This window comes from Niallia sp. FSL W8-1348 (assembly GCF_038006745.1).
In the GTDB taxonomy this organism is placed as follows: domain Bacteria; phylum Bacillota; class Bacilli; order Bacillales; family Cytobacillaceae; genus Niallia; species Niallia alba.
In genome coordinates this window covers 57,672-173,014 of the sequence record NZ_JBBOVV010000002.1, presented here as the reverse complement: position 1 = coordinate 173,014, position 115,343 = coordinate 57,672, and the positions used below count along the sequence as shown (strand labels likewise).

At 34.7% G+C, this 115,343-nt stretch carries 107 protein-coding genes, 1 pseudogene and 2 riboswitches (1 of these 110 only partly in view); of the genes and pseudogenes, 35 read left to right on the top strand and 73 right to left on the bottom strand.

The annotated features are described in order from the left end of the window. Window positions 1-140: 140 nt before the first annotated feature. Window positions 141-326, bottom strand: a complete 186-nt coding sequence (locus NST60_RS19300) for a cold-inducible protein YdjO-related protein (protein WP_016203793.1) — start codon at window positions 324-326, stop codon at window positions 141-143. Between the two features lie 241 nt (window positions 327-567). On the opposite strand from NST60_RS19300, the gene NST60_RS19295 reads away from it, so the two are divergent. Beyond that, window positions 568-1,746, top strand: coding sequence for an alanyl-tRNA editing protein (locus tag NST60_RS19295; RefSeq protein WP_101731175.1), 1,179 nt, complete (start codon window positions 568-570; stop codon window positions 1,744-1,746). Window positions 1,747-1,797: 51 nt separating this feature from the next. Here the strand turns inward: NST60_RS19295 and recQ are convergent, their stop codons facing one another. From recQ to NST60_RS19275, 4 genes are all read right to left on the bottom strand, one after another. Beyond that, complete coding sequence (recQ, locus tag NST60_RS19290) at window positions 1,798-3,954, bottom strand: DNA helicase RecQ (RefSeq protein ID WP_016203791.1); 2,157 nt, start codon at window positions 3,952-3,954, stop codon at window positions 1,798-1,800. Window positions 3,955-4,224: 270 nt separating this feature from the next. Next, window positions 4,225-4,386, bottom strand: a complete 162-nt coding sequence (locus tag NST60_RS19285; RefSeq protein WP_169188579.1) for a YjcZ family sporulation protein — start codon at window positions 4,384-4,386, stop codon at window positions 4,225-4,227. 28 nt (window positions 4,387-4,414) lie between these two features. Continuing rightward, window positions 4,415-4,522, bottom strand: coding sequence for a YjcZ family sporulation protein (locus NST60_RS19280; RefSeq protein ID WP_084668742.1), 108 nt, complete (start codon window positions 4,520-4,522; stop codon window positions 4,415-4,417). Between the two features lie 136 nt (window positions 4,523-4,658). Then, the gene (locus NST60_RS19275) at window positions 4,659-4,949 is read right to left on the bottom strand and encodes a hypothetical protein (protein ID WP_169188578.1); all 291 of its coding nucleotides are present in this window, start codon (window positions 4,947-4,949) and stop codon (window positions 4,659-4,661) included. 366 nt (window positions 4,950-5,315) lie between these two features. On the opposite strand from NST60_RS19275, the gene NST60_RS19270 reads away from it, so the two are divergent. After that, window positions 5,316-6,044 carry a ZIP family metal transporter gene (locus NST60_RS19270; RefSeq protein ID WP_016203789.1) on the top strand — a complete coding sequence of 243 codons (729 nt, stop codon included), beginning with the start codon at window positions 5,316-5,318 and terminating at the stop codon, window positions 6,042-6,044. 57 nt (window positions 6,045-6,101) lie between these two features. On the opposite strand, the gene NST60_RS19265 is transcribed toward NST60_RS19270, so the two are convergent. Together NST60_RS19265 and NST60_RS19260 are read right to left on the bottom strand one after the other, a co-directional pair. Continuing rightward, entirely contained in the window at window positions 6,102-6,929 is an 828-nt protein-coding gene (locus NST60_RS19265) for a formate/nitrite transporter family protein (protein ID WP_169188577.1), read from the bottom strand. A gap of 118 nt (window positions 6,930-7,047) precedes the next feature. Continuing rightward, window positions 7,048-7,179 carry a hypothetical protein gene (locus tag NST60_RS19260; protein ID WP_263479860.1) on the bottom strand — a complete coding sequence of 44 codons (132 nt, stop codon included), beginning with the start codon at window positions 7,177-7,179 and terminating at the stop codon, window positions 7,048-7,050. Window positions 7,180-7,574: 395 nt separating this feature from the next. Between NST60_RS19260 and NST60_RS19255 the strand changes: the two genes are divergently transcribed. Further along, window positions 7,575-9,194 (top strand): ABC-F family ATP-binding cassette domain-containing protein, encoded by a 1,620-nt coding sequence (locus tag NST60_RS19255; RefSeq protein ID WP_016203787.1) that lies wholly within the window; start codon window positions 7,575-7,577, stop codon window positions 9,192-9,194. 30 nt (window positions 9,195-9,224) lie between these two features. On the opposite strand, the gene NST60_RS19250 is transcribed toward NST60_RS19255, so the two are convergent. Continuing rightward, complete coding sequence (locus tag NST60_RS19250; protein WP_101731178.1) at window positions 9,225-10,376, bottom strand: D-alanyl-D-alanine carboxypeptidase family protein; 1,152 nt, start codon at window positions 10,374-10,376, stop codon at window positions 9,225-9,227. A gap of 158 nt (window positions 10,377-10,534) precedes the next feature. Then, window positions 10,535-11,488: a lysylphosphatidylglycerol synthase domain-containing protein gene (locus NST60_RS19245; RefSeq protein ID WP_016203785.1), complete on the bottom strand. Its 954-nt coding sequence runs from the start codon at window positions 11,486-11,488 to the stop codon at window positions 10,535-10,537. A gap of 466 nt (window positions 11,489-11,954) precedes the next feature. Here NST60_RS19245 and pflB point away from each other — a divergent pair, with 466 nt between their 5' ends. Both pflB and pflA read left to right on the top strand, forming a co-directional pair. Then, window positions 11,955-14,198, top strand: a complete 2,244-nt coding sequence (pflB, locus tag NST60_RS19240; RefSeq protein WP_016203784.1) for a formate C-acetyltransferase — start codon at window positions 11,955-11,957, stop codon at window positions 14,196-14,198. Between the two features lie 99 nt (window positions 14,199-14,297). Continuing rightward, complete coding sequence (gene pflA / locus NST60_RS19235; protein ID WP_169188576.1) at window positions 14,298-15,029, top strand: pyruvate formate-lyase-activating protein; 732 nt, start codon at window positions 14,298-14,300, stop codon at window positions 15,027-15,029. A 70-nt stretch (window positions 15,030-15,099) separates the two neighbouring features. On the opposite strand, the gene NST60_RS19230 is transcribed toward pflA, so the two are convergent. From NST60_RS19230 to NST60_RS19210, 5 genes are all read right to left on the bottom strand, one after another. Further along, on the bottom strand, window positions 15,100-15,243 hold the full coding sequence (locus NST60_RS19230) for a hypothetical protein (RefSeq protein WP_169188575.1): 144 nt from the start codon (window positions 15,241-15,243) through the stop codon (window positions 15,100-15,102). Between the two features lie 282 nt (window positions 15,244-15,525). After that, window positions 15,526-16,641, bottom strand: coding sequence for an IS4 family transposase (locus tag NST60_RS19225; protein WP_169187985.1), 1,116 nt, complete (start codon window positions 16,639-16,641; stop codon window positions 15,526-15,528). 199 nt (window positions 16,642-16,840) lie between these two features. After that, window positions 16,841-17,665: an ammonia-dependent NAD(+) synthetase gene (gene nadE, locus NST60_RS19220; RefSeq protein WP_169188574.1), complete on the bottom strand. Its 825-nt coding sequence runs from the start codon at window positions 17,663-17,665 to the stop codon at window positions 16,841-16,843. 12 nt (window positions 17,666-17,677) lie between these two features. After that, window positions 17,678-19,138 (bottom strand): nicotinate phosphoribosyltransferase, encoded by a 1,461-nt coding sequence (locus NST60_RS19215; RefSeq protein WP_101731182.1) that lies wholly within the window; start codon window positions 19,136-19,138, stop codon window positions 17,678-17,680. Between the two features lie 28 nt (window positions 19,139-19,166). Continuing rightward, window positions 19,167-19,706, bottom strand: coding sequence for a cysteine hydrolase family protein (locus tag NST60_RS19210; RefSeq protein ID WP_016203779.1), 540 nt, complete (start codon window positions 19,704-19,706; stop codon window positions 19,167-19,169). 514 nt (window positions 19,707-20,220) lie between these two features. Between NST60_RS19210 and NST60_RS19205 the strand changes: the two genes are divergently transcribed. The 3 genes from NST60_RS19205 (at window position 20,221) to NST60_RS19195 (ending at window position 22,880) form a co-directional block, all read left to right on the top strand. Beyond that, on the top strand, window positions 20,221-20,517 hold the full coding sequence (locus NST60_RS19205) for a hypothetical protein (protein WP_016203778.1): 297 nt from the start codon (window positions 20,221-20,223) through the stop codon (window positions 20,515-20,517). A gap of 30 nt (window positions 20,518-20,547) precedes the next feature. After that, window positions 20,548-21,336, top strand: a complete 789-nt coding sequence (gene yidC, locus NST60_RS19200; RefSeq protein WP_169188573.1) for a membrane protein insertase YidC — start codon at window positions 20,548-20,550, stop codon at window positions 21,334-21,336. 76 nt (window positions 21,337-21,412) lie between these two features. Then, window positions 21,413-21,472: riboswitch (Fluoride riboswitch) on the top strand. Between the two features lie 130 nt (window positions 21,473-21,602). After that, on the top strand, window positions 21,603-22,880 hold the full coding sequence (locus NST60_RS19195; RefSeq protein WP_169189674.1) for a voltage-gated chloride channel family protein: 1,278 nt from the start codon (window positions 21,603-21,605) through the stop codon (window positions 22,878-22,880). 159 nt (window positions 22,881-23,039) lie between these two features. Here NST60_RS19195 and NST60_RS19190 read toward each other — a convergent pair whose 3' ends face one another. The 7 genes from NST60_RS19190 to NST60_RS19160 form a co-directional block, all read right to left on the bottom strand. Further along, the gene (locus NST60_RS19190) at window positions 23,040-23,243 is read right to left on the bottom strand and encodes a DUF6501 family protein (protein ID WP_169188572.1); all 204 of its coding nucleotides are present in this window, start codon (window positions 23,241-23,243) and stop codon (window positions 23,040-23,042) included. Window positions 23,244-23,315: 72 nt separating this feature from the next. Beyond that, a complete protein-coding gene (locus NST60_RS19185; RefSeq protein WP_016203774.1) occupies window positions 23,316-23,516 on the bottom strand; it encodes a hypothetical protein in 201 nt (66 codons plus the stop codon). A 181-nt stretch (window positions 23,517-23,697) separates the two neighbouring features. Then, complete coding sequence (locus NST60_RS19180) at window positions 23,698-24,102, bottom strand: gamma-glutamylcyclotransferase family protein (RefSeq protein ID WP_016203773.1); 405 nt, start codon at window positions 24,100-24,102, stop codon at window positions 23,698-23,700. 182 nt (window positions 24,103-24,284) lie between these two features. Beyond that, the gene (gene odhB / locus NST60_RS19175) at window positions 24,285-25,532 is read right to left on the bottom strand and encodes a 2-oxoglutarate dehydrogenase complex dihydrolipoyllysine-residue succinyltransferase (RefSeq protein WP_169188571.1); all 1,248 of its coding nucleotides are present in this window, start codon (window positions 25,530-25,532) and stop codon (window positions 24,285-24,287) included. A 19-nt stretch (window positions 25,533-25,551) separates the two neighbouring features. After that, the gene (locus NST60_RS19170) at window positions 25,552-28,374 is read right to left on the bottom strand and encodes a 2-oxoglutarate dehydrogenase E1 component (RefSeq protein WP_169188570.1); all 2,823 of its coding nucleotides are present in this window, start codon (window positions 28,372-28,374) and stop codon (window positions 25,552-25,554) included. 303 nt (window positions 28,375-28,677) lie between these two features. Further along, window positions 28,678-30,069, bottom strand: coding sequence for a HAMP domain-containing sensor histidine kinase (locus NST60_RS19165; RefSeq protein WP_341099985.1), 1,392 nt, complete (start codon window positions 30,067-30,069; stop codon window positions 28,678-28,680). Beyond that, on the bottom strand, window positions 30,066-30,749 hold the full coding sequence (locus NST60_RS19160; RefSeq protein ID WP_169188568.1) for a response regulator transcription factor: 684 nt from the start codon (window positions 30,747-30,749) through the stop codon (window positions 30,066-30,068). The genes NST60_RS19165 and NST60_RS19160 overlap by 4 nt, the downstream gene beginning before the upstream one ends. A gap of 696 nt (window positions 30,750-31,445) precedes the next feature. Here NST60_RS19160 and NST60_RS19155 point away from each other — a divergent pair. From NST60_RS19155 to NST60_RS19130, 6 genes are all read left to right on the top strand, one after another. Further along, entirely contained in the window at window positions 31,446-31,628 is a 183-nt protein-coding gene (locus tag NST60_RS19155; protein ID WP_040343659.1) for an H-type small acid-soluble spore protein, read from the top strand. A gap of 115 nt (window positions 31,629-31,743) precedes the next feature. Continuing rightward, a riboswitch (SAM riboswitch) is annotated at window positions 31,744-31,859 on the top strand. A gap of 132 nt (window positions 31,860-31,991) precedes the next feature. Further along, the gene (locus NST60_RS19150; protein ID WP_016203765.1) at window positions 31,992-33,113 is read left to right on the top strand and encodes a methionine biosynthesis PLP-dependent protein; all 1,122 of its coding nucleotides are present in this window, start codon (window positions 31,992-31,994) and stop codon (window positions 33,111-33,113) included. Further along, window positions 33,110-34,279, top strand: a complete 1,170-nt coding sequence (gene metC / locus NST60_RS19145; RefSeq protein WP_016203764.1) for a cystathionine beta-lyase — start codon at window positions 33,110-33,112, stop codon at window positions 34,277-34,279. The genes NST60_RS19150 and metC overlap by 4 nt, the downstream gene beginning before the upstream one ends. Before the next feature lie 12 nt (window positions 34,280-34,291). After that, window positions 34,292-36,169 (top strand): bifunctional homocysteine S-methyltransferase/methylenetetrahydrofolate reductase, encoded by a 1,878-nt coding sequence (locus NST60_RS19140; protein ID WP_016203763.1) that lies wholly within the window; start codon window positions 34,292-34,294, stop codon window positions 36,167-36,169. Then, the gene (metH, locus tag NST60_RS19135; RefSeq protein ID WP_341099984.1) at window positions 36,147-39,605 is read left to right on the top strand and encodes a methionine synthase; all 3,459 of its coding nucleotides are present in this window, start codon (window positions 36,147-36,149) and stop codon (window positions 39,603-39,605) included. Before NST60_RS19140 ends, metH begins: the two co-directional genes overlap by 23 nt. Window positions 39,606-40,133: 528 nt before the next feature. Beyond that, window positions 40,134-40,919 carry a GNAT family N-acetyltransferase gene (locus tag NST60_RS19130; RefSeq protein ID WP_016203760.1) on the top strand — a complete coding sequence of 262 codons (786 nt, stop codon included), beginning with the start codon at window positions 40,134-40,136 and terminating at the stop codon, window positions 40,917-40,919. Between the two features lie 69 nt (window positions 40,920-40,988). On the opposite strand, the gene NST60_RS19125 is transcribed toward NST60_RS19130, so the two are convergent. The 6 genes from NST60_RS19125 to NST60_RS19100 form a co-directional block, all read right to left on the bottom strand. Next, window positions 40,989-41,552 (bottom strand): hypothetical protein, encoded by a 564-nt coding sequence (locus tag NST60_RS19125; protein ID WP_016203759.1) that lies wholly within the window; start codon window positions 41,550-41,552, stop codon window positions 40,989-40,991. A gap of 133 nt (window positions 41,553-41,685) precedes the next feature. Then, complete coding sequence (locus tag NST60_RS19120) at window positions 41,686-42,393, bottom strand: SGNH/GDSL hydrolase family protein (protein ID WP_016203758.1); 708 nt, start codon at window positions 42,391-42,393, stop codon at window positions 41,686-41,688. A 179-nt stretch (window positions 42,394-42,572) separates the two neighbouring features. After that, window positions 42,573-44,192, bottom strand: a complete 1,620-nt coding sequence (locus NST60_RS19115; RefSeq protein WP_224427933.1) for an MDR family MFS transporter — start codon at window positions 44,190-44,192, stop codon at window positions 42,573-42,575. A gap of 28 nt (window positions 44,193-44,220) precedes the next feature. Continuing rightward, window positions 44,221-44,640, bottom strand: coding sequence for a MarR family winged helix-turn-helix transcriptional regulator (locus NST60_RS19110; protein ID WP_016203756.1), 420 nt, complete (start codon window positions 44,638-44,640; stop codon window positions 44,221-44,223). 274 nt (window positions 44,641-44,914) lie between these two features. Then, a complete protein-coding gene (locus NST60_RS19105; protein ID WP_016205344.1) occupies window positions 44,915-45,583 on the bottom strand; it encodes a GNAT family N-acetyltransferase in 669 nt (222 codons plus the stop codon). A 5-nt stretch (window positions 45,584-45,588) separates the two neighbouring features. Beyond that, on the bottom strand, window positions 45,589-46,458 hold the full coding sequence (locus tag NST60_RS19100; RefSeq protein WP_328019516.1) for a carbon-nitrogen hydrolase family protein: 870 nt from the start codon (window positions 46,456-46,458) through the stop codon (window positions 45,589-45,591). A 271-nt stretch (window positions 46,459-46,729) separates the two neighbouring features. On the opposite strand from NST60_RS19100, the gene NST60_RS19095 reads away from it, so the two are divergent. Next, entirely contained in the window at window positions 46,730-46,891 is a 162-nt protein-coding gene (locus NST60_RS19095) for a hypothetical protein (protein WP_169188564.1), read from the top strand. 205 nt (window positions 46,892-47,096) lie between these two features. On the opposite strand, the gene NST60_RS19090 is transcribed toward NST60_RS19095, so the two are convergent. The 4 genes from NST60_RS19090 to NST60_RS19075 all read right to left on the bottom strand — a co-directional run bounded on the left by NST60_RS19090 (window position 47,097) and on the right by NST60_RS19075 (window position 50,840). Continuing rightward, window positions 47,097-48,185 (bottom strand): acyl-CoA dehydrogenase family protein, encoded by a 1,089-nt coding sequence (locus NST60_RS19090; protein ID WP_169189672.1) that lies wholly within the window; start codon window positions 48,183-48,185, stop codon window positions 47,097-47,099. 161 nt (window positions 48,186-48,346) lie between these two features. After that, the gene (locus NST60_RS19085) at window positions 48,347-48,808 is read right to left on the bottom strand and encodes a DUF3231 family protein (RefSeq protein ID WP_341099979.1); all 462 of its coding nucleotides are present in this window, start codon (window positions 48,806-48,808) and stop codon (window positions 48,347-48,349) included. A gap of 16 nt (window positions 48,809-48,824) precedes the next feature. Further along, window positions 48,825-49,358: a DUF3231 family protein gene (locus tag NST60_RS19080; RefSeq protein ID WP_341099978.1), complete on the bottom strand. Its 534-nt coding sequence runs from the start codon at window positions 49,356-49,358 to the stop codon at window positions 48,825-48,827. Between the two features lie 63 nt (window positions 49,359-49,421). After that, window positions 49,422-50,840 carry a phospholipase D-like domain-containing protein gene (locus tag NST60_RS19075; RefSeq protein WP_328019513.1) on the bottom strand — a complete coding sequence of 473 codons (1,419 nt, stop codon included), beginning with the start codon at window positions 50,838-50,840 and terminating at the stop codon, window positions 49,422-49,424. A gap of 181 nt (window positions 50,841-51,021) precedes the next feature. Here NST60_RS19075 and plsY point away from each other — a divergent pair, with 181 nt between their 5' ends. From plsY to NST60_RS19055, 4 genes are all read left to right on the top strand, one after another. Beyond that, window positions 51,022-51,624: a glycerol-3-phosphate 1-O-acyltransferase PlsY gene (plsY, locus tag NST60_RS19070; RefSeq protein WP_328019511.1), complete on the top strand. Its 603-nt coding sequence runs from the start codon at window positions 51,022-51,024 to the stop codon at window positions 51,622-51,624. A 122-nt stretch (window positions 51,625-51,746) separates the two neighbouring features. Then, complete coding sequence (locus NST60_RS19065) at window positions 51,747-52,577, top strand: two-component system sensor histidine kinase NtrB (RefSeq protein WP_328019509.1); 831 nt, start codon at window positions 51,747-51,749, stop codon at window positions 52,575-52,577. Between the two features lie 133 nt (window positions 52,578-52,710). Continuing rightward, entirely contained in the window at window positions 52,711-53,862 is a 1,152-nt protein-coding gene (locus NST60_RS19060) for a CapA family protein (RefSeq protein WP_101731199.1), read from the top strand. 119 nt (window positions 53,863-53,981) lie between these two features. Then, window positions 53,982-54,272, top strand: coding sequence for a HesB/YadR/YfhF family protein (locus tag NST60_RS19055; RefSeq protein WP_016205353.1), 291 nt, complete (start codon window positions 53,982-53,984; stop codon window positions 54,270-54,272). A 94-nt stretch (window positions 54,273-54,366) separates the two neighbouring features. Here the strand turns inward: NST60_RS19055 and NST60_RS19050 are convergent, their stop codons facing one another. The 8 genes from NST60_RS19050 to glnA all read right to left on the bottom strand — a co-directional run bounded on the left by NST60_RS19050 (window position 54,367) and on the right by glnA (window position 62,293). Beyond that, the gene (locus NST60_RS19050; protein WP_016205354.1) at window positions 54,367-54,657 is read right to left on the bottom strand and encodes a hypothetical protein; all 291 of its coding nucleotides are present in this window, start codon (window positions 54,655-54,657) and stop codon (window positions 54,367-54,369) included. Window positions 54,658-54,680: 23 nt separating this feature from the next. Continuing rightward, on the bottom strand, window positions 54,681-55,121 hold the full coding sequence (locus NST60_RS19045; protein WP_101731200.1) for an acyl-CoA thioesterase: 441 nt from the start codon (window positions 55,119-55,121) through the stop codon (window positions 54,681-54,683). Window positions 55,122-55,137: 16 nt separating this feature from the next. Next, window positions 55,138-57,480, bottom strand: a complete 2,343-nt coding sequence (locus NST60_RS19040; RefSeq protein ID WP_169188559.1) for an AAA family ATPase — start codon at window positions 57,478-57,480, stop codon at window positions 55,138-55,140. A 189-nt stretch (window positions 57,481-57,669) separates the two neighbouring features. Further along, window positions 57,670-57,813: an acid-soluble spore protein N gene (locus tag NST60_RS19035; protein ID WP_341099972.1), complete on the bottom strand. Its 144-nt coding sequence runs from the start codon at window positions 57,811-57,813 to the stop codon at window positions 57,670-57,672. A 73-nt stretch (window positions 57,814-57,886) separates the two neighbouring features. After that, complete coding sequence (locus tag NST60_RS19030) at window positions 57,887-58,018, bottom strand: FbpB family small basic protein (RefSeq protein WP_016205357.1); 132 nt, start codon at window positions 58,016-58,018, stop codon at window positions 57,887-57,889. A gap of 207 nt (window positions 58,019-58,225) precedes the next feature. After that, window positions 58,226-58,732, bottom strand: a complete 507-nt coding sequence (locus NST60_RS19025; RefSeq protein WP_169188558.1) for a redoxin domain-containing protein — start codon at window positions 58,730-58,732, stop codon at window positions 58,226-58,228. A gap of 1,002 nt (window positions 58,733-59,734) precedes the next feature. Next, the gene (locus tag NST60_RS19020) at window positions 59,735-60,667 is read right to left on the bottom strand and encodes a manganese-dependent inorganic pyrophosphatase (protein WP_016204821.1); all 933 of its coding nucleotides are present in this window, start codon (window positions 60,665-60,667) and stop codon (window positions 59,735-59,737) included. Between the two features lie 291 nt (window positions 60,668-60,958). Beyond that, window positions 60,959-62,293, bottom strand: coding sequence for a type I glutamate--ammonia ligase (gene glnA, locus NST60_RS19015; RefSeq protein WP_169188557.1), 1,335 nt, complete (start codon window positions 62,291-62,293; stop codon window positions 60,959-60,961). Window positions 62,294-62,776: 483 nt separating this feature from the next. On the opposite strand from glnA, the gene NST60_RS19010 reads away from it, so the two are divergent. Both NST60_RS19010 and NST60_RS19005 read left to right on the top strand, forming a co-directional pair. Then, window positions 62,777-63,997 (top strand): aminotransferase-like domain-containing protein, encoded by a 1,221-nt coding sequence (locus NST60_RS19010; protein WP_169188556.1) that lies wholly within the window; start codon window positions 62,777-62,779, stop codon window positions 63,995-63,997. Further along, on the top strand, window positions 63,997-64,980 hold the full coding sequence (locus NST60_RS19005) for a D-2-hydroxyacid dehydrogenase (protein ID WP_016204823.1): 984 nt from the start codon (window positions 63,997-63,999) through the stop codon (window positions 64,978-64,980). Before NST60_RS19010 ends, NST60_RS19005 begins: the two co-directional genes overlap by 1 nt. Window positions 64,981-65,050: 70 nt before the next feature. Here the strand turns inward: NST60_RS19005 and NST60_RS19000 are convergent, their stop codons facing one another. The 4 genes from NST60_RS19000 to NST60_RS18985 form a co-directional block, all read right to left on the bottom strand. Continuing rightward, entirely contained in the window at window positions 65,051-65,440 is a 390-nt protein-coding gene (locus NST60_RS19000; protein WP_101731206.1) for a rhodanese-like domain-containing protein, read from the bottom strand. Between the two features lie 74 nt (window positions 65,441-65,514). Then, window positions 65,515-66,072 carry a GNAT family N-acetyltransferase gene (locus NST60_RS18995; RefSeq protein ID WP_169188555.1) on the bottom strand — a complete coding sequence of 186 codons (558 nt, stop codon included), beginning with the start codon at window positions 66,070-66,072 and terminating at the stop codon, window positions 65,515-65,517. 199 nt (window positions 66,073-66,271) lie between these two features. Then, on the bottom strand, window positions 66,272-68,977 hold the full coding sequence (gene acnA / locus NST60_RS18990; RefSeq protein ID WP_341099969.1) for an aconitate hydratase AcnA: 2,706 nt from the start codon (window positions 68,975-68,977) through the stop codon (window positions 66,272-66,274). Window positions 68,978-69,269: 292 nt separating this feature from the next. After that, complete coding sequence (locus NST60_RS18985; protein ID WP_341099968.1) at window positions 69,270-69,527, bottom strand: hypothetical protein; 258 nt, start codon at window positions 69,525-69,527, stop codon at window positions 69,270-69,272. A 155-nt stretch (window positions 69,528-69,682) separates the two neighbouring features. Between NST60_RS18985 and NST60_RS18980 the strand changes: the two genes are divergently transcribed. Next, entirely contained in the window at window positions 69,683-69,826 is a 144-nt protein-coding gene (locus tag NST60_RS18980) for a small acid-soluble spore protein P (protein ID WP_016204828.1), read from the top strand. Between the two features lie 843 nt (window positions 69,827-70,669). Here the strand turns inward: NST60_RS18980 and NST60_RS18975 are convergent. Both NST60_RS18975 and NST60_RS18970 read right to left on the bottom strand, forming a co-directional pair. Beyond that, window positions 70,670-71,248 carry a hypothetical protein gene (locus NST60_RS18975; protein ID WP_341099967.1) on the bottom strand — a complete coding sequence of 193 codons (579 nt, stop codon included), beginning with the start codon at window positions 71,246-71,248 and terminating at the stop codon, window positions 70,670-70,672. Window positions 71,249-71,538: 290 nt separating this feature from the next. Next, window positions 71,539-72,654 carry an IS4 family transposase gene (locus NST60_RS18970; protein ID WP_169187985.1) on the bottom strand — a complete coding sequence of 372 codons (1,116 nt, stop codon included), beginning with the start codon at window positions 72,652-72,654 and terminating at the stop codon, window positions 71,539-71,541. A 183-nt stretch (window positions 72,655-72,837) separates the two neighbouring features. Between NST60_RS18970 and NST60_RS18965 the strand changes: the two genes are divergently transcribed. Continuing rightward, the gene (locus NST60_RS18965) at window positions 72,838-73,182 is read left to right on the top strand and encodes a FlxA-like family protein (RefSeq protein ID WP_341099965.1); all 345 of its coding nucleotides are present in this window, start codon (window positions 72,838-72,840) and stop codon (window positions 73,180-73,182) included. Window positions 73,183-73,300: 118 nt separating this feature from the next. Further along, a complete protein-coding gene (locus tag NST60_RS18960) occupies window positions 73,301-73,660 on the top strand; it encodes a hypothetical protein (RefSeq protein WP_341099963.1) in 360 nt (119 codons plus the stop codon). Between the two features lie 87 nt (window positions 73,661-73,747). Here the strand turns inward: NST60_RS18960 and NST60_RS18955 are convergent, their stop codons facing one another. The 5 genes from NST60_RS18955 to NST60_RS18935 all read right to left on the bottom strand — a co-directional run bounded on the left by NST60_RS18955 (window position 73,748) and on the right by NST60_RS18935 (window position 79,470). After that, a complete protein-coding gene (locus NST60_RS18955; protein ID WP_016204832.1) occupies window positions 73,748-75,076 on the bottom strand; it encodes an alpha-glucosidase/alpha-galactosidase in 1,329 nt (442 codons plus the stop codon). A 27-nt stretch (window positions 75,077-75,103) separates the two neighbouring features. After that, a complete protein-coding gene (locus NST60_RS18950; protein ID WP_341099962.1) occupies window positions 75,104-75,934 on the bottom strand; it encodes a carbohydrate ABC transporter permease in 831 nt (276 codons plus the stop codon). After that, a complete protein-coding gene (locus NST60_RS18945) occupies window positions 75,934-76,773 on the bottom strand; it encodes a carbohydrate ABC transporter permease (RefSeq protein WP_341100307.1) in 840 nt (279 codons plus the stop codon). The genes NST60_RS18950 and NST60_RS18945 overlap by 1 nt, the downstream gene beginning before the upstream one ends. 161 nt (window positions 76,774-76,934) lie before the next feature. Further along, complete coding sequence (locus NST60_RS18940) at window positions 76,935-78,200, bottom strand: ABC transporter substrate-binding protein (protein WP_328021362.1); 1,266 nt, start codon at window positions 78,198-78,200, stop codon at window positions 76,935-76,937. A gap of 259 nt (window positions 78,201-78,459) precedes the next feature. Further along, on the bottom strand, window positions 78,460-79,470 hold the full coding sequence (locus NST60_RS18935; RefSeq protein ID WP_254415090.1) for a LacI family DNA-binding transcriptional regulator: 1,011 nt from the start codon (window positions 79,468-79,470) through the stop codon (window positions 78,460-78,462). A 270-nt stretch (window positions 79,471-79,740) separates the two neighbouring features. Here NST60_RS18935 and NST60_RS18930 point away from each other — a divergent pair, with 270 nt between their 5' ends. Continuing rightward, window positions 79,741-80,856: an IS4 family transposase gene (locus NST60_RS18930; protein WP_100525938.1), complete on the top strand. Its 1,116-nt coding sequence runs from the start codon at window positions 79,741-79,743 to the stop codon at window positions 80,854-80,856. A gap of 325 nt (window positions 80,857-81,181) precedes the next feature. Here NST60_RS18930 and NST60_RS18925 read toward each other — a convergent pair whose 3' ends face one another. Genes NST60_RS18925 through NST60_RS18905 form a run of 5 tightly spaced genes read right to left on the bottom strand, consistent with a single transcriptional unit; the run spans window position 81,182 to window position 83,505 of the window. Next, window positions 81,182-81,481 carry a spore coat protein gene (locus NST60_RS18925; RefSeq protein ID WP_169188548.1) on the bottom strand — a complete coding sequence of 100 codons (300 nt, stop codon included), beginning with the start codon at window positions 81,479-81,481 and terminating at the stop codon, window positions 81,182-81,184. Continuing rightward, window positions 81,478-81,699 carry a hypothetical protein gene (locus NST60_RS18920; protein WP_169188547.1) on the bottom strand — a complete coding sequence of 74 codons (222 nt, stop codon included), beginning with the start codon at window positions 81,697-81,699 and terminating at the stop codon, window positions 81,478-81,480. Before NST60_RS18920 ends, NST60_RS18925 begins: the two co-directional genes overlap by 4 nt. An 18-nt stretch (window positions 81,700-81,717) precedes the next feature. Next, the gene (locus tag NST60_RS18915; RefSeq protein ID WP_169188546.1) at window positions 81,718-82,854 is read right to left on the bottom strand and encodes a zinc-dependent alcohol dehydrogenase; all 1,137 of its coding nucleotides are present in this window, start codon (window positions 82,852-82,854) and stop codon (window positions 81,718-81,720) included. Window positions 82,855-82,873: 19 nt separating this feature from the next. Beyond that, entirely contained in the window at window positions 82,874-83,242 is a 369-nt protein-coding gene (locus tag NST60_RS18910; RefSeq protein ID WP_016204839.1) for a spore coat protein, read from the bottom strand. Beyond that, window positions 83,239-83,505: a hypothetical protein gene (locus NST60_RS18905; RefSeq protein WP_016204840.1), complete on the bottom strand. Its 267-nt coding sequence runs from the start codon at window positions 83,503-83,505 to the stop codon at window positions 83,239-83,241. The genes NST60_RS18910 and NST60_RS18905 overlap by 4 nt, the downstream gene beginning before the upstream one ends. 216 nt (window positions 83,506-83,721) lie before the next feature. Here NST60_RS18905 and NST60_RS18900 point away from each other — a divergent pair, with 216 nt between their 5' ends. Together NST60_RS18900 and NST60_RS18895 are read left to right on the top strand one after the other, a co-directional pair. Continuing rightward, on the top strand, window positions 83,722-84,480 hold the full coding sequence (locus tag NST60_RS18900) for a TraR/DksA C4-type zinc finger protein (protein ID WP_169188545.1): 759 nt from the start codon (window positions 83,722-83,724) through the stop codon (window positions 84,478-84,480). A 114-nt stretch (window positions 84,481-84,594) separates the two neighbouring features. After that, window positions 84,595-84,978, top strand: a complete 384-nt coding sequence (locus NST60_RS18895) for an Hsp20/alpha crystallin family protein (protein ID WP_212118121.1) — start codon at window positions 84,595-84,597, stop codon at window positions 84,976-84,978. On the opposite strand, the gene NST60_RS18890 is transcribed toward NST60_RS18895, so the two are convergent. Further along, window positions 84,973-85,608, bottom strand: coding sequence for a hypothetical protein (locus tag NST60_RS18890; RefSeq protein ID WP_341099959.1), 636 nt, complete (start codon window positions 85,606-85,608; stop codon window positions 84,973-84,975). The two genes, NST60_RS18895 and NST60_RS18890, sit on opposite strands and share 6 nt — an antisense overlap. Window positions 85,609-85,620: 12 nt before the next feature. Further along, complete coding sequence (gene pdxR / locus NST60_RS18885; RefSeq protein ID WP_341099958.1) at window positions 85,621-87,012, bottom strand: MocR-like pyridoxine biosynthesis transcription factor PdxR; 1,392 nt, start codon at window positions 87,010-87,012, stop codon at window positions 85,621-85,623. A gap of 127 nt (window positions 87,013-87,139) precedes the next feature. Here pdxR and NST60_RS18880 point away from each other — a divergent pair, with 127 nt between their 5' ends. The 4 genes and pseudogenes from NST60_RS18880 to NST60_RS18870 all read left to right on the top strand — a co-directional run bounded on the left by NST60_RS18880 (window position 87,140) and on the right by NST60_RS18870 (window position 90,178). Beyond that, window positions 87,140-87,685 carry a pyridoxamine 5'-phosphate oxidase family protein gene (locus NST60_RS18880; RefSeq protein ID WP_169188541.1) on the top strand — a complete coding sequence of 182 codons (546 nt, stop codon included), beginning with the start codon at window positions 87,140-87,142 and terminating at the stop codon, window positions 87,683-87,685. A gap of 105 nt (window positions 87,686-87,790) precedes the next feature. After that, window positions 87,791-87,991 (top strand): annotated as a pseudogene (locus tag NST60_RS26845) (ABC transporter ATP-binding protein); the annotation flags it as partial. Window positions 87,992-88,674: 683 nt separating this feature from the next. Further along, window positions 88,675-89,616, top strand: coding sequence for a processed acidic surface protein (locus NST60_RS18875; protein ID WP_016204846.1), 942 nt, complete (start codon window positions 88,675-88,677; stop codon window positions 89,614-89,616). Next, the gene (locus tag NST60_RS18870; protein WP_341099956.1) at window positions 89,606-90,178 is read left to right on the top strand and encodes a class D sortase; all 573 of its coding nucleotides are present in this window, start codon (window positions 89,606-89,608) and stop codon (window positions 90,176-90,178) included. The genes NST60_RS18875 and NST60_RS18870 overlap by 11 nt, the downstream gene beginning before the upstream one ends. 33 nt (window positions 90,179-90,211) lie before the next feature. Here NST60_RS18870 and NST60_RS18865 read toward each other — a convergent pair whose 3' ends face one another. Then, window positions 90,212-93,568 carry a hypothetical protein gene (locus NST60_RS18865; RefSeq protein ID WP_341099954.1) on the bottom strand — a complete coding sequence of 1,119 codons (3,357 nt, stop codon included), beginning with the start codon at window positions 93,566-93,568 and terminating at the stop codon, window positions 90,212-90,214. Between the two features lie 171 nt (window positions 93,569-93,739). Here NST60_RS18865 and NST60_RS18860 point away from each other — a divergent pair, with 171 nt between their 5' ends. After that, complete coding sequence (locus NST60_RS18860) at window positions 93,740-95,110, top strand: dipeptidase (protein ID WP_341099953.1); 1,371 nt, start codon at window positions 93,740-93,742, stop codon at window positions 95,108-95,110. A 167-nt stretch (window positions 95,111-95,277) separates the two neighbouring features. On the opposite strand, the gene helD is transcribed toward NST60_RS18860, so the two are convergent. The 3 genes from helD to NST60_RS18845 form a co-directional block, all read right to left on the bottom strand. Then, window positions 95,278-97,599 carry an RNA polymerase recycling motor HelD gene (helD, locus tag NST60_RS18855; RefSeq protein WP_341099951.1) on the bottom strand — a complete coding sequence of 774 codons (2,322 nt, stop codon included), beginning with the start codon at window positions 97,597-97,599 and terminating at the stop codon, window positions 95,278-95,280. Between the two features lie 354 nt (window positions 97,600-97,953). Next, a complete protein-coding gene (locus tag NST60_RS18850; RefSeq protein WP_328021383.1) occupies window positions 97,954-99,204 on the bottom strand; it encodes an MFS transporter in 1,251 nt (416 codons plus the stop codon). A gap of 168 nt (window positions 99,205-99,372) precedes the next feature. Then, on the bottom strand, window positions 99,373-101,253 hold the full coding sequence (locus NST60_RS18845) for an LTA synthase family protein (RefSeq protein WP_341100305.1): 1,881 nt from the start codon (window positions 101,251-101,253) through the stop codon (window positions 99,373-99,375). A gap of 562 nt (window positions 101,254-101,815) precedes the next feature. Between NST60_RS18845 and NST60_RS18840 the strand changes: the two genes are divergently transcribed. Then, the gene (locus tag NST60_RS18840; protein ID WP_016204851.1) at window positions 101,816-102,862 is read left to right on the top strand and encodes a M42 family metallopeptidase; all 1,047 of its coding nucleotides are present in this window, start codon (window positions 101,816-101,818) and stop codon (window positions 102,860-102,862) included. A gap of 59 nt (window positions 102,863-102,921) precedes the next feature. Here NST60_RS18840 and NST60_RS18835 read toward each other — a convergent pair whose 3' ends face one another. The 7 genes from NST60_RS18835 to NST60_RS18805 form a co-directional block, all read right to left on the bottom strand. Beyond that, window positions 102,922-103,458 (bottom strand): M15 family metallopeptidase, encoded by a 537-nt coding sequence (locus NST60_RS18835; RefSeq protein ID WP_101731225.1) that lies wholly within the window; start codon window positions 103,456-103,458, stop codon window positions 102,922-102,924. Window positions 103,459-103,488: 30 nt separating this feature from the next. Next, window positions 103,489-106,629: an SMC family ATPase gene (locus NST60_RS18830; protein WP_341099948.1), complete on the bottom strand. Its 3,141-nt coding sequence runs from the start codon at window positions 106,627-106,629 to the stop codon at window positions 103,489-103,491. Beyond that, complete coding sequence (locus NST60_RS18825) at window positions 106,626-107,771, bottom strand: exonuclease SbcCD subunit D (RefSeq protein WP_254415080.1); 1,146 nt, start codon at window positions 107,769-107,771, stop codon at window positions 106,626-106,628. The genes NST60_RS18830 and NST60_RS18825 overlap by 4 nt, the downstream gene beginning before the upstream one ends. Before the next feature lie 251 nt (window positions 107,772-108,022). Then, window positions 108,023-108,223, bottom strand: a complete 201-nt coding sequence (locus NST60_RS18820; protein ID WP_016204855.1) for a cold-shock protein — start codon at window positions 108,221-108,223, stop codon at window positions 108,023-108,025. 230 nt (window positions 108,224-108,453) lie between these two features. Further along, window positions 108,454-108,591 carry a YvrJ family protein gene (locus NST60_RS18815; RefSeq protein WP_016204856.1) on the bottom strand — a complete coding sequence of 46 codons (138 nt, stop codon included), beginning with the start codon at window positions 108,589-108,591 and terminating at the stop codon, window positions 108,454-108,456. Between the two features lie 95 nt (window positions 108,592-108,686). Continuing rightward, entirely contained in the window at window positions 108,687-108,902 is a 216-nt protein-coding gene (locus tag NST60_RS18810) for a DUF2922 domain-containing protein (RefSeq protein ID WP_016204857.1), read from the bottom strand. Window positions 108,903-108,967: 65 nt separating this feature from the next. Continuing rightward, window positions 108,968-109,189 (bottom strand): DUF1659 domain-containing protein, encoded by a 222-nt coding sequence (locus NST60_RS18805; protein WP_016204858.1) that lies wholly within the window; start codon window positions 109,187-109,189, stop codon window positions 108,968-108,970. A 189-nt stretch (window positions 109,190-109,378) separates the two neighbouring features. Between NST60_RS18805 and NST60_RS18800 the strand changes: the two genes are divergently transcribed. Further along, window positions 109,379-109,642 carry a phage holin family protein gene (locus NST60_RS18800; protein ID WP_016204859.1) on the top strand — a complete coding sequence of 88 codons (264 nt, stop codon included), beginning with the start codon at window positions 109,379-109,381 and terminating at the stop codon, window positions 109,640-109,642. A gap of 113 nt (window positions 109,643-109,755) precedes the next feature. On the opposite strand, the gene NST60_RS18795 is transcribed toward NST60_RS18800, so the two are convergent. The 4 genes from NST60_RS18795 to NST60_RS18780 all read right to left on the bottom strand — a co-directional run bounded on the left by NST60_RS18795 (window position 109,756) and on the right by NST60_RS18780 (window position 113,596). Then, complete coding sequence (locus NST60_RS18795) at window positions 109,756-111,444, bottom strand: methyl-accepting chemotaxis protein (RefSeq protein WP_341099941.1); 1,689 nt, start codon at window positions 111,442-111,444, stop codon at window positions 109,756-109,758. Window positions 111,445-111,678: 234 nt separating this feature from the next. After that, window positions 111,679-112,152 carry a CcdC family protein gene (locus tag NST60_RS18790; protein ID WP_254415078.1) on the bottom strand — a complete coding sequence of 158 codons (474 nt, stop codon included), beginning with the start codon at window positions 112,150-112,152 and terminating at the stop codon, window positions 111,679-111,681. A 173-nt stretch (window positions 112,153-112,325) separates the two neighbouring features. Further along, window positions 112,326-112,685: a response regulator gene (locus tag NST60_RS18785; protein ID WP_016204862.1), complete on the bottom strand. Its 360-nt coding sequence runs from the start codon at window positions 112,683-112,685 to the stop codon at window positions 112,326-112,328. 206 nt (window positions 112,686-112,891) lie between these two features. Beyond that, window positions 112,892-113,596 (bottom strand): cytochrome c biogenesis CcdA family protein, encoded by a 705-nt coding sequence (locus NST60_RS18780; RefSeq protein WP_016204863.1) that lies wholly within the window; start codon window positions 113,594-113,596, stop codon window positions 112,892-112,894. Window positions 113,597-113,813: 217 nt separating this feature from the next. Here NST60_RS18780 and NST60_RS18775 point away from each other — a divergent pair, with 217 nt between their 5' ends. After that, a complete protein-coding gene (locus tag NST60_RS18775; RefSeq protein ID WP_016204864.1) occupies window positions 113,814-114,014 on the top strand; it encodes an aspartyl-phosphate phosphatase Spo0E family protein in 201 nt (66 codons plus the stop codon). Window positions 114,015-114,635: 621 nt separating this feature from the next. Here the strand turns inward: NST60_RS18775 and NST60_RS18770 are convergent. Continuing rightward, window positions 114,636-115,343, bottom strand: partial view of an ABC transporter ATP-binding protein gene (locus tag NST60_RS18770; RefSeq protein WP_016204865.1) — the 3' portion only. It continues 1,104 nt past the right edge of the window; the window shows 708 of its 1,812 coding nt (coding positions 1,105-1,812); the start codon falls outside the window, past its right edge; it ends in the stop codon at window positions 114,636-114,638.

The following is a 115,343-nucleotide window of genomic DNA, read 5'->3' as shown; positions in this document are numbered from 1 at the left end:
CTGTTAATTATAGGAGGGAACTTAGGGAAAGTTAGCAAATAAGGAGTGTTTTAATAATGAGGAGGAGGATAGAGTTAAAATGATATCAGTGGATGTATCATTCACACTGTTGCTCATTAACCCTATCGCTCGGGTTAAGATTAATTACTAATTTGGGGAAGCTCTCTCATTTCCACTGATGTTTGATCTCCACACAATGGACAAAGAAGATCATCTGTTGCAAAATCTTTCCTCATCCAACCATTGCATGAATTACATGCATATACTTCCATACTCATTAATATTTCTTCCGGCTTTTCTTCTGCACCTTTTCGATGAAAAAACATATGAACGCCCCCCTTTTTACTATATTATTGCCAGTACATCCAATATTTATGTGTTAGTATGATTATTTCTGCTTTTATCCCACTCTTAACACGAGAAGTAAGCCCCCCATTGATGGAAGTTTTCTTTATGTGAAATCATTAATTGACATGTTTGATATATCTACTAAAAATTCTTCTAATTCTGTAACTCAGCTCCATATTTATGGTAATATGATGAAAAACGGAAGAGAAGGAGCCGCAAATGTCTACAAAATTATATTATTCCAATCCATACGAAACAAAGTGGACAACCGATATAGAGAAAATTATCGAAGAAGAGAACCGAACTTTTGTCATTTTAAAAGAAACAGCTTTTTATCCAGAAGGTGGAGGTCAGCCAGCTGACACTGGTACTATAAATGGAATTCGTGTAATAGATGTTCAAATAAAGAATGACCAAATTTACCATCTAGTTGAAAATAAGCCAGAAGAACAGACTGTTGAATGTGTAATAGACTGGAATAGAAGATTTGATCATATGCAACAACATACAGCACAGCATTTATTATCAGCTGTTCTTGAAGAGTTATATAGCATTCCGACAGTGAGCTTTCATTTAGGAAAAGAGTATACAACTATTGATGTGGATACAACGGATTTAACGAAAGAACAAATAGAAACGATCGAAACAGCCTGTAATACATATATTATGAAAAATTTGGAGATTAAAACTTATTTTACAAACCACGAGGAAGTAAACAAATTTCCTTTAAGAAAGCTACCTGAAGTGACTGGTGATATCAGAATTGTCGAGATTGAGGGAATAGATTATTCAGCATGTGCAGGAACACATGTCCAAAGAACTGGCGAATTAAGCCTTTTTAAGATTATGAAAACGGAAAAACACCGCGGTCAGATTAGAGTATTTTTCCTTAGTGGCTGGAGATCTCTTTATGACTATCAAACCTCTCAAACGATATTGGACCATTTAAGTAGCCATTTTAAAACAAACAAGCAGCAGCTGGAAGATCGTATTAATAAACTAGAATTAGAGAAGAAAGCCTTAAACCGAGAAGTAGAAGTTCTAAAATCAGAGAATACTGCCTTTTTAGGAGAACAAATACTTGCTGATCAAAACGAAAAAATAATCTTTTTGCAATTTGAAGAGAAAACCATGAAGGACTTATCGACTCTTGCTAAATATATAATACAACAATCTAGCTATATCATTTTATTAAGTTCGCAATTAGAGAAGAAAGTGCTATTACAGCATAATGGAGACTATTCCCTTCATTGTGGCAAACTGCTTAAAGAAGCAATAAAAGATTTTGAAGGAAAAGGTGGTGGAAATGAGCTGTTAGCACAAGCTACTTTCCCGTCCATCCAGCAACTAAATGCATGTACTAGTAAAATAAAGGAAACTTTACAAAGCATTTTATAAATAAAAAGTCATTGGTGGATTTGATGATAAATCCTCCCCAATGACTTTTTATTAATTCAATATCTGTTGCCCACGCTTTTCTAACATAATAGCAACTTTTATCATAAAATAACTAATTTCTTCTGGAAGTTCTTCTTTAAGTGGTTTTAATTTATCCATACCAACTTTTTCAATAGCTTTTACAACTTTCACTTGATCTTCAGGCTTAATAAATTTTGTCCAATCAACTTCTAATTGTTCTTCCCCACAACGAAGTAGATGATTTTCTATCGTTTGTAGATTTAATTCTCTTTGTTTCGCTATTTCTTTCATCGCTAACCCTTTTTTCCATAAATCTAGGGTTACTAAATGAGAATTTTCTACACTTTTCTTCGAGCGTTTTTCCTTAATTGTTCTTGATTCCTTATTCTCACTATCTTCTAATTCAGATAAATTATGCTGGTCATTTTTAAACTTAACAATATGCTCGATCATCGTATCTCCATATTTTTGTAGCTTATGATCACCGATTCCTTTAATTTCTCTAAACTCTTCATGCGTAACAGGCATGGTAATGGAGATAATACGTAAAGTTTGATCTGAAAAAACCACAAAAGGTGGAACGTTTTCTGCCTCCGCCAATTGTTTACGAATCTTTCTCAAATACTCAAATAAAGTATTATTTTCAGAAACTTTTACCGTCACTACCTGCTCTTTTCGTTCAACGGTTGTTTTACCTAAAAGAACATCCTTTCCTTTATTTGAAACTTTTAATATCGGCATCGCACCTGTACTTACATCAATATATTGCTCAGAAATTAAAAACTCAATAAAATCACTTATTTCCTTGGCTGATTTCTCCTTCATAAGCCCATAGGTTTTAATACGATCTAATTGAAAATCTATCAATTTCTTGTTTTTAGAGCCTGTTAATACTTGGGCAATCATAGTTTTTCCGAATCTTTCGCCCATTCTAATCATACATGACAATACTTTTTGGGCATCAACCGTAACATCAATTATCGTTCTTTCATCTGTACAGTTTGAACATTGCCCACACTTTTCTGCATGCTCATCACCAAAATAATGCAAAATATATTCTTGAAGGCAATCTTCTGTATGACAAAAATTAATCATCGATTGCAATTTATCAATATCTTGCTTCTGTTTATCTGGATCATTTATTGTCTGGTCAATTAAAAATCGTTGGATGCGAATATCTTGGGCAGAATATAGTAAAATGCACTTGCTCGGTAAGCCGTCACGCCCTGCTCTTCCCGCTTCTTGGTAATAGCCCTCCATGTTTTTTGGAAGCTGGTAATGAATTACATATCGAATATTACTTTTATCAATACCCATTCCAAAAGCATTTGTGGCGATCATAATCGATACATCATCTTTAATAAACGCTTGCTGTTCCGCCTCTCTTTGTCCATCACTCATTCCGCCATGATATTTCGAAACGGAGTAGCCCTTTTTTAATAACCGATCATGTAGTTTCTCAACCTCTTGTCTTGTAGCTGCATAAATAATTCCTGACTCTTCTTTATTTTTCTTTAAAAATGATTCAAGAAACTTCCCTTTATCTTGTCCCTTTATTATCGAAAAAGATAAATTATCGCGGGCAAAACCAGTTTTAATTGTATTTTCCCAAGGAATATTTAATAATTGACATATATCTTCATGAACTTTAGGTGTTGCAGTTGCTGTTAATGCAGCAACAATTGGTTTATCAGATAATCTATTAATCATAAAGCCGATTTTTGCATAGCTTGGACGAAAATCATGTCCCCATTGCGAAATACAGTGAGCCTCATCTACTGCGATAAAAGAAATCGTAACTTCTTTTAAAATCTCAATAAAATAATCTGCCTCTAGTCGTTCTGGAGCTAAATAAAGTAATTTATAATGTCCATTTTTAATATCGTACACTCTTTCCTGCACTTCATTGCTATGTAACGTACTATTTATATACGTAGCTGGAATACCAACTTCTGTTAGTGTATCTACCTGGTCCTTCATTAAAGAAATTAAAGGAGAAATAACAATTGTTAATCCTGGAAACATCATCGCAGGAACCTGATAACAAATTGATTTTCCTCCGCCAGTTGGCATAATTCCTGCAACATTTTCACCATCCAACAAATGTTGAATAATCTCTTCTTGTCCTTTTCTAAAATTATCATATCCAAAGTACTCTTTTAAAATACTACGCGCTTTATCCATCATCATAATATTCTCCCCGCTTTTAACCGAACATTTCTTTATCTCATTGTATCACTAATTAAATTTAATTTGAATGAATCATAAAGCATATGATTGCTTGTCCACCAACAATAATAAATTTTTCTCCATTCATTTAATAAACAGCCTAACTATGCCTATTGATTTATTAATTGGTTTGGCATAGCCAGACTGCTCTTTTTATACAAAGTTCATTTCAGCTTTTATAGTCTAAATAAAGCAGTACGTTACTCTTTTTCTATTTACAATCATTAATTATAACCAAGCTGCTCCAACGATGATTAATAATATGAATAATACAACGATCAATACAAAGCTATTTCCGAAACCACCACAAGAAGCTACTGGAGCTGCAACTGGTGCAGCATACCCGCATCCACAATCATTATAACCATATCCACCATAACCGTAACTCATTTATAAAACACTCCTTTTTCTATCTTTCTTAATATGCAAAACCAACGTAACTAGAACCTACAATTATTAATAAAATGAATAGCACTACTAGTAGAGCGAAACCTCCACCAAAACCAGCTGCTGGGCCACCACTCATTTATTCCACCTCCCTCATACACATAAGCATCATATGAGTCTTGAGTTTGTCCTGTTTGGGCGCTTCAAAAAAAGTTAGATAAGTTTCTCAATATGTAGGAAGATTCCTTCCTGAAAGGAATCTTTCGTTTGATTGATCAAAAGAAAGGAATAAAAGCTAATGCAGCAATTAATCCTAATGAAACACCAAATGCTGCGGCCCCAAAGCCCCATCCCCATCCCCAACCCCAGCCAGGTCCGTAACCACGTCTAAATCCATATCCCAATCCTCCATAACCGCGGCGATTACCGCCAATCGGTCTAATATAGACTTTATTTGGAGTAACTCTTTCGATTATTCCTGTATGAACCTCACCACTATGAGTACGGATGCGCACACATCTTCCGACACCTCTTGAGCACTGATTATAAAAATTATTAGCAGACATTATATGACACCTCCAACCGTTAATCCTTAATATCCTATGTACAAGTCTAAAAAAAGAATGGACAACTTTCATGAAAAAAGCGCGGATATTTTTTACCTGTACATAGAAGTAAAATCGTTAGCACTATGTCGTATCTTGAAGATCTATTGAAATAGAGAATATAAAGCTTGAAAGACATATACATATTCCTATTTAGAAATGCAAATAATTTAAAGGGCATAATTAGATATTGAAAAATATAATTTATTGAGACAAAAGATGAAATAAAGTGAAACTTCCATCAGTGGGAGTTTTACTGTCCGTTAAGAGTGGGATAAAAATAATCCTATATATAAGGTAGAAATTTAAGTAAAAGGAGATTTTACTATGTTACAAGCGGCAATGTGGGGAGCAATTGCAAGCTTTTCATTGCTTGCAGGTTCTATAACTGGATTATTTCTGGCCATTCCCAAAAAAATTATTGCTTATTTAATGGCTTTAGGTACAGGTATTTTGATTGGTGCTTCTTCCTTTGAGCTTTTAATAGAATCTATACATAAAAGTGGAATTGTAAAAACTGCGGTTACTTTTTTAGCTGGAGCTGGTTTATTTACCTTAATTGAAATTTTTCTCTATCAAAAGGGTGGCTCCAATCGCAAGAGATCACATAAAAATCCAGCAGGGCATTCTGGGTTAGCGATTTATGCGGGGACATTGATGGATGCTATTCCTGAATCGATGATTATCGGCTTAAGTTTATTAAATACTCACAAAGTGGATTTCCTCTTCCTAATAGCCATTTTCATCAGTAATTTTCCTGAATCTTTATCTTCTACAGTTGGTTTAAAACAGGACAACTATTCAATTAGGAAAATTTTATTCTTATGGAGTAGTGTTATGCTTATTTCTGCTATTAGCAGTTCGGTTGGATATTTATTTTTAGAAAATGCATCACCTGTTATGCTTTCAGGCATACAGTCATTTGGTGCTGGTGGTTTAATTGCGATGGTTTGCTCGACTATGCTTCCTGAAGCATTTGAGCAAGGAGGACCTACTGTGGGATTTGTTGCGTGTGTAGGATTAATTTTTTCTTTAAGTATGAGCCATCCGGGATAGAGACTGTCGCAGAGCATATATTCCGACAGTTCTCCTAGTCCCTTTAAATATTAATTATTATTTTGCTATCGATCTTGACGAAGCAACTCGTAAAGCAGAATCTTTGTCTTCCTTTTTCTTCTTCGGAAAAATATAGAGATTTAACGCGCCTACAAAGAATGCTCCTCCAACAATATTACCAATTGTTACAGGTATTAAATTGTGCAATGCGTTTGTAATTGTAATAGTTTCTGGATGAGGAACAATTAGTGCAATAGAGAAAAGTGCCATATTTGCCACGCTATGCTCATATCCTGAAATCATAAAAGAAAACACGATTAATATAGTTGCAATAATTTTCCCAACATCGCCTTTAATGTTCATAGGGATCCAAATAGCCAAACATACTAACCAGTTACAAAGTATCCCTCTTATAAACAATTCTACTGTTGTAGCACTCATTTTTGAATTCGCAACATCCATTAGCCATGTTGTTTTAGGAGCCAAACTAAATAAACCGGAATAATAGATCAATATAGCAAAAAATAACGCTCCAACCAAATTGCCAAGATAAGTAGTTACCCAATTATAAATAGTATCCTTCCAACTAGTGGCTCCAGACAAAGTACTCATTGCAAAAGCCATCGTATTACCGGTAAATAGTTCTCCACCACCATATGAAATAAGCACCAAGGCCAATCCAAAAAATAAACTAGTCATCATATACGTAGCCGGTGAATGAACATCAAAAAAGGGCTGTGCTAAACGATAACATAACATTAAAGCAAAACCAATGTATATGCCTGCTAATATTGCCTTCACAAAATAACGAAAAAAAGATTCATCAATCGTTTCTTTCTTTTTTATCGCATAATTAATTGCTTTATCGATTGGGTGTATATCCATTGCGATACCTTCCTTTCTGTATATAGCTATTATACAAAAGGAGAATCGCTTTATTTTGTGAAAAAATGAACATTTTATAACAATTAATTAAATATATGTACTATCGCTATTTTAAATTTTAATTTGTTGTTGTTAGTTTATTATTTTGTTGAATTGCTACCGAAAATTGAGACCTTGGCTTTGTAAAGCTAATTTTGATACCGGATTTTTTCATTTTATTAACCAACTCAACTAGCTGTTTTTTAGCCATATAAACTACTCCTTTACTTCTTAATAGTTTTAGTGTACTAGAAATTTATGAAGAAATTATGAACAAATCATAAATAATTTTAGACTATTTGCTATTGGTGAAAAGACCTACTAAATACTTAAACCCTTCTTCTTTATAAATTCTATCCATGGAAAGAAAACCCTTTATTTTTTGATATTTTTTTACCCTATCTTTCTATTATGATAAACATGTTTTCTTTTTTCTATCGGGCGTATTTCATATTTTTGTTCATTTATTTTGAAAACTACTTTCTTCTAATAATCTTAGAATAGATTTATTTAAACAGATATGTAGGAAGTTTAACGAAAATAATTCGCTCTTCCATTCTAATAATGGTATAATTTGAAGGATATTGTAGTTTGGAGGATTTTTATATGATAACAGTTACGAATGTAGGTCTTCGATATGGTGATCGTAAATTATTTGAAGACGTTAATATTAAATTTACACCTGGAAATTGCTATGGATTAATCGGAGCAAATGGTGCTGGAAAGTCTACTTTCCTAAAAATACTTTCTGGTGAGCTAGAGGCACAAACAGGAAATGTTTCTTTAGGACCTGGGGAAAGACTTGCTGTTTTAAAGCAGAATCACTTTGAATACGAAGAGCATGAAGTACTTAAAGTAGTAATCATGGGTCACACTAGATTATATGAAGTGATGCAAGAAAAAGATGCTATTTATATGAAAGAAAATTTCACGGATGAAGATGGCATGAAGGCAGCTGAGCTTGAAGGAGAATTCGCTGAATTAAATGGTTGGGAAGCAGAATCAGAAGCAGCTATTCTTTTAAAAGGCTTAGGTATTGGTGAAGATCTTCATTATAAAACAATGGCTGAATTAAATGGTTCTGATAAAGTAAAGGTTTTACTAGCTCAAGCTCTTTTCGGTGAACCAGATGTACTTCTACTAGATGAGCCTACTAACCATCTTGATATAAATGCGATTAAGTGGTTAGAAGAATTTTTAATCAACTTTGAAAATACTGTCATTGTTGTTTCCCATGACAGACATTTCTTAAATAAAGTTTGTACCCATATTGCGGATTTAGATTTTAGCAGAATTCAAATCTATGTTGGTAACTATGACTTTTGGTATGAGTCCAGTCAATTAGCTGCTAGAATGGCAAATGATGCAAACAAAAAGAAGGAAGAAAAAATCAAAGAACTTCAAAACTTTATTGCTCGATTCAGTGCAAATGCTTCTAAATCGAAACAGGCAACATCTAGAAAGAAATTGCTTGATAAAATTTCATTAGATGACATTAAACCATCATCTCGAAAATATCCATACGTTGCCTTTACTCCGGAGCGAGAAATCGGAAATGATTTATTAAGAGTAGAAAACTTATCAAAAACAATTGATGGGGTAAAAGTTCTTGATAATGTAAGCTTTATTATGAATAAGGACGATAAAATTGCGCTTGTTGGTCCAAATGAATTAGCAAAAACTACCCTTTTCCGTATTTTAACTGGTGAATTAGAGCCAGATAGTGGTACGTATAAATGGGGCGTTACAACTTCTCAAAGTTATTTCCCTGCTGAGAACTCAGAGTATTTTAGCGAGGACGATGCTACACTGGTTGATTGGTTACGTCAATATTCTCCAAATGACCAAACAGAAAGCTTCTTAAGAGGATTTTTAGGTCGCATGCTGTTCTCAGGGGAAGAAGTATTGAAAAAGCCTAGCGTTCTATCTGGTGGAGAAAAAGTTCGTTGTATGTTATCGAAAATGATGTTAAGTGCAGCAAACGTTCTACTACTTGATGAACCAACAAATCACTTAGATTTAGAATCTATTACGGCTTTAAATAATGGATTAATCAACTTTAAAGGTTCTTTAATTTTCACTTCTCATGACCATCAGTTTGTGTCAACAATTGCTAATCGCATTATAGAGATTACTCCGCAAGGACTGGTTGATAAACAAATGAATTACGATGAATATTTAGAAGATGAAGCACTACAAAAAAACATTGCAAACATGTATAAATAAGTAATAAAAAAACCGGGTTCGCCCGGTTTTTTAACGTTTAATCACTCTTCTTTTCATAAAAAATATACACCCTAATGCAATAGGAAGAATAAATATAATTCCTGGAAATGAAGATTTTTTTTCGTCCTTTACTACATCTTCAGTAATTTCCTCTTTAAAAGTCTCCTCTGCTGGCATTACTTTAGCTAATTGTATAGATTGAAGAATATCGCCATTGTCATTTTCTATCATTAATAAGCCAGACGACGTTACTTCTTCCTCTCCTTTTGTATGTGGAACAGTGATTTTCTCTTCTTGCATCGTTTCATATGTTGTCCCTTTAACAAAAAACGATTTTCCTGCTGGAATCACTTTATGTGTATATTGATTAAATCCATATTCCAATAACTCTTTTGTATCATTATATACGTCACGCTTATAATTCCCTTTTAAAACAATAGCGATTAAACTTAACTCCTCATTTGCTGCAGTTGTTGCCAATGTTTGTTTGGATTCATTAACAAAACCTGTTTTCCCACCAGTTACTTTGTCATATGGCCTAGAACCATTAACCATTTGATGATGGCTGACTAATGTTGTATCCCAAGATAAACCATCCCATTTTAGTTCATCAGTTCCAAATATTTCTCGAAATATTTCATTTTGCATGGCATATTTGGTGATTAATGCTAAATCATTAGCAGTTGTATAATGATCCTTATGAAAAAGGCCATTTGGATTTTTGAAATGTGTAGAATGAACGTTTACTTTCTCTTTTAAAAACTGATTAATATTTTGTTCAAACTCATCTATGGACCCATCAAGGTATTCTGCAATGGCTATTGCAGCATCATTTCCTGAATTAATTAACATGCCATCAATTAAATGCCTTAACGTTACTTGTTCACCTTGTTCTAAGTAAACCCTTGTCCCTTCTGTTGAGTATGCATTCTCACTAACTGTAATAATATCGTCCAAATTCCCTTTTTCAATAGCATAAATGGCCGTTGCTATCTTTGTTAAACTTGCTGGATACATTTTTTTATATCCATTCTTTTCAAATAAAACTGCTCCAGTATCACTATCCAACAAGAAAACTGCTTCACTTATTAAGTCTAGTTCCCTACTTTCCGTCGCCTTACTTATTGCAGGAAAACTAAATAATAGTAAAACGAAACATATTGCAATTGTCGTTTCCCTCATTTTCCCCCACCTATTTATTTTCTATATTTAAATACCATGACTATTGTACCAAATAAATGAGAATAATAAATGACAATTAGAATATTGTCACAAAAATGAAATCCTTTTGTTTTTGTGATGAAAACTACTCAAATATGTGCAATCTATGAAAAAATAGGTTACTCACTGGATAGTCCTCTTAAAAAAGCAGCTGCATTTTTCTTTATATTCTTTCCAACTTCAAGCAAGAAAAGAAAGACTGCGATTAAAAACGGCAAAAGATAGTAGCCAACACGGTATAAGAATAATACGATCAGCATCTGTTCTGATTCCACCCCTAAAGATTCGATCCCCCACAAAAACACTAGTTCAAAGGATCCCATCCCTCCTGGAATCATACTGATAATACCCGTACATGCAGCAACTAAAAATAGCAAGAAAAAATCTCCAGCTGAAACCGGTAATTCAATGATTTGGGCGATAAAATATAAATAGGCAAATAGAAAAATCCATTCTAATAAAGACACAGCTATTAGGCCAATCATTTGGTTTCGGTCAAAGGCAAAGCTATGTAACTTTGCTTTCTTATAACTAACTAATAAGATAGGAAAGATTAACCCTACAACGATAATAGCTGCAAATATCCATAGATGCTCTCCTATTAAATTCAATCTTCTGCTATAAAGAATAGCAATCCATGCTAATAAACTAATTCCTGATAGATAGAATAAGGTAACTACGGCAATCCCTTTAAATAATTTTTTTCGATCTGTTTCATATTGTTTATAAAAATAGTTGCGTAAAGCAATTCCTATTAGTCCACCAAACCCGATTAAATTAGAAAAAGAGTTACTAATAAAAGAATATTTCCCGACCTCTACAAAAGGAATATCTTTCTTTAAATGCTTTACAAGAAAAAAATCGTAAAAAAACATGGGAAGAGTCGCCATAAATCCGCCTAATACAATGTAAAACAAACTATGATAAGGAATTGTCTGTAAGTATCCATATATAAGGTGCATATCCGTTGACATAATCATATTTTTAATTTCGCGTAAAATGATGATAAATATGACAATCGGTAGTAGTATCTTCGCCATATTAATCCAGATTTCTTTTTTTCTGATTAACATATTTACCACCTCTTACATTTCGATTGTTTCTACTCTAGTAATTGAGACCTAGAATTAATCATACCTTATCTACAATAGAAAAGAAAAGGAACTTTTTTCTACGTTCTTATCAAATAGATTTCCTTTCCTATCCAATAGTATGGACAAAATGATTGTCACTATTCTATTAAAAGGAAAACTTCTCCTCTCCTTCTAAAAATAAAAACGTCCTATTGTATAACAGTTAGTGAAAAACGAAAGAAATCTATATAACAGTTATTTAAAGGTTTTTCCCTTTCTTCTTTTAATTATTTTGAGAAAACACGCTTTAAGCAGTTGGTACTACTGGAGTTCACATTTACGACACAGAATATTCGCAAGATGTACACATTTATTGTGATTGTTCTCACACATTATCTGTTATAGTTAAAACAGAAAGAAAAAAGCTTTCTGTTATATATTTTTATTAAATCATGAGGTGATTATAATGGAAAAAGTTGAAACAACTAATTATTGGGAAGGCTTTAAAAATGGATCATGGCAGAAAGAAGTAAATGTTCGTGACTTCATCTTAAAAAATTTCAATCCATATTATGGTGACTCTGCTTTCTTATCAGGTCCTACATTAGAAACTACACAATTATGGGAACAAGTAATGGAATTAAGTAAATTAGAACGAGAAAGAGGCGGCGTTTACGATTTAGATACAGATATCGTATCAACGATAACTTCTCACGGTCCTGGTTACTTAGATAAAGCGAAAGAAAAGATTGTCGGTGTACAAACAGATGAACCTTTCAAACGCTCTTTCCAACCAAATGGCGGAATTAGAATGGCTGTCCAAGCTTGTGAATCTTATGGCTATAAAGCGGATGAAGAGCTAGAAAAATTCTTTAGTGAACACCGCAAAACTCATAATGCTGGAGTATTTGATGCTTATACAGATGAAATGAGATTAGCTAGAAAAGCTGCTATCATTACAGGTCTTCCAGATGCATACGGCCGCGGTAGAATTATTGGAGACTATCGTCGCGTCGCGCTATACGGTGTTGACTTCCTAATCAACGAAAAACAAAAAGATAAAAGAGCGACAAGTTCTGTTATGACAGAAGAAACAATTCGATTAAGAGAAGAAGTTTCTGAGCAAATTCGTGCCTTAAACGAATTAAAAGAATTGGGTGCAGCTTACGGTTTTGATTTATCAAGACCAGCAGCTAATGCTCAAGAAGCTTTCCAATGGGTATATCTTGGCTACCTTGCAGCAATTAAAGAACAAAACGGTGCAGCAATGAGCTTAGGACGTGTATCTACTTTCTTAGATATTTATGTAGAAAGAGATATAGAAAACGGTATATTAACTGAAAAAGAAGCACAAGAAATTGTTGATCACTTTATTATGAAGCTTCGCCTAGTTAAATTTGCTCGTACACCTGATTATAATGAATTATTCAGTGGCGATCCTACATGGGTAACAGAATCTATTGGCGGTATGGCTAATGATGGAAGACCTTTAGTTACAAAAAACTCTTTCCGCTTCCTTCATACATTAGATAACTTAGGACCTGCTCCAGAGCCAAACTTAACTGTTCTTTGGTCCACTCAATTACCGGAGAACTTTAAAAAATTCTGTTCACAAATGTCTATTCAAACTAGTGCTATCCAATATGAAAACGATGATGTCATGAAACCTCAATGGGGCGATGATTACGGCATAGCTTGTTGTGTATCAGCAATGGAAATTGGTAAGCAAATGCAGTTCTTTGGAGCACGTGCTAACCTAGCTAAATGTTTATTATATGCAATTAACGGTGGTAAAGATGAAAAGTTAAAAGTCCAAGTTGGACCTAAATTCGCTCCAATCACTTCTGAATATCTAGATTACCAAGAAGTATCGGAGAAATTTGATAACATGATGGAATGGTTAGCTGGACTTTATATTAACACATTAAACGTTATCCACTATATGCACGACAAGTATAGCTACGAAAGAATTGAAATGGCTCTTCATGACACAGAAATTCTTCGTACTATGGCTACTGGTATCGCTGGATTAAGTGTTGTGGCTGATTCCTTAAGTGCGATTAAGCATGCAAAAGTAAAAGTTATTAGAGACGAAAATGGTCTAGCTGTTGATTTTGAAACAGAAGGTGATTTCCCTAAATATGGAAACAACGATGATGCTGTTGATAGCATTGCAATCGGACTTGTCGAAAGCTTTATGAAAAAATTACGCAAGCATCAAACATATCGCAATTCTATGCATACTATGTCTATTTTAACCATTACTTCCAACGTTGTTTATGGTAAAAAGACTGGTAATACACCGGATGGTCGTCGTGCTGGTGAACCATTTGCTCCAGGTGCTAACCCAATGCATGGTCGTGATACAAAAGGAACTTTAGCATCCCTATCTTCTGTTGCTAAATTACCTTACGATTATTCTCTAGATGGTATTTCTAACACATTCTCTATCGTGCCGAAAGCACTTGGTAAAGAAGATGATGTACGTGTAAACAATTTAGTATCTATTTTAGATGGTTATGCAGCAAAAGCTGGTCACCACTTAAATGTTAACGTATTTAACAGAGAAACATTATTAGATGCTATGGAACATCCAGAATTGTATCCACAATTAACGATTCGTGTATCTGGATATGCAGTTAACTTTATTAAATTAACTCGTGAGCAACAACAAGACGTCATTAGTCGTACTTTCCACGAATCTATGTAACAAAAAGGACGGTTGAGGGATTTTCGCATGATCCCTCAACCCTACTTCTTACAGTGCTACTTTAATGGCTCGCGGGTTTATTATAAGGAGGAAATAATCATGAACGGTAATATACATTCAATTGAAACATTTGGAACGGTGGATGGTCCTGGTATTCGCTATGTAGTGTTTACACAAGGCTGCTTGCTTCGCTGCCAATTTTGTCATAATGCAGACACTTGGGAAATTGGTACTGGAAAGCAAATGTCTGTAGAGGACATTATCAATGATTTAAAAACATACCTTCCTTTTATCGAACCTTCTGGTGGAGGTATTACTGTAAGTGGTGGGGAACCATTATTACAAATTCCATTTTTAATCGAACTATTTAAAGCGTGTAAAAAACTCGGCATTCATACAACCATTGACTCATCTGGTGGCTGTTATTCAAAAGCCCCTTCTTTTCAAGCGCAATTAGATGAATTAATGAAATATACGGATTTAGTTTTACTCGATTTAAAACATATCGACCGTAAAAAACATATTAAACTAACAGGAATGGGTAATGATCATATTTTAGATTTTGCTACCTATTTATCCAGCAAAAAAATCCCGATCTGGGTACGCCATGTATTAGTCCCAACCATTAATGATAACGAAGAAGATTTAACTAGACTAAGTGATTTTATCGCTACTCTAGAAAATGTAGAAAAAATTGATATTCTTCCCTATCATAAATTAGGTGTTTATAAATGGGAAACGCTCGGTCTAGAATATCCACTTAAAGGAATAGAACCACCTACGCAAGAATCTGTTGATTTTGCGACTACTATTTTAAACAGAAATAATTAAAAGCATTTTCCCAAAAAAAGAGACTTGAATTTCATATTAGAAGTTCAAGTCTCTTTTTCAAGTATGCTATTTAAGCACTTCTGTCTGCAAATGGAGGATATGGTGGGTATGGTGGGTGTGGATGACGTTTTTTTCCTATCGCTAGTTCGTATTCAAAAGATACAGGAATATTTAAAAATACAAAATCGACATCTAAACCAAGAATTTTAAACATTTATTTCCCTCCTTTGATTTTTTTCGTACAAAACATTTAAATTAATTGCATTTACATATTTTGTACTTTCCTTATAGGGTATGCCAAAAAGTAGTACATGCTTGTGCAGAGTAATTATTTTGATATTGAAAGTCACTAGTGTTGCATAAATAGTGTCATAATTTTCAGTTTACTCACCTTCCCTGTTTAGAGGCAAAAAAGTAAATACCCAATCAAAGGTGGCCCCATCCATTTGGAAATTTATTTACAATTAGACTTTTGCAACGACGACAATTTGCATATTTAAGGGATGGCTTTTCCTTCAATCTTTCGAAGCCAAACATTCGCTGGTTTCCACAATGCAGCCCTTAGATAACGGCTAATCTGTAAGGTTTTTCGCTTGCTTCTGGTCTCGATTTGCACGAGAACATGTAGGCAAAAAACAATTAGTGCGATAAATACTTGATTTTGAATCGCCCATTCGCTTTGACCGTAGAACTTTTTGATGCTGAGATGTTGTTTGATCCATTTAAAAAACAGCTCAATTGCCCACCGTGATTTATACATTTCTGAAATTTCTTCGGCGCTTAAATCAAAACGATTTGTAATTAAATGAAGTTCATTTCCTTTTGAGTCCATCACTTTTAGAAGCCGAAAGTAATTTTCAGCACGGTTTTGAGTCGTACCTATCAACACCATTTGGTCTGATAAAACAGCTGTATCCTTGGGTAGCTTAAAATCGTAAACGTTCCGTATGACTGCATTTTTGCGTAGCCGTGAAAGAAAGAAGTAGCCATCATCAGTCATGCGATCAAAGCGCTCGTAGTCTAGATAACCACGGTCAAACACATACATGCATTCCTTGTCATCCACCATGATTTCAAGCTGACCACGGTCATGTTCTTTTGCCGTTGTCATAACGGCCTTTTCAGGATAGGATATACCCTTTTCCATAAACACAAGGCGCAAATGTAACTTTACACCTGCTTTTGTTTTGCGGAATTTAGCCCATTTATGATTGGTCAAATTAAGTGGCAATGTGCTTGAATCAATGATTTTTAACGGCATCACGAGTTTCGTGTAATGCGTTTTGGCATGAATTTGTGACACTAAATCAAGGAAAAGCCTTTGAAATAGATCAGGGTTTATGCCGTTTAACCGCCGTGACAACTGAGAAATACTAATAGAATCAAGGTCTATCCCTTTTTGAAGCTGGTCATCGAAAAGACAATCACCCAGCGCATGCAGACTTTCAATTTCTTGTAGCTGCGCAAAAAGTAGTAATTTTAGAAATGACTCTGTCGTTAATTTTTTCGTATAGTAATCTAATTTCATCGTTTTCACGTTTTCTTCAAATAATTGAAGATTTATAGGTGAAAACCATTGTCCAAATGAAGTTTTTCGTGTAATCTTGTCCATGTGATGGTCCTTTTTTAGTGGATTTGGACGGGTTACCACCTGACTAATCCATTATAAAGGACTTTTTCTTTGCGCAAAATAATAATATTGAACATTTTGAGTATTTTTAATAGTGAATTTAAATTAATGCAACACTAGTGATTGAAAGTATATAAAATAAGAGGAATTGAGATTAATTACTCAATTCCTCTTATTTTTACTATTCTTTCCACCACTCATCAAACATAGATGCTGGAACTTGTCTCTTATGCTCTGTCATTAAATAGCGTGCTTCAATTTTCTCCGCCACATCTTGTGTAACTTCTTTTCCTTCTAAATAATCATCTAATTGATCATACGTTATACCTAGTTCCGTTTCATCTGCTTGTCCTGGTTTATTATCTAATAAGTCAGCTGTCGGAACTTTTAGGTAAATAGCTTCTTCCGCTTTTAGTTCTTTTAATAATTGCTTTCCTTGCCTTTTCGATAAACCTGTTAACGGTAGTACGTCTGCACCACCATCCCCGTACTTCGTAAAGAAACCCGTAACAGCTTCTGCAGCATGATCAGTGCCAACTACAAGTAAATTTTCTTGTCCACCTATTGAATATTGCGCAATCATCCGCATTCTAGCTTTTACATTCCCTTTATGATAGTCCGCTAATGGAGTTTCACTCATTCCATCATATACTTCTTTTACTCCATCTACAGGAGTTTTAATATTAAAAACATACTCTTTATCCGCTTTAATAAATTCTAGTGCTCGTTTCGCATCAGCTTCATCTGTCTGAACACCATAGGGTAGTCTAACTGCAACAAATGTTGCATCATGCCCTTCCTCTCGAAGTTGTTCAACTGCAAGCTGTGCCAATCTTCCAGCCAAAGATGAATCTTGTCCTCCGCTAATTCCTAATACGAAACCTTTTGAGTTTGCTTTTTTTGCATAATCTTTTAAAAATTGGACTCTTTTTTCAATTTCTGCTTTTGGATTAATATCAGCTTGAACATTTAAATCCTTCATAATTTTTTGTTGTAAATTACGCATGATTTTTCCTCCTTATTTGCGGTTTTGAATAGATATCTTGACCTTTTCTATGTGGTTCATTTTATTTTCCCAACATAACGGACTTAAATCCACCGGATACTCTTCTGGATTTAAGGAACGCTTATATTCATCCCAAAGGATTTCTAAGCTTTGCTCAGAATATTTTTGGATAGAAAAGATATCTGGCGTCTCGTATACTAACTTACCATCCTTAATTACATCTTGGTGTATATCTACTGCTGTAAAATTTGTAACAAATTTGCTGATGTACGTATGGGTCGGATGGAACATCTTTAAGCGCTCATCTGTTTCCGGATGTTCAGATTCCATACAGATATAGTCTCCTTCTGATTTCCCATTGACATCATTTATAATTCGATATACCCTTTTTAATCCAGGTGTAGTCACTTTTTCTGGATTGCCGCTGATTTTAATCGTATCTTGCATATTACCGGCTTCATCTTCTATAGAAACGAGTTTATAAACGCCACCAAGCGCAGGTTGATCGTATGCTGTGATTAATTTTGTTCCAATTCCCCAAATATCAATTTTTGCTCCTTGTGCTTTTAAGTTAATAATCGTATATTCATCCAGATCATTACTTGCTACAATCTTTGTATCGTAGAAACCTGCTTCGTCCAACATTTTCCTAGCTTCTTTCGATAAATAAGCTAAATCGCCACTATCCAAGCGGATTCCCCGAAAATTTATACTATCTCCTAATTCCTTTGCTACACGAATGGCATTAGGAACCCCAGAACGTAATGTATCATAGGTGTCAACTAAAAATACACAATCTTTATGTCTTCTCGCATATTTATGAAAAGCAATATACTCATCATGATAAGCCTGTATCATCGAATGTGCATGGGTTCCTGAAATCGGAATGCCGAATAACTTTCCTGCTCTTACATTTGATGTTGAACTAAAGCCACCGATGAAAGCTGCTCGTGTTCCCCAAAGGGCAGCATCCAGCTCATGGGCACGTCTACTGCCAAACTCCATTACAACCCCATCGCCAATTACATTTTTAATTCTTGAAGCTTTCGTTGCAATCAATGTTTGGTAATTCACAATATTCAAAATGGCTGTTTCCACAATTTGTGCCTGTGCCAGAGGCGCTTCAATTCTCATTAGTGGTTCATTTGCAAAAACCACTTCTCCTTCAGCTGCTGAACGGAGACTTCCGGTAAATCGCAAATCTTTTAAATAGGCAAGAAAATCCTCTTTAAATCCCTCTTGCCTTAAATACTCGATATCGCCTTCTGAAAATTGGAGATTCTCTAGATACTGAATCACTCGCTCTAAACCAGCAAAAACAGCATAGCCATTATTAAAAGGCAATTTTCTAAAATATACTTCAAAGACTGCATTTTTTTCAGCAATACCGTCCTCCCAGTATGTTTCAGCCATATTTATTTGATATAAGTCAGTATGTAACATTAAACTGTCATCTTTATAATTAAAACTCATTAATAGTCCTCCTGCAAACCCTAAACGACTAAAGGATAGTAGCTCCTAGTACATTTTTAAAGTGATCCAATGCCCATTGATGGCCAATTTCATTAAATGAAGCAACGGCATTTTCATATATATGGATGTTATAGCCAAGATTATAAGCATCAATTGCGGTATGGAGCACACATATATCTGAACAAACGCCAACTAGATAAATATCTTTAATCGATCTTTCTTGCAATTTTATATGTAAGTCTGTGCCTGCAAAAGCACTATATCTAGTTTTATCCATCCAATAAACATTGGTTAAATCCTTATGGTCCTTATATATTTTTTGAAGCGTTCCATATAAATCTCTTCCCTTTGTTCCAGCGATATTGTGAGGTGGGAAAAGCTTAGACTCTGGATGATATGGATCATCTAACGTATGCAAATCGATTGCAAAAACGGTATAATCTCCATTGTTGATAAAATTCTGAGTGATTTTCACTAATTCTTTTTCTATTACAATGGCAGGTTCTCCGCATGGTAGATTACCTTCAACAAAGTCAAAGGTGTAATCTATATTAATTAGAGCTTTCATTAAATCCCCCCTTAAATTTCAGAACTCATTAAAAGACAGTACTCGTAAAGATTGTTGCTATTACCAGCAGACGGAATACACTTCGCTTTCCGTGGGGCTCGCGCTGAGATTCCTCAGTTTCGCCTCCGGGGTCTCACCTGTCTCGCAAGCATCTACGTGTATTACGGCTGCTCCATTTTTCCGACTAATTCTTTTCTCCTATTGAAAAAACAACAATCTTTAGAAAGCAGCCTATTAAAAACATCATTTTTAGAATACACCTTGATTTATATTTAAACTATCCTTTATTATACCATTCATTTTATTTTTTCCTATTAGAAATAGTTAATTCTTCTGATTTTATTCAAATACTCCTTCTTATAAAAGTTGCAAAAAAGTTTTTATATAAAGCCTTCACAAATTGTCATAAAAAATTCTAAATCTCTTTAAAATTCTACTATAGCCCCAGTTGAAAATTGCTTTTCATCATTGAATTAGATATAATTTTATTGTTCACTAATAACGAGGTGTATAAATGATTGATTTATTATTAGACTTTACGTTTTTTCCTAGTTATCAAACGGTTTACTATACATTTTTAGTAGGTCTAGTACTGAAATATTTATGGGATTGGAACATAAAAATAACTGTTCAACAAGAGTTTTTTGCTTCAGAACAGCAACTATCTTTAGATGTTTCGATTACGACAATAAATATGAATGTTCAAAAATATAATACTCCTATTTTGCACTGGATTGTTAAAAATATCCGTAAAAGAATAGAGAGCTCACATGATGATCCTGAGAAACCAAATTCCTCCTTTGTTATCTAATATTTAACTAACAAATTTGGAGGAATTACGTTGAAAAAATTATCTAAAAATACTTTATTAATTATGCTATTAGGTTTATCTACTGTTTTATTAAGTGCCTGTTCTTCATCCACAGCAGGAAATAATGATGGGTTTTTCCATAAAATATTTGTTGAGCCTTTCATTGCAATTATTCATGGAACAGCAGATGTCTTTGTAGGCAGCTACGGTCTTGCGATTATATTGATTACATTAGTTATTCGTTTGGTCCTAATGCCTTTAATGCTTAAACAATATAAAAACCAACAGCTGATGAAAGTAAAAATGGATTCAATTAAACCTGAAATGGAAGCAATTCAGAAAAAAATCAAAACCACAAAAGATCAAAAAGAACAGCAAAAACTGCAAATGGAAATGATGGATTTATATAAAAAAAATAATATTAATCCTTTGAATATCGGTTGCTTGCCTATGCTAATACAAATGCCAATTTTAATGGGCTTCTATTATGCTATTCGTGGTTCTCAAGAAATAGCAACCCATTCATTCTTATGGTTTAATTTAGGTCAATCTGACCTTATTTTAACAGCGTTAGCTGGTATTGTTTATTACCTGCAGTTTAGAGTATCACAAAGCACGATGACCCAAGAGCAACAAAAACAAATGCGTATCATGGGATTGATTTCGCCTATTATGATCGTAATGGTGTCTTTAAATGCCCCAGCAGCATTACCGCTTTATTGGACGGTTGGTGGTATATTCCTTATTTTCCAATCTCTATTAGGAAGAAAGTTATATCCCCCTCAAACTAATACTGCTAAAGTAGTTACAGAGAAATAATAGTTCACTTTAAAAGCTTTAGGGCATTATTCTTATTTACCTAAATACTGGCATATTGTATAATTAATTGTACATTAATTTAAAAGGTGATGGAGTTCACCTTAAACGCGTTAGAGCTGATGACTCCTACTAGAGATGTAACCTGAAATGGTTCTTTCCCTAGTAGGAGTTTATTTTTTTTTATTAAATGTACCATACTAACGTAAAAAGGAGAGAGAGAATTGAATAAGTTAAAACAAAGTATTGTAACTATTTCTTCTCAAAAAATGCAAATTGGTCTACTATTTTATATCGTAAAATGGATCATTTTAGGTGGAAGCGTAGGACTTTTAGCTGGTTCAGCTTCTGCATTTTTTTTAGCAAGTTTAGACTGGGCAACAAAAACGCAGCAATTTAATTCATGGTTGTTATTTTTATTACCAGTTGGAGGAGCCCTCGTCAGTTTTCTATATTGGAAGTTCGGTCAAAATTCCTCGAAAGGAAATAACTTGATTATTGAACAAGCACATGGTGCAAAGGAAAGTGTATCCTTTCGGATGGCACCTTTAGTCCTTTTTGGTACATTAATAACTCATTTATTCGGTGGATCAGCCGGACGTGAAGGGACTGCCGTACAAATGGGTGGTGCTTTTTCTGAGTTAGTAGGAAAAATATTTAAATTAGATGAAATGGACCGGAAAATTATCATGATTTGTGGAATTAGTAGCGGGTTTGGCTCTGTATTTGGCACCCCACTTGCAGGTACAGTATTTGGGCTAGAAGTATTGGCAATTGGTCTTATTAGACATGAAGCAATCTTCCCCAGTTTTGTAGCAGCTTTTGTAGGAGATATCGTAACTAGTGCCTGGGGTATACATCATCACCATTATAATATCGGTAGTATTCCAGAATTATCATGGCTGTTGATTCTAAAAATTGTGATAGCTTCCGTCCTTTTTGGTTTAACAAGTACATTATTCAGTGAATTAACTCACTGGCTAAAGAAGACTTATACAAAAATATTTCCAAATCCAGTAATTAAAAGTTTTTTTGGTGGAGTTGTTGTGGTGATTCTTGTTTTTATCGTGGGAACAAGAAAGTACTTAGGGCTTGGTATTCCTTTAATTGATCAAGCATTTGAAGGAACAGTATCTTTCTTCACTTTTTTAATAAAATTAATTTTCACAGCTTTAACACTAGGGGCGGGTTTTCAAGGTGGAGAAGTTACTCCATTATTTGTTGTAGGTTCAACATTAGGAAGTGTTTTAGGAGATATTTTATATGTCTCAGCTCCATTTTTGGCTGCACTAGGATTTATTGGGGTATTTTGTGGCGCAACAAATACACCAATCGCATGCTTTATTATGGGAATTGAATTATTTGGTTTAGAAGCAAGTATTTACTTCTTTATCGTTTGTATTATTAGTTACCTATTTTCTGGGCACACAGGAATCTATACTTCTCAACAAATTGAGATTTCAAAAAACAGATGGATTGAAATACCGAAACAATCAACATTAGCCTCCATAAAAAACCAGAAGAGTAAAAAAACTAAAAAGACCTAGTATATACGAAGGATTAGAATTTACTTTTCTGTCGATATTTCCCAATAGGATAAAAGGAAACTTCCATCAGTGGGGATTTTCCTTCCTCCCCCACTGATGGTTAGTTGAACCACTCGGACGTTTGCACAACGCTTTTGTCATTAAAGACATCTTAAACTTTTATATGCTTTGAAAGTAATCTTTGTAAAAACCGCCGACTTTTCCAGTGTTGTCCACAACAAAGTAAAATTCCTCTGTTTCGTTTTTTACTTCGTATTCTTTTCCTACTGTTAATACTCTATTAACAATGTATTTACTTGCATCGGTATGTATACATTTTACTTTTTTGATGGATGATTTACTTTCCCAATTTTGATGTATCATTTGTTTAGCTCCCTTCATTCTAGTACTATCCTAGTATAAAGGGAAAACGATACATAGCGCAACAAGTTCTCATTATGAAACCAAATTCTGTTTTTCCTTTGTCATCCATTTCATCTTATTTCTTTCAAAAGTAAACCATTTGCCTGTATCTGCTTGGTAAAAAGTCATATAACACAAGCCATTAATCCAATCTAAGCGTTTGAAATCCATAGCATAATAGGATGTATGATTATACTTGATAGCATATAAATTATTATGTTCTTGAATAAACATATTATGACCTTCTTTCCATGATGTCGATATTATTCTATACCACAAAAAAACGGTCCATTAAACCAAAAAACTATATTGGTAACATTTATTATAAAGAAAACTTCTTACAATGGAGTTTTTCTCATCCCCCATCTAGCTTCTTCGATTTTCCGCAAGCTTATAGTGGGGTTCTTACTGCTCGTTAAGAATGGGATATAGGTTTATTTCGAAAAGCTCTCCAACTATCCTCCATAATTTCGTTTACAAGCATTTCTTCTTGATTACAGACATAAACAAATGCCTCCCAAGTTTTATCCTCTTTATGTACGGTAACTACCTTTCGCTCATATAAATTATCTGTTCCAATAGGATTGTAATCTTCAAATTCATCTAAAATAGGTACATCTATTACTGGGACTTCATAAAGCTCACCTAACACTTTTTTATGGTCATCGATTATCAGAAAAGGATATTCTAACCTTGCATCAAATAATCTGCCATATATCCACACATTTTCAGCAAGACAAGGATAGTTCTTCATCATATAATGATTTACTTCATCCTTCAGCAAGGATCCATATACAAAAACAAGTACTGTTTTTTTCATTCCTTACTTTCCTCCTATTTAAATAATGCATTTTTATTAAGAGACGGTCCAAAAACATTATTCTATTATAAAGAAAACTAACCATCAGTGTAGAGCCAACTACCGGTTAAGAGTGGGAAAGAAAATAATACAGAGTGTTTCTAATTTCAGAAACACTCTGTATCTATATGTTAAACAATTTATTAAGCTTCAAACAATAATGATTCTGGATCTTCTAATAGGTCCTTAATTCTTGCTAAGAATGTAACTGCTTCTTTTCCATCAATAATACGATGGTCATAGGACAGAGCAAGATACATCATTGGTCTATTTTCCATTCTTTCGGCGTCTATCGCAACTGGTCGTAACTGAATCTTATGCATTCCTAGAATACCAACCTGTGGTCCATTAAGGATCGGCGTGGATAACAAGGATCCGAACACACCACCATTAGTAATGGTAAATGTACCACCTTGTAACTCACTTAAGGAAAGTTTATTGTTTCTTGCTTTACTAGCAAATTCTAAAATTTCCCCTTCAATTTCTGCAAAGTTCTTTCGATCTGCATCTCTTAAGACTGGCACCACAAGTCCTTCATCTGTTGATACTGCAATACCAATGTCATAGTATTTTTTTAAGACAATTTGATCACCTTGTATCTCTGCATTTAATAATGGTGCTTTCTTTAGAGCTGCAACGACAGCTTTCGTAAAGAAAGACATAAATCCAAGCTTCACATCATTTTCTTTTTGGAATGCATCTTTTCTGCGATTTCTAAGGGCCATAACATTTGTCATATCTACTTCGTTAAAAGTAGTAAGCATTGCTGTATTTTGCTTTACCTCTAATAGTCGATTAGCAATCGTTTGTCTTCTTCTTGTCATTCTCACTCTCTCAACACGACTATCTGTTTCAACAGAAGGAGCTGATTTTTCAGTTTTTGGTGCTTGAGCAGGCTGTGTCGGTGCAGCTGCAGCTGACTTTTGATCGAATGCTGCAACATCCTGTGCTCTTATTCTTCCTAATGGATCATTTGTCTGGATAGCTGTTAAATCAATCCCACGTTCCCGAGCCAATTTGCGAGCAGCTGGGGAAGCAATCGGAATTTGTTTATTAATTGTTGTATCTGCTTCTGTTTGCAGTTCGGTTTTCGGAGCCTCTGCCTTTACCTCTGCTTCAGGTGTTTTTTCGACAGCCTTAGGTTCTTTAGCAACTCCCTGTGCGTTGACAATCGCAATTGTTTCACCAACTTGGACTGTATCCCCTTCATTTGCTTTTAATTCTTGAATAATCCCACTTTCTTCTGAAATAATTTCTACATTTACTTTATCTGTTTCAAGTTCAACGATATAATCGCCTTTTTCCACATACTCCCCTGTTTTCTTTAACCATTGTGCTACGGTTCCTTCGGTGATAGATTCAGCTAATTCTGGTACTTTTATCTCTGCCATTTTAAACTTCCCCCTCAATTCATTCCATTGTCAATGCTTCATTTACGATTCTTGCTTGATCTTTTCGATGAACTATTGGATCCCCTTCAGCAGGACTAGACCTTCTTCTTCTGCCAACATACTGCAAGGAAATAGAACTTGAAATAAGTTTTCTAATTCTAGGTTCAATAAAACTCCACGCACCCATATTTTTTGGTTCTTCTTGAACCCAAACTATTTCTTTTAAATTTGGATAGCGTTTAACAATTTCCATAAGCCTTTCTTCTGGGAACGGATAAATTTCTTCTACTCTTGCAAGATGGATTGCCTCAGTATTTTCAAGCTTATGGTATGCTTGATATAAATCAATCGATATTTTACCTGTTGAAAGAACTAAACGTGTCACTTTCTCTTGTTTTTGCTCCGCTTTATCAACTTCCAAAATAGAATGGAAAGCACCTTCGCTGAATTCTAAACCGTTGGATGCAACATCGGCATTACGCAGCAAGCTCTTTGGTGTCATAATCACTAATGGTCGTACTTCTTCTTTATTAAGAATCGCTGCCTGTCTTCTTAAAATATGAAAGTATTGAGCAGATGATGATAAATTTGCGACAGTCCAGTTATTTTCAGCTGCTAAAATTAAGAATCGCTCTAATCTTGCACTTGAATGCTCTGGCCCCTGACCTTCGTAACCATGTGGAAGGAGCATAACTAGCCCAGATTTTTGGCCCCATTTTGCTCGCCCAGCTGCAATAAATTGGTCAAACATGACTTGTGCAGCGTTAGCAAAATCGCCAAATTGTGCTTCCCATAACACAAGCGTTTCTGGTGCATGCACATTGTAACCGTACTCAAATCCTAATACTGAACCTTCTGACAATGGACTGTTATGAACAGCGAATGATGCTTTTGCTGTAGATAACGTGTGCAATGGAGAATACTGATTTCCTGTCACATAGTCATGTAGGATAATATTGCGATGGGCAAACGTCCCACGCTCTGAATCCTGACCTGAAAGGCGAATTGGGGTACCATCCACTAAGATAGTAGCATAAGCTAGTGTCTCGGCTAATGACCAGTCAATTTTCCCCTCTCCCTCTAAAGCGTCATTTCTTCTCTTTAAAACTTTTCCTAATTTATCAAAAATTTGAAATTGAGGTGGATAGGAAAGCAACTCTTCATTAATTTGTTTCAATTGTTCAATTGGTACTGCTGTATTTATTTTTGGCAATTGTCTTTCCACAGAATTAGGTGGATTTGTTATAATTGGATCTTCATTTTTCTTTGGTACTCTATCATGTGCTTCTTTCAGCTTCTGAGTAACTTCTTCTTTTATTGCCTTTACTTCGTCTTCTTTCACTACATTTTCCGTTACTAGTTTATCCCCATATAACTTTGTAATAGTTGGGTGATTGTGGATCAACTTGTACATTAATGGATTGGTCGTCATCGGCTCATCCATTTCGTTATGTCCATACCTTCTATATCCAATTAAATCGATTAAAAAGTCCTTTTTAAAAGTTGCTCTGTATTCACATGCTAGTTTTGCAGCTTTAATACAAGCTTCCGGATCATCTGCATTGACATGAATAATTGGAATTTCAAATCCTTTTGCTAAATCACTTGCATATCTAGTAGATCTAGAATCACTAGATTCCGTTGTAAATCCAATTGTGTTATTAGCAATAATATGAATGGTTCCACCAGTTCGATACCCTTTTAAGCCAGTTAAGTTTAATGTCTCGGATACGATACCTTGCCCTGGAAAAGCAGCATCCCCATGTATCAAAATTGCAAGAGACTTATTTGAATCCTCTTCTGGAAATCCAGGTTTCGTTCGATCATCTTGAGAAGCACGAGTAAAGCCTTCTACTACTGCACCAACGAATTCAAGATGACTTGGGTTATTTGCAAGCGTTAAGCGTACATTTGATACATTATTGGATTTAAGTTGTCTATCGAGACCTAAATGATACTTCACGTCTCCTGTCCATCCAAAGCTAATACCAATTGACCCTTCAGAAGGAACTAACTGCTTATTAGGAGCGTGCTGAAATTCAGCAAATATCATTTCATATGGCTTTTCTAAAACATGTGCTAAAACATTTAATCTCCCTCTATGTGCCATTCCAATATTAATATTTTGGGCACCTTTTAAGACCGTTTCCGAAATAATTTCATCTATCATCGGTACCATTGTATCGAGACCTTCAATCGAGAATCTCTTTTGCCCTACATACGTTCTATGTAAAAAACTTTCAAATTCTTCTACTTCTATCACTCTTTTTAAGAGTTTTTTCTTTAATTCTTTATGGCAAGCTGGTTTTAAGCTTCCTGATTCGACTTTTGCTTGTAGCCAATTTTTTTCTTTAATATCATTTACATGATAATATTCAAATGCGATTGTCTTCGTATAAATCTCCTTTAAATACTGGATTGCTTCAAAGCCATTTGTTATATGCTTAGGAGCATCTGGACAAATTAACGGTGCTGGTATTTTTTCTAAATCTTCTTTTGTTAAGTTAAAACGAGACAGCTCGAATAACTCATATTCCCTGTTATGATCGTTTAAAGGATAGATATCAGCCGCTAAATGCCCATAAGCTCTTATCTTATTCACTAATGTAACTGCTGCAATAATTTTTTCAACTTGAACTTCGGATTGTATAGATAAATGATTCGTGCTAGTTTGTTCTTGATTATCAATAGGTGGTCCCCATTGATCAAAATGCTTTTTCATTTCTTCATCAACTGAATTTGGATCTTGAACATATTGCTCATAAAGCTCCATTACAAGCCCTAAGTTCGGCCCATAGAACCTTGGTTGGTATGAGACTGTACCGTCAGATGGCTTCTCCATGAAAATTTCCCTCCACCACATTTAATATCATTTTTATCTTCCCTTTGTTATTGCACAATACACCTTATAGTGAAAAAACTTTTTTAAAACGTTTACATTTCTATTCTATCATGGTTTAATTACGTCTTCAAAAGTTTTACACATATTTATGGTAAAAAAATTAAAAATATTTTTTATCGCCCCTATCTTCAGAAAAAAAACAATCTTACTAGTTAATCTTATGCAATAAATATCATTACATGACAAAGGAAAAAGGAAGTTCACTCCTTGTTTTTCTCAAGAGTAGACCTTCCTTTTTTCCTTCTATAGGTTAAAACGAACAATTACTTTTGTCCCTTGTCCAACCTTACTATTAATCTCGATCGTTCCTTTGTATAATCCGACAATTTTCTTCGCAATTGCTAAGCCAAGACCTGTTCCACCTTGCTCTCTACTCCTTGCTTTGTCTACGCGATAAAAACGATCGAATACTTTATCGATGTCTTCTTTTGGAATTCCGATTCCGTGGTCACTTATTTCTAGGACAAAATGATGGTCTGTTTCGTGTGTATGAAGAAAAATATTTTTTTCATGTAAAGAATATTTAACTGCATTATCAAGTAAAATGGTGGTAATTTGTTGTAAATGTTGTTCAGACACCTTATAAAGATGCAAAGAATCTAACTTCATCTCAAAGTTGAAATCCTGATGCAGCATCATAAAATCATGAATAGTATGTTCCAAAATCCATTTTACCCTTTCAGGAGTTAAGTCAGGATCTACTCTATTTTGTTCTAATTTTGATAAATCTAATAAACTTATAATTAGCTTTTTCAATCTAGCAACTTCCTCAGTAGATGCTTGTAATGACTCATTTAGAATATCTTGGTTGTTTTTTCCCCATCTATTTAACATGGATAGATGTCCTTCTAGGACTGAAACCGGAGTTCTCAGCTCATGGGAAGCGTCTTCAATAAATTGTTTTTGCTGCTGAAAAGATTGTTCAATTACATCCATCATCTCATTAAAAATAATCGTTAAATCAGAGATTTCGTCTTTTTGCGGATAGACTGGCATCCTTTCCTTAAAACCACTACTTTTAATTTTTTTCATCGTTTTCGTCATAGAATTCATAGGTTTTAATAATAAATAGGAAATAAAATAACCAATCAATGCACTTATTATCAAAGCAGCCACTGCAAACATCGTCATTGCAAATTGTAAATGTTCTCGAACTTTATCCAAAGATTCAAGCGACCTAATAATCTCGACTCTTCCGTTAAATGTTGGAGCTCGTACTTCTTTACTGTAAACTAAAGAGTTCTGGTCACCGATTGAAATATAATGAAATTGCTCATCATTATACATTTGATTAGGCTCTATAATAGGGAAATCTCCATTCATATCGGAAAGAATGGCATGTCCATCCTCATCTAATACACGGATAAGCTGATTATTATTATTTAATTTTTCTAATAAAGAAACATTATCAGTAAGCTCTTCATCCGTGAAATCTTTATCTTGTACACTCAATTGCTGGACTACCTGCTCCATTGCTTGTTTTACATCGGTTTCTTCCTGATTTAATAACCAAGAAGAAACCGTATGAAATTCAAAAAATGAAAAAATAGAATAAGTTAAAAAAATGCAAAAGGATAATCCGAGTGTTAACTTCCACTTCCAAGGTAAAAGAGATATTTTTTTTATAAATTTCATCTCATCACATATCCTATTCCTCTGACCGTTTCGATATATACTTCTTGTCCAGTTGGATCAAGTTTATTTCTTAGATACCTGACATACACATCAATCACATTTGTTTCCACTTCAGATTCATAGCCCCAAATTTTTTCTAATAAGATATCTCTCGATAAGACAATATTAATATTCGTCATAAACATATAAAGTAAATCATACTCTCTTTTCGTTAAAGATAGAATCTCTTCACCTTTCTTGGCAATATGGGATTCTACTTCAAGTGTTATATCCTTATAAGTCAGCTTCGTCATTGTTTGATTGGAAGAATTTATTTGTGGATCTATTCGGCGAAATAAAGCACGTAATCTAGCAAGCAGCTCTTCGATTGCAAAAGGCTTAACTAAATAATCGTCAGCTCCACTATCTAGACCAGATACTCTGTCTAGAACACTATCACGTGCAGTTATCATTAATATAGGGGTATTTTTTGTTTGGCGGAGCCTTCTGCATACTTCCATTCCATTTAATTCAGGCAGCATTAAATCTAGTAAAATGATGTCCCAATCTTCCTCTAATGCTTTTTGTAAACCACTTCTACCATCTGAACAAACTTCTGTTTTATATCCTTCATACGTTAATTCTAATTCAATAAATCTCGATAGATTTTTTTCATCTTCAATAATCAAAATTTTTTTCATTATACCACGCTCTCTATTAAACATAGGCAGCGTTATAAGCGGTATGTTGAAATTTAATTTTAAAAAATTTCAACAAAACTGCTTTAACTTGCCTAAAGATATTGTTATTTTATCATGTTAGAAGCTTGATATACAAAATTTGTTCCTACTCTTTTGAAAACATTGAATCCATAATGGCATGTGCCATTTCTACAAATTGAAATCCGAATAAGGATGCAGCAGTTATAGAACTAAATACAATCATTGCGATGCGAAGAAAATGCATATTTCATCTCTCCTTTATTTTGAACTTTGGCTGTGGTATTAACTATATTTTTTAATAATACCCAATTCTTAGCCTATTTTAAGCAATTATTTTTCCTGTTAAGATAACAAGTTTAATTAGTTTTCCAATATGGTTAAGTGAATAAAACAAATAGTATACCTCCTATTCTAAAAAAGCATGAAAGTAACATTAAAATTTAATGAGAAGAAAAAATTGGGCATAAAATTTAAGAAATATACCCATTATAAAGATAGAACTCCTTTCGCTCTATAGACTAATATGGAAAAGCTCGGTTTAAGAAAAATATATTATTTTTAAGATAGGTTTGTTTAAATTGTTGCTTTTCATTATTATTCAAAATCGAGTAGAATGAGTATTTACTTAAAATGAATGGATTAAAATGGGGATTAGTTAGTTTAGGAGGACTTACATTGAATATTGGAAGAGCAATTGAAATTATGAATGCTGCGGATATTGTGGATGTTAGTTATCAAGGTGAAAAGATAATTATCCAGAATGTAGATGAAAAAACAAAAAAAGCAAGAATTTACACAAAAGCAAAGCCAGATTATGAGTTGGAAGTCGATGTCTATCAACTTATTGAAGAAATCTAAGTGTATATTCTTTTTATTTATAATAAGAAGAATATAGAATCTTTTCAGAAATAACAAAATAATTGTTGCCAACTGGTAAAATATATAGTAAATTAATATTCAATTACATAAGTAATTCTTATCAAGAGAGGTAGAGGGAATGGCCCGAAGAAACCTCAGCAACCTTCAGTATTCTATTACATACTGAAAAGGTGCTAATTCCATCAAGCATAAAGGCTTGAAAGATAAGAAGAATGACCATTAAATAATCAAAGTCTTCTTCTTATTAACGAAGAAGACTTTTTTCATGTCATTTTTCTTCTCTTCTTGATTTGTATGGATTACATAAATAAATTCACATTATGAGAATAGGAGAGTTATAGAATGTATAGTTTAGAGACAAAATTAGCACAAATTGGAAATCGAAGTGAAAAAACAACTGGAGCAGTAAACCCACCTGTTTATTTCTCAACTGCTTATCGTCATGCTGGAATTGGGGAATCAACTGGCTATGATTACACTCGTACTGGAAATCCCACTCGAGAAATTTTAGAAAAGGCAATTGCCGATTTAGAAGATGGAGATCGCGGCTTTGCATGTAGCTCCGGAATGGCTGCTATCCAAACAATTCTTTCGCTTTTCCAAAGCGGTGATGAATGGATTATTTCAAAGGATTTATATGGTGGTACCTATCGTTTGTTAGAACAAGGATATAAAAAATGGGGTCTTCGATGTACGTACGTTACTACCTCAGATACAGATACTTTACGTGCGGCAATTTCCCCTAATACAAAAGCAATCTTCCTTGAAACTCCTACTAATCCATTAATGGAACAAACGGATATTTCAGAAGTGGCTTCCATCGCTAAAGAACACGGTATTCTACTTATTGTAGATAATACTTTCTATACTCCAATCATTCAACAGCCTATTCGCTTAGGGGCTGATATTGTTATCCACAGTGCGACAAAATATTTAGGTGGACATAATGATGTTCTTGCCGGTCTTATCGTTGCTAAAGGAGAAGCATTATGTAATGAACTTGCTTTACATCATAATTCTGCGGGAGCTGTTTTAAGTCCCTTCGATTCTTGGTTATTAATGAGAGGCATGAAAACATTAGCATTAAGAATGGAAAAACATGAGGAAAATGCTAAAATTTTATGTTCCTTCCTTAAAGAACATGATGCTGTTGTTGATGTTCTCTATCCTGGTCGCGGTGGTATGATTTCCTTTAGAATTCAACATGAATCATGGGTAAATCCATTTTTACAAAATTTAACGTTAATCTCCTTTGCTGAAAGCTTGGGTGGTGTAGAGAGTTTTATCACATACCCTGCTACCCAAACCCATGCCGACATTCCATTAGAAGTTCGATTAGAGACTGGCGTTGATAACCGTTTATTACGTTTTTCTGTCGGCATTGAAAATGCAAATGATTTAATTAAAGATTTAGATAAAGCATTTTCCATTGCAAAGGGAATCGCTAAGGAGGTAACAATATGAGCACACCATATACATTTGAAACAAAATTACTACACAATAAGCATAAATTTGATCCGGAAACTGGAGCAGTTAGCGTGCCAATTCAGCACGCTTCTACCTTCCATCAAAAGGATATAGAAACGTTTGGAAAATACGATTATAGCAGAAGCTTAAATCCGACGAGAGAAGCTGTGGAAGAAGTCGTTGCAGAACTCGAAGAAGGCACACACGGCTTTGCCTTTTCTTCTGGAATGGCTGCTATCTCTACTGCTTTCCTATTATTATCACAAGGAGACCATGTCGTTATTTCGGAAGACGTTTATGGAGGAACGTACCGTATGGTCACAACGGTATTAAATCGCTTTGGTATTGACCATACATTTGTAGATATGACCAACTTAGCAGAAGTAGAAGCGGCTGTTTTGCCTAATACAAAAGTATTTTATGTTGAAACCCCTTCTAACCCATTATTAAAAGTAACCGATATTGAAGCAATAAGCTTACTCGCCAAAAAATACAATGCCTGGACCTTTGTAGACAATACTTTTTTAACACCCGCCTTACAAAAACCATTAACACTCGGTGCAGATGTAGTCCTACATAGTGCTACTAAATTCTTATCAGGCCATAGTGATGTTATTGCTGGAGTTGCGGTAGTTAAAGATGCAGACCTTGCCAAACAAATTGGCTATTTACAAAATTCTTTTGGTGCGGTTCTTGGCGTACAGGATTGTTGGTTATTGTTAAGAGGAATAAAGACATTGCACGTACGCATGAAGCATTCATGTGATGGCGCAAAAATCATTGCAGAACATTTACAGAACCATCCATGCATTAAGAAAGTTCATTACCCAGGTTTTGAAGACCATCCTCAATATGCGATTCAAAGAAAACAAGCGTTAAATGCAGGGGCTGTTTTTTCCTTTGAATTGCATTCAGAAGAGGCAATGCGCACATTTGTTGAAAATGTAAAACTTCCTGTATTTGCAGTTAGTCTTGGTGCTGTAGAGTCAATCCTTTCGTATCCTGCTAAAATGTCCCATGCTGCAATGGACCCTGCTGCAAGAGCAGAAAGAGGGATTACTGACTCCCTTCTTCGCCTATCAGTTGGATTGGAAAATCCACAAGATTTAATCAATGACTTTGATACAGCCCTAAAAAAGACGGCAGCGCTACATTATATTTAATGGAGGATTATGATGAGTTTTCTTGATAGACTAAAAAATGAAATTTTAATAGCCGACGGTGCGATGGGTACCCTCCTCTACTCCTATGGAAAGGACACATGCTTTGAAGCATTAAATCTTTCGCATCATGAACAAATTCAACATATTCATCAAGCATATATCCATGCAGGGGCAGATATTATTCAAACAAATACATATGCTGCCAACTATTTAAAACTACAAAGATATGGGCTTGAAGATAACGTAAAGGAAATAAACAGTGCTGCCGTTAAAATTGCCAAACAAGCAGCAACAACTAATAAGGTCAATATTTTAGGAACAATCGGCGGGAACAGAGGGATGAAGCCACAAGCTATTAGTTTGGAAGAACTAAAGAGAAGTTTTCGTGAACAGCTTTACTGTTTGTTACTAGAAGGGGTCGATGGGATTCTACTAGAAACATTTTATGATTTGGAAGAATTAGAAACGGTTCTACAAATTACTAAAAAAGAAACAGATCTTCCAGTCATTGCCCAAGTTTCGATTCATGAAATAGGCATTTTACAAAATCAATCCTCCCTTTCTTCTGCGTTTGATAGACTAGAAAATTTGGGAGCAGATGTGATTGGCCTAAATTGCAGATTAGGTCCCCATCATATGATTGCATCACTCGAACAGATACCATTACCAAAGCATGCCTATTTATCGGCCTATCCAAATGCTAGTTTGCCAACTTATATTGACGGAAAATTCGAATATAAAGATAATGCAGAATATTTCCGAAAATCTGCTGAAGAATTTAGAAAGCAAGGTGTTCGCCTTTTAGGAGGTTGCTGTGGGACAACGCCAGAACATATTAAAAATTTTGCGGAAGCATTAAAAGATGCTGTCCCTATTACTGAAAAAGCAATTCCATCTAATGCTAATGCACCACGAGTTGAATCTATTCTTCTTAACTCTCCTCCCCTGCGGGAATATACACCTTTGGAGGAGATTGCTAAAGAAAGAGCTTCTGTTATCGTAGAATTAGATCCACCAAGAAAATTAGACACAACACGCTTCTTTGAAGGCGCAAAAAAACTAAAAGAAGAAGGCATTGATGCTATTACACTTGCAGACAATAGCTTAGCGTCTGCTCGTATATCCAATACAGCTATTGGTACATTAGTAAAACAAAATATCGGTCTTCGTCCCCTCATTCATATTGCCTGTCGTGATCGCAACATGATTGGATTACAATCTCATTTAATGGGGTTGCACACACTGGGACTCCAAGATGTATTAGCAATAACAGGAGATCCAGCTCGAGTTGGAGATTTCCCTGGTGCATCTTCTGTTTATGACATGACTTCTTTTGATTTAATCTCGATGATTAAGCAATTAAATGAAGGACTCTCCTTTTCTGGAAAAAATCTAGGTCAAAAAACAGCTTTTTCTGTCTCTGCAGCCTTTAATCCAAATGTTCGGCAAGTAGATAAAGCAGTGAAAAGACTAGAGAAAAAAATAGAATGTGGTGCTGATTACATTATCACTCAGCCTATTTATTCAGAAGAAAAAATAATCGAATTATATGAAGCTACTAAGCATATCGACAAGCCTATTTATATTGGTTTAATGCCTTTAACAAGCAGCAATAATGCAGAATTTCTCCATAACGAAGTACCTGGAATAAAGATAGACGATTCGATTCGTCAAACAATGGCAAATTTAAAAGATAACCCAGAACAAGCAACACAAGAAGGTTTGAAAATTACAAAGTCGCTAATCGATACTGCAGCCACCTACTTCAATGGTATCTACTTAATAACACCATTTTTGCGATATGAGCTTTCAGTAGAATTGGCGCGCTATACGAAAAGACGAACTGCAGCAACTAGGAGGACAACTAATGCCACAAACTTCATTAGCTGAAAAACTTAAACAAAAAATCTTAATAATGGACGGCGCAATGGGTACAATGCTCCAACGAGAAGATTTAACAGCAGACGATTTTGGAGGAGAAGAATTAGAAGGTTGTAATGAAAATCTTAATCTAACAAAACCAGATATTATTACGAAAATCCATGAAGCCTATCTTAAAGCCGGTGCAGATATTATTGAAACAAATACATTCGGTGCTACGAAGATTGTCCTAGATGAATACCATCTAGGGCATCTTGCTTACAAACTTAATGTTACGGCAGCAAAACTCGCCAAAGACGCGGTCAGAAAATATTCTACTCCTGAATGGCCAAGATTCATTGCTGGAGCAATGGGTCCGACAACGAAAACATTAAGTGTCACTGGTGGAGCCACATTCGAAGAGCTTATTGCTTCTTATGAAGAGCAAGCAATAGGATTAATCGATGGAGGTGTAGATATCCTTCTTCTCGAAACTAGTCAGGATATGTTAAATGTAAAGGCGGGTTTCCTCGGAATTAAACAGGCGTTTGCAAAGACAGGTAAAGAACTTCCATTGATGATTTCTGGGACCATTGAACCGATGGGTACTACACTTGCGGGCCAGTCGATTGAAGCCTTTTATATTTCTGTTGAACATATGAATCCTATCGCAATCGGTTTAAACTGTGCAACTGGTCCCGAGTTTATGCAAGATCACATTCGTTCCCTGTCAGGCCTCTCTAAGTTTGCTGTTAGCTGCTACCCAAACGCTGGCTTACCTGATGAAGAAGGTCATTATCATGAGACGGCTTCCTCTCTTGCAAATAAATTAAGCGGTTTTGCTGAAGAGGGCTGGCTAAATATCGTCGGTGGTTGCTGTGGAACTACCCCTGAGCATATTCAAGCAATTGCAGAGAAAATGAAGGAAATTGCCCCTCGAACAGTCGCTGAAACCACCTATCATATGGTTTCAGGAATTGAGCCTTTTATATATGATGATCCTACATTAAGACCAATTATGGTTGGCGAACGTACGAATGTCATTGGTTCTCGGAAATTTAAACGATTAATACAAGAAGGAAAATACGAAGAAGCATCTGAAATTGCAAGAGCCCAAGTAAAAGGCGGAGCCCATGTTATCGATATATGTTTAGCTGATCCTGACAGAGATGAGCTACAGGACATGGAACATTTTATGAAAGAAGTTGTGAAAAAAGTAAAGGTTCCACTCGTCATTGACTCTACTGATGAAAAAGTAATCGAAAAAGCTCTCTCCTATTCGCAAGGGAAAGCAATCATCAACAGCATTAACCTAGAGGATGGCGAAGAAAGGTTTCAAGCAATTGCCCCTCTCATCCACAAATATGGAGCCTCGGTTGTTGTAGGAACGATTGATGAAGATGGTATGGGAGTTACCGCAGAAAAGAAGCTGCAAATCGCAAAACGATCCTATGATTTATTAACCAAGAAATATAAGATTAGTGGTCAAGATATTATTTTTGATCCGCTTGTGTTCCCTGTAGGTACTGGAGACGAGCAATACATTGGATCTGCTTTAGCAACAGTGGAAGGTATTAAACAAATTAAGGAAGCTTGTCCAGATGTTCAGACCATTCTTGGAATAAGTAATGTCTCTTTTGGTCTCCCTCCTGTCGGTCGTGAAATATTAAACAGTGTCTTTCTTTACCACTGTACACAAGCTGGATTAGACTATGCCATCGTTAATACAGAAAAGCTGGAAAGATTTGCGTCTATTAGTAAAGAAGAAATTGAATTAGCTGAAAAGCTATTATTTGAAACAACAGATGAAACGTTAGCTGTTTTTACGGATTTCTACCGGGGTAAGAAGAAAGAAAAAATAAATTCTCTTGAAAATTTAACCTTAGATGAACGATTAGCCTATTATGTCGTTGAAGGAACAAAAGAAGGATTACTTGATGATTTAGCAATCGCGCTCACCACTTACAGTGCGCCACTAGATATTATTAATGGTCCGTTAATGAATGGAATGAAGGAAGTTGGCCGTTTATTTAATGATAATCAATTAATCGTAGCAGAAGTTTTGCAAAGCGCAGAAGTAATGAAAACCGCCGTTTCTTTTTTAGAAGGCTACATGGATAAAAATGTTTCTTCATCCACAAAGGGAAAAGTTATCTTAGCAACCGTTAAAGGAGATGTTCATGATATTGGCAAAAATCTCGTCGACATCATTCTCTCAAACAACGGTTATGAAGTGATTGATCTAGGAATTAAGGTTCCGCCAGCAGAGTTAGTTTCCGCTATCAAAAAGGAACAGCCAAACATTGTCGGTTTATCAGGCCTCCTTGTTAAATCTGCACAACAGATGGTGTTAACAGCAGCAGATATGAAACAAGCTGGTATCGACGTCCCTATCTTAGTTGGTGGAGCAGCATTATCAAGAAAATTTACCGATACAAAAATCTCACGAGAATATGATGGACTGGTATTATACGCAAAAGATGCCATGAATGGTTTATCCCTTGCTAATCAGCTAACCAATCAAGAAGAATTCTCTTTGCTTAAACAAGAGCATGAAAAAAAGAAGCAAACTCTTTTAGCAATGCCGACAAAAGATTATGTAAAACCCGTTATCACAGGAATTAAAAGAAAAACAATTGATCCAAAAGCCCCTGTCTTTGTACCTCAGGATACAAAGAAGCATATAGTAACGAATTATACAATTGGGCATATCAAACCATATATTAATAAGCAAATGCTATTAGGTCACCATTTGGGGTTAAAAGGTAAAATTGACGTTTTATTAAAGCAGAAAGATGAAAAAGCGGTCCAATTAAACGATATGATTGAACAACTTTTATTAGAAGCAGAACAAAATAACTGGATACTGCCAAAAGCGGTTTATCGCTTCTACCCTGCTCAATCAGATGGCAATAAAATATATATATATGATCCAGACGATGTTTCTAAACGACTAGAAACTTTTGATTTTCCAAGACAAGAAAGAGAACCATATCTTTGTCTAGCAGACTATTTAAAACCTATAGATAGTGGTGTTATGGATTATGTTGCTTTTTTTGCAGTTACAGCAGGTACTGGAATCCGACAAGCAGCAGAACAATTAAAGCGTGATGGAAGATTTCTCGAATCACACGCCCTGCAATCACTTGCATTAGAAACAGCGGAGGGCCTTGCAGAATTTATTCATCGTCAGATTAGAGATAGATGGGGATTCCCTGATCCAACAAACTTTACTATGAAGGAACGCTTTGCAGCAAAATATCAAGGACAAAGATTTTCATTTGGGTACCCTGCTTGTCCTGAATTAGAAGATCAGAAAAAACTGTTTGGGTTACTTTCACCTGAAGATATTGGAATAATTTTGTCAGAAGAGTGTATGATGGAACCAGAAGCCTCTGTTTCTGCAATGGTATTTGCCCATCCAGATGCACGTTATTTTAATGTGTTATCTAGTTCTCTTAGTTAATAAAATTTAGTTCCATATTATTATAGTTAAAATGCAATCCAGCTGCTTTTATTCAGCTGGATTGTTTATTTAATTAGGTTGGGAAGTAAATTCAATGTTTTTGACTTTTAAATATTGCTTTCATTCCCTTGATGAACGCCAGTTTTCTTGCTTCTACTTTCAAATGCGGTGTTCATTCCTTTGATGAACGCCAGTTTTCTTGCTTCTACTTTCAAATGTGGCTTTCATCCCCTTGATGAACACCAGTTTTCTTGCTCCTACTTTCAAATGTGGTTTTCATTCCTTTGATGAACGCCAGTTTTCTTGCTTCTACTTTCAAATGTGGTTTTCATTCCTTTGATGAACACCAGTTTTCGTGTTTCTACTTTTATCTTTTAGCAAAACTGTATATTCTCTTTCATTCTCGATGCTTAGTAAAATACTTATAATTGGTGTCCAACAATAAATTTATTCAAATCTATTTATATTTCCAATATTATGATAAACTTACAATTAATTATTTCAAAGAATCGAAAGAAGGTTGTATACATGATTCGTGAACTTACAGAAAAAGATCATGCTAATGTGATGAAATTTTTACTACAAGACCCTTCCATTAACCTTTTTATCATTGGAGATATTGAAGCATTTGGCTATCATTCTCCATTCCAAAAGCTTTGGGGAGAATTTCATGATGGGGACATAAAAGCTGTACTACTTAAGTATTTTGAAAGCTATATATTTTACTGCAAAGACAAAAATCATTTTGATTCAGAGGCTTTTGCAGCGATAATGCAGTCAAATACTAATCCAGTAACGTTATCAGGGAAAGCAGACCTAGTTGAGAAATTTGAAAAACTGCCTAATCTAGCATTAGGGAAGAAACGAGTAACTTATTTCGCTCAATGCGAAACAAAAAGAGAAATACAAATAACGGAAACAATTAATAAAGCTACTATTGCTGATATTGACAGAATTGTTGTATTACAACATTCTATTGATGAATTTAACACAACAGTCGAAACAAAAAATATGCTAAAAAAAGCAATTGAATCAAAAACAGGTCGAACTTATTTTCTTGAAAATAATCAAGGTGACATTATTTCAACGGTCTCTACTACTGCAGAAAATTCCCAATCAGCTATGATTGTCGGTGTATGTACGCATAAAGATTATCGGAATCAAGGTTTAGCAAGTAAACTAATGACAGCCCTAGTTAATGATGTATTAGACGAAAAACAATATGTTTGCTTGTTTTATGATAATCCTGCTGCTGGTAAAATTTATAAGAATGTTGGGTTCATGGATATGGGATTATGGACAATGTATCGTTAATTATTTTTTCTGCGTCATGAAAACTAAAAAAGCATATCAATTTTCATTGATATGCTTCCGCCTTCTCGCTTACTTAAGCAACAATTCTAAATCAGTAAATAGCGCTACAATTTTCTGCAATTGTCTCCATTCTTTTGATTGCAAATTTGCTAAATCAACCGTATAGGTAGAGTTAACCGTAACCAATCTAGCGGTACATTTAACAGAATCTATTCCTAGTAGCTCATCTTCCCAATTCCAAATTTTCAATCGGTATAAGTCCATCTTTAAGATATCATATTCTTCTGGCTCCATTTTATTAAAAACTGGCGGAATGACAATCGGAAATTGACTCCATTCTTGAATTAAATAATTTCGAAGATCAAAATCGATATGAATACTAAAAGAATGCTCTTGATTTACCTTATATTCCACAATTAGCTTCGTAATTTCTTTATCTGGATGAATTGATACTAAATCATCATAAACCTCGAATAAGTCTTTTTTCCGAGAAAGGACAGACTTTATGGAGGACATTGAAATAGGTGTGTCTTCCTCTCCTAAAAAACTATTTAATTCATTATAAATAGTGGAAAGGCTTGTTGGTCCTTTTTGTTGTAAAACATCAATTATTTTTTCATATAATGTGCTCATCTGTATTTCCTCCACTATCTTAATCGACGTATTGATGACTGCTTGTCCCTTTATGATATAGCATATTCCAAAGATATTCCATAGCTAGTTTTTTTGAAAGGAATAGCACCGGTACTTTATAACAAAAAGATCATTAAGATAATTGTTCTTTTTGTCCTCCCGTTAAACGGAGCATTTCCTCAAAAATAAAAGCACTCATTTTTTTATAGCCTTCTGAATTTAAATGAATTCCATCATCACTAATAAAATCAGAAACATCTCCAGCCTTGTTAAGCGCTGAGCGAACATCAATACTAGGAAGATTTAATTGGTCAATTAATTTATTCAAATGTAAATTGTATAGACTATGCCAATGTTCAATTCCTCCACAACAACTAATCCAATGACTAATCGTGGTTCCATATCTATCTGCAATAAATTTATAATATCTAACAGGATCAAGTGGTGGTAAAGTTAACAAAATCGGCGTGATATTTGATTGCTTCATTTTTGTTACCATCTGACCGATGTTTTCGATATATTGACTAATTGGCACAATTGGGTCATGGTTTTTATCAGGATTCTCAGCTACTTCCTGCCATTTAAAATTGCAATCATTTCCACCTACATTTAACAAGACATAATTCGGCTTCTCAGAAAGAACATCCTTTTCCAATCGCTTTATTAACAAATCAGAATTATCATTAAATACACCTTTATTTAAGACAATTGTATCCTCTGGATTATTTACTGAAAATAATTTTTCAAGAAAAGCGGGATAATTGTCTTTGATAATTCTTACCCTACCTTTTACAAATGAGACACCTCTTGTTAAGCTATCTCCAAAACAAATAATTTTCATTTAACATCCCTACTTTTTTTCATTCAATTACTATACTTTATTATAACAGAAAAAAGGTTGTGCGAGAAAACTTCTGATTGTAACAAAATATCCACAATAATAGTTTCTCCCCCATTATTCTACATAAAATAAGAAGGCTGTCTCCCAGAATTTTGGAAAACAGCCAATTTAGTATGTCTTTATGAATTTTGTCTATCAAGAACGATATCTTCTTCCTTCTCTCCTTCAGGAGAAGCTTGGTTTGATGTACGTAGTGGAATTTCCTTTAAGAAAAACACTAATAAAAAGGCAACAACTAATACGATCGTTCCAGTTAAGAATACAGTTGATAATGTATCACCTAACGCATCTCTAATTCCCTGAATCATTTGCGCAAATATCGGTTGAACATCTGCTGGAAGGTTTGCTTCTGTTTGTTCAAGTAATGGTTTATTCATTAAAGCTTGTGGATTGGCAAAACCAACGATTTGCTCTGTCACTTTTGGATCCAATGTTGCCAAATCCTTCACCACAGGCGAATTTTGCATCGTGTCTTGTAAGTTTGTTTTTAAATTGTTAGCCATAACCGTTCCCATCACGGCAATACCAATTGTACCACCTAAGTTACGGAATAACTGAGTAGAAGCCGTTACTACTCCTAACTCTTTATGAGAAACCGCATTTTGTGTAGCAATTGAAAATACTGGCATACCAATACCAAGACCTAATCCAAAGACAATCATACTTAAAATCGCCATAGGAACACTGTTCATAAAGATCATAATTGCCATACCAGCAATCATAGTTGGTACTCCAATTAATGCAAAGCGTTTATATTTCCCAGTTTTTGAAATTAACTGACCAATAATTGTACTGGAGATAACCATAACGATGGACATTGGCATCGTTACATAACCAGCGTAAGTAGGTGAAATACCTAGTACACCTTGAACAAAGAAAGATAGATATATCATAGCCCCCATCATTCCAAAGTTCATAATAAAACCAATAAGATTAGAAACTGTCACGATATTATTTTTAAAAAGATGTAAAGGTAATATTGGATTTTTCGCTTTCTTTTCTACAAAAACAAAGACAAAGGCGAAAACAATACTAGTAGCAATTAAGCCTAAAATTTGTGCAGAACCCCATGCATACTCTGTTCCTGCCCATGAGAAAGCTAATAATAGTGGAACAATAGCAACCGTCATAAATAAGGATCCTAAATAGTCAATACTTTGTTTTCCAGTTCCCTCTACTTTAGGGAATAATACCGTAATCATACCAAAAGCAATAATACCGATTGGTAAGAAGATCCAGAATAACCAATGCCAATCTAGATGATCAACTAAATATCCCCCTAGAAGAGGCCCAAGTACGCTGGAGAAGCCAAATACGGCTGTTAATAAGCCCATCCATTTACCACGTTCTCGTGGCGGAAATAAATCTCCAACTGCTGTAAAGGCAGAAGATTGAATAATACCAGCACCAATCCCCTGGATACCACGATATGCAATAAATTGGAATACATCATTGGAAGTACCTGTTAAGAAAGCACCAACCATAAATAATAAGATTCCGATTAATAAGAAAGGCTTACGTCCATACATATCAGACAGCTTTCCAACTAGGACAGTAGCTATTGTAGATGTAAGCATGTAAATATTTATTGTCCATGTATAATAGTCCATGCCATCTAAAATGGAAATAATTTTTGGCATTGCAGTACTAACAATTGTTTGGTTAATCGCTGCAAAAAACATCGCTGCCATAATGGCAATCATAATTGATAATTTTTTCTTTTGTGTTAAATGTTCCATTGCATTCTCTCTTTTCTTTATGAAATTGTTAAAAGTTCTCGTTTAATAATGTAAAGATTCGTTTCAAGTGTTGAATATCTTCTTCTGTCAGTTTGCGAAAATGTTCTTTCATTTTATTCTGCTGCTCTTTTTTCATATTATTTACTATATTTCTTCCCTTTTCTGTAATGGTAATATTAACTACCCTGCGATCTGATTGAGATCGCACTTTTGTTATATAGTCATCGGCAAGTAATTGATCTGTAATACTAGTTACCGCAGCATTTGTAATGTGCACGCTTTTGGCAAGATCGGAAACATTTTGAGCTCCTTCTTTATCAAGATGAAAGAGTAATTTATATTGAGTAATATTTAAATCATTGCTATTTTTGTTAAATTCACTTGTGATATTTTTGATAAATGTGCCAAACATTGCTGCAACTTCAAAAAGCTCTTCGCCATTCCGCACTTATCCCCCATCCTTTCCTAAACATTTTACTAATTAATATTTAAGTAGTTAACTATTAAGCACTTAATAATATAGAACTAAATTAATTACATGTCAATCATTATTTTTCGTTCCTTTATAATTTTATTATTTCGAGTAGATTGAAAACTATTTCCAACATTGGTTACTAGGCAAAATACCGATATTCGCAAAATCCAAATAAAAATATGCCTTACTTAGCTATTGATAATTCCAGTAATATCAAATAGCTAAGTAAGGCATTTTTGCTAGATATTTAATTTTGCTGGAATGGGTTATTCCATTCCATTAAAACAGCATAATTCAATGAATCTTCATCTTCTAAATAATTTGGCAATACAGTAACTGGCATTCTGCCACATCGTAACAGAAAAGAAATAACAGGATCTTTTATATGTCCTGACATAACCTCTTTCAAATAGGCATCTGCGGTAAGGTCTTTAGCATATTTTTTATAGCCTGGCATTCTACCGCCACCAAGCAATCGATCCAAGCCTAATTCTATGACTAAATAGTAGGTGCTTTGCATGAGAACTTTTCCTAGACCAAGTTTTCGGAATTTAGGTCGAATGCTAATATCTACAACATATAATGCATTTCCTTGTTCATCATGTGTTGAGATATATCCATTATTTGTTATGTCCTCCCATGTATGAATAGGAGTCTTAGAATCATAAGAGACACGCAGACAGGTTAAAGAACCAGCAAGTTCTCCACTAACTTCCACACAAATTGCTCCTTCTGGAAAATGGGCAAGATGACTGGATAATTGCTCAACATTCCACCATAATTCTTCTGGAAAAGGCGCTGGAAAACATTCTGATTGAATAGCAATTAATTCTTTAAAATCTTTTTCCTGATAATTTCTTACAGTACAACAAATTGGAATATCAGCATCATAAAGAAAAAATTCACTGTGGATCACATTCCTCATCCTTCCACAGTCGAATTCCAATCAGGATATAGATCTGTTCTTCTATCTCTCCAAGTTGTTACAGAGCCTTTCTCTCTTACTTCATATAATAAAGAAAGATCTAAGTCTGCAGTGACAACCATATCATTATTAAGTTCACCCTCGACAAGTATTCCTTGTGGAGGAAATGGAATATCGTTTGGCGTAATAACAGCTGCCTGCCCAAAATTTGCACGCATAAAGTCTACGTTTGTTAGTGTACCGACTGTTCCTGTTACAACTACATAAACCTGGTTTTCAATTGCTCTTGCATGACAAGTATAACGGACACGATGAAAACCATGGCGGTCATCTGTACAAGAAGGACAAAAAATAACATCTGCTCCTTTTGCTTTTGCCATGCGAACAATTTCTGGAAATTCAATGTCATAACATGTGAGGATCGCGACTTTTCCTTTTTCTGTATCAAATATGCGGAAAGAATCACCTTTTTCCATATTCCATTCATAAACCTCTGTAGGCGTAATATGAAGCTTTGCCTGTTCTTCTATTCTGCCATCTGGATAAAACAGATGAGCTACATTATACAATTTATCTTCTCTGCGAATAACATGAGTTCCACCGATAATATGCATGCCGGTTTGAACAGCAAATGATCTAAACAAATCCTGATATTGTTCAGTAAATCCAGGTAATTCATTTATTGTTAAAGCGTTATTTTCATCGCCCATGGATAAAAGCTGCGTCGTAAAAAATTCAGGAAATAAAACAAATTCCGCGCCAAATTCAAGGGCTGTTCGAACGTAATGCTCACATTGTTTTGCAAATTCTTCAAAGGACTTAATGTTTTCCAACTTGTACTGTACGGCAGAAACTCTTATTTTCATTTTCCATCTCCCTTTATAGTGGTATTTTATATCTCTCTACGGGTAAAAACACTTCATTATATAAGAAGAGTCCTTTTAATAAAATAATTATTCAAAATATGATTATGCGTTATTTCTGTTAATTTTTCAATCGTTTCGTGTTATTTTGTTTATTGCTATTTTCTTCTTATAATTATGTTCTTAAAAGTACAAATGTTCATATTATTTATGATAATACATTGTTTGGATTGCAAGAAAAAAAGGAAGAGAGGGATAAGGAGGGAAATTTACTATGGCAGTTGTTATTTATGCAATTCTATTTTTTATTTTACTAGAAGAGCTAGTAGTCTTAGGGGTAAAAAGATACATAAACGGTGCTTTTCGAATAGAAACTTATTTCCTAAGCCTTTACAGAAAGTATAGAATGAAAGCTAATTTGAAAAAGGCTAGTTAATCCATTTTCATCATTTTGGATTAACTAGTAATGAATGAATGATTAATTAAATAATAATATCGAAAAAAATTAAAAATCGTAGTCAAATGGCCTCTATTTATCCAACTCTAAAAGGGCAGTAAACCCCTCATTTTCTTTATAGCATGTGATTTGACTACGATTATACATGATTGCTTTTAAAAACAATCATTTTTTATTATGTTTATTAAAATTGATTTAAAGATTTAACGGCAAGTTGTTCGATTGTCATATCATCCATTGGTGGGTTATGTAATCCAGCTCGCACATCTCGATAGTATCGTTGCAGTGGACTTTTGGCGGACAAACTACGTGCGCCGACGATGCGCATGGCAATATCTACTACTTCGATTGCTGTATTCGTTACAACTAATTTTACAGCACTTAATTCTGGGAGTAATTGAAATTGTTGTTCCTTGTCTGATTCATCCCATTTTTTACTAACGGAATATAAAAAGTGTTTGGCAGTTTGCATTTTCAATTCGATTTCACCAATTTTTGTTCGTACGCTTGGAATGTCACTAATGGTCCCTTTGATGCTATTAGGAGAATAATTTTTTGCAAAAGCGACTGCTTCTTTTTGTGCTGCACCTGCAATTCCCAGATAGCATGCTGGAATGTGCAAAAGCCACGGATTGACTTTTTTTCGTTTTTCTAATTTTTCTACAAAATAACGAGCGGGAATTTCTACTTCTTCAAAATATACATCATTACTACCAGTCCCTCTTAAAGCAATGCTATCCCAAGTGTTTTCAATGCGAATCCCATCTCTTTCTTTAGGAATAAGAAAATTCCCAACATCCTCTGTATCCTTAATGGATGCCGTAACGAGAAAATAATCTAAAACTGGTGACATCGTGGTAAAAGATTTATGTCCATTTATAACCCAATTTTCGCCTTTCTTTTCTGCTATTGTTTGTGGTTTTCCACCTCTTGTTGGACTTCCTGTTTGTGGTTCTGTTGCAGCTCCATTTATTAAAGCACCATTTAGCAATGGCTGATACACCTCTTTTAGCATATCCTTATCCCAGTTTGCCTCATAAATATTTCGAACAACTCCCATATGCCAGCCAATCGATAAAGCAGTTGAACCATCCCCTTGAGCAATCACTTCTTGTAGCCTAACTAATTCATATAAAGACAGTTCTTGTCCGCCATACTTTTTAGGTATTGTTAAACTGGTGTAACCAGATTCCTGTAATTCTTTAATATTTTCAAAAGGAAAAGATGCATTTTCATCCACTTCCTTCGCTCTTTCCGAAAATTTTTTACTCATTTCAGACAGTTCTGTTAATCTATTCGTAAAATTTGTTTCCGATCTAAAAAATCCAGTCACTATAGCGCATCTCCCTTACAAGTTCATCTATAAGGTAATCATAGCACTATTTCCAATTATTGATAAGTAAAATGCAATGGACATATTATACAAGAAAATCTTTATTTTTTATTAATGATATTTTTGCGATTTTCCATTCCTGGCGGCTCTTCCGTATATCCTTTTTTCGCCATTAGTTCCGCTCCCTGTACACCATAATCATAAATATTCGTAATAAGTGGAATTAAAGTAGCTGACAGGTCTTTACGCAAACTAAATGTTGTTCCAATAGCGTTACTACCAAGTCCGAAACTACAGAATAAACTAATACAATACAGCATTAATTTATCAGAAAAAGGAGCAATCGTTGAAACAGTTGGACTTCCTACCCAAGCTAGCGGTATTTGAATATCATCATCCATCAATTTCTTGGAAAGCTTCGTAATAATCTTTTTCGAAAGTTCTTTTCCTTGCGTAAAGAACTTTTTCAGCTCAGGATCTTTTGTTACTTGGGCAAAACCAGTAATTAATTGTTGACCAATACTATTACTTTCAATCGATTGATAAAGAAAGGAAACTTCCACTGTATTTAAGACTCTTTTATTGCCAAATATATTGGTACCTTTTAAATATTGAGTATTTACTACCATATCCACTTGCTCTGGCATCGAAACTTGGGGAGGACAGCTTAATGAATGCCCCTTTTTCAATTAATAGTTCTGTACATTCCTCGTAACAATGCTGCGTCGTAGCAGATAATTCTTGGAATAAACGGATAATATCTTTCCGATAAGATCTTGCCAAATGGATAGCATGTAGCCCCATTCCAATTTCTGCTAATATTCGCATTATTTGTAATGCGAATGTCGGCTGAAACAAAGGTGGAGCCTGTTTATTTACATCTTGTTCAGAAAACCCGTTTGGAACAACTGCTCCTTCTGCTTGCAAAATCGCTTCTATTTTCTTTATCTCTTTGGATAATCTATTTAAATGGCTTTCATAAAAATTTTGTTCTTTCTTATCTTCATTAACAGCATGAAAATATTCAACCATACGAAGAAACATTGTTTTTTCTTGATAAGTCATCCATAGTGTCGCAAGCTCCGATGAAGTTAAAATCTCTTTTTGTTTCATGATGTTCCCTCCTATAATAGATATTACTATTATTTCAAAACCACAAAAAATTATGAGTGGAATTTAATAGGTCGTAAACCATAAAAAGCCTTGCAGACGATAGATAATATAACGAAATAAGGGTAGATTGCTTTTTGTATCTACATCCTTAGTAAATTCTGCACCATCATTTGTCCACAATTTTTGAAAATACGCTTTTGTATCTTTCATTACTTTTGTGTCTTTACTAGCGATTATTTTAATATCTGTTTCTAAGTTAAAATCATAAAGATTTCTTCGAGTAAGATTTGCTGAACCATTAACAATCGTATTTTCGCTTTTTCTTTCTATCAACATTAGTTTCGGATGAAACTGCTCTTTTCCAGTGTTGTACCATTTTATATGAATGTATTTTTCTGCTTGCGCTTTTCTTAGCTCTGCCGCAACTGGAATATTTGGAAATCCAGCTTTTTTATTTCCAAATGAATTTTGATTTGGGTCTAATACTAAATAAATATTTACCTCTCTTTGAGCTGATGCTTTTATTTCATCCATTACTTTTCGATCTGCTAAATAAAGCATCCCGATCCAAATCGAATCGCTTTTCTTTGTATTCTTGATTTCTTTTAACACATGCCTGCCTATTTTTCCTTCCGTTAATATTTGAATTTTAACTTCTTCATTTGATTCTTCCTGCATTTTTATCCGAGGAAGATTTAGCGCTTCATTCAATCTGCCTGTACTTTCTTCACTTTGAAGCAGATCGTTAATAATATTTCCGTGTACTTTAAAAGCAATATTTGAGTGATATCCGCTAGCATTATGAATATTTCCACTCGATACAATCGCTGATTTCTCGGTAATTACTAGTTTTCGATGGTTCGCTTTGACATTTAATAATTCTAAATACGATAAAGTAGTAACCTTTGGAGCACTGTTAGCAAGTAAATTTGGTAGATGACCATCACCGCGTGTTTTTACCCATTGTCCAAACATTCGCCAAAAACCAGAATAGAGCGGATTAGAATCTCGTAAAGCTTTGACATCTGTTTCGATCACTTTTACCCCGGCATCCTTTAACTTATTAAATTCCTCTGAATTATAGGAACCATACACGGTATTTATTTTATCTGTTAGAAATACAATATCGATAGAGGGCATTTCTTGTTTTTTCTTTATTAAAACTTCTGTAAATTTTTCAACTAATCGTGGATATTCTTGGTCCTTATTTGTGTCTTTATTAAATAAAAACATATCGATTACAATAAATTTATTCGCATTTTGTACCTCTTTTATCATAGAATCGACTATTTCATGTTTCACTATTCTTTCATTTTGCTTATTTTTATACGTTAGATCTGTCAAAAGCTCTACATCCTCTACTTGATGAATATCTCCTTCTATTGACATTCCATTTGGTAGAGATTTTTTTAAATGATAGTAAATCGTAGCACTATAGACAATGATAAAAAGAATAAATAAAATAAGGATTATTCGTTTCATCTTTTACCCCCATTCACTTTTCTCTCCGATTTATAATTTGCTATTATATCTCTATATCTCATTAGCTTTACCGATTAAAGGAAGAATATATGGATTATTTTTTGAAAAAATGATGAGATTTAGCAATTACATGGTACAATATAAAAGCAAATAGTATACATAAGTGAAGGAGAATACGAAATTGATTATTGGACTATTAATTATACTAGCTTATTTAATTGGCTCAATTCCTTCTGGACTAATTATAGGCAAAGCTTTCTATAATATAGATATCCGTGAACATGGTAGTGGAAATTTAGGTGGAACAAATACATTCCGAGTTCTTGGCAAAAAAGCAGGCTTCGCAGTAACAATTTCCGATATACTTAAAGGGACAATCGCTACGGTATTACCTCTTATTGTTACGCTTATTTGGAATATCGATGTAGACATAAATCCTCTAGTAATTGGTGTTTTTGCTGTAATTGGTCATATGTATCCAGTATTCGCTGGCTTTAAGGGCGGGAAAGCAGTTGCTACATCGGCAGGAATCCTACTCGGACACGAACCGCTTTTATTCCTTATCATAATAGCTATCTTCTTTATTACACTCTATTTATCCAAATATGTTTCATTGTCTTCCATGATTGCAGGAATTGCCGGTTTAATTTATTCGCTGATACTCTGGGACGATAAATTATTAATCTTGATTCTTGCAATCCTCACTATTTTTGTCGTTTATAGACACCGCGCAAATATTAAACGAATCATTAATAAAACCGAACCAAAAGTAAGCTGGCTATAAAAAGCAAAAAAAGACCAATTTCGGTCTTTTTTTATTTGGCAAGTATTCCTAGAGTATTTTTATGACATAAAATGATTTATTTCGTCATACCTTTTACTATAATCTAAAAGGGGCGAATGCAAATGACCACTTCAAGTGTAACGAATAAAATATCCGAGCAAGCAACTATACAATTTGCAAATAAATGGAAGCTCGTAGAAAAAAAACTTCAGGAGCAAGCAGAAACCATGAAAACACTATTGGATAGCTTACAATCCTTGTCTCTTTCTACTACATACAGCGAAAATATCGCCAAAATGGTTAGTAGTATTACACATGAAGTACGTAATCCACTAACATCTGTAAGTGGTTTTTTACAACTGATTAAACAAACAAATGATATAGAACTTATTCATCAATACACGGATATTGCGCTCGGAGAACTTACGCGTGCAAACGATCTAATTACTGACTTTCTAACTCTATCGAAATCACAATCAAATGAAATTACCCCATTGTCTATTAATGAATTGCTTATGAATTTATATCCTGTGTTTAAAAGTGAGGCAAATTTAAAGGATATACACTTAATAGCTGATTTTTGCGCAGATAAAGCGTTATGTACTGTAAATAGACAACATCTTACACAAGTTTTTGTAAATGTTGTAAAAAACGCATTTGAAGCAACAGAAACTAATCCCCTTTCCAAACAAAAGGAAGTAAGGATTACTACAACAGTATGTAAGGAAAGCTTAGTTATAATGATAAAAGACAGTGGTTGTGGAATGTCAAAAACGCAGTTAAGTAATCTATTCACTCCTTTACAAACGACGAAAAAAAATGGAACAGGCATGGGACTTTATGTTTGCAAACAACTGATTGAGAAATATGCTGGAACAGTGAATGTCGAAAGTACAGTTAATAAAGGTACTACAATTTTCTTCCATTTTCCGATTTATGTTAAGGTTAATTAATACTAATTCGAAAGTTTCAAAAAACCGCTATTATGTAAAAATACACCTGAATGCATTACAAACTATTATTTTTTTGTTATGCTATTTAATGGAAAGTGATAAAAAAGACATACAGAAACAAAAGAGGCTACTTATGAAAAAAAATTTACTACTATTCTTAGTACTCTTGCTAGTTCTCATTGGAATAAGTGGACTAATGCTTATGAATGTTGGAAAATCTGATCCATCCTCTTCATTCAATGAGGTTCGCCCTATTTCAGGGAGAGACACTTATGATTTATCAAAAGAAGAATCTAAAGAAATTACAATTGCAGCCATTGGAGACATTTTAATTCATGATCGTGTCTATAATGATGCTCGCGTGGGTGATCACTTTAATTTTGATAACATGTTATCTAATATTACGAGTGAATTAAAAAAACCAGACTTGTTGTTGGCAAATCAAGAAACAATAGTTGCAGGTGAATCGATTGGGTTATCTGGATACCCTACTTTTAATGGTCCTCATGAAATTGCTGTTAGTTTAAAAAAGGCGGGTGTTGATATTGTCACCACCGCAAATAATCATGCATTGGATCGAGGAGTAGATGCCCAAAAGCTTTCGATTGAGTACTTAAATAAAATAGGTCTTCCCCATGTTGGAACGTATTTAACAAAGGAAGATCAAGATAAAATTGTTATTTTAGAAAAAAACGAAATTAAAGTTGCTTACTTAGCTTATACTTATGGCTTAAACGGGATTCCCATTCCAAAAGGAAGTGAGTATATTGTAAATGTAATCGATAAAAAAAGGATGAGTAATGAAATAAAACGAGCAAAGAAAGAAGCAGATGTAATTGTGATGGCCGTTCACTGGGGTAATGAATATCAGCGTTTTCCCTCTCAGGAACAAAAAGAATTGGCACAGTTTTTAATAGATGAAGGTGTTCATATTATTTTTGGCAGTCATCCACATGTTCTTCAGCCATTCGAATGGTTAGAAGGAAAAAACGGCCAAAAAGGTTTAGTAGTCTATTCACTAGGGAATTTTTTATCAGGACAAGACGAGGAGTATCGAGATCTTGGCGGCATGATGACTGTTACAGTGAATAAGAAGAAAAAAGGAAAGTCAACCAGCATTACTATGGATACTCCTTCTTTTTATCCTACCTTCGTTTCAAGTAAAGCAGAAAGAGACTATAAAATGCATCCACTAATTGATTCACAAGCAGCAATCGATAAATATGGACCTTCTATATATTCAGAGATAATGGAACACATGCTAAAGCAAGGACAAGCTGAATAAGTGAAAATTCAATTATTCGATAATTAGATTACATTGCTTTATAATTAATCTATAGTATTTAATTTAAAAATACATGCTTCATTGCCAAATCGGAGCAAAACTTATAAGAGGTGTTAAAAATGAAAATTGTAATTAGCGATAAAGCTGCTGAATGGTATAAAGATGAAATGTTATTAAAGAATGGTGACTACGTTCGTTTCTTTGCTCGCTACGGTGGATGCAGTACAGTACAACAAGGATTTTCATTAGGTATTTCAAACGAACAGCCTGTAAACGTTGGTGTCGAGACAGAAAAGAACGGTATTCATTACTATATCGAGGAAAAAGATTTATGGTATTTTGACGATCAAGATTTATTTGCGGATTTCAATGAAGTAGCAAATGAACCTGAATATCGTCATGCTCAGTAAGTTTTTAAAATAATGAATTACTCTACTAAACAAAAAACAGCGGAATGAAGAACATAATTCTTCAATCCCGCTGTTTTTTATTAAAGCTGACATCCTATTGCAGAGGATGTGTGATTCCTTCTTCTTCTAAAATCTTCTTTTGCGTATCACCTAATAGATCAAAATGAGAATAGCCATCTTTTCGATAATGAATCCATTCTTCCTTTAAACCATACCTCTTTCCCCAGTTTTTTAATTTTTCTAGATCGGCACAACCAACTTTTGTTACCGTCTTACAACCAGGGAAGCGATCATCCAACCAATAATGAGTTAAAAAAGCAATTTCTCCATTATCTATTTGTCTTTTCCACTCTGCCAGCTCTTTTTTCTTCAATCCAAAAGCCATTTTCGCAACCTCCCTTTGCTTTCTTACTTGTCTGTCGGTTGCTTTTTAATTTCCTCATATTTATTAAACCATGCCGGAAAAATCTTCTTAAAGGGTTTTGGTCTAAAAGTTTCTTTCGACACTATAATATGAGTGGTAGTTCCCTCCACACAAATTTCTTCATCCTGATTAATAATTTGGTATCCGTAAACAGTTTTTATACCATCATTTGTTTCTACCCATGTTTTAACCTTTGCTTGATCACCGTATCGTAATGGCTTTTTATATACAGCATACACATCATAGACGGGAGCGAAATATCCTTCATTCTCCATTTCTAAATAACTATAGCCAAGATCTTCAATTAGCCCCGTTCTTCCACGCTCAAAAAACTTTAGATAATTAGCATGATATACGACCCCCATCATATCTGTGTCCGCATAATATAATTCAATATCTCTTGTTGAGATAAAGTAGTTATCCATCTATTCATTCACCAACCTATCCTTCGAATTTCCGTCTATATCCATTTAAAACATATTTAATATCGTCTGCTGAAATTGTTGATACATCCGGATTTATCCCTTGTTCCAATTGATCAGAAAGTCGCAATGCCTGTAATTGTACTGCCTCATCCATTATATTAGTGGCAAATCGACCATTTCCGTCTGTTGAAACAGTAGGAAGTTGATCTTCAAGCATAGTAATTGCTTCATCTGATAATGCATAATCATAATTCGCAGCATACATTTTCATTATTTCAATTAATTCCGCTGGAGAATAATCATCGAAATGGATAAACTTTTTAAACCTTGAAGTTAGCCCTGGATTACTTTGTAACAGAGCGCTTGTTTCATTTGGATATCCTGCAAGAATCACAACTAAGTTCTCATTATGGTTCGTCATTTCCATTACTAATGTATCAATAACTTCTTTGCCGAAATCCTGACCGCTAGTACCCAATAAGGAATAAGCTTCATCAATAAATAGTACACCACCAAGTGCTTCTCTTATTTTCTTTCTCGTTTTAATAGCAGATTGCCCGACATAGCCGGCAACAAAATCCGCCCTGCTTGTTACTACTAAGTGACCTCTTTTCAAAATTCCGCAATCTTTAAGAAACTGTGCATATAATTTTGCAACGGTTGTTTTTCCTGTTCCAGGATTACCTGTAAATACAGCATGTAATTGGATTGGTAAATTCTTTTTCGCTTTTGTTTGTCTGAGCTGCTGAACTTTTACAAAAGCAATTATTTTCTTTATTTCTTCTTTTACTTTTGCTAAACCAATCAGATTATTAAGCTCTTTCGCTGGATCAATCGAATTGTTTTCTTCTTCACATACAAAATCTGATTCTTGTAACAACGTATACTTTAATATTTCCTGATCATTTGATTTACGAGAACCTTTACTAAATATCGCATCAAGGACAATATTTCGAACAGCACGGGCATTCCCGAAGCTTTCATCAACTTGTTCCTTCTCCACTCTTTTTAAAAGCGCTCTTTTTCCATCCTCTGTCAAAACATAGTCGTTAGCAGACACTATTCTTTCCCCAATTGCTAATAATTCATTAGGAGTATAATCTGGTAAATGAATCATATTGGATGCAGGAAAGCGACTTCTTAAACCATGGTTTCCGTCTAAAAATTGTCGCATTTCTTCAGGGTACCCTGCTAAAATAACAGCAAATTTCCCGCCAAATTCTGAACCTGTCATTAACGAAACTAGTGTATCTATTGCTGTTTGCCCATAATCATTGCCAGATTGACCCTCTCTTTTTAAACTATAGGCTTCATCGATAAATAACACACCGCCAACCGCTTGTTTTACAACGGAACGAACATTTTCTTCTGTTTGTCCCATATACCCGCCAATTAATTGTGATCGATCGGTTTCTACTACCTCTGCGCTAGGCAGCACACCAAGTTCATGATAAATTTTTGCCATCAACCGAGCTAATGTTGTTTTTCCAGTACCAGGATTCCCTGTAAAGATCATATTTAAGCTTAACTCGTCTTGAATCATAAAGCCAAGTTTTTTTCGAGACTTTTGATAGCTTAAAAACTGATAAAAATCTCGTACTCTTTTCTTAACTGTATCTAAGCCAACCATTTGCTCCAGTTCTTCTAATGAGGAAAGAGAAGCAGCATCACCTTGTTCTTCCTCAATAAATAGGTTTGTCCATTCTTTTTTTAGTTCTTGAAGTTCTTCAATTAATTTTTTTACACTTTCATAATAAATGGATGTATGAAAAACACCACTTATGGATTCCTCATATTCTTCTGCAGATTTCAGTAATGCAGATGTTTTCTCGATTACCTCTCCTAACGTTTCTTCCATTTCTTCATACTTAGCAACAGCCGGTTTATTCTCATACAAAGCAGCATTTTTTTTCTGATTTTTAATATGTGCTACTTCCTCTTCGATTTGTTCTAAAAAGGTACGGCAATTATTAATATATTGCTCAGCGATTTTTCTTTTTGCTGTTCGATTATCGGTTTCCCGAATATTAGGAAATACAAGTTGTTCCAATAAACTGCTAAAATTCTTCCAATCATATTGCGAAAGGTATTTAAGTGCCATTGTATTTTCTGAGTTTAGCTCAATTGCTTTATTTAACCAAGCGACAGCAATCGTATCCTTTTGATTCCCGTGCATACGAGATAAAGCAGCAATCGTTAATAACTGAGAAATCTCAATTGGGTTTTGTGCTTCATTAAGCTCTTGTATTTTATTTAAAAGCGGTTTTTCGTCCTTAACAAAACCATTCTCTGCAAATTCCTTTTCGAAGGATAAAATATCATGTTGTCTTACATTTATTTTCATTTTTTCAGTATTCATATATTCACTTCTCTTAATTAATTTAGCATTCCTTTTTTATACTAACATATTCCTCTATTTTCGTTAATGATTATTACTTTACTCATAGGAATTATCTTAATTAAGCTTTATTATTCCAACAAAATAAAAGACAGAAATAGCTCATCTTGACAAAAGATAAGCTATTGCTGCCCTATTTAACAGAAGAAATTATTCGCCTTTTGTTTGAATTACTTGTGCATGTTGTCCTGATTTATCCTGCATTTGTTTTCCTTTGTTCCCACCAAAGCTTCTAGATTTTGTCCCAATATGGCTAGGTACAAAGTGTTTACTGTCTTTTTTATGATTACTCATCTAAATCAACTCCTTCTTTTATAGTTTGTACAAAAGAACAAGCAAAATTGATGGTAATTTCTAGCTTTACTTATTAACGTACTTTTTTCAAATGCTTTCTTTCTAACCGTTCTTCAATTTTTTCGATTGCTTCTCTATCCTTTAATAATTGCATTTTATTTTCTAAAACTAATTCTTGAAATGAACGTTTGCGAGGTTTTCTCATAGGTCATTCTCCTTTAGATAAATTTGTACTAACATATTTCCCAAAAAGTTTGATAATTATTACAATAAAAATAAATAATTTTTTAATCTATTAGAAAAGTTTTTGTTTTCAGATAATTAAACAAGGCGTGCACTCCTTATTACTACATTTGTAATTATAGTACATTAGAATCTTTTTGTAAAGCGCTTACATATTCTTTTTCATTTTTTATTCTTTTTTACTTTGTGCCAATTCTCTCATTTGCTCAAATGTTAACATAGTATACGCCTTATTAATGATGACACCATCCTTATTAAGAAAGTACGTTGTTGGAATACTAAGTATATGATATTGATTAGCCACCACATCTTTTTCATCCATTATTACAGGAAAGGTGAGCTTTCTCTCTTGGATAAATTGTCTAACACCTTCTTCATTTCCCCCATCAACATTAACAGCAAGAACAACCCATTGATCTTTGTACTCTTTAGAAAATGTTTCTATATCAAGCATCTCTTTTTTACATGGAGGGCACCAAGTTGCCCAAAAATTAATCATGACAGATTTACCTTTGAAATCAGATAACTGGACCTTTTTACCACTTAAATCCTTTAGTGTAAAATTAGGAGCTGTATCCCCTATATTCAATCCAGTTGCCGCTTGGACAACTTTTGTATGGGTAAGAAAAAAAATGGCTAGCAGCACAAAAGCAATAGAAACAATTTTTTGGTTCATAAAATCCTCCTTTGTTCATCTTTTTTTCATTCACTTATTGTAAGATTACTTTTTCTTAAAGGTTGTTTTCGTAAAGTTTGTTGCGATTACCCGCAGCCGGAATACACTTCGCTTTCCGTGGGGCTAAGCTTAAGCCTCCTCAGCTTCGCCTCCGGGGTCTCAGACTGTCTCGCTAATCCCCGTGGCGACTTCGTGTATTCCGGCTGCTCCATTTTTTCCAACTAATTCTTTTTTTTCTATTGAAAAACAACAAACCTTTAGAAAACGGCCTTCTTAAAAAATCTTTTTTATAGATTATCCAATTAGTTTTATTTTATTATGTTGGTTGCGTAAAATTATTTGTTAATTTGGTTCAAACAAATTTCATTTTTTATTTTTATCCTCCAATAAAAACGAGGCTGGGACATAAGTATTCCAGCCAAGGATAATTCCGAACAATTATACGAAGATGCTAATGAATGTTCCGTATAATTGTTCGGGCTTTTATTTGTTTTTCAAAGGATGTTTCCATGAAGTTTGGTGCGATTCCCCGCAGCCGGAATACACTTCGCTTTCCATGGGGCTCGCGCTGAGCCGCTTCGGCCTGTGGCCTGCAGGGTCTCAGACTGTCTCGCTAATCCCATAGGAGTCTTCGTGTATTCCGGCTGCTCTGTTTTTCCAACTAATTATATTTCCTCTTGTAAAAAGTATGCGAAAGCAGCCGCTATTTACTAGCTATATTAGAAATTGTTCGTCTTTACAGAGTATCTATTTAGTTATGTCCCATCCTCCAGATTGTAGAAAAACCCCCTATTTTTAAAAGTATGATTTTGAAAAAGGGGGTTTTTGATGTTTTAATTGATTTTTACCACAACATATGGAATATAAGGTATTATTAAAACACTATATGTTGTATATCGGAATTGTAAAAAAAGCTGTCGAGACTTTCTCGACAGCCTGAGTCCTTATTCTAAGAATAAGGACTGTTAAAAACGTAATTCTAACAACACGAATTTATCAATATTATAGTGCTTCGAAAGCTTCTGTCAAAACTGGGACGATTTGTTTTTTACGTGAAACTACACCTTTTAACAATGCTGTGTTATTTTCTAAATCAACTTTAAATGCTTTAGCAACAGCTTCTGATTTATTACCTAACGCTACACCAACAGAATCATTATTTAAAATATCTGTTACTACAAGAAGGAATAGATCTAAGCCTTTTTTATCGATGATTGCTTGAATAGACGTCTCTAATTCAGTTTGCTTAGAAATAACATCATTTGTATCAACTGCATTAACTTGTGCGATTTCTACTTTGTATGTACCCATAGAAAATTCTTTTGCATCAATACTTAATAATTGCTCCACTGTTTTATCACTTAAATCAGCGCCAGCTTTAAGCATTTCTAAACCGTATTCTTCTGCATTTACACCAGCAATTTCTGCTAGTTCTTTTGCAGCTTGTACATCTTGATCTGTGCAAGTTGGAGATTTAAATAATAAAGAATCAGAAATAATTGCTGATAGCATTAATCCAGCTACTTCTTTCTTAATTTCTACATTATTTTCTTTATACATTTTATTTAAAATAGTAGCTGTACAACCTACTGGCTCTGCACGATAGTATAAAGGATCACTTGTTTCAAAATTTGCAATACGATGGTGATCAATTACTTCCAAGATAGTTACATTTTTAATATCTTCCACACTTTGTTGGAATTCATTATGGTCAACTAAAATAACTGATTTTGTTTCTGTTCCTGCTTTTTCAATAAAACGTGGAGCATCTGTTTTAAAATGATCTAAAGCAAACTTTGTTTCTCCGCTAACGTCACCAAGACGAACTGCTTCTGCTTCTACTCCAAGCGCTTTTTTTAATTCTGCATATGCAATGGCAGAACAAATAGTATCCGTATCCGGATTTTTATGACCAAATATCAACACTTTTTCCATTTAGCAAATCTCCTTATAACGATAATCTGATGACGTATTTGTTATATTCATACATCCTTCTTTATTTTATCATAACTTACCAGAATTTAAAGAATAGAACATAAAAAAGAAGGTATTTACTACCCTAATATGAGTTTTACCTATAAGAATTATTGTTATTGGCAAGTAAATACTATACCTAACATATTTCATCAAAATAATTAATTGTAAAGATAAAATAAAACTGCAAACAAAGCCTTATAGGCGTTTATTTGCAGTTTCAAAAGGATCCCATTCTATTTAACTAGTATATTAAAACTTATATTGATAGTTTTCGATTTCCCAAGCATGAATAGTAGTACGATAGTTATCCCACTCTTCTTTTTTAGCAGCTACATATTCACTGTATACGTGCTCTCCAAGTGTTTTTAGACCGATTTCACCCGCTTCAAGTTCTGCGATTGCAGCATCTAATCCACCAGGCAAGCTATCAATTCCAAGTTCTTCACGACGATCCTCTGTCATATGGAAGATATCTTCATTAATTGGTGCTGGTGCTTTCAGTCCTTTTTCCACTCCGTCTAATCCTGCAGCAGCGATTACAGCAAAAGTTAGATATGGGTTTGATGATGGATCTGGACAACGAAGTTCCACACGAGTAGCCATTCCGCGTTTTGCTGGAATACGGATTAAAGCTGAACGGTTAGAGGCAGACCATGCTAAGTAGCAAGGTGCTTCGTATCCTGGTACTAAACGTTTATATGAGTTTACTAGTGGGTTGGTTACAGCTACGAAATTTTTAACATTTTTTAATACACCAGCAATGAAGGAATATGCTGTTTCAGAAAGTTCTAAATCGTCATTTGCATCATAGAAGCTGTTTTCTCCATCTTGGAAAAATGACATATTAACATGCATTCCAGAACCGTTAATTCCGAATACTGGCTTCGGCATAAATGTTGCATGTAAACCATATTGAGAAGCGATAGTTTTAACAACCCATTTATATGTTGTTGCTAAGTCAGCAGCTGTTAACGCATCAGCATACTTGAAATTAATTTCATGCTGTCCTTCTGCTACTTCATGGTGTAGTGCTTCAATTGTGAAGCCCATTGCTCTTAGCGTTTTGAAAATTTCAATACGTACTTTTTCGCCTAAATCTTTTGGCGATGGCTCAAAATAGCCACCTTTATCACTTAATTCAGATGTTGGATATCCATTTTCGTCTGTATTGAATAAGAAAAATTCTAATTCAGGTCCAACTGAAATGCTATATCCTTTTTCAGCAGCACGTTCAACTGTTTTCTTAAGAACGTTACGAGTATCCCCTTCAAATAAAGATCCATCTGGATTGGTTACAGAGCAAAGGAAACGAGCTTCTGAATATCCTTCTGTTTCTGTCCAAGGTAAAACAGTAAATGTGTTCAAATCTGGTAATAAATATGAATCTGATTTGTTAATTGGAGAAAATCCTTTAATGGATGAACCATCAATCATGATTTTTCCTTCTACAGCATCATCTAATTGTTGTGCAGTTATCGTAATATTTTTTAAAATCCCCTCAATGTCCACAAATTGTAGATGTAATAACTCTACACTTTTTTCCTTAACAATACTTTCAATTTTCTCTAATGTAATTTCAGTCATGTTAACTTACCTCACAATTCATGTTCTATTATCTAACTTGATTTCATTATAAGGAATATTTTCTCGTAAAACAATGTTTTTTTATAATTTTTTAAAAATTTTATTAGGTAGCGTTTTCATCATTTTTTTCTTAATTATTCCTTTTTTTGACATCATTTGCTATATTAATCGAGTAGAATTTTGTCTAATTATAAGATTGTAAGATAAAGCACCTTTTCTAACAATAATCCACCAATTAAAATATAGTTTATATTAACAAAATTCCGAATTTTCGTTAATTTAAGCTGTTTTCTACTTTTAATCTCTTGTTTTCTTCTATTTTTAAAGGTATTTAATATTTCCCAACACGAAACAAATAGCTTATATTAATTAAAATTACTTATTTAAGAAAGGGTGTGCAAGTGGATTATTCAAGAGGCAAACTCGCCTAACTTCTGTTCAGAAGTTAAGTTTATTTCAAATAATTCGTGGACGGTGATAAACATGCATTTATTAAAGCCATTTTCATTTAGTAAAAGATTCCCTGAAACCGAGGTTATCGGCTCTGCCTTTGCTGGAAATAACGATAATCTAATCCCTCTATCCTTCGGCTTTCCAGCCCCGGAATCTCTTCCGGTGGATAAAATGACGGTGGCTACTGAAGCAGCAATGAAGACACAAGGTAGACAAGCTTTAGCTTATAGTGGTGGTTCTGGTCCTAAAAATATCGTCAATTGGATAAAAGAAAGATCTAAGCTTCGCGAAATTATTGCAAGCGAAGAAAAAATAATGGTTACTGCTGGAAGCTCTCAAGCTATTGACTTAATTACAAGAACGCTTACCGATCCTGGTGATGAGATTTGGGTTGAAGCACCGACCTTTTTTGGCGCATTAAAAACATTTCGTTTAGCAGAAACGAAGTTAGTGTCTTTTCCGATCGATGAAGATGGGCTCAGAGTTGATTTAGTTGAACAAGAGTTAATCACAAGAGTCAATAAAGGTCTTCCATTACCTAAGTTAATGTACGTCATACCAAATTATCAAAACCCTGGTGGTGTAAATTTATCTCTTGCTAGAAAAAGGCGTCTTGCAGAATTGGCATATGAATATAATTTCTTTATCATTGAAGATGATGCCTATGTAGAGCTTTCTTTTGATGGGACATTTTCTCCAGCAATTTATTCGTTTGGACCGGAAAGAGTTGTTTACTTAAGCACTTTTTCAAAAATCATTGCACCCGGATTGCGACTAGGGTGGGCCATTGGCTTGCCGCAAATTATCGAAAAAATGAAAATTTTAAAAGTCGATGGTTTAACCAGTGTATATGTTCAAGAAGTCACTAAAAATTTACTAAAACAAATGGACATGGACGAACAAATCAGCTATCTGAATAGTATTTATCTTCCTCGGAAGAATGCGATGGTTTCAGCAATCAAACAGTACTTTGGTGAAGAAGTTTCCTTTCATGAACCAAATGGAGGTTTCTTTCTATGGCTTACTTTCCCAACCCATATTGATACGAGCGAGTTCCTAGATGCTGCAATGATTGCTGGTGTTTCTTATATAGCTGGTAAACATTTCTTTTTAGAAAATGAAGGATTTCATCACATGCGTCTTTGTTTTACTTTCTGTAAAGAAGATATTATCCATGAAGCGATCAAGCGACTGGCTGATACCTATTATGACCACGTAAATAGTATTCAAGTTATCGAGGAAGTGAATTAATGCCTAGTGAAGTGGATAATCCTATAATCTACATCAGAAGAAGTATACCACAAAAGTATTTAGATAAAATGACAGCATTAGGCGCAGAATTTATTATGGATCCTTGGCAATATGGTGATCCTGAACCACCAATAACGCAAGATATTAAGGACTGTAATATCGTGTTAACTTTAGGCTTAACCGACTCCTTATCGATTTTACAACAAGCGTCTCAGATTAAATGGGTTCAATCATTAAGTGTTGGGCTTGACGCTCTATTGACAGAGGAAGTGAGAAGGAGCGATATCATTATTACTAATACAAAGGGATGCACCTCTATTCCTATCGCAGAACATACAATTGCAATGATGGCTGGATTAGCAAGAGGCATCCCTTTTATGGTCCGAAACCAGCTCAATAACAGTTGGGCACCCACTCCAATTACTGACTTAGCTGGTGCCACTGTTGGAATTATCGGATACGGTGAAATCGGTAAGCAAATTGCTAAACGTGCTAAAGCATTAGATATGCGTGTAATTGGTTGTAAAAAAAGACCCTCTTTTCTATCAAAAGAGGACCTGGCAGATAAAATAGTTGGTCTTGATCAATTAGATGACGTAATAGCCGAATCTGACTTTTTAATACTGGCTCTGCCTTCAACTCCTGATACATATCATCTTATTAATCAAGAAAAACTACTAAAAATGAAACGAACGAGTTTTCTAATTAATATAGGGAGAGGCAATACGATTGTAGAAAAAGAACTTATTTATCTATTAAAGGAGCAAAAAATTGCCGGTGCTGCACTCGATGTATTTGAAGTAGAGCCTTTACCCCGGGAACACCCCATATGGGAACTAGATAATGTGATAATTTCTCCACATAATGCGTTTTTCTCACCGAACACATTAGATCGTTATATGGAAGTTTTTTTAGAAAACATTCAACGTTTTAAAGAAGGAAAAGATTTAATCAATGTCGTGGATAAACAACTAGGTTATTAGCGTGTTCTCCCATCAAAAAAATGCCGTTAACTTTTATAGTTTCGGCATTTTTTTGATACAAAGATTATAATTAAACTGTTTCAAAGCCCTCTTTTTTCCATGCAGTAGTTCCGCCTTCGATAAATGCTACATCTGTAAAGCCCATTTGTTTTAGTAAGTAGGCACCAAGTGATGCTTGTCCACCAAGTCCACATGTAACAATAACTGAACGATTACGATCCGCTAATTCTGGATCTCTTAGCTCCTCGGGTAATTCCAAATCAGCCCGAATCGGAAGCATACCTAAAGAAATATTTACAGAGCTAGGAATTAAGCCACATGCCCCAGCATCAGTTGCATCTTGAACATCAATTATGTAAGTGTTTGGGTTTTCTTCTATTTTTTGTTTTGCTTCAACAGATGAAATACCAGGTACATTCTTTCTCGCTTCTTCTACTAATTTCCCAAATGTTAATGTCATTTTCATCACTCCTTTATTTTCTAACATATATATAGTAACAAAGTTCATTCACATTTACTAATATATCGCGCTGCCTATTTATAATCAGATAAGAATCGTGACATTATAATGGTAGAATAGTATTCTCCGTTTTCAAGCCGTTTATCTTTTTTTAATATCCCTTCTATTTCAAAGTTATATCGCTTATATATGTTGATTGCTTTCTCATTTGTTTCTATTACAGATAGAGTCATCTTAGTGAGTTTATTTGCAGATGCCCATTTAATAGACGTTTCCAATAATTTCGGGCCGATTTTAAAGCCCCAATAATCCTTTAATACACAAATTCCAAATTCGACCTTATGCTTTAGACGTTGCAAATTTGAACCTTCACATCGTGAGAAAGCAATAATAGTACCATTTTCGGTTTCAGCTAGTAAAAACAAACGATTTGATTCTTCTGAATCTGTACGAATTAAATGCTTAAAATCTGATGGAGTTAGCATCCCCTCTCCAGGTTCACGATCCAAAAAGGTAGTTTCTCTATCAATTTGTAGCCTAATTTGTACAAGTTGCTCTGCATCCGTTTCTTCTGCACATCTTATTATATAATGTAGATTCCTTACCCTAATAAGCTCGGGGATTATTTTCATAATATAATATTTCTCCTTTGATAGATAATTACACTTAAAACCACTTGTTTGTTTGTTACAATTAGAATCTTTATTCCTATAACAGTTGAAAAAAACTCCCTCTTTTAAAGTGGCTCTTCCTCTAACTTCTAGACAAATTAATGTACCAAAAAGAAAGAAAAATTATCAACTTTAAATAGAGAGAGCTTCTCTTAATCTATTAATTTTTTAACTTATCACGCAATACCATTGGTAGGATACCACCATGACGATAGTAATCAATTTCTACTTCAGAATCAAAGCGTACTAACACTTCAAATATAATTTTCTTACCATCTTCTGTAGTTGCTGTTACTTCTAGGTAATCACGTGGTTTAACTGTTTCGTCAACATAAACATTAAATGTTTCTTTCCCAGTTAAACCTAAAGTTTCAGCATTTTCACCATCTTTAAACTGTAATGGAAGCACACCCATTAACACGAGATTAGAACGGTGAATTCTTTCAAAGCTTTCTGCAATAACTGTCTTAATACCTAAAAGGTTTGTTCCTTTTGCCGCCCAGTCACGAGATGAACCCATTCCGTAATCTTTGCCCGCAATAACCATTAAGCCAGTTCCTTCTTCTTTATACTTCATACAAGCATCATAGATGGAGGTAACTTCTCCAGTTGGCCAGTAAGTAGCGAATCCACCTTCTGTACCTGGAGCAATTTGGTTACGAATACGGATATTCGCAAAGGTTCCTCTCATCATTACTTCATGGTTACCACGACGAGAGCCATATGAGTTGAAATCACGTGGTTGTACTCCATTATCTTTTAAGTACTTACCAGCTGGCGTATTAACGCCGATTGCACCAGCAGGAGAAATATGGTCAGTTGTGACAGAATCACCAAACTTCCCTACAACTCTTAAGCCTTTTAATGGCAGTACTTGCTCAGGATCTGGTTTTAATCCTTCAAAGAATGGCGGATTTTGAATATAAGTAGAAGTATCATCAAAGGTATATAAAGAATCGCTGCTTGTTTGAATCTCATTCCAACGCTCGTTATCATCAAATACTCTTTCATATTCTTTATTAAATAGCTCTGGTGTTACCGTGCGATGAACTAATTCATTTACTTCCTCAGTAGATGGCCAAATATCCTTAAAGAAAACATCGTTGCCATCTTTATCTTTACCAATTGGCTCTTTTTGCAAATCAATATCTACTGTTCCAGCAAGTGCATAAGCAACAACTAATGGCGGTGATGCTAAATAGTTTGCTTTTACTAGCGGATGGATACGCCCTTCAAAGTTACGGTTGCCTGATAACACACTTGTTACAAGTAAATCGGAATCAGAAATAGCTTTCTCGATTTCATCTCTTAGTGGACCAGAGTTACCGATACATGTTGTACAGCCATATCCTACTAGGTTAAATCCAATTTGTTCTAAATATGGTAGAAGTCCTGAATCTCTTAAATAACCTGTAACTACTTTAGAACCAGGCGCTAAGGATGTTTTAACAAATTTAGGTACTTCCATTCCTTTTTCTACTGCTTTTTTTGCAACTAATCCCGCACCGACTAATACGTATGGATTAGATGTATTCGTACAGCTTGTAATTGCAGCAATTGCAACAGAACCAGTTTTCATCGTAGTAGAATCTCCATTTGCAAAATCAACTACTACTTCTTTGTCAAATTCGTCTGCTTTTAATCCAAAACCTTGGTTTCCTTCTGGAGCAGTTACTGATTTATTGAAAACTTCTTTTAATTTAGAAAGTGGAATCAAATCCTGTGGTCTTTTTGGACCAGATAGATTTGGCTCAATTTCTGCTAGATTAATTTCAACAACTTCTGTATAAACAGGCTCTAACGTTGGATCGAAGAATAATCCATTTTCTTTGCAATAAGCTTCCACGACATTAATTTGCTCTTCTGAACGTCCAGTTAGGCGCATATAAGCTAAAGATTCTTTATCAACTGGGAAGAATCCGCATGTTGCCCCATATTCTGGTGCCATATTGGCAATTGTCGCACGGTCTGCAAGTGGTAATTGAGTCACACCAGGTCCGTAGAACTCAACAAACTTTCCTACTACCCCTTTTGCCCGAAGCACTTGCGTTACTTTTAATGCAAGGTCAGTTGCTGTTGAACCATTTGGCATTTCACCAACAAGTTTAACGCCAACTACTTCTGGTACTGGAAAATAAGAAGGTTGTCCTAACATACCTGCTTCTGCTTCAATACCGCCAACACCCCAACCAAGAACACCGATTCCGTTGATCATTGTCGTATGAGAATCTGTTCCAACAAGTGTGTCTGGGAATGTTTCATATTCGCCGTCTGCTGTTTCATTTACATGAACTACATTTGCTAAATATTCTAAATTCACTTGGTGAACGATACCTGTTGCTGGTGGTACAGCACGATAGTTATCAAATGCTTTTTGCGCCCAGCTTAGGAATTGATATCTTTCCGCATTTCTTTCAAACTCTAATTCCATATTTGCTTTTAATGCATCAGGAGTTCCATATTTATCAACCTGAACACTATGGTCAATAACTAAATCTACTGGTTTCTCCGGATTAATTTTACTAGGATCTCCGCCTAAGTCAGCCATTGCTTTTCTCAAGGAAGCAAGGTCCACTACTGCAGGAACTCCTGTAAAGTCTTGGAGGATTACCCTCGAAGGTTTAAATGGTACATCAATTTCCTTTACCTCGTCAGTTCCCCATTTTGCGAGGTTTTCTACATGTTCTTGTTTAATAACAAAATCATCCATTTGTCGTAAAACAGATTCTAGTAACACTTTGATAGAATACGGCAATTTTGAAATCGTACCGATTCCCTTCTTTTCTAAAGCTGCTAATTGATAGTAGTGATAACGCTTTCCACCAACTTCAAACGATTGGCGGGCATTATAAAAATCTTTTGCCATATGTATTACCCCCTCATTGTAATCATATACCAAAAATAGAAAAATAGTCGAACAATTTGATCTCTCTATTATCTATTTACCATCTATAATTTTAATACAAGGATTGTGATAAGTAAATAATAAGAAAGTTATCAAATACGATAAGTTTTTCTTATCAGTTATTTTTTTTATCTCCTTTTCATTGACTTACTAGTTAGAACAATTACGTTGCATTACACTTCACTTTCGCTTTAAAAAATATAAATCCCCAAAAAAGACCATCAAAAAGTTGCCTTTCAGATGGTCTAATCTTTTATATTTCATTCACTTCATCAACAATACTTTTTAAATCTCTTTGGAAGCTTTCTAATTGCTGTCTTTGATGCTCAGACGTTACTTCCAATGCATTTTCAATTTGTTGATATGTTTCATTGATTTCTTGCTTCAAATGTTTAAGCTGATGTCCATAATTTGCTGAATCCTTTACAATATCTTGATAAAGGTTTTGCGTTTCATACAAATTACGTTGTGCATCTTGAAAAGCTTCCTGTTTATTACTATGATAAGGCATCTTTTAATCCTCCTGATTTAAATTCATGTTGCTTACCAATAAGTTGTGCAGAGTAACATAAAAATATGCGGTATAAATGAGCGTGTATATAACCATTCTATAAAGGAAAGTGAAGTAATACCTCTTCATAAAAACATTAAAGGAGAGATTAACTAATGAATAAAAATGACAGTAAAGATATGCGCCGAAATGCTCCAAAAGGCAATCAATCTGGTCAACCCGAACCTCTTAGCGGCAGCAAAAAAGTGAAAAACCGCAACCATTCAAGACAAAAGCATAACAGCCACCACGATATGTGAGGAAAATACACTAATTTACTCTATTACATTCTAGTTAACAATGTGGCTTATTTTAAAGAGTTTTATGCCCTTTAATTAAATTGTATTTCAATCACGTTACTTAACTTTATTGATTGCAAGTATGTGGTCAAATGTGTGGTCAAAAAGCGGTCACTCATTTGGCCCTTCTTTCTGTTAAGCTATATGATAAATGAAGAAAAAGATTTCATATAGCTGTTAAATTTACTGTCGTTGAATACTCTAATTGTCGAATATGATAAGTGCTCATGTTTCTGAAAATTAGCAAGAAATAAATTCGGAAATTTAAAGCGTTGTATGTTGATGGAATAATTACTGCAGAAGAGTTGGAAGATACGAAAAAAAGCTATTATTGGATTTATAGAAAAAAGCTCTTCTCACATGTGTTGGGCTTTTTTCAACTTTTGATTTTAGTCCTTCGCTAAATTAAATATATAAGTGTTATCAATACAAAAAATAGTAAACATACTGGGACAAAACAAAATATATAATAGATAAAGACGAACAATCTCTCATTTAGTAGCGAAACCAACTCGTTTTTAAAGGTTGTTTCGTTTCATCATTTTTTTAAAAGAAAATATAATGAGTAGGAAATACGAAGCAGACGGAATACACGTAGACTCCTATGGGAGCTGCGAGAAAGTCCGAGACCCTGCAGGCGAAGCCGAAGCGGCTCGGCGCTCGCCCCATGGAAAGCGAAGTGTATTCCGTCTGCGCGTGATCATCACAAACCTTTTTCCTTAAAATTAATAAAACCCGAAATGATTATACGAATATTTCATAGCATATACGTATAATCATTTCGGGTGATTTCGTTAAAAATACTCATGCCCTAGTCCTACTTTTATCTTGCTTATAAAAAGTTATAAAAAAGTTTGTTAGTCCGTAGGCTAACATAGTAATAGCAACATCTAACAAAAATATATGAAAGCTATTAAACCCTTTTAATAGAGCAAGAAATCCTATTTGCTTCTCAATAGAGACAAGTACAAAGGCTATAATAGCAGATAGAACAGATGTCCATAATAGAAAATTCTTATCGTATTTCACACAATATTGGTATAGCAACATAAAAGAAACTGGAAGAAAAGAAGATGTTATCCCAATTGCTTGGGGTAAAAATGGTAGAATAAAATAATGATGATCCATATATCCCAGTCTAATAAGGGTAAGTTCCGTATATGTCCAAAGCATGTGAACTGTATATCCAAAGAAAAGAATTTGAAGGGTCTTATTCTTATCCAGTTTTACCAGCAGGACAATAAGGGGAACGATCAAGAAAATTAAAATGATCCAAAACTGCCAGTTATTCCAATTAGAGTGTTCGTGCCAATAGGAATTTATTAATGATGATACCTTATCGCTCGCTTTGTTTATCTCTTTCCAATACTCTTTAACTGACATAATCCTTCCACCTCCTATCATTTCACAATTATCATTCAATAATCTATCCTAGGTTGTTTTTTTTATACTATTGTCCTGTTGGAAAGTACTCCACCTTACTTTAATATATCTTAAGGAAAAATAAAGAAATGTATAATATAACACTAGTGTTGCATAAATAGTGTCATAATTTTCAGTTTACTCACCTTCCCTGTTTAGAGGCAAAAAAGTAAATACCCAATCAAAGGTGGCCCCATCCATTTGGAAATTTATTTACAATTAGACTTTTGCAACGACGACAATTTGCATATTTAAGGGATGGCTTTTCCTTCAATCTTTCGAAGCCAAACATTCGCTGGTTTCCACAATGCAGCCCTTAGATAACGGCTAATCTGTAAGGTTTTTCGCTTGCTTCTGGTCTCGATTTGCACGAGAACATGTAGGCAAAAAACAATTAGTGCGATAAATACTTGATTTTGAATCGCCCATTCGCTTTGACCGTAGAACTTTTTGATGCTGAGATGTTGTTTGATCCATTTAAAAAACAGCTCAATTGCCCACCGTGATTTATACATTTCTGAAATTTCTTCGGCGCTTAAATCAAAACGATTTGTAATTAAATGAAGTTCATTTCCTTTTGAGTCCATCACTTTTAGAAGCCGAAAGTAATTTTCAGCACGGTTTTGAGTCGTACCTATCAACACCATTTGGTCTGATAAAACAGCTGTATCCTTGGGTAGCTTAAAATCGTAAACGTTCCGTATGACTGCATTTTTGCGTAGCCGTGAAAGAAAGAAGTAGCCATCATCAGTCATGCGATCAAAGCGCTCGTAGTCTAGATAACCACGGTCAAACACATACATGCATTCCTTGTCATCCACCATGATTTCAAGCTGACCACGGTCATGTTCTTTTGCCGTTGTCATAACGGCCTTTTCAGGATAGGATATACCCTTTTCCATAAACACAAGGCGCAAATGTAACTTTACACCTGCTTTTGTTTTGCGGAATTTAGCCCATTTATGATTGGTCAAATTAAGTGGCAATGTGCTTGAATCAATGATTTTTAACGGCATCACGAGTTTCGTGTAATGCGTTTTGGCATGAATTTGTGACACTAAATCAAGGAAAAGCCTTTGAAATAGATCAGGGTTTATGCCGTTTAACCGCCGTGACAACTGAGAAATACTAATAGAATCAAGGTCTATCCCTTTTTGAAGCTGGTCATCGAAAAGACAATCACCCAGCGCATGCAGACTTTCAATTTCTTGTAGCTGCGCAAAAAGTAGTAATTTTAGAAATGACTCTGTCGTTAATTTTTTCGTATAGTAATCTAATTTCATCGTTTTCACGTTTTCTTCAAATAATTGAAGATTTATAGGTGAAAACCATTGTCCAAATGAAGTTTTTCGTGTAATCTTGTCCATGTGATGGTCCTTTTTTAGTGGATTTGGACGGGTTACCACCTGACTAATCCATTATAAAGGACTTTTTCTTTGCGCAAAATAATAATATTGAACATTTTGAGTATTTTTAATAGTGAATTTAAATTAATGCAACACTAGTGATAATATAATTCTTCATTATTTATGATGAAGGGAAAAATAACCATGATTAATTCTATTTCAAGTACAACTGCAAGTTCTACTACAATAACCAGTCGTTCCTCTGATGTTGTCAATCAAATTAAAACATTAGAAAGTCAAAAACAACAATTGCAGTCACAACAAACGCAAATCGAGCAAAATGAAACCATTCAAGAAGAAGAAAAAGAGAAACAGTTGGAACAATTAAAAAAACAAATCTCAGAAATAGAGGCACAAATTCAAGCACTTCAAAATCAAACATCTGAAACAAGTAATCCTAATTCCAATGCACAAATACAACAAGATAATGTCTACATTAGTAATGAAGCATATTCCTTGTTCAAAACTTCAACAACAAAACTAGATTAATTTAGTTTTCATTCAAGTAAGTAAATAGTGTATTTTTTATAGTCCCCCCTTTTTTAAGAGGGACTTTATTCATTGTAAATTTTTTCAGTGATAGTATAACAGCGGTAATGTAAGGGAAATGTATTTTAGCGTTGGAATAATTGGATTTGCTACATGGCTTGGAGATGTATTTGTAGGTGATGTTTTAAAAGCCTTTCAACTCGGTCCCTCCTCTAAAACGTACATTATTGACTATCTTTTTGTGACGATCATTCCACCAGCGATCGGCTTGATTTACCTAAACTTTTTGATTCACACTAAATCTCTTCTGTATAAATGGATGTGGGTAGTCCTTTCTTTCCTATTAGAATGGGGCGCTGTACTAACAGGCTATATGACGACCAAAGGGTGGAAAACCTGGTACTCTATACCTGTCTTTGTATTAGTATTTCTCGTATTCCTACCTTTGCATTTAAAAATTTTAAGACCTGAAAAATAATAAGTATCTTTCGAGTTTTTCAAATAAAGATAGGGACCGGCTTTAGAAAAAATCCGGTCCCTATCTTTGTAAACATATTAACTTTAGTTATTTCGTTACTGCAATGCTAGTTTCACTTTTAAAATTTGGCAGCCAATCTCCATGAGCTTCAATTAAATCATCACATAGAGAAATAATATCGTCCATTGATAACTCAGCTGCTGTATGTGGATCAAGCATAGCGGCTTGATAAATATATTCCTTTTTCAAAGTGATTGCTGCTTCAATGGTCAGTAATTGCGTGTTAATATTCGTTCTGTTTAATGCAGCGAGCTGCTCTGGGAGATCACCTACATACGTTGGGGTAATTCCACTACGATCCGCAATACACGGCACCTCAACACACGCTTTCTCCGGAAGGTTGCTGATTAGTCTGCCAGTATTTAAGACATTCCCGCCAAATTTAAACGGAACATTCGTTTCCATTGCTTCAATAATGCGGGAACCATATTCATGGGAACGCACATGATCCAAAGATTTATTGTTAACCAAATCCTCTCTCATGGCTATCCAATTATTAATTTGCTTTTCACAACGAGATGGATATTCATCAAGTGGAATGTTAAAGCGCTCAATTAACTCAGGATAACGAGATTTGATAAAGTATGGATGATACTCAGCATTGTGTTCAGATGACTCTGTCACATAGTAACCAAATTTATCCATCAGTTCAAACCGAACCATATCCCCATGCTTTGTTTTTTGCAATTCACGAGCTCTTCGCTTAATTTCAGGATATAAATCCACCCCATCCTTACTCACTTCAAGCAGCCAAGCCATATGATTAATTCCAGCAATTTTTTCCTTTACACCAGTGCGATCCATACCTAGTGCATCAAATAAATCTTTTGTACATACTTGCACACTGTGGCATAAACCAACCGTTTTAATGTTGGTATAGCGATTCATAACTCCAGTCAAAACGGCCATAGGATTTGTATAATTCATGAATAGCGCATCAGGACAAACCTCTTCCATATCCTTTGCGAAATCGAGCATAACTGGAATCGTTCTTAAGTTACGGAAAATCCCGCCAATTCCGACTGTATCGGCAATAGTCTGTCTTAACCCATACTTTTTCGGAATTTCGAAATCGATCACTGTACTAGGCTTATAGCCGCCTACCTGTATCGCATTTATAACATATTTCGCTTCTCTTAAAGACTCTCTCCGATCTGTATATGCTTTAATCTGAATGTTTTTCCCAAGACTTTCCTTTAAATTATGGAGCATTTGTTCAGAATCACGCAAGCGTTGTTCATCAATATCGAATAGCGCAAATTCAAAACCATCTAATGCGTCAACAAACATGCAATCACCCAACACATTTTTTGCAAATACCGTACTACCAGCTCCAAGAAATGTAATTTTAGACATTTTATAATCCTCCAACTCTTCTTATATTTATCCTTTAACCGAACCAGACGCTAATCCTTTAACAAAGTGCTTTTGCAATAATAGGAACAATACAACCATTGGCAATACAGCCAATATTGCTGCTCCAGCTACAAGATGCATGCGGTTAGCATTTTCTCCAAAAAAACCTGCCAAAGCAACCGTTATTGTTTTTACTTCCTCTGCTTGTAGGAAGAAAATAGCGAATTGATAATCGTTCCAAATGAATACACAGGCAATGATTAAAATAGATGCAGTAACCGGCTTCAATAACGGAAATACAATACGGAAAAAGATTCCTAATGTACTAGCTCCATCGATTTTTGCCGCTTCTTCTAATTCTCTTGGGATTGTCGAACGAATAAATCCTGAATACAAGAAAATTGTTAATGGCAGAAAGGACGCAACATTATTCAAGATGGCAATTTCAAGCGTATTCATCATTCCTATGTCCACTACAAGCTTATATAACGGAACCAATGCTGTTAAAGGAGGGATAACCATTACTGCGATAAAGAACATGAACACAAATTTATTTAGCTTTGTTTGTCTTCTCGCCAGCGGATATGCTGCCAAAGAGCCAAATACAATTAATAAAAAGGCACTGACTGTGGTAATAATCGCCGTATTGGTGAGCGCATTGCCAAGACTAGCCATTTCCCATGCTTCCTTAAAATTGGCAAAATTCATTATGTTGGGGAAAACCCATTTCGAACTAAAATCTCCCCTCGCCTTTAATGCTGTCGTAATCAAAATATAGAAAGGGATTAAATGAAAGGCTGCAATCAAAAGCGCAACTCCAGAAAGGAGCCATTTATTCTTTCTATTCATATAATCCATTACGCCTCAATCTCCTTTCGTTTGAAGTAGACTAGCGCTGCCAAGCTTAGAATTAATATGATGACTGCCATAAACACACCTTGTGTTGCTGCATATCCCGCATCCTGGCGATTAAAATAAAGATCGTACATAAATGTCGACATGGATTGAGAAGCATAGCCTGGTCCACCGCCTGTAAGCGAGATGATCACATCAAACAACTTCAACCCACCAATAATGTTGATAACCATATTGATCGTAATAGAAGGCATTAACATGGGCAAAGTGATATTTTTAAATTGCTGAAAACTAGATGCACCATCAATTTGTACTGCTTCATAATAATCTTTTGATATACTTTGTAATCCAGCAAGATATATGATCATCGCAATACCGACAAATTGGAAAGTATTCACAAATACTATTAACCAAATGTTCACTTTCGGATCTGCTAGTGCATTAATTTTATCTAGCCCAAGGAATACAAGCAGATCATTAAGCGCTCCGCCTTGGAAGGCGAAAAAGAAGTAAAAGATATACCCCATAATTAGTGGGCTAATAATGACCGGCAAGTAAACAATTGTCCTAGTAAAATTCTTAAAACGAATGTTTTGGTTTAATAAAAGTGCATATCCTAAACCAATAATATTCTGTAAAATTGTACTACCGACACCATACAGAAGGGTATTTTTTACAACTAGCCAGGTATCTGGGTCCTTCAGCATTCTTGTGTACTGGCTGAACCCAATGTAGTCGTAGCTTTGTGAAAACCCGTTCCAGTTTGTAAAAGATATTTTAATTCCGTTTAGAAAAGGATAAAAGATGAAAAAACAGATAGCAGCAAGAGCTGGAAGATACATCCACCAAAGGGAAGATTCCTGCCTTTTTTTACGGTTCCTTTTCACTTCTATAGAAGAGTCGGTATTTGGCTGCCTATTTGTTGCTATTTTTAGCAAAGTAACCATCCCCTAGTTTAGATTAAGAGGTACAAATGTTGATACTCGTTCCTCCTACCGTAAAGCTATTTCTTTTGTTCTAGTAATCTCTTATATTCTTCTGCCATCTTTTTCGAAACATCTTCTGGCTTCATAGTCCCAGATAATAATTCCTGACCAGTAGCCCCCATAGGGTCCCACATGCCGCTCGGTAAATAGATACGGTCAAAATAAGGCTCTACTTTAATATCCTTATACTTCTCGTAATAATCAGAGTAATAGTTTTTTGATTCTGTATTCGTTAATCCTGCTGGAAGTGAAGTACCTTCCGCTATCTCTTTCACGATTTCTGGCTGTGAGATAAATTCCAGAAATTTCTTCGCCTCTTCTTTAACTTTAGAGTCCTTCCAAACAGCTAATGTATGACGTTCGCCACCAATCCAGCTGGGTTCGTCGCCTTCTTCGATTACAGGCATTGGAGTGATGCCAAGTTTAACATCTGGATTTAATTCTTCTACAGAAGGACCGAGCATGCCACCGCCAACAATAAACGCAATTTTACTTTGAGCCATTAAGTCTACCATTTGATGATTTTGAGCGGTCAAGACATCTTCATTAAGGAGCTTCTTATCTTGCATTTCCTTTAATTTTTCTGCTAGAAATGTGTAATTGGACCAATCAAACGTTCCATCTAGCAATTCCTTCTTAAAATTTTTCTCACCAGTAATTAATAACGGTGTTGAAAATTGATCAAAATACTGGCCGAATGCTGATTTATCAGAGCCAGCAAACCATAGTGGAGTCACTTCTCCCTTTCCTTTTTTCTTAATTGTTTCAAGCGCTGTCATAAATTCAGCAAAGGTTCTTGGAGGTTCTATTCCATATTCTTCTAGAAGTGTTGCATTATATGTAAGTCCATCCTTTGCCTGATTAAGAGGATAAGCATAAACTTTCCCGGTATCATCCATTAAAATTTGATTTAGCGCCGGGTCAAGATCTTGCACCCAATTCATGTCTTTCAAATCTTCTACATATTCTCCGTAACGATGGATTGCCCATCCATGGGTATCAAATAAGTCTGGCATATCATTCGCAGCCATCTTAACACGAAGCATACCTTCATAACCGTCAGCAGGATAATTTTCTTTAATATCGATATCAGGATTTTCTTTTTCGAATTTTTCAACAACATTTTGCATTGTAATTTTATCTGCTTCATTTGTCACTGTCGAATACAGCGTAACAACAGTCTTACCACCATTTGCTTCATTACCACCTGAAGATTTACTACATCCAGTTGCAATCGTTGTTAAAGCAATAGCAATCGCCATAGTTTTTAAAAGCCTTTTCATTAAAAAACGCCCCCTAAAATTTCGTATTTTGAAAACACTAGGTACTTTCACCTAATTTTCGAGTTCGTTCTCTTGCTGGTTTTTAGGAGCATCTATATAATAGAATTAAGCTCCCTTTCGTTGGTGGAGTTTAGCCGCCCGCAAAAAAGTGACTGCCATCACTTTGAACCTGGCACCAAGAATTTGGTGCTGGGAGGGCTATACACATATGAATACTTTTTACACTAATTCGTTCATCACCCCCTTAAAAAGAGTTATTTTATTTCCCTCCGCAGCTTTCCCTAATAACCAATTCTGTTGGGAGCGTAACAGTCAACGGAAGTTCCCTGCCATTTAGGCGGTCTAACAAAAGTTTTACCCCAATTTGACCCATTTCTTTCGTAGGAACTCTAATTGTTGTTAATGGTGTACTCGCGAATTTCGCTGCCTCAATATCATCAAAACTAATAATGGCCACATCTTCGGGTACATGAAGATTTGCTTCTTGTATAGCTCTTAAAGCTCCAATCGCCATCGGATCACTACCAATAAAAAATGCTTCAGGTAACTTTGATGTTTGAATGGCTTTTTTCATCAATTGATAGCCCTGTGCCATTGTATACTCACCAATAAAAATAGACTCTTGATTATATAAGTTTTTTTCTTTCATGTAACGTTCAAAAGTGGTGAGACGTTTATCTTCTGAAAGAAGCTTTTGATTTTTTAAGTGTTCCATTTCCTTCCCACCAATGTAGCCAATTCGTTTGTATCCAGTAACTAATAAGTGGTGCAACGCTTTTTCTGTAGCACGTTCAAAATTGATAACAACAGAATCATAGAGGTCTTCGTTAGGAGAATGATTTATGTAAACCACATTATCCACCCTGCTGATTGCTTTTAAGGTAGACTCTTTCACTCTACCGACGACAATTAACCCATCAAGTTCTTCAATCATTTGATTTCCTTCTGTTTCATGTAAGCGAAATGTAGCCGTTTTGATTCCATTATGGGCAAGTTCCATTTCAATCCCTTGACGAATCGATAGAAAATAAGGATCACTTATTTCTTCATCCAATGATTGAGTTAGCATAATACCAACATGTTTTGTATCCTGCTGTTTTTGCTTTAACCGTCTTTCTAAGATCGTTTCATAACCGAGCTCTTTGGCAACTCGAAGAATACGTTCTCTTGTTTTTGCCTGAACGGTAAGCGTATGATCATTATTTAGCACTCGTGAAACAGTTGATGCTGATACATTCGACTTATCCGCAATTTCTTTAATCGTTGCCATGTTTAAAACCCTCTTCTTGTTTCTTTTAAAACCAGTAAACTTTTCTTCAAAATCACTAATATAATTACCTAGCATATACGAATAATAACACCTTTTGAAAAGGCTTTCAAGATAAAAAATATATTTTTTTCCACTAGTGTTGCGTTAATTTAATTTAACTATTAAAAATACTTGAAATGTTCAATTTTATCATTTTATGCAAAGAAAAAGTCCTTTATAATGGATAAGTTAGGTGGTAACCCGTCCAAATCCACTAAAAAGGACTATCGCATGGACAAGATTACACGAAAAACTTCATTTGGACAATGGTTTTCACCAATAAATCTTCAATTATTTGAAGAAAACGTGAAAACGTTGAAATTAGATTTCTATACGAAAAAACTAACGACAGAGTCATTTCTAAAATTATTACTTTTTGCGCAGCTAGAAGAAGTCGAAAGTCTGCATGCGCTGAGCGATTGTCTTTTCGATGATCAACTGCAAAAGGGCATTGATCTTGATTCTATCAGTATTTCCCAACTCTCACGCCGTTTAAATGGCATGAATCCAGACTTATTCCAAAAGCTTTTCCTTGATTTAGTTTCACAAATTCATGCCAAAACGCACAACACGAAACTTGTGATGCCATTAAAAATCATTGATTCAAGCACATTGCCTCTCAATTTGACTAATCATAAATGGGCAAAATTCCGCAAAACAAAAGCGGGTGTTAAATTGCACTTACGCCTTGTGTTTATGGAAAAAGGTATATCCTATCCCGAAAAGGCCATTATGACAACGGCCAAAGAACATGACCGCGGTCAGCTTGAAGTAATGGTTGATGACAAGGAATGTATGTATGTGTTTGACCGTGGTTACTTAGACTACGAACGCTTTGATCGGATGACAGATGACGGCTACTTTTTCCTTTCTAGGCTGCGAAAAAACGCAGTCATACGGGAGGTTTACGATTTTAAACTACCCGAGAATACATCTGTTTTGTCGGATCAAATGGTGTTGATTGGTACGACGCAAAACCGTGCCGAAAATTACTTTCGTCTTCTAAAAGTGATTGATTCAAAAGGAAATGAGCTTCATTTAATCACAAATCGTTTTGATTTAAGTGCTGAAGAAATCTCAAAGATGTATAAATCACGCTGGGCGATTGAGTTATTTTTCAAATGGATTAAACAACATCTCCATATCAAAAAGTTTTACGGCCAAAGCGAATGGGCAATTCAGAATCAAGTGTTTATCGCACTTATTGTTTTTTGCCTGCATGTTCTCGCACAAATCGAGACAAAAAGTAAACGAAAAACCCTACAAATTAGCCGATATTTACGGGCAGCTTTGTGGAAACCAGCACATATTTGGCTTCGAAAGATTGAAGGAAAAACCATTCCTTAATAAACAAATTGTCGTCGTCTCTTAAGTCTAATTGTAAAAAAATTTCCAAATGGATGGATCCACCTTTAGTTGGGTATTTACTTTTTTGGCTCTTAACAGGGGACATATTTAAACTGAATATTCTAACAACATTTATGCAACACTAGTGATTTTTTTCAAAAAAATTTGTGATTTTCATTTTATAAACACCTATTAACACAGGAATTTACATGAGAAATTGTTTTTTATCGGTAAATATTTTAGTGAAATTATACTGTTAAGTTAGTTTTCAACACCTCTATCCTAACAAAAAGGAACTGTTTCTCAGAACAAGTTCCTTTTTTTCTTATAAGGTTGGCAAATTTATGGCCGTATTTATATTTTGCAAATTAAGATTCATTTGCTCTTTCGGTTCCCACGCATTGTACCAGCCTTTTTCAGTCATATATGTGGAAAGCATTTCATGCATATCTAGGGCTTCATCCAAATGGCGAGCGAGTATTGCTTTAATTTCCGGATGACCTGTTTCAGTTATGGCCATTGCATAATTTCTTATTCCGCTTTTTGCCGAAATCAATAGGTCTGTCGCTATCATTTGATCTGTTAATACATCCAGCCCTGTTAAATATTCAATAATGGAATTCATACACGCTTCACTCCTAATCCTTCCAGCTCTGTTGCTTTTGCTAAAATAGTTGAAAATTCTTGTAGCTGCCTAGTTGAAATATCCACATCTCTCAACATCATCTCTTTTAACTGAGGGTCTGTAACGAGAGCGCGCATTGTTTTTGCTTTAGTTAAACAAATCGTCTTAAAAGCTGCCAATTCTTGAACTTCTAATACTTCATGTAATACATAATCCATTTTGCTCTCCTGCCTTCCTTATGGTTTTAATACAACTTTTATACAATTATCTGTTTTCGTGTCAAAAATTTCATATCCTCGTTTTGCTTCACTGAGAGGCAAAACGTGACTTACTACATCGCCTGGATCAATTTTTCCAGAAGAAACTAATTCAAACATGTGGGGCATATAATGAATAACCGGAGCTTGTCCAGAACGGATGTTGACATTGCGTTGCATGATGTCTCCTAATGGAAAACTATTATATCTTCCACCATATACGCCAGTGATTTGGATCGTTCCACATTTCCGAACGGCTTGAGCAGCCATCACAAGAGCATTTATCGTACCACCTTGTAGCTTCAATCCACTTGCAAGAAATTCTAAATCAGTCATCTTCCCATCCATTCCAACTGCATCAATAACAACATCGGCTCCACCTTTTGTTATTTCTTTTAAATAAGCACCAACATTTTCTATATGTTCAAAATTAATGATTTCTACATTATTGGTACGCTTCGCATGCTGTAATCGATAATCAACATAATCTACTGCAATGACACGCTTTGCACCTTTAAGCCAAGCGAATTTCTGGGAGAAAAGTCCAACTGGTCCACAACCAAAGACAATTACTGTATCCCCTTCTTTCACTCCCGCATTCTCTACACTCCAAAAACCAGTCGTCATGGCATCAGCAATAACAGTTAGTTTTTCATCCGGTTCTTCACATGTTTCTGGAATCTTAAAGTGAGTGAAATTCGCAAAAGGCACTCTTAAATATTCTGCTTGCCCACCAGGATAGCCACCAGCACTTCCTGAATAGCCAAAATAAGCTCCAATATCTCCATTATCATTTGAGTTATCACATTGGCTTTCCAAATTACTTTTACAATATTGACACTCACCACAAGCAATATTGAAGGGGATTATAACACGATCACCTTTCTTAAGCTTCGTTACTCCTGGGCCAACTTCTTCAACAATTCCCATTGGCTCATGTCCAATAATATAGTTTTCTTGTAAATTCGGCATCATTCCGTGAATCAAATGCAAATCAGATCCGCAAATGGCTGTACTCGTGACCTTGATAATCATATCATCTGGCTTTAAAATCTTTGGATCCTCTACTTCCTTTACTTCCACATTTTTAATACCTTGATATGTTACTGCTTTCATCTACATATAACCTCCATGTCTAATGTTGATCCGGCGTGCGATCAAACATGCCTTTTCGATTTGTTTCAACAGGAAATAAATTCATATTGCCAATCATGATCGTATTCTTTGCAGAAAGCTGATCTAATTGATACTGCTCGCTTAAATCATGAGGGTGAAACCATTTTTTCTCGATCATTAATTCGGTTATTTCTTGATGCATGCTTATTGCTTGTTTAAGCTGTTTTCTTAAAAGAACTCTTAATTCTGGCGATGCAGTTTCTGTTAAAACTGTCGCGATATTTCTGACACTCTCTTTTGCTCGAACAAGAAAATCCATCGCAAATGTCATGTCTGCAATCTCTGGCATGTTTAAAGCATTAATCGGATCTAAATGATCATGATTCAATGAGTAACACCTTCCTCTCCATTTATAATTGGTGTTGGACGACTTTGCGGAACATCTGTTTCAAATGGCACCTGCTTGTATATTTCTCTTAGTTCAGAAAGGGCTTGAATCGATTGATTTACATCTTTTTTCATTAAGTCTTTCAAATCTTGATCAAAAACAAGCCCTTGCATTAATTTTGATTTCGCAAGACATAGTGTTTTGAAATTAATTACTTCATGTAAGTCCAGTGATTCATGTAGTGCTAGTTTTTTTGATTCCATGCATCTATATCCTCCATACTAATATGAATTACCTTGATATTTTCCCCATATAAAGTACTCTATCCCCTAGCAATTTTTAACGTTTTGCGTAAGGGTATAAAATTAAAATCGTTGTCATTTATTTTAAAAAATGATATGTACATATTTCCTTTAATGTTCTTAATCGTTTTGCTCATACTAATAAAGCAAACGAATTCTCGAAAGGATTAGGTTCTTATGCTAAATAAACAAGAAATGTCCCATTTTCAAAAAATATTGGATGAACAAAAAAGAGATCTAGAAGTAAGATTTGAACAAAATGACAACTTGGATTTGAAACATGGACATTACCATGAATCTGTTGGGGAACTATCTAGTTATGATAATCATCCAGGAGATGAAGGAACAGAGTTATTTGAAAGAGAAAAAGATATCGCACTGGCGGAACATTATCACCATGAGTATATGGGGGTAATACGTGCATTAAAAGCAATAGAAGAAGGAACATACGGAAAGTGTACAGAGTGTTCTCAAGATATCCCGATTGAGAGGCTGGAAGTTATACCTACTACTCTTTACTGCAAGGAGCATTCTCCTGATCAGAAAATTTCGGATAATCGTCCTGTAGAAGAGGAAATATTAACGCCTCCTTTTGGCAAATTTGATATGGATAATAAAGATGAATCAGTCGGATTCGATGCCGAAGATTCGTGGCAAGAGGTTGCCAGTTGGGGTACTTCAGAAACACCATCTGATTTTGCCAATCTAGTGTATGACGATTATAATGACGTATACACAGAGAGCAATGAAAATATTGGCTATGTTGAAGACTATGAAAACTTTGTCGGAGTAGATATAGAAGGAAAAAATATAACCATTTATCCTAATGAACAGCATAAACGCTATGAACAAAGTTTGGATGAAGAAGGTATTATGACGACATTCGGTGACTTGCCTGCTTATGAACATGAACCATATGTAGAAAATAATGACTAAGAAAAAAGGTTGTCTAAGTAGGACTTTCCCTACCTTTAGACAACCTTTTTTTTGGAATCATCATCACCTTTTCCCCTCTTTAGAATAAGCTAAATATACTAAGGAGGACTATATATGAATGATGATAACTGGATTCATTTAATGGATGAATGGTTGAAAAATCATTTTCTTGATCCACTGACTTCCATTTTAGATGAAACAGAATTTCGGATTGACGTGTACGAAACAGAAAAGGAATATATTGTTGAAGCATTATTACCAAACTGTCTAGAAAACAGTATCCACCTTTCTGTAAGAAAGAATTTGCTTACTATTAAAGCAAACATCCAAGATTCTGGTCGTTGGGAAGAAAAACAAAGAACGATTGATTTTCCAATCCCGATTACACAAAATCCAATTTGCGCCATATACGCAAATCAAATTCTTGAAATTTTCATTCGGAAAGAAAAACAGCTAAACAAGATACAGTCCACTACTATTCCAATTCAATTTCTATAACGCAAATTCTCTTTCATACCCTTTTTTCAACACATAATATTGAATACCTTTCGTATGCTTTAAAGCACTTTTAGCATGCTTTTTCGCTACTTCATCTTCCCCCTTTTTTAAAGCGATTTCTGCTAACAGTGCTTCTTTCATCCATTTCTTTGTTATGGTTGTTATTATTTTCTTCGCTTCTTTAAACTGACTTTCTTCTATATTTATTAACGCCAAGTAGTAGGACTTTATTTCCAATTGTTTTATTTTCTCCGCTTCTTCTCTCAGACCTAACGTTTTTCCAAAATAAAGAGAAAATAAAATCGTGAATAGAGCAAATTGTGATTGATATTTTTTCCGTTTGATTAGTTTTCGATAACTTGTAATTACCCTTTTATCATCTTTATTACTTAATGCATGGACAAAACTATAATATAGATGCTTTCTGTTCTTTCTAAATAACTTCTCCAACTTCGTCATGTTTCTCGTTGTATGAATGCTAAACAAGGATGCGATATACATTGTAATAAATACGAGGATATAACAAATAAATATATTCAAAAATATGGGATAAGAAAAATAGTTATCCAAAACAAAGAAAGCAGAAAATGCAACGATTATTCCAATTAAAAATGTTCGTACTGATACCAAAAATATTCCTCCTTATGTAAACCAAACTTGTGCTAAAAGTTGAATTCCTTCTTCCACTTCCATTTCTTTCAATCCCCCAAAACCTAATAATAGAGGATAATCCTCTCTTTCCTGAGAATAATATGGTTTCGTAGAATATACTTTTATTCCTATCTTTTTTGCTTCTGTGATAAATACATCTTCCTTTTTAGGAGGAACACGAATCAACAAATGCATACCAGCTTTTTCACCAATAATTTCGACCTTATCACCCATATACTTTGTGATACATTGAACTAAAAAAGTATATTTTCTTTCATAGACCTTACGGATTCGTTTAATATGACGCTCAAATTCTCCCTTTTGTATAAATAAACCCAATGCTAACTGCAATAGCGGGGAGCTTGATTGCGACTCCGTTATACTCTTTTTTCTCCACTTTTCAAGCAAGGTATCTGGCAAAATCATATAGCTTATTCTTAAGGAAGGTAAAAATGCTTTTGAAAAAGTCCCCATGTAAATTACTCGATCTTGCTGATCTATTGCTTTCATACTCGGTATAGGTGAACCTTGAAACCGGAACTCACTGTCATAATCATCTTCTAGAATATACCCGTCCACTTTTTCAGCCCACTCTAATAACTCAATCCTTTTTGAAATGGACATAATCTTGCCGATTGGAAACTGATGTGATGGAGTAACATAAATGAGATTACACAAACTATTTAGCGCAGAAAAGTCGTGCCCAGCCTCTTCCTGCACTGGGATAGGATAAATAGGAAGTTCTCTCTCCTTAAATACATTTCGGACGCCATCGTATCCTGGTTCTTCCATTCCGATACATAATGAATTTTTCTCCAATAGCGAGAGTACTAGATGAATTAAGTGTTCCGTCCCTGCGGTAATAATAAGTTGATTGGCTGTCGTCTGAATCCCTCTTGATCTGTATAAATAGCCAACCAGCTCTTCTCTAAGTAATATTTCACCTTGTTTGTTTCCATACATCATCCAGTTAAATTGCTTGTCCTCCATTACCTCTTTTACTGTCTTCTTCCAAGCGTTAATTGGAAAATTAGTCATATCAATATCTCCATACTGAAAATCTATCAAATAGTTTTCCTCTACCTTTTGGCTTTGTTTATGTCCTACTTGTGTTTGTGTCGCTGTATATTCATAGCTAGGTAAAGCAACCACAACATATCCACTTTTCTCTTTACTTTCCACGTACCCTTCCATCCACAACTGTTGGTAGGCAGCAATGACTGTATTTTTACTAATTTGCAAAAAGCTTGCTACATAGCGAATCGATGGCAGCTTTGTTCCTGCTTCTATCTTCCCGGTTAAAATTTCTGTTTTAAAATAGTAATACAATTGCATATATACAGGCTCCTTACTGTCTGTATGCAAATGAATAGCGATATTCACTTTCTCCTCCTCCTTTTCCGTTTAAATCTATTTGTACCTAAAAACTTTTCTTAAACTGTTCCTATGGAATTCACTTATTTCATTTTAAAATGAAGGGACAATAAATGGAAGGAAAGGAAGAAAAAAAATGAGTGTAATGCGACAATCAATGATGGAAGTTACCGATAAAGAGAAAATTAATCAATTTTTACATCATACGCATATTGGACATCTCGGCTTAGTAGATGCAGATGCACCTTATGTCATTCCACTTAATTATGTTTGGTTCGGAAATCACCTATATTTTCACGGAGCAAGTGAAGGAAGAAAAACACGCATCATCAGCAAAAATAACCAAGTATGCTTTACTGTCAGCGAAGAACTAGGCATCATGAGCAATCCCATTCCCGCTAAAGTTGACACTGCATATATGTGTGTGATGATATTTGGAAACGTGACGCTATTAGAAGATATCGATAAATCCCGTGATGTCATGCAAGCAATGTTACATAAATATGTTCCCGGTTACTATGAAAAACCACTAGCTAAATCTCATTTAGAAAGATACGTGTCTACTCTAGGGAGTAAAACAGCGATTTATAAAATCACTCCTACAGCTATTACGGCAAAAGAAAATAAGTTGGATGAAAATGTGAGGTTTACACCGGGGAGAACGATTAGGATGGACATGTAAGGATTTAGAAAGTTAATTATTGAAATGCTAGTTATTTGTTTTGAACTTCTTCTCTTCCATCAGTGGGGATTTTACTTCATCTTCACTGATGGTTAGTTGAACTAATCGATAATAAATATTATTACTGGCCAGCTTATCCATAGTACTGGTAAAGTAGAATGACTTCCGTCTGTTCTATATGGTTACTTAGAACAGCATACGGTTTTAACAGCTGTTAAAACAATCAGAAATGTGATGAGAGATGCTTTTCTTCTACTATTTAAGGAAGAAGAAAAGCTAAATGAAGTAATGGGAGTTTTTCAAGATAAATTAGATGTTGGCGGATTTTTGGCTGATACCCTCTTTCCTTTGGCTGATTTATTTCGTTTTTGGCTGATATCCTCTCTACTTTGGCTGATTTATTTCATGTTTGGCTAATATCCTCTTTCCTTTGGCTGATTTATTTCATGTTTGGCTAATATCCTCTTTCCTTTGGCTGATTTATTTCATGTTTGGCTGATATTCTCTTTCCTTTGGCTGATTTATTTCATTTTTGGCTGATATTCTCTTTCCTTTGGCTGATTTATTTCATTTTTGGCTGATATTCTCTTTCCTTTGGCTGATTCATTTCATGTTTGGCTGATATCCTCTTTCCTTTGGCTGATTTATTTCGTTTTTGGCTGATATCCTCTTTCCTTTGGCTGATTTATTTCATTTTTGGCTGATATCCTCTCTACTTTGGCTGATTTATTTCACCTTTGGCTGATATCCTCTTTGCTTTGGCTGATTTACTTCCATTTCTGCTGATTTCCGCAGCACTTTAACAGATCTATCTCATTTTTTGTGTTGAACAAATGAATAATTTCAACTTAGGTTTTGCATAAAGCAAAGACCTTTTTAGTTTCACTTCTCTCCCTTCCCCTTTCTCCAAAAATATCTTTGCTTATTCACGTATTTTTTTCATTAAATGACAAACACTACCAATAAGTACTGTGGAGGAGGTTTGTCTAATGAAAAAATTTCTTTATTCTTTACTTCTTTTCTTTGGTGTATGTATGCAAGTATCACCTGTGTTCGCTTCTCCAAGTGAAAAAGAAGTAGAGATGTTAGCTAATAAACTAGGCTGGACGACAAATGACTTAGAAGAATATTTAACTTTTAAAGGATTAAAAACGAGTGATTTTGATACTATTCAACTTTTAGAAAAGCAACTTGGTACACCAATCACTCCAACTAATCTAGATCAACTCCTTGTCCAAAATTCAATGACGCGAGAGGAGCTGGATATATTATTAGCAGGCTTTCATGAAGGTGTCGAAGATTTTTGGTTTTTAGAAGATTTAGAGGTTGCCATTGACTTTTATAAAAATCATGAAGATAAAATGCTTAAGTTGGAAAAATTCCTTGAAAATATCGGATTTGACGATACGGAAAAACAACAATTTTACGGTCATTTAAATAGACAAAATCCTGCCCTTTTAGCTGCAAAAGTTGAGGAATGGAAAGAACAATTAAATGATTTCCAAGTTACAGATCAAGAAAGCGGGGTAAATGAAGTAACGAATCCTGCATTAAGTGCTTTTTGGAAAGACTTTTTTAACACAACATCCTTAAGGCCAGTATTAATTGGTATTGATGATAATGGAAAAAGAACGGAACTTGCACTAACTGACCTCTTTCTTAAGGAAATGGATACAACTGTTGCCATCGAATTATATGATAACCAAAATACTTTAATTGGAGATGCAGTCGTGACACCAGATATGGTTTCTTCAGTCGAAGCCATCGATAAAATGGTGGCTTTAACCGAAGTGACGCAAGAATTAGCTAATTTATATGCAGCACAACTTCCCAATACAGCTTCCCCGCTCCCTGTCTTCTTATGTATAGGGTATATGTTAGCATTGGTCGGTGCTTTTTTAGTATTTAGGAAAGCAAGCTATGAAAAATAGAACGAAGCTTGGACTCTTCCTTATTTTGGTAGGGATGTTGATGATTCTGTATGTTTCTACCAGTTATACGAAGGTAGAAAGCATCACAAGGCAGCCGTCTTTCCACCAAGGCAAACAAAGGGTGTTATCGAAATTACATCAGGCACAACCAGGCGAAAAAATTGCAGCGATCATTATACCAAATCAGAATAAGCGTATTCCTGTCTATGAAGGAACTAGTGCCGAGATTTTAAAAAAAGGTGCTGGTCATTATCAAAAAAGTGCTTTACCTGGCGAAAACAATAATGTCATCCTATCAGGACATCGCGATACCTTCTTTCGCTTTCTTAAAGATCTAGAAAAAAATGATTCCTTGATTCTCGAAACAACGGAAAAAGAATATGAATACAAAATCACGAAATTTTCTGTGGTGTCTTCCAAAGACAAAACCATTCTTACCCCTAAACCTAGACCAGTTCTCACCTTGACGACCTGCTATCCTTTTTCCTTTATCGGAAATGCACCAAAAAGATACATTGTAACAGCGGAATTAACCCAAACAATTGATATTATGAAAAATTAGGGTCTGAACAATCGTACGTTCAGACCCTAATTTTTATTTCCATGTTTTTAAAAATAAGATCAACCTATTTTTCCAATCAGTTAGCTTTGTAACAGCTTTCGGCTGTTTTCCCTGCTTCTGCATTTCATAAACACTAGCAATTGTAATTAAGATAGACCCTGCCATTAGTAAATACACCCACCAAGGGAAATTGCCCCAATATGGCCTTGTTTGTAGCAATACATTAAGTACTAATACACCAATCCCTACAAAGAAATAGGATTTATAACGGAAATAAAAACCTGATAAGATAGATAAAACTGCAAGCCCTCCCAAAATAATAGCATCGTATATGGTGTGGGAAAGATATCCATCTATTGCCAATATCAGAGCTATCGTACCTACTACACCCCATTCTATATAGGCTAACATTTGCTTTCCATTCCTTAAGATTTTCTTTGTGCCAATCATAATCACTAACCACGGTAATACAACTAGCTCTGAAGTGATATAAGAAGGAATCGAAATTAACGTAAGGTAGGAATAATACGGTAATAACAATAAAAACAAGCTTATTAGCTTAGGAATCCACTGCATTTCTTTGTCTACCCTGTTTCTTTGGATATATGCTACGACTACAAGAAGCACTCCAGGTAAGACAATATCCCAGTTAAACGTTGTTTCAATTACGTATAAAGATAAGATCGAAAGAATGCTTCCTATGAGATAAAAATCAACCCACTTCTCTCCTTTTTCCCGCAATCTTACCATAGCTGTATAAACACTCGTACTCATGAACAGAAATAAGATTCCCCAGATAAGCGATAATAGATAGCGATCAAATGGAAGAAAATCTTTCGCATACATCAGTATTTCATTGTTAATAAGTAACAAGACTACTCCACTAAGTGATAATAGGTGTATTTTTTCTCGATGAATCACCAATAAGATAAGTGCCACATAAACAAGGATTACAAAATAAGTAATCATTGTAAACGGTGTGGCAAACAACCAAAAAATAATCCCGATTATGCTGAATGGTAAGAAAAAGTAAAGAATCTCTACCTTTTCCTTTGCTACGAAATACATACTAAATAAAACAAGTGACAGTACAATAAACGCGAAACTATAGGAATTTCCTCCAGCAAAATCAAACGAAATTATCCTTGCCAAAAAGAAATAAATGGATAGATAGCTTCCATAACGGAATGTCCTAACCAAATATTTATTTCCAACCAAATGAATACTTATTCTGTATACAATATACGCATAGATAAACGGAAGAAAGGAATCATTCCCTGCAAATATTTGATCAATAATCATATTTATTAATAAGTACGAATGCGAAATCGTTAAAAACGGCAGCCTAAAAGATGTATTTTTTAATGTAAAGGCTAAAATAAACAATCCTATCCATCCGTATTTCATTAGCGTTTCAAATACGAGCGTATCGCTGTTCCAAACAGAACTGACAAAAGTAAAATAACTAATTAAACTAACCATAGCGATTAACCAAGCAATCAGGATATGTTTCAATCTACGATAAAGATCATAAAATACAAGAATAGCTAATACATACAATCCAGTTGTGATCCATTTATTCATATCGAAATATTCAAAAACCAAAAGCAAACCAAAACCATACATTATTTGCCCGACGAAATAGCTAATTCTCCCCATCTCTTTATCTATTTTCTCATACGTACTTCCTGTTAAAATCATGAATATACTAGCTATTCCCATAGAGAAAGGAAGTCCTTGCTCTTGTAAAATATTTATCGCTTGTGCTGAGGTAAAATAAACACCAAAAACAGCAATTGGAATAATATAGGAAAGAATTTGCTTATACTTTTTATTTGTTATCAAGTTATTTCCGACAAATAGACTTATTGTTAATCCACCGATCATAAAAGGGATATACCATTTACCGATAAAAATCACCGTTGAAATGAAAGATATAAACGCCATCCAAGAAACAGAATAAATAGCGGAAGGTTTTCTAATAATTTGCCAAAAGCTCCCCTTATTAAAAATTCCAAGCAGAAATAATAAGCCAATATGAATACTGTAAAGTACGAGTAAAATACTGTCTGCATCATTTATTAACTGAAGTAAGGCAGCCATATTCCATAAAGCTAAGCTTAAAAATACTACTGGTAAATAACGAATAAAGCTATAGTCCAGTCTTTTTGATAAAAGCAAAAATTCTATTGCTAATAGGAGGTAGGCTAGCACTAGATATATACTGCCTTCAAGAAATAGTTCTCCATAATAAACAATTGTAAACAAGAATGTAGATAGTGCAATAATAAAGCTAGTAATTTCCCAAACTCTTCCCCATTCCATCTTCCCTCTTAAAATGAAAACAAAAGATAGAAGAATAATACTAAAGCAACCAAAGGCAAGTGGCAGAAAGTCGGCAATTAATGGATATGTGAAAATACGATAAAGACCCATTGCAATCGCAATCGTAATGAAAAAATGATCATGTTTTCTTTTCGTTAAGGCGATAGTCATCATAAAGAGACTGCTAATTAACAAGTAATAGAAACCATTCATTATCGTATTCTCGTAAATAAATGTCATAAATAAAGCAGTTAAGATTAGCTGTACTTGAACAATCGTCGTAAGTTCCTTTCGAAAGTAAAGAATCCATTTCAGCTGTTGATGCTTTAACAGTACATAGATTGAAATAAACTGATAGGCAATCATAAAGAAGAAAAAGCCATCCTTGGATAGCGGCAGAAAAGCAAGAAAAAATGCCACCGTTGCAGTCATTGTTGCAATCGTAAGTACTTTGTATAAACGGGAATTCAAATAAATTGCTAATCCAAGATAAATTGGGAAAAGCACAAAACCAGCAATTACTCCAAGTAAGTATTTACCATCACCATGAATCGAGAGATAATCACCTGCTAATTGAAAAAAACTAACGGAAACAAATCCAATTGGCAAGAACAGACTTCCTAGGAGAAAGAAAGCAAATGCAGTATGATCAATTTTAATAATTTTTTTCGATAATAATGCAAACCCAAAAAATAAAATCGAAACAAAGAAGATAGATGTTGCTTTCAGCCAACCTGGCATTGAGTCCCAATTACTTGTCGCAACGACTAATCCACCTATTAGTAAAAGAAATACTCCTAAGTAAAGCATCACACCTATATTTCGTTCCCGCAATTGTTCTGGAGAATATTGTTTCTTTTGTTTGATTGGCTCCGTCTTTTTGATAACTTTTTTTCCAACTACCTTCTCTTGTGCTTCTCTTTCCTGTAGCTCTTTTTTCTCTTCTTCTTCTAAATAGCGTTGAAAGCCAGAAGTAATATCTGTATAACTCTCTTCTGATATATATTGCTTCGAATATAATAACTCTATAATGGGATTAAAAATAGCAATCGTATTTTTTTGCATTTTATGCATCCTTTCTCCCTAATCATATCAATTTCTTACCTTTTCAACTAATAGTGTAATTTTACATTAACAATAATTATTTTTCAATATATTTTATTTTCTAAAAAAAAAGGATATTCCCAGAAATAAGCGAATTTATTTTCAATATCGAAATAAATGGAGGATGATAGGATGAATATTATTCAAAATTATTTGAAAGAAAAAAAGGAAAATCATTTGAACGAATTATTCTCTTTTTTATCATTGCCAAGTATCAGCGCTCTCCCAGAACACAAAGAGGATATAAACAAAACAGCAGAATGGTTAGTACATTCACTCACTCAAGCAGGTCTAGAAAATGCGTCTATCTATCAGACTAACGGGAATCCCGTCGTTTATGCAGATTGGCTTCACGCAGAAGGCAAGCCGACTGTATTAGTATATGGGCATTATGATGTCCAGCCTGTCGATCCCCTAGAATTATGGGACTCCCCTCCTTTCTCACCAGAAATACGGGACGAGAAGCTGTATGCTAGAGGAGCAAGTGATGATAAAGGGCAAGTTTTTATGCATATCAAAGCAATTGAAGCGATACTGCAAACAACAGGTTCTCTTCCCGTGAATATTAAATTTTGTATGGAGGGAGAAGAGGAAATTGGCAGTCCCGCCTTACCGATCTTTGTAGAAGAAAAGAAAGAACAATTAAGTGCTGATGTAATTGTGATTTCAGATACAGGTATGATTGAACAAGGGAGACCAACGATTTGCTATGGCTTACGTGGTTTATGCGGAATGGAAATTCATGTGAAAGGTCCCAAAAGCGATCTTCATTCTGGTTTATTTGGCGGCGCCATTCAAAATCCAATTGCAGCATTAAGCGAGTTATTAGCTAGCTTCCATGATAAAAACGGAGTTATTACGGTTGATGGGTTTTATAATCAGGTAACCCCTTTAACAAAAAATGAAAAAGAGACATTTGAAGAACTCCAAATTTCAGATGAATCTTTTATTGAACAAACAGGCTCTCCTACCCTCTTCGGTGAGGAAGGATATTCCACACTAGAAAGACTATGGGTTCGACCAACACTTGAAATCAATGGCATAAAGGGTGGATTTCAAGGAACAGGGATTAAAACCGTTATTCCTTCAGAAGCAAGTGCAAAAATTACGTGCCGTCTTGTCCCCGCTCAGGATCCTGAAGAAATAGTAGCTTTATTACAGAAACATATAGATACACATAAACCAAAGGGTGTTGAAGTTACATTACAGTTATTTGATAAAGGCACTCCTTTTGTAACACCTTTTGATCATAAAGCGATTCAAGCAGCTGGAAAAGCCTATGAAAAAGTGTACAAAGTGCCGACTTCCTATACAAGAGGTGGCGGTTCTATTCCAATTGTTGCAGCATTTGACCAAATTTTAAACTTACCTATTGTATTAATGGGATTCGGTTTACCAGATGAAAATTTCCATGCACCAAATGAACATTTTCACCTTGAAAACTATGATAAAGGTTTAGAAACCATCTGTCATTACTGGTTTGAACTTGCCGAAGTATGGTAAAAAAATAAGTAAGATAGTAAAACCATTTAATAAAGAAAACGAACCAACAGTGGGGGTTTTTCATTTCCCGCTGTTGGTTCGTTACATTTATTTTTCGTAGCTTGCTGTTAGCTCTTACTGATCGCTAACAGTGAGATAAATCCACATTTCCTTTATTAAAGACATAGTTAGTTTACCTCTATCGTCTCATACGTATCTTGGTTTATCTGATCGAAATATGGATTTAATTTACCATCATCCATATACATTGTTAATGCGTGCATTGCTCTTGTACAAGCAGTATAAAATAATTCTTTTTCCAAGTCTCCATGATAACTGGAAGCATTATAAAGAACTACACCATCAAACTCAATCCCTTTCGCCAAATAGGCAGGAATGACGGAAATGCCCTTTTCATAAGATGTCGTTCCTTTTTGAATGAAGCGTACGTCTATTTTCTTTTTTAGCAATTCATAAACTTCACTGCTTTCCTTAATTGTTTTGCAAATGATTGCAATTGTTTTATACCCGTTCTCCTGCCAATCCTTTATTCGAATTAATAGGTCGTCTATCTTCTTAGTCGAATCCTGAGCATGTATAACTTTTGGTTTTTCTCCATGACGATTAAAGGGCTCAATCAAGTCTCCATTTACAGCAAGTCCTCTTGTAAATTCAACAATTTCTTTTGTTGATCGATAGCTTTTCATTAACACAATTCGTTCTACTTCTTCATTGACTTCCTTGCTAACTATTTCGTTATGCTGATGGGCATAAATCGCCTGGTTAATATCTCCAAGAAGCGTCATCTTGCTATACGGAAACAGCTCTTTTAAATAATTCATCTGAAAATCAGAATAATCCTGTGCTTCATCGATAAATACCTGACGAATACCGGATGTCGATTTTCTTCCCTCTATTTTATCCATTAAATAGGCAAAAGGCGTACCATCTTCATACGATAGGAAACTTTGTTCAAGATTGGCGATTGTTTGCTCTGCTATTTTTCGCCAAACCTCTTCTGTTACCGATTCTGGACAACTTAATAGGAAAATCTCTCGATACATAGCAGGAATATCAATAAATCTCCTTTTCTTAATAGAGACATATATCGATTTAAAATGCCTATTCACAATCACCTTTCGCAAAAACCTTTCCTCTTGATCAAAATAGTCGAATTCATCTTCTTTGCCATTTTTCTTTTGGGCTGCATGAAAGGCTTCTAAGTACTCCTCTTTATCCAATAGTTCTATTTCATCATCGACCCATTGCTGTTTTCTTTCCGCTTTTGCATGCTTTTTCATTTCTTTTTGAGCCCATTCAATTAGTAACTGAATTCGATTTGGAATGGAGATGTGACTTTCCATCTCGTAAAATTTTCTCGTCAGTTCTTCCCTTGAAATAAACACTTTGTTACGAAAAACGATATCCTTAAATGCCATGCCGTCTTTATGTAACGCACGGAAATAATTGTCTATTAGGTCTTTAAATGCAACACTGCTTTTAAATTGAATACTCTTTAATCTGCTTTCTTTTTGAAGTGTATTTGTTTCCGTTAATAAATATTCTAATTGCGAAAAAGAATCTTCCACTTGGTGCGCTTTTCCTATCCGTGTCTGTAAATACTCAAAAAAAGTAGACTGGCGCATATTTTCTTCCCCAAGTTCTGGTAGTACGGTGGATACATAGCTATTAAAAAGTGGGTTAGGAGAAAAAAGCATGATATTATCTGATTTCAATGTATCTCGGTGCTTGTATAATAAGTAGGCTACCCGTTGCAATGCTGCAGATGTTTTTCCGCTTCCTGCCACTCCTTGTACTAGCAAATACCTACTTTTTTCGTTACGAATTATTTGATTTTGTTCCTTTTGAATTGTTGCAACGATCGATTTCATCATCGAATTTGCGTTATTGCCAAGAACTTCAAGCAATAACTCATCCCCAATCGTCACACCTGTATCAAATAAGCTAATTAACTTTCCATTCCGGATGATAAATTGTCTTTTTAGCAATAATTCACCGTCAATTTTCCCGCCAGGTGTTTGATAAGACGCAGGTCCTGGCGAATAATCGTAGTAAACGCTAGAAATCGGTGCTCTCCAATCATAGATATAGAATGTTTCATTTTTTTTATCCATCAAAGAAGCAATTCCAATATAGACTTGTTCTGTTCCTTCACCAGCTTCATCAAAATCAATTCTTCCAAAGTATGGAGTATCTTTCAGTTTATGAAGAATCTTCTGCTGTCTATGAATCTGTCCATATGTTCGCTCTCTCTCTCCAAGCAGCTCTGCTTGCTGTTTTATACTTGTAAATGTTTCGATAACGTCATCTGGTTCATCTAAGTTAACTGTAACATCTTCCCAAAAGTTAGAACGAATTTGACTCACATCGCCGCCAATATTGTGAATGTCTTGTTCCATTAGTTTCAACTTATCGTCCATTTCGTTCCGCACAAAATCAATTCTCTTTTGTTCGGTGACTTTTTCTAGTGCTTCCTTATTATTACTCATAGTGCCCCCACCCCTAATCAATTAGCTTGACAAGCAGAATCATTATGTGATATCATTATTATAGAAAAACTATACATGTTTTAATCAAAATGACATCACTAAAAGATTCATTTATTTTATCATATTTAAAATTAAATTTCCACTTTAATAAGAATAAGCATCCCATATCTTTTACAGATATGGGATTTATTATGTGTATTTACCCCCACTCTTAACGGAGAGTAAGACTCCCCCCTCAAGTTTATAAGTATACGAGGAAGATGGGTGGGATATCAACTGTCCGTTAAGGTCCAATTGGTTCAACTAACCAGCAGTGGGAGAGGAAGGAAGCCTCCCACTGACGGAAGTTTCCCTTTATATTTTTGCCATTTTTCGCTTGAACGTAACTCCTTCTCTTCTTTTTAAATATAAATAAAGAAAAAAGAAGAATACACCGCTAAAAGCTCTTAAAAAACCTGAAATATTCATTGCAGTATATATATTCGTTGTTTCTAAGAGATAAACACCAAATTGAGGTGCGATAAACGCAATGAAAGCAAGTAGTATATTATAGTTGGAAATACAGATGCTACGGTTATCTTCTGTCGTCACATCCAACAGCTGATTAAACAGTAACAAGACCGTTCCAGATACAAATAAACCAGCAAATATATTTGTAATTACAAGAAAAACAAGATTTGTGGAGACCAGTGTCATCCATGGAGCAACCGCCATTCCGATAGACACTAAAATAAGCATTTTTGCATTTGAATGTTTATCCGCCATTCTGGCCCACCATTTAAAACTTACGATTTGACCAATCGAATTAGCAACTGCAAATAAACTGATCCATAGCCCTGTTGCTCCAGCAAATTTTATTTGATAGATACTAAACAATATCCAGCACATTTGCCATGCAAAATTAAAAAACAGCGCACTTATGATGAAGTATAAAAATGGTTTATTTTTAAAAACAGCTATTCCAAATAACGATGTCTTTTCTTTTATAACTACTTTCTTTTTTGGTTCCGCATGCTGTTTTAAATAATGTAATTCTAACAAGCCAAACGCAAAGGCTAATAAGTATAAAACTACATAAGGTGTCGGATTAGACTTGTCAAAAAATTGCAGAAATATACCAATAAAGAAAGTCGAAACCATGCCAATTATGGTCATCATTTTATTTCTTGTGCTAAAAAACCCACTTCTTCTATCTTCTTGAATAATATCTCCAATGAATGCCTGCCAACTTAAATTTGCAAAGGAAAAAGGAAAATTCATAAGTCCGACCAAAACAATAAAAACGATTGCTTGATATTTATCAGGTATAAATACGACTAAAGCAATACCAACTAAAAAAAGCCTTGCAACGAAAAAAGAATACACGGTAAACATCTTTTTCTCCTGAAGCCGATTAATGATAATAGAACCAATGATCATTGCGAACATTCCAATAAACTGTGGAAGTGAACTAATTAATCCTACTTGATAATTGGTTGCCCCTAAAACACTTATCGCAAAAAGGGGAAAATAGTTATTAGAGATATTTAATATAAGCGTTGTGTAAATTCCATTCTTGATGCTAAGCCTCTCATTTTCTGAATTTGTCTGTTCTGACTCCATCATCCCTGTATCATCCTTTTTCTAATCAAAATTATTTCAATTTCTGAAATATTCATTGTTATCATACTCTCATCCCTACAAACCTGCAAGCCTTTTTGTTGAAGATTTATTGAATTATTTTTGAACGTTTACACACAAAAATCCCTTTCCAAACGGAAAGGGATTTTTTTATTATTCTTCTACTGATTCTTCTGTATTACTTGTTGTTGTTGAACCTTTTAAATAGTGATAATCATCGCGATTGATCGGAGTGAATCCATTTGGTTTATGGAATCTCAGTAAATCTTTCATCACAATACTATCAGAAGCTTGTAATTCCGCAGCGGCTGCTTCTGCTTGTTCTTTGCCTTGTTCAGCATCGACTAACTCACCATCTGCATTATAATAGTTATCACCAATTTTTGTGAGTGTTGGAGAAACGAAGTCTCCATTTCTAAATGGAACTGTTTCACGGTGTTGCTCAGACAGCAAATCAGAACCAACTTGTAAATAATCTTTTGTATCAATACCTAGAAGGTGCATTAATGTTGGCATTACATCTACTTCGCCACCAAATTCGCTTACTACATTTCCTTCTACACCTGGCACATGAATAAACAATGGAACACGTTGAAGCTGTGTATTCATAAATGGTGTTATTTCATCGACACCAAGTACTTGTGCCATAGCTTTATTATGGTTTTCAGAAATACCATAATGGTCCCCATACATAACGATCACTGTATTATCATATAATCCAGATTCTTTTAACTCTTCAAAGAATAAACGGATTGATTCGTCTAAATAATTAGCAGATTGGAAATAGTGGTTTACCGCATTATCGCCAAAGTCACCTGCTGGGAAGTCTGTATCGCCTTCATCCATTTCGAATGGATGGTGGTTAGATAAAGTAATGAATTTTGTATAGAATGGTTGCTTTAACCCTTCTAATAAAGGCATGCTTTGCTCAAAGAAAGGAATATCTTTCATTCCATAGTTTTTCGTATTTTCTTCGGACATATCATAATACTCTGCATCAAAGAAATAATCGTATCCAATCGTTTTATACATTTCATTACGATTCCAGAAGGTTTTATAATTACCATGGAACGCAGCAGAAGTATAGCCTTTTCCTTTTAGGATGGCTGGTGCTGATTGTAATGTATTTTGTGCTTTATTTACAAAAACAGCTCCTTGAGACATTCCATATAAAGAATTTTCCATCATAAATTCTGCATCAGATGTTTTCCCTTGTCCTGTTTGGTGAAAGAAATTATCAAAATAGAATGTGTTTTCATCTTTAAGTAAAGAGTTTAAAAACGGTGTAACTTCTTGCCCATCTAACTTGTAATTAATAATGAAGCTTTGCAATGATTCAAGGGATACATAGATAACGTTCTTGCCTTCTGCAACGCCAAAGTATTTATCATTTGGCTCAGCATAATTGGCACTAATAAAATTTTGCACCTCGGTAATATCACTGCTGTCTGCCAACGCTCTCTGACTTTCAGATCTAGCGTTTTGCACAATATCATATACAGTAAAGTTATAAGCACCTAAATATTTCACTAAATAGTTTCTATCGAAAGATCTACTTAATAACTGAGGACGATCTGCCTCTGCTAATCCTAAATTAATAACAAATGTTAAAACAGCTAATGCAAAAACAGATTTTGCTGCTCTTCTATTTTTTTGTATAGTAGGTTTATATGCTTTTGTAGCTAATAAAACAATCAAAATAATAACATCTAGGAAATAAAGAATATCATATGGTTTTAGAAGTGATAAAATACTGTCACTCAATTGTCCACCATTTACTTTTACCTGCATCATTACTGGAACTGTTATAAAGTCAGTAAAGAATCGATAGTATACGATGTTTGCATAAAGCAATGCTGACATCAACGCTGTGTTTATCGTAATATAAACAGGTTGTAATTTTCCTTTAACAAATAGAGCAAGTCCGATAAAGAGCAGTGCGGAGCTCAATGGATTAATAAATAATAGAAATTCCTGCATTGGTCCTTGTACTCCAATGCTAAACTCTACCTTATATCCAATATACGTTTTCATCCAAAATAAAAATATGGCGATTAAAAAGAAAGAAGAATGTTTTGTTAAAAATTTACGAAATAATTCCACTGTACCTTTCAATCCCGTTCACCTCAATTCAAATAATTAACAATTTTTAATATGCTGTTGATTTTCCCTTAAATAGTGCTACCTTATCTACATATGTTACTGCCCTTCCATTTGTTCATCCTATCAAGAAGTAGCAGTTGAAGAAATGACGTAATCCATTATAACACATGATTTTCAAAATGGTCATTCCTTTTACTTCCTGTTAATGTAAATTTACATTAAGAGAGATTTCAAATTAACCACATCTTACATTAAATTAATGAATATTTCCAGCAATATCTATATTTATACGAAAAAAAGGGAGAAAAGAACATGTTTTGCGTATTTTCGACAAGAATGAATAATAGCAGATTTTATTAAAAATGAAAATGGTAAATACTCACAACCATCTCTTTCTACCCTGCAAATAAGTAAGCTAAACTGCGAACAAGCATATTTAATATTCATTTTTTTAATAGTATAATGGAATGGATTTAAAAAGGAGGAAATTCAGTTGATACATATTGATCAAAAAGAGTATATCGCTTTATTAGAGCAGTTATTAAATGTTACAAGTCCATCAGGAAATACAGAATCAATCATTCAATTATTGGAGAAATATTTACAGGAAGCCAATATTTCAACCTATCGAAATAATAAAGGAGGATTGATTGCAACTATCCCTGGCAAAACAACGGACAAACAGCGTATGCTTACTGCTCACGTTGATACACTTGGTGCCATGGTCAAAGAAGTCAAATCGAACGGAAGACTTCGCTTAGATTTAATTGGCGGTTTTACATATAACAGTATTGAAGGAGAAAATTGTATCATTGAAACGACTTCTGGAAAGACGTATACCGGAACCATTCTCCTTCATCAAACTTCTGTACATGTCTATAAAGATGCTAGAACAGCAGAGCGTAATCAAGCCAATATGGAAGTCAGAATTGATGAAATCGTTAAAACCAAAGAAGATGTGAAAAATTTAGGTATTTCAGTTGGTGACTTTGTTTCTTTTTACCCACGGGTAGAAATAACTCCGTCTGGATTTATTAAATCCAGGCATTTAGATGATAAAGCAAGTGCAGCCATTCTTTTATTATTGATGAAAACAATAAAAGAAAGTAACGTCGAACTACCATATACAACTAACTTCCTCTTTTCTAATAATGAGGAGATTGGTTATGGTGGAAATTCAAATATTCCAGTAGAAACAGTGGAGTATTTGGCTGTAGATATGGGGGCAATGGGAGATGGCCAATCAACTGACGAGTATACAGTGTCCATCTGTGTAAAGGATTCGAGCGGTCCTTATCACTATGCTTTAAGAAAACACCTTGTTCAATTAGCAGATAAGCATGAGGTTCCCTACCAGCTAGATATCTACCCGTACTATGGATCTGATGCCTCTGCTGCAATCCGGTCTGGTCATGATATTAAACATGCGTTAATCGGACCTGGAATTGATTCTTCTCATGCCTATGAACGCACTCATTTTACTTCTATTGAGGCAACAGGGAAATTAATTTATCATTATTTATTAAGTCAATTGGTTTAATCTTTACAAATTTAAAGAGGATGACACCGATTATTATGAGTCATCCTCTTTTTTGTTATTCAAGGTCTTTTGCCTCTTTGTAAGTCTTCAATGGACAAGCCAAAATCCATTTGAAAGTGTGGGTAATCTTTAAAGTTAGTCCAGTCTCCTCCCCATTGAAAGCCTAGCTCTTTTGCTATTTCTACTACTTCAGACCAATCAGTTTTGCCATTTCCATTCCCATCATATTTCATATCCCAAATAACTGCTCCGTTAATATCCAAAAGGGCAAAATCAATAGCAAGTCCATAATTATGATACGATTCCCCACCCTTTGCATTGGTAACAACAGAACCTTCTCTCGTTCTACCTTGTTCATATAGACGGTCTTGTTCTTCTACACTTCTGAAGTCCTCGGTAATTACTACCCGAATTCCAATATCTCCTGCTTTTTTGACAAGAATATCTTTATTCTCCTCTACAACTGGATTTAAGCCTGTAGGCATAGGCACCTTACTATAGTCAGGTTGATTTAATTTCCAATATAATAGAAGAATGAAGAAAAAAATCAATATAATAAATATCGTTCTTCCACGTTTCTTTCTTTTTTTTCTCAAAATAATGCTCCTGGTTTCTGTTGTTGTTTATTAATGTAAATATTCAAATCGAGTAGTACTTCCTGTTTGTCCAGCGATCACCTCTAGTCTTACTTCCATTCTATCTTTCAATTCAGGTACATGGGAAATAACGCCGACCAGTCTTCCTGAGCTTTGAATATCCATAAGTGTTTCAATTGCTTGATCCAATGATTCCGGATCTAGTGTGCCAAATCCTTCATCGATAAACATTGTTTCAAGTGAAATTCCCCCGGCAAAATTTTGCACGACATCACAAAGTCCTAAAGCCAACGATAATGCTGCCTTAAAACTTTCCCCACCTGACAAAGTTTTAACATGTCTTTCTTGGCCTGTGTACTGATCAAATACAAGTAATTCTAAGCCACTTTGGACATTTCCTTTTGAGCGATCACTCTTTCGGACAAGCTGATAGCGGCCACTTGTCATTTTATTAAGTCTACTGTTCGCCTGCAGCAATATTTCATCTAAGAAAGATGCCAATACATAACGTTCAAATGTAATTCGCTGCGCATTTTGACCTCTTGCTATATCGGATAAATGGCCAACTAGATTATATTGATTTTCTAGTTCTTTTACCTGTTGATTTATTTGTACAACTTGATTATATATCGCTTTATTGTCTTTTTGTTTTATTAGCATATTCGTATGTTCTTGCTGAAATTTATTTACTTCTTCCACTATTATGGTTAACTTGTTTTGTAACTCATCCATATTTGGTACGGTTATATCTTTAAGCGCCTCTTCCAAATCTTTTAATCGATCAGAAACGGAACGACACTCTTCGCGATAAGACTGTACCGCTGCTTTCAGCTGTTCCACTTCTTTATCAGGTACTTTACTTTCCGCATAAGAGCGATACGTTGCAAAACCTTGTTGTGTCATTCTGTTTAAGAAAATCTCTCTTTCCGCCTGTAAATTTTCGGATAACTGTATTATCTGTTTTTCAATACTTTCTAATCGAACCGACTCTTTTTGCCAGTCTTCTTTTGTGCGCTGAACCTTTTCCTGCGCTTTTACAAATTGTGCCTCCAATTTCTCTAATTGTAACGAGGTGTCCTTACACATTTTTTTATACTGAGATATTTCCCGTAAATCGGTAGGAATTGTATTTTTCATATTTTTTAGCATTGTGTTTTGCTCTGTATATTGAATGGTAGTTTCTTGGATTTCTCCTGCTATTTTCTCAAGCTGTGCTTGTACATCTTGATGTTGATCTTCCACCTCTAATAAAGATTGCTTCATTTTTTCCATTTCCGCTGTTTGTTCCACTAATTTCCTTTGTTCAAGGCTGATATCCTGGAGCTCGTTTTGGATTGTATTGGCTACTATTTCTCCATCCTCCACTATAAAGGAAGGATAAATATCTACAACTTTTTGCAGCTTCATTTGCGCATCTTCATTTAGCAATTTCCATTGGGTATTTGCTTCTACCCAAGCCGTTTCAGTTTTCATTTTTTCCTTTTCTATTGCTGACAAATCATTTTTCGCGCTTTTTCGGTCTTCTTCAGAGATATCTTGATGCTGTGTAATAGTTGTTGCAGGGTTAGGGTGATGTACGCTCCCACATACTGGACAAGCTTCATCCACCTTTAAATTCCTTGCTAAAATATATGATTGATTAGTAAGCCATTTATTCTCTAGCTCTTCTACTAATGCTTTTGCATCTTCAAATCTTCTTACGATAATTTCTAGCTGTTTTTCCTTCGAATCTGCATCAGCCTTACGTTTTATTACACGCTGGGACACTTCTAAATAGTCATTAATACGTTCTAATATAGATTGCAGATTGCGAATTTTATCTTTATTACTAACCAGCAATTCTTTCATGCTGTCTAATTGTTTGATCCGTTCTTTATATCTTTGAATCGTAGACTCTTTCTCTTTTCGCTGTACTTGGAGTATTCCTTGTTTAGAAGCAAGGTTTTCCATGTCTCTTTTTAATTTTAAAAGTTGCCCTTCGACTTCTGCGTATTGCAGGACATCCTTTTCCATATTTTTTAAATCAGCAAGATAATTAGCCAAATGTTTGCGTTCCTCATCCCTCGCTAATTCCTGGGTATATAGCTGTTCTGCTTTGACAAGTTTTGCCTGAATATTTTCTAACGAGGATCGAATGGTCTTTTCTTCTACCTGCTTACCATCGATTTGTTTTTTTAAATGGTGGCAAATTTCTTCTTGCTGGGCTAGAAGAGCTGCTTTTTGAGCCAACTCTATTTTCTTTTCTATTTTGGAATAATCCTTTTTTTGTTCATCCAATTCTTTTAAACGTATGGAAAGCTCTTCTTTTAGCTTCATTTGTTTTATAATTAATTCAGCTTCATATAAATGCTGTCTAATAACATCTCGTTCTTTATTTTTTTGATCAAGCCTCGTTTGTAATTTATTTACTTCTTCTCCCATTAGTCCTATTTCTTGTTCTAATAGAGGAAGAATTGCCACATCGTTGTCACTTCCTGCTTCCATCAAAGCTATTAAGTCATCTTGGAAAACAGCATCTATTTTAGATAAGGCATTATTGCGCAGCAAAACCTTTTGCTCAACATCTTTTTTTAGCCCCTGTGCTTGGTCCCTTAATTTATCTTCTATGCGCTTATACATTTCGGTATGAAATAACCGCTGCAAGATATTTTCTTTTTCTTTGCTATCTGAAGTCAGTAATTTGCGAAATTCCCCTTGTGGAATCATCAGTATTTGCCGAAACTGATTACTGTCAATCTGCATTATTTCTTTTACTTTTTCGTCCACATCACGAATGGAAGAGGCAACTAGTAACTCCTCTCCATCTTCATTAAACGTAAATAGCTCGGCTTTTGCTCCAATTGTAGTAAACCCTTCTCCCCTCGCCTTCTTCTTCTCTTGCTGAGGAGAGCGTGTGATTAAAAATCGTTTTTCTTTTAGTTTAAATTCAAAACTAACTTCTGTTAGCAAAGAATCATCAGCAAACTGACTGCGTAATTCTGGCCCATTTCGGTCTTCTCCGCTTGCTTTCCCATAAATGGCATAGCTTATCCCGTCAAAAATAGTTGTTTTCCCGGAACCAGTTTTCCCTGAAATGACAAACATCGTTCGATTTCCTAAAACAGTAAAATCAATTACTTCCTTATGAGCATAAGGGCCAAATGCCTGCATCGTAAGTTTTAAAGGTCTCATTTAGCACCCTCCGCTCTTAGAACTTTGTTAATAACACTTTCCATCCAGTCTTTTTTCTCCTCCGTAAAAGAAGCTGTTGTCATTTCTTCATAGAATGATGCAAATAACTCCAGTTCATTTTTCTGAGCATCTTTTTGTACCTGTAGCAGCGACTTTTCTTTACGATCTCTATTTTCTATTTTTCGTTCTAAGTGCAGAACATTAGGATACACTTGACGCAATTTTTGAATGGGATCTAAAATCGCCCCTTCATCAAGCAATGTAATTTTTAAATAATCATCCACTTTTTGATGCTGATAATAAGCAACATCTAATAATTCTTCTAAATGTCCCTCTAGCTCTCGCATATCTTTTTGCGGAGTAAGTGCATGATACTTTTGCGTGAAACTTCCTTTTTCATCTATTTCTATAATAGATACAGATTTATTTTGTTTTGCTTCCGAAAAAGAATATTTCATTAACGAGCCAGAATACTTTACAGTTTCATGATGAATAGCATTTGGACTATGCAAATGCCCAAGCGCAGTATAAGAGAATGGAGCAAATAGTTCCGCACCAACACAACCTGATCCCCCTACAGATAAACTTCTCTCGGAATCTGTTGTTTTACCACCAAGTACAAAACTATGACCAATCAGCACATTCGGTTCATTTGTAGTTAAATTATCTTCAATCTTTCCAATTATCGCTTTCATTGCTTCATGATGATTAAGTATCGTATCATCCGCTAATAATTTTCGTACTACAACTGGTTCGCAGTACGGTACTAAGTAAAAATTCACTCCACCCAATGAAACGGGAGTAAAACTGTTTTCGATTTTTCCATTTAAATAAAAGCGATTTTTCTGATACCATGAGCTACCAAAAGATAACCGCTCTGCGCTATCGTGATTTCCTGAGATAGCAAGAATCGGTGTATTTAATTCCACATTGATAAAATATAAAACATCATCAAGTAAATTAACTGCATCAGTTGGCGGAATGGAGCGATCGTATAAGTCACCTGCTATAATGACAGCATCAGGCTTTTCCTTTTCTACTAGCTCCATAAATTGTTGAAGCATAAATCGTTGATCCTCTGTCATGTATAATCCATGAACTAATTTTCCTAAATGCCAATCTGCTGTATGAATAAATTTCACTATTTTCACCTCTATGTTTATGAAAAAAAAGAATGATATTCGTATAATAATTTTTTCCAATTAAATAATATATTCTACTATTATAGCAAACAATTTAAAAGAGGAGGAATAGGAGGGGAAGTTAGCCAATTATTTCTATCAAGGAAGGAAATGCATATTTTCAGATAACGAATGTGGTAATCTGTGGATCAAATAGAAAAAGGTCAGACCCTTTTTGGGCCTGACCTTTTTTATATAAGGAATTGTTATTATTATATTTTAGTAACGTTAGCAGCTTGTGGGCCACGTGCACCTTCTACTACTTCAAATGAAACGCCTTGGCCTTCTTCTAAAGATTTAAAGCCTTCCACTTGAATCGCTGAATAGTGTACAAATACATCATTTCCATCTTCAGCTTCAATAAATCCAAAACCTTTTTCTGCGTTAAACCATTTTACTTTACCGTTTTTCATGTAAAAAAATCCTCCTAAAAAAGCTTTGCTAGCTTCATCTTTAAATTACCATTTTCACGCATAAGCATTGGGCTATTAATCTCTCATTTGCAGTAACAAATCGAATAAATAAAATACTAGATACGTTAATAACGGTTAATGTAAATTTAACATTTTTAACTATTATTGTCAATAGAAAACCCTTTCATTTTTTTGATAATTTTAATTACTAGTCTTAATAAAAGAGATTTCTATTTTTTGATTAATTCAGGTAAACTTTGAATCGAGCTAATCATTATGTCCAATTTAGTTTCAATCCGGTTCAGCAAGTAGAAGCTGATAACGATAGGAAAACCAACTTGGCTGATAAATGAAATTAATTCCTCCATTCTACACGCCTCCTATGGAAACTCTCTACCCTATTACTTGGGACTAATAGTATTACTTTGTTATTAGCCCCATAGTAATAATCCTCCATTATTTCTTAGATTTCATAATCAGTGACATTTCTTTCAACCAAACGTATCCCTTTGACGGCTGCTAATTCTCCATTATTGGACGTAAAAACATTAGCGGCTATAATACTTTGCATAACTGTTAATACTTGTTCTGAATTAACTGGTTCTATAGGACTTTCAAGGGATAGCTTTGACGACTTCCCATTATTTGTTTCAAAAGTTAATTCTAATGTTTTTGCCATTCAAAATTCTCCTTTCTTCTATTTTAATAGTGAAACAATAGTAATCTCCCTTGCTGTGGTACTAATTAACCTTCGATAATTTCTGATGTGTCATTTCTTTCAACAGAATACAAAGAATAGGTTACTAATGATGCTAGTCCCTGAGCTACAGCTAAGATTTGTTCTGGAGTTGCCGTTTCATTTACATTTCGAAACGTTTTTGTAACAAGATTTGGATCTCCGTTTTCTTTAATACCATTCAGAAACATCAGCTTCAAACTAGATTCATTCCAATGAACTTGTGCCATCTGCCTCACCTCCTATCACCTTTTAAATAGGCCAAACAAAGAAAAAAGGACAGTTTTCGTCGAAAGAAAGTCGGGGATTTTTTATTATAATGGTTCAAGGAATTTTTAGGGGGCAATGGTTATAAAAACAATCATATTTCCTGCTTTCACATATGCTAGCAATATAGCATTAAAGGAGGGAAAGATGCTTTGGAATGGTTACAATCTTTTTTACTTGGTCATTATTATATATTGGTACCCGTTCTCTGGGTTATTGGCTATGCGCTGAAACAAACGCCAATTATCCCTGATTGGTCCATCATTTGGATTCTTCTCCTAGCTTCTAGTGTATTAGCAACTTTTGCCTATGGATTCACATTTGAAGCTATAACAAATGGAATCATTGCAGCAGGTGTATCTGTCTTTGGACACCAACTTGCAAAACAAACTATTCAAAAAGATAAATCGAAATAATTTCCCATATAATAGGAGTAGGATAAGTGTATGTTATGGCAAATACGAGGTGAAAAAGAGTCACCATTCATTTTGTACGTAAAATGAATGGTGACTCTTTTAGTTATGTCTAATTATAGTTTAAAATGGGATACTGTCTTTTGTAAACTAGAAGCAATATCCGAAAGCTTTTTAGCAGAATCTGTCATTTCTGTCATCGATGCAAGTTGTTCTTCGGTTGCAGCAGATGTTTCTTGTGTATAAGAAATACTCTCCGAAGATATTTTATAAACACTTTCCATAATTTTTTTCATTTCTTTACTATTCGTTGATAAGTCTTCTATTTCCTTCGTTACTTCTTCAACATTATCCGATACATTAGAAATAGACTGCAAAATCTCTGTAAAAGCAATATTCGTTTTTTCCGTTCCTTCTAAGCCTTCATTTACAATTGTACTTGTTTTATTCATACCATCAACAGCAAGGCCTATTTCCTTCTGAATGCTATCTGTAACATTTTGAATTAAGTTTGCAGAATTACTGCTCTCTTCCGCCAATTTCCTAACCTCATCGGCAACTACAGAAAATCCTTTTCCATGTTCTCCTGCTCTTGCAGCTTCAATTGCCGCATTTAATGCCAAAAGATTTGTCTGCTCTGCCACTGTTGTTATTAATTCTGCAATTTGCCTAATTTCTGCAGATTTATGTTCCAGCAATTTTATAATTTCTGATGAATCCACAACAGAATGACTAATGTCCTTCATTTTATCTACAACATCATCAATAGAACGATTGCCATCTTGAGCTTTTCGCATTGCCTCTGACATTTTTGTTTTCATGGCAATACTGCGCTCTGTGATTTCCTCCATGCTTTTATTCATAAGATCATAATTTTGAACAGCAACTTGGAATTGGTTCATTTGGCTCTCCACCTGTACAACCGATTTCTCGGAAATACTTGAAACTTGTTCCGCAACTACAGCTGTTTGTTTTGCACTGTTTTCCATTTCCTCACTGCTTAAACTTACCGTATTGGCTGTCTCTCTTACTTCTTGAATGATATCCGCCAGTTCATCATTCATCTTAGCCAGTGAACTTACCATTTCTCCAAATTCATCTTTTCTTTTCCCTTTTACTTCTTGTTTTGTTAAGTCACCTGCACTTACTTTTTTTATGATAGAAGAAGATTCCTTCATCCCTCTTGCGATTGTTTTACTAATCCAAACAGCAATAAGAATCGCCGATAATATAGCGAATGCACTTAATCCAATCACAATATTAATATAAACCTTTGTTTCACTAGCTACTTTGTCTCTTATTTCACTCATTTTAGTTTCTTCGTATTTAATTAATTGATCTGTTTCATTACTAAACTCTGTCCGAATGTCATTAGACTGAGTAATCAAATCGAGATAATTTTCTTCATTTTCTAAAATCTTTTCCTGCACTGCCTTATCACCAAGAACTAAAAAATCTGCTTGAAGCTTTTGGATACTCTCAATAAGTTCTTTGCTTGTAGTATCATTATCCATATTACTTAGTGTATTAAAATCATTTACTAGTCGTTTAGAACCACCATCATAATTTGTTAGATAAGAAGTTTCTCCTGTAAGCAAATAACCATTTATTCCATCTGATTGAAGAAGCATGTTTATTTTCATGTTTTTCAAGATGATAACCTTATTTACCTGTTGATCAATGACACTTGAATAGTTTTTATCGACCTTAGCAATTTGTGTATTGGAGAGAGTAGTAATTAGTAAAATACATATAATAACTAAAAGAAATCCTAACCCCAACTTTTTCGTAATCGTAAATCTCATTTCAATCTCCCTTCTCCCATCCATTTAACACTTATAGAAGTTAAATCCATTTTATAGATTCTTCTATTATACAAGTAAATAAGACTTTATGACTAGTGAATTTTCTGTAAAAAATCTTTTCTCTCCTTAAATATTACCAATATGTTGGATACTATATAGGAAATAATTTTATGCTTTCAAAACAAAAACTAGCTAGATTTCTTTCTAAACCAGCTAGTTTGATTAAATATATTATTAATTTGTCGGACTTAAATTCTTTGCTAATTTCTTGTAATTGATATACATGGCAATTCGCCATGGAACAATCATACAGAAAGCTAGCATCCAGAACATGCCACCTAATGGGCCAACATCGATTGAACTGCTTAATATAAATTTAGCAACAATTCTAATTGCTAACAGTCCAAATAATATATAGATAAAAACTTTTGAATTAATTAAATAGATATCATTTTCTTTGATTTCAAATTTTGTTGTTTTAATTAACAAAAATGAAAATATGATACCAGCAATAGCCGCTTCTAGTATTTCCTGTCCGGTAATTCGAAAATAAGGAAAGACAAACATTAAAGCACCAGTACTCATAAAAAATGGTGGGAGAATAATTTTTTTAAGTGAGACGGGCTTCGTAGCCGCTTTCATTCTCATAACCGTAAAAAAGACACCCATAAACACTGCAATAACTGTTGAAATTATGACAGAAGTCATAGAAAAACCCCTTTACTTACCTTTTATCAATTCCATTACAATACATTTAATCTTACCATCAAGATTACTAACCTGTCTATTTTTTATCTATCTTTATCAACTAGTTAAACATAGGGATTAGAGATAAAAAAAACGGATACGACTCGAATCATATCCTTTTTGCATTTCGTTAGTTATCTTAACACCCGATTTATTGCATCTAAAACTCTTGTATCATCAAAAGGCTTCACAATAAAATCCTTAGCACCAGCTTCAATTGCTTCGACTACCATTTTTTGTTGCCCCATTGCAGAACACATGATAATTTTCGCCTGCGGGAATTCCTTCTTTATTTCTTTGACAGCGTCTAATCCGCTCATCTCTGGCATTGTAATATCCATTGTGACCAAATCCGGATCCAATTCACGATACAATCTTACTGCTTCCTTGCCATTTTCACCCTCACCAACTACTTCATGATTTGATCTAGTTAATATATTTGAGAGTGTCATTCTCATAAATTTTGCATCATCCACAATCAATATTCGAGCCATCGTACTTCCTCCTCAACACCAAAAAACAATCTCTAATAGTAATATATATTTCATAATACTTATCCAATATAGCGAATCTTTTTGATAATTTCAATCTATTTTGTCACATAAGTTGACAAATCATGGTATGTAGGTAACTTAAATCACTCTATTTCAAAAAATCCTCCTTACCCTCTTAATTCCTATTATACAGCAAGCTGAATGGATTAAAAACCTTGAAAATCACCAAAAATTGGCGAAATGACTCGTGTGAACCATTTCATCCCATCTATATATAACAGGAATCCCATGGCAATCATACAGTAGCCCCCAAATTTCATAAAATGAACACTATACTTCTTTAACTTGTTCAGATGAGAGATAAAGAAAGATAGAAGGATAAATGGCAATGCGAACCCCAGAATGTAACCTCCTAAATAGAGCAAGCTCGTTTCTGGGTGAAGACTTGCTAAAGAGAGGACTGTTGCTAGAATTGGTCCATTGCATGGTGTCCATCCTGCTGCAAAGCTTAAGCCAATTAGCAAAGAGCCTAAATAACCAGTAGGTCTAGATTTAAATGAAAATCGGTATTCTTTCATGAGCCATTTAGGTTTTAAAACACCACTAATGATAAGACCAAAAAAGACAATCGTGATTGAACCTATCTTTCTAATTTCCTCATGATAAGATTTAAAATAGGTTCCAATATAAGTAGAACCAAATCCAAGTGCAATAAAAATAATAGAAAATCCTAACAGGAATAATATCGTATGTATAAAACTATTATTTTTAAATAATCTATCCTCTTCTAGCTGCCCTATAGACATTCCAGTAATATAAGATAAATAGGCTGGATATAATGGCAAACAGCATGGAGAAATAAAGCTTAAAAAACCGGCACCCAAAGCAATAAATAAGTTTATATCAACCACTTTTTATCTCTCCTTTTCCCCATTTCCTATATCTATATGCTTGTTCCATCTGTTTATGTATTTCTACGATATTTTTGCATTTACTTCCAAAAATAGATATAATTAAGTAAATTAATTTTCACACTAAAATATCACGTTACCTAAATATTCCTTTCATCCTTATTAGGAACAGGTAATCAATTAGAAGTAGAAATAATAGACGGAAAGGAAAATTACCATGCTAAAAAAGCAATTACTTACTCAAATCGAATTAAAGCGCACAGAGCTTATTGAAATTGCTATGAAACATGGTTTTTCATCTTCTTCAGCCATTATATGCAGTCAAGAATTGGATGTATTACTAAATAAATATAATGAAATAAGTCTAAAAAAAGACTATCCTAACTTTCAAACATCAAAAGAACAATGGAATATTTAAAAGAATAAGTAGGAAAAAGAGGCTGGGAAATAAGTATTCCAGTCATAGATAAACCCGAACAACTATCAAATAATCCTAAATGATTGTTCGGGTTTTATTAGTTTTATAAAAGGCTGTTTCAGTACAGTTAGTGTTAATATCCGCAGCCTGAATACACTTCGCTTTCCATGGGGCGAGCGCCGAGCCGCTTCGGCCTATGGCCTGCAGGGTCTCGGACTTTCTCGCAGCTCCCATAGGAGTCTACGTGTATTCAGGCTGCTCCATATTTCCTACTAATTCATTTTTTCTAAAAAAACAATATTTTTTAGGGAATTGCCTTTAAAAACAGAGTGGAATGGAGCGGAAGACACTCGACTCCTGCGGGAAGTAGAGCAAAACCTAAGACCCCACAGGCTTTAGCCGAGGAGGCTTAGGTTGCTCCCCGCGGAAAGCGAGTTTCTGTAGCGCAATGGAACGAATTAGTTTTTACACTTGACTATATTTAAAAACATAAATAACCATTGTATAAAAGGAACCTTTATTTAAGTGATAAATTAGAGATTGTTCGTCTTTACAGATTGGCTATCTAGTTTTGTCCCAGCCTCTTTTTCTGAAATGAGACTTACTATATTGATTGTTTTTTTAAGTGAGTTCTACTTTATGCTCCACTGTTTCTTCAATAGAATCTGCTGCACCATTTTGCAGAAGATACATTTTATAATATAATCCTCTTTGTTGAAGCAACTGTTGATGATTCCCTCTTTCCACAATATTCCCTTTATGAAGAACAAGAATTAAGTCTGCATCTTGAATAGTAGAAAGACGATGGGCAATCGCTATCGTTGTTCTGCCTTTGCGCATTTTCGATAGAGCGAATTGAATAGCTTCTTCTGTTTCTGTATCAATATTTGCTGTCGCTTCATCCAAAATTAAGACTTTCGGATTCGTTAATATTGTTCTGGCAAATGCGATGAGCTGACGCTGACCACTTGAAAAAGCAGAACCTCTTTCCACCACTTTATGGTTATATTGATCTTCTAGTTTTTCAATGAATTGATTTGCTTGCACAAATTTAGCTGCTTCGATTACCTCTTCATCAGTTGTTTCCATATTATATAGACGGATATTATCTTTTACTGTCCCGTAGAATAGAAATGGATCTTGAAGAACCAAGCCCATTCTTTCCCGTAATTCAGACTTGTTAAAAGACTTTAATGATTTTCCATCAATAAGAATGTCACCTTTTCCAAAATCATAAAACCTCATAAGTAAATTTACAATCGAACTTTTACCACTTCCTGTATGCCCTACTAAAGCAACCGTTTCCCCTTCTCTAGCAGTAAAGGAAAT

What these genes read in the sequence shown, in the direction of transcription:
- NST60_RS19195 (WP_169189674.1), top strand. Translation starts at nt 21,603, where the DNA reads ATGCAAATTGGTCTACTATTTTATATCGTAAAATGGATCATTTTAGGT.
- NST60_RS19010 (WP_169188556.1), top strand. Translation starts at nt 62,777, where the DNA reads ATGCATTTATTAAAGCCATTTTCATTTAGTAAAAGATTCCCTGAAACC.
- NST60_RS18805 (WP_016204858.1), bottom strand. Translation starts at nt 109,189, where the DNA reads ATGGCACAAGTTCATTGGAATGAATCTAGTTTGAAGCTGATGTTTCTG.
- NST60_RS18815 (WP_016204856.1), bottom strand. Translation starts at nt 108,591, where the DNA reads ATGGAGGAATTAATTTCATTTATCAGCCAAGTTGGTTTTCCTATCGTT.
- NST60_RS19295 (WP_101731175.1), top strand. Translation starts at nt 568, where the DNA reads ATGTCTACAAAATTATATTATTCCAATCCATACGAAACAAAGTGGACA.
- acnA (WP_341099969.1), bottom strand. Translation starts at nt 68,977, where the DNA reads ATGGCAAAAGATTTTTATAATGCCCGCCAATCGTTTGAAGTTGGTGGA.
- NST60_RS19115 (WP_224427933.1), bottom strand. Translation starts at nt 44,192, where the DNA reads ATGGAACATTTAACACAAAAGAAAAAATTATCAATTATGATTGCCATT.
- NST60_RS19300 (WP_016203793.1), bottom strand. Translation starts at nt 326, where the DNA reads ATGTTTTTTCATCGAAAAGGTGCAGAAGAAAAGCCGGAAGAAATATTA.
- NST60_RS19285 (WP_169188579.1), bottom strand. Translation starts at nt 4,386, where the DNA reads ATGAGTTACGGTTATGGTGGATATGGTTATAATGATTGTGGATGCGGG.
- odhB (WP_169188571.1), bottom strand. Translation starts at nt 25,532, where the DNA reads ATGGCAGAGATAAAAGTACCAGAATTAGCTGAATCTATCACCGAAGGA.
- NST60_RS18940 (WP_328021362.1), bottom strand. Translation starts at nt 78,200, where the DNA reads ATGAAAAGGCTTTTAAAAACTATGGCGATTGCTATTGCTTTAACAACG.
- NST60_RS18900 (WP_169188545.1), top strand. Translation starts at nt 83,722, where the DNA reads ATGCTAAATAAACAAGAAATGTCCCATTTTCAAAAAATATTGGATGAA.
- NST60_RS19030 (WP_016205357.1), bottom strand. Translation starts at nt 58,018, where the DNA reads ATGAGAAAACCTCGCAAACGTTCATTTCAAGAATTAGTTTTAGAAAAT.
- pflB (WP_016203784.1), top strand. Translation starts at nt 11,955, where the DNA reads ATGGAAAAAGTTGAAACAACTAATTATTGGGAAGGCTTTAAAAATGGA.
- NST60_RS18915 (WP_169188546.1), bottom strand. Translation starts at nt 82,854, where the DNA reads ATGAAAGCAGTAACATATCAAGGTATTAAAAATGTGGAAGTAAAGGAA.
- NST60_RS19020 (WP_016204821.1), bottom strand. Translation starts at nt 60,667, where the DNA reads ATGGAAAAAGTGTTGATATTTGGTCATAAAAATCCGGATACGGATACT.
- NST60_RS19270 (WP_016203789.1), top strand. Translation starts at nt 5,316, where the DNA reads ATGTTACAAGCGGCAATGTGGGGAGCAATTGCAAGCTTTTCATTGCTT.
- NST60_RS19045 (WP_101731200.1), bottom strand. Translation starts at nt 55,121, where the DNA reads ATGGATAACTACTTTATCTCAACAAGAGATATTGAATTATATTATGCG.
- NST60_RS18980 (WP_016204828.1), top strand. Translation starts at nt 69,683, where the DNA reads ATGAATAAAAATGACAGTAAAGATATGCGCCGAAATGCTCCAAAAGGC.
- NST60_RS18955 (WP_016204832.1), bottom strand. Translation starts at nt 75,076, where the DNA reads ATGTCTAAAATTACATTTCTTGGAGCTGGTAGTACGGTATTTGCAAAA.
- metC (WP_016203764.1), top strand. Translation starts at nt 33,110, where the DNA reads ATGAGCACACCATATACATTTGAAACAAAATTACTACACAATAAGCAT.
- NST60_RS19060 (WP_101731199.1), top strand. Translation starts at nt 52,711, where the DNA reads ATGAAAAAAAATTTACTACTATTCTTAGTACTCTTGCTAGTTCTCATT.
- NST60_RS19245 (WP_016203785.1), bottom strand. Translation starts at nt 11,488, where the DNA reads ATGTTAATCAGAAAAAAAGAAATCTGGATTAATATGGCGAAGATACTA.
- NST60_RS18920 (WP_169188547.1), bottom strand. Translation starts at nt 81,699, where the DNA reads ATGGATTATGTATTACATGAAGTATTAGAAGTTCAAGAATTGGCAGCT.
- NST60_RS18995 (WP_169188555.1), bottom strand. Translation starts at nt 66,072, where the DNA reads ATGAAAATAATCCCCGAGCTTATTAGGGTAAGGAATCTACATTATATA.
- NST60_RS19170 (WP_169188570.1), bottom strand. Translation starts at nt 28,374, where the DNA reads ATGGAGAAGCCATCTGACGGTACAGTCTCATACCAACCAAGGTTCTAT.
- NST60_RS19055 (WP_016205353.1), top strand. Translation starts at nt 53,982, where the DNA reads ATGAAAATTGTAATTAGCGATAAAGCTGCTGAATGGTATAAAGATGAA.
- NST60_RS19265 (WP_169188577.1), bottom strand. Translation starts at nt 6,929, where the DNA reads ATGGATATACACCCAATCGATAAAGCAATTAATTATGCGATAAAAAAG.
- NST60_RS19205 (WP_016203778.1), top strand. Translation starts at nt 20,221, where the DNA reads ATGATTGATTTATTATTAGACTTTACGTTTTTTCCTAGTTATCAAACG.
- metH (WP_341099984.1), top strand. Translation starts at nt 36,147, where the DNA reads ATGCCACAAACTTCATTAGCTGAAAAACTTAAACAAAAAATCTTAATA.
- NST60_RS19225 (WP_169187985.1), bottom strand. Translation starts at nt 16,641, where the DNA reads ATGGACAAGATTACACGAAAAACTTCATTTGGACAATGGTTTTCACCT.
- NST60_RS19080 (WP_341099978.1), bottom strand. Translation starts at nt 49,358, where the DNA reads ATGAAACAAAAAGAGATTTTAACTTCATCGGAGCTTGCGACACTATGG.
- NST60_RS19075 (WP_328019513.1), bottom strand. Translation starts at nt 50,840, where the DNA reads ATGAAACGAATAATCCTTATTTTATTTATTCTTTTTATCATTGTCTAT.
- NST60_RS19190 (WP_169188572.1), bottom strand. Translation starts at nt 23,243, where the DNA reads ATGATACATCAAAATTGGGAAAGTAAATCATCCATCAAAAAAGTAAAA.
- NST60_RS19260 (WP_263479860.1), bottom strand. Translation starts at nt 7,179, where the DNA reads ATGGCTAAAAAACAGCTAGTTGAGTTGGTTAATAAAATGAAAAAATCC.
- NST60_RS18865 (WP_341099954.1), bottom strand. Translation starts at nt 93,568, where the DNA reads ATGCAAAAAAATACGATTGCTATTTTTAATCCCATTATAGAGTTATTA.
- NST60_RS18850 (WP_328021383.1), bottom strand. Translation starts at nt 99,204, where the DNA reads ATGATGGAGTCAGAACAGACAAATTCAGAAAATGAGAGGCTTAGCATC.
- NST60_RS19280 (WP_084668742.1), bottom strand. Translation starts at nt 4,522, where the DNA reads ATGAGTGGTGGCCCAGCAGCTGGTTTTGGTGGAGGTTTCGCTCTACTA.
- nadE (WP_169188574.1), bottom strand. Translation starts at nt 17,665, where the DNA reads ATGCGTAATTTACAACAAAAAATTATGAAGGATTTAAATGTTCAAGCT.
- NST60_RS18870 (WP_341099956.1), top strand. Translation starts at nt 89,606, where the DNA reads ATGAAAAATAGAACGAAGCTTGGACTCTTCCTTATTTTGGTAGGGATG.
- NST60_RS18810 (WP_016204857.1), bottom strand. Translation starts at nt 108,902, where the DNA reads ATGGCAAAAACATTAGAATTAACTTTTGAAACAAATAATGGGAAGTCG.
- NST60_RS19095 (WP_169188564.1), top strand. Translation starts at nt 46,730, where the DNA reads ATGGCAGTTGTTATTTATGCAATTCTATTTTTTATTTTACTAGAAGAG.
- NST60_RS18845 (WP_341100305.1), bottom strand. Translation starts at nt 101,253, where the DNA reads ATGAAAACGTATATTGGATATAAGGTAGAGTTTAGCATTGGAGTACAA.
- NST60_RS18775 (WP_016204864.1), top strand. Translation starts at nt 113,814, where the DNA reads ATGCTAAAAAAGCAATTACTTACTCAAATCGAATTAAAGCGCACAGAG.
- NST60_RS19165 (WP_341099985.1), bottom strand. Translation starts at nt 30,069, where the DNA reads ATGAAATTTATAAAAAAAATATCTCTTTTACCTTGGAAGTGGAAGTTA.
- NST60_RS18935 (WP_254415090.1), bottom strand. Translation starts at nt 79,470, where the DNA reads ATGGCAACGATTAAAGAAATTGCGGATAAGTCGAATGTATCAGCATCA.
- NST60_RS19130 (WP_016203760.1), top strand. Translation starts at nt 40,134, where the DNA reads ATGATTCGTGAACTTACAGAAAAAGATCATGCTAATGTGATGAAATTT.
- NST60_RS19120 (WP_016203758.1), bottom strand. Translation starts at nt 42,393, where the DNA reads ATGAAAATTATTTGTTTTGGAGATAGCTTAACAAGAGGTGTCTCATTT.
- NST60_RS18830 (WP_341099948.1), bottom strand. Translation starts at nt 106,629, where the DNA reads ATGAGACCTTTAAAACTTACGATGCAGGCATTTGGCCCTTATGCTCAT.
- NST60_RS19250 (WP_101731178.1), bottom strand. Translation starts at nt 10,376, where the DNA reads ATGAGGGAAACGACAATTGCAATATGTTTCGTTTTACTATTATTTAGT.
- NST60_RS19050 (WP_016205354.1), bottom strand. Translation starts at nt 54,657, where the DNA reads ATGGCTTTTGGATTGAAGAAAAAAGAGCTGGCAGAGTGGAAAAGACAA.
- NST60_RS18965 (WP_341099965.1), top strand. Translation starts at nt 72,838, where the DNA reads ATGATTAATTCTATTTCAAGTACAACTGCAAGTTCTACTACAATAACC.
- NST60_RS18795 (WP_341099941.1), bottom strand. Translation starts at nt 111,444, where the DNA reads ATGAGATTTACGATTACGAAAAAGTTGGGGTTAGGATTTCTTTTAGTT.
- NST60_RS19160 (WP_169188568.1), bottom strand. Translation starts at nt 30,749, where the DNA reads ATGAAAAAAATTTTGATTATTGAAGATGAAAAAAATCTATCGAGATTT.
- NST60_RS19065 (WP_328019509.1), top strand. Translation starts at nt 51,747, where the DNA reads ATGACCACTTCAAGTGTAACGAATAAAATATCCGAGCAAGCAACTATA.
- NST60_RS19090 (WP_169189672.1), bottom strand. Translation starts at nt 48,185, where the DNA reads ATGAGTAAAAAATTTTCGGAAAGAGCGAAGGAAGTGGATGAAAATGCA.
- NST60_RS18975 (WP_341099967.1), bottom strand. Translation starts at nt 71,248, where the DNA reads ATGTCAGTTAAAGAGTATTGGAAAGAGATAAACAAAGCGAGCGATAAG.
- NST60_RS19215 (WP_101731182.1), bottom strand. Translation starts at nt 19,138, where the DNA reads ATGAGTTTTAATTATAAAGATGACAGTTTAATGTTACATACTGACTTA.
- NST60_RS18875 (WP_016204846.1), top strand. Translation starts at nt 88,675, where the DNA reads ATGAAAAAATTTCTTTATTCTTTACTTCTTTTCTTTGGTGTATGTATG.
- NST60_RS18925 (WP_169188548.1), bottom strand. Translation starts at nt 81,481, where the DNA reads ATGAATTCCATTATTGAATATTTAACAGGGCTGGATGTATTAACAGAT.
- NST60_RS18945 (WP_341100307.1), bottom strand. Translation starts at nt 76,773, where the DNA reads ATGTATCTTCCAGCTCTTGCTGCTATCTGTTTTTTCATCTTTTATCCT.
- NST60_RS19035 (WP_341099972.1), bottom strand. Translation starts at nt 57,813, where the DNA reads ATGAGTAATCATAAAAAAGACAGTAAACACTTTGTACCTAGCCATATT.
- NST60_RS18985 (WP_341099968.1), bottom strand. Translation starts at nt 69,527, where the DNA reads ATGCCTTATCATAGTAATAAACAGGAAGCTTTTCAAGATGCACAACGT.
- NST60_RS19230 (WP_169188575.1), bottom strand. Translation starts at nt 15,243, where the DNA reads ATGTTTAAAATTCTTGGTTTAGATGTCGATTTTGTATTTTTAAATATT.
- NST60_RS19150 (WP_016203765.1), top strand. Translation starts at nt 31,992, where the DNA reads ATGTATAGTTTAGAGACAAAATTAGCACAAATTGGAAATCGAAGTGAA.
- glnA (WP_169188557.1), bottom strand. Translation starts at nt 62,293, where the DNA reads ATGACTGAAATTACATTAGAGAAAATTGAAAGTATTGTTAAGGAAAAA.
- NST60_RS19100 (WP_328019516.1), bottom strand. Translation starts at nt 46,458, where the DNA reads ATGAAAATAAGAGTTTCTGCCGTACAGTACAAGTTGGAAAACATTAAG.
- NST60_RS19180 (WP_016203773.1), bottom strand. Translation starts at nt 24,102, where the DNA reads ATGAAAAAAACAGTACTTGTTTTTGTATATGGATCCTTGCTGAAGGAT.
- NST60_RS18930 (WP_100525938.1), top strand. Translation starts at nt 79,741, where the DNA reads ATGGACAAGATTACACGAAAAACTTCATTTGGACAATGGTTTTCACCA.
- pflA (WP_169188576.1), top strand. Translation starts at nt 14,298, where the DNA reads ATGAACGGTAATATACATTCAATTGAAACATTTGGAACGGTGGATGGT.
- recQ (WP_016203791.1), bottom strand. Translation starts at nt 3,954, where the DNA reads ATGATGGATAAAGCGCGTAGTATTTTAAAAGAGTACTTTGGATATGAT.
- NST60_RS19185 (WP_016203774.1), bottom strand. Translation starts at nt 23,516, where the DNA reads ATGTTTATTCAAGAACATAATAATTTATATGCTATCAAGTATAATCAT.
- NST60_RS19040 (WP_169188559.1), bottom strand. Translation starts at nt 57,480, where the DNA reads ATGAATACTGAAAAAATGAAAATAAATGTAAGACAACATGATATTTTA.
- helD (WP_341099951.1), bottom strand. Translation starts at nt 97,599, where the DNA reads ATGAGTAATAATAAGGAAGCACTAGAAAAAGTCACCGAACAAAAGAGA.
- NST60_RS18790 (WP_254415078.1), bottom strand. Translation starts at nt 112,152, where the DNA reads ATGACTTCTGTCATAATTTCAACAGTTATTGCAGTGTTTATGGGTGTC.
- NST60_RS19025 (WP_169188558.1), bottom strand. Translation starts at nt 58,732, where the DNA reads ATGAACCAAAAAATTGTTTCTATTGCTTTTGTGCTGCTAGCCATTTTT.
- NST60_RS19275 (WP_169188578.1), bottom strand. Translation starts at nt 4,949, where the DNA reads ATGTCTGCTAATAATTTTTATAATCAGTGCTCAAGAGGTGTCGGAAGA.
- NST60_RS18880 (WP_169188541.1), top strand. Translation starts at nt 87,140, where the DNA reads ATGAGTGTAATGCGACAATCAATGATGGAAGTTACCGATAAAGAGAAA.
- NST60_RS18960 (WP_341099963.1), top strand. Translation starts at nt 73,301, where the DNA reads ATGTATTTTAGCGTTGGAATAATTGGATTTGCTACATGGCTTGGAGAT.
- NST60_RS18905 (WP_016204840.1), bottom strand. Translation starts at nt 83,505, where the DNA reads ATGGAATCAAAAAAACTAGCACTACATGAATCACTGGACTTACATGAA.
- NST60_RS19255 (WP_016203787.1), top strand. Translation starts at nt 7,575, where the DNA reads ATGATAACAGTTACGAATGTAGGTCTTCGATATGGTGATCGTAAATTA.
- NST60_RS18970 (WP_169187985.1), bottom strand. Translation starts at nt 72,654, where the DNA reads ATGGACAAGATTACACGAAAAACTTCATTTGGACAATGGTTTTCACCT.
- NST60_RS19210 (WP_016203779.1), bottom strand. Translation starts at nt 19,706, where the DNA reads ATGAAAGCTCTAATTAATATAGATTACACCTTTGACTTTGTTGAAGGT.
- NST60_RS19000 (WP_101731206.1), bottom strand. Translation starts at nt 65,440, where the DNA reads ATGACATTAACATTTGGGAAATTAGTAGAAGAAGCGAGAAAGAATGTA.
- NST60_RS18895 (WP_212118121.1), top strand. Translation starts at nt 84,595, where the DNA reads ATGAATGATGATAACTGGATTCATTTAATGGATGAATGGTTGAAAAAT.
- NST60_RS19140 (WP_016203763.1), top strand. Translation starts at nt 34,292, where the DNA reads ATGAGTTTTCTTGATAGACTAAAAAATGAAATTTTAATAGCCGACGGT.
- NST60_RS18950 (WP_341099962.1), bottom strand. Translation starts at nt 75,934, where the DNA reads ATGGATTATATGAATAGAAAGAATAAATGGCTCCTTTCTGGAGTTGCG.
- NST60_RS18820 (WP_016204855.1), bottom strand. Translation starts at nt 108,223, where the DNA reads ATGAAAAACGGTAAAGTAAAATGGTTTAACGCAGAAAAAGGTTTTGGA.
- NST60_RS18860 (WP_341099953.1), top strand. Translation starts at nt 93,740, where the DNA reads ATGAATATTATTCAAAATTATTTGAAAGAAAAAAAGGAAAATCATTTG.
- NST60_RS18785 (WP_016204862.1), bottom strand. Translation starts at nt 112,685, where the DNA reads ATGGCTCGAATATTGATTGTGGATGATGCAAAATTTATGAGAATGACA.
- NST60_RS19005 (WP_016204823.1), top strand. Translation starts at nt 63,997, where the DNA reads ATGCCTAGTGAAGTGGATAATCCTATAATCTACATCAGAAGAAGTATA.
- NST60_RS19125 (WP_016203759.1), bottom strand. Translation starts at nt 41,552, where the DNA reads ATGAGCACATTATATGAAAAAATAATTGATGTTTTACAACAAAAAGGA.